Source organism: Brevibacillus nitrificans, from assembly GCF_003710965.1.
Classification (GTDB): Bacteria; Bacillota; Bacilli; order Brevibacillales; family Brevibacillaceae; genus Brevibacillus; species Brevibacillus centrosporus.
In genome coordinates, this window is record NZ_RHHU01000001.1 from 1 (window position 1) to 115,343 (window position 115,343).

Annotated in this window: 108 protein-coding genes and 1 other annotated feature; of the genes, 18 read left to right on the forward strand and 90 right to left on the reverse strand. The window is 51.3% G+C overall.

Features of this window, described 5'->3' with window-relative positions; genetic code table 11:
• The 34 genes from EDM59_RS00005 to EDM59_RS00170 form a co-directional block, all read right to left on the reverse strand.
• Positions 1-384 (reverse strand): peptidoglycan-binding domain-containing protein (locus EDM59_RS00005; protein WP_246010841.1); only part of this gene is annotated, 384 nt, incomplete at its 3' end.
• 237 nt (positions 385-621) lie between these two features.
• Positions 622-1,923 carry a CapA family protein gene (locus EDM59_RS00010; protein WP_122921767.1) on the reverse strand — a complete coding sequence of 434 codons (1,302 nt, stop codon included), beginning with the start codon at positions 1,921-1,923 and terminating at the stop codon, positions 622-624.
• 42 nt (positions 1,924-1,965) lie between these two features.
• Positions 1,966-2,706: an oxygen-insensitive NADPH nitroreductase gene (gene nfsA / locus EDM59_RS00015; protein WP_122921768.1), complete on the reverse strand. Its 741-nt coding sequence runs from the start codon at positions 2,704-2,706 to the stop codon at positions 1,966-1,968.
• A gap of 48 nt (positions 2,707-2,754) precedes the next feature.
• Entirely contained in the window at positions 2,755-4,155 is a 1,401-nt protein-coding gene (gene allB, locus EDM59_RS00020; protein ID WP_122921769.1) for an allantoinase AllB, read from the reverse strand.
• A complete protein-coding gene (locus EDM59_RS00025; RefSeq protein ID WP_122921770.1) occupies positions 4,156-5,094 on the reverse strand; it encodes a dihydroorotate dehydrogenase in 939 nt (312 codons plus the stop codon).
• The gene (locus EDM59_RS00030) at positions 5,091-5,876 is read right to left on the reverse strand and encodes a dihydroorotate dehydrogenase electron transfer subunit (RefSeq protein ID WP_122921771.1); all 786 of its coding nucleotides are present in this window, start codon (positions 5,874-5,876) and stop codon (positions 5,091-5,093) included. Before EDM59_RS00030 ends, EDM59_RS00025 begins: the two co-directional genes overlap by 4 nt.
• The gene (locus tag EDM59_RS00035; RefSeq protein ID WP_122921772.1) at positions 5,873-7,174 is read right to left on the reverse strand and encodes a M20 family metallo-hydrolase; all 1,302 of its coding nucleotides are present in this window, start codon (positions 7,172-7,174) and stop codon (positions 5,873-5,875) included. The genes EDM59_RS00030 and EDM59_RS00035 overlap by 4 nt, the downstream gene beginning before the upstream one ends.
• Before the next feature lie 103 nt (positions 7,175-7,277).
• On the reverse strand, positions 7,278-8,891 hold the full coding sequence (locus tag EDM59_RS00040; RefSeq protein WP_122921773.1) for a PucR family transcriptional regulator: 1,614 nt from the start codon (positions 8,889-8,891) through the stop codon (positions 7,278-7,280).
• Positions 8,892-9,005: 114 nt separating this feature from the next.
• A complete protein-coding gene (locus EDM59_RS00045) occupies positions 9,006-10,304 on the reverse strand; it encodes an MFS transporter (protein ID WP_122921774.1) in 1,299 nt (432 codons plus the stop codon).
• A gap of 267 nt (positions 10,305-10,571) precedes the next feature.
• Positions 10,572-11,210 carry an orotate phosphoribosyltransferase gene (gene pyrE / locus EDM59_RS00050; RefSeq protein ID WP_122921775.1) on the reverse strand — a complete coding sequence of 213 codons (639 nt, stop codon included), beginning with the start codon at positions 11,208-11,210 and terminating at the stop codon, positions 10,572-10,574.
• 24 nt (positions 11,211-11,234) lie between these two features.
• Positions 11,235-11,972 (reverse strand): orotidine-5'-phosphate decarboxylase, encoded by a 738-nt coding sequence (pyrF, locus tag EDM59_RS00055; RefSeq protein WP_122921776.1) that lies wholly within the window; start codon positions 11,970-11,972, stop codon positions 11,235-11,237.
• A 47-nt stretch (positions 11,973-12,019) separates the two neighbouring features.
• Positions 12,020-15,232: a carbamoyl-phosphate synthase large subunit gene (carB, locus tag EDM59_RS00060; RefSeq protein WP_122921777.1), complete on the reverse strand. Its 3,213-nt coding sequence runs from the start codon at positions 15,230-15,232 to the stop codon at positions 12,020-12,022.
• A complete protein-coding gene (locus EDM59_RS00065) occupies positions 15,216-16,313 on the reverse strand; it encodes a carbamoyl phosphate synthase small subunit (protein WP_122921778.1) in 1,098 nt (365 codons plus the stop codon). Before EDM59_RS00065 ends, carB begins: the two co-directional genes overlap by 17 nt.
• A 73-nt stretch (positions 16,314-16,386) precedes the next feature.
• On the reverse strand, positions 16,387-17,667 hold the full coding sequence (locus EDM59_RS00070; protein ID WP_122921779.1) for a dihydroorotase: 1,281 nt from the start codon (positions 17,665-17,667) through the stop codon (positions 16,387-16,389).
• Complete coding sequence (locus EDM59_RS00075) at positions 17,634-18,581, reverse strand: aspartate carbamoyltransferase catalytic subunit (RefSeq protein ID WP_122921780.1); 948 nt, start codon at positions 18,579-18,581, stop codon at positions 17,634-17,636. The genes EDM59_RS00070 and EDM59_RS00075 overlap by 34 nt, the downstream gene beginning before the upstream one ends.
• Before the next feature lie 259 nt (positions 18,582-18,840).
• Positions 18,841-20,187: a solute carrier family 23 protein gene (locus EDM59_RS00080; protein WP_122921781.1), complete on the reverse strand. Its 1,347-nt coding sequence runs from the start codon at positions 20,185-20,187 to the stop codon at positions 18,841-18,843.
• A 372-nt stretch (positions 20,188-20,559) separates the two neighbouring features.
• Positions 20,560-21,099 (reverse strand): bifunctional pyr operon transcriptional regulator/uracil phosphoribosyltransferase PyrR, encoded by a 540-nt coding sequence (gene pyrR, locus EDM59_RS00085; protein ID WP_092267809.1) that lies wholly within the window; start codon positions 21,097-21,099, stop codon positions 20,560-20,562.
• Between the two features lie 295 nt (positions 21,100-21,394).
• Complete coding sequence (locus EDM59_RS00090; RefSeq protein ID WP_122921782.1) at positions 21,395-22,762, reverse strand: alpha/beta hydrolase; 1,368 nt, start codon at positions 22,760-22,762, stop codon at positions 21,395-21,397.
• Positions 22,763-22,863: 101 nt separating this feature from the next.
• Positions 22,864-23,265, reverse strand: coding sequence for a VOC family protein (locus EDM59_RS00095; RefSeq protein WP_122921783.1), 402 nt, complete (start codon positions 23,263-23,265; stop codon positions 22,864-22,866).
• A gap of 14 nt (positions 23,266-23,279) precedes the next feature.
• Positions 23,280-24,209 (reverse strand): RluA family pseudouridine synthase, encoded by a 930-nt coding sequence (locus tag EDM59_RS00100; RefSeq protein ID WP_092267806.1) that lies wholly within the window; start codon positions 24,207-24,209, stop codon positions 23,280-23,282.
• 83 nt (positions 24,210-24,292) lie between these two features.
• Positions 24,293-24,748, reverse strand: coding sequence for a signal peptidase II (lspA, locus tag EDM59_RS00105; protein WP_092267805.1), 456 nt, complete (start codon positions 24,746-24,748; stop codon positions 24,293-24,295).
• 65 nt (positions 24,749-24,813) lie between these two features.
• Positions 24,814-25,455: a serine/threonine protein kinase gene (locus EDM59_RS00110; RefSeq protein WP_122921784.1), complete on the reverse strand. Its 642-nt coding sequence runs from the start codon at positions 25,453-25,455 to the stop codon at positions 24,814-24,816.
• Between the two features lie 109 nt (positions 25,456-25,564).
• Positions 25,565-26,992, reverse strand: a complete 1,428-nt coding sequence (locus EDM59_RS00115) for a phosphoglucomutase/phosphomannomutase family protein (RefSeq protein WP_122921785.1) — start codon at positions 26,990-26,992, stop codon at positions 25,565-25,567.
• Positions 26,993-27,008: 16 nt separating this feature from the next.
• A complete protein-coding gene (locus EDM59_RS00120) occupies positions 27,009-28,970 on the reverse strand; it encodes a glycoside hydrolase family 15 protein (RefSeq protein WP_122921786.1) in 1,962 nt (653 codons plus the stop codon).
• Between the two features lie 13 nt (positions 28,971-28,983).
• Entirely contained in the window at positions 28,984-31,359 is a 2,376-nt protein-coding gene (locus EDM59_RS00125) for a sugar phosphate nucleotidyltransferase (protein WP_122921787.1), read from the reverse strand.
• A 53-nt stretch (positions 31,360-31,412) separates the two neighbouring features.
• Positions 31,413-34,268, reverse strand: a complete 2,856-nt coding sequence (locus EDM59_RS00130; RefSeq protein WP_122921788.1) for a 1,4-alpha-glucan branching protein domain-containing protein — start codon at positions 34,266-34,268, stop codon at positions 31,413-31,415.
• A gap of 14 nt (positions 34,269-34,282) precedes the next feature.
• Positions 34,283-34,927 (reverse strand): DUF4912 domain-containing protein, encoded by a 645-nt coding sequence (locus EDM59_RS00135; protein ID WP_122921789.1) that lies wholly within the window; start codon positions 34,925-34,927, stop codon positions 34,283-34,285.
• Between the two features lie 901 nt (positions 34,928-35,828).
• Entirely contained in the window at positions 35,829-37,421 is a 1,593-nt protein-coding gene (locus tag EDM59_RS00140; protein ID WP_122921790.1) for a long-chain-fatty-acid--CoA ligase, read from the reverse strand.
• 149 nt (positions 37,422-37,570) lie between these two features.
• Complete coding sequence (locus EDM59_RS00145) at positions 37,571-38,365, reverse strand: DUF4247 domain-containing protein (protein WP_122921791.1); 795 nt, start codon at positions 38,363-38,365, stop codon at positions 37,571-37,573.
• Positions 38,366-38,377: 12 nt separating this feature from the next.
• Complete coding sequence (locus EDM59_RS00150) at positions 38,378-38,884, reverse strand: DUF4178 domain-containing protein (protein WP_122921792.1); 507 nt, start codon at positions 38,882-38,884, stop codon at positions 38,378-38,380.
• A gap of 24 nt (positions 38,885-38,908) precedes the next feature.
• Positions 38,909-39,313 (reverse strand): DUF350 domain-containing protein, encoded by a 405-nt coding sequence (locus EDM59_RS00155; protein ID WP_122921793.1) that lies wholly within the window; start codon positions 39,311-39,313, stop codon positions 38,909-38,911.
• Positions 39,314-39,408: 95 nt separating this feature from the next.
• Positions 39,409-40,074: a PspA/IM30 family protein gene (locus EDM59_RS00160; protein WP_122921794.1), complete on the reverse strand. Its 666-nt coding sequence runs from the start codon at positions 40,072-40,074 to the stop codon at positions 39,409-39,411.
• A 151-nt stretch (positions 40,075-40,225) separates the two neighbouring features.
• Complete coding sequence (locus tag EDM59_RS00165; RefSeq protein WP_122921795.1) at positions 40,226-42,376, reverse strand: DNA topoisomerase III; 2,151 nt, start codon at positions 42,374-42,376, stop codon at positions 40,226-40,228.
• A gap of 124 nt (positions 42,377-42,500) precedes the next feature.
• A complete protein-coding gene (locus EDM59_RS00170; RefSeq protein WP_122921914.1) occupies positions 42,501-43,628 on the reverse strand; it encodes a DUF2515 family protein in 1,128 nt (375 codons plus the stop codon).
• Between the two features lie 65 nt (positions 43,629-43,693).
• Here EDM59_RS00170 and shc point away from each other — a divergent pair, with 65 nt between their 5' ends.
• Entirely contained in the window at positions 43,694-45,604 is a 1,911-nt protein-coding gene (gene shc / locus EDM59_RS00175) for a squalene--hopene cyclase (protein WP_183192756.1), read from the forward strand.
• On the opposite strand, the gene EDM59_RS00180 is transcribed toward shc, so the two are convergent.
• Positions 45,595-45,783, reverse strand: a complete 189-nt coding sequence (locus EDM59_RS00180; RefSeq protein WP_373863281.1) for a hypothetical protein — start codon at positions 45,781-45,783, stop codon at positions 45,595-45,597. The genes shc and EDM59_RS00180 overlap by 10 nt on opposite strands.
• Positions 45,784-45,943: 160 nt before the next feature.
• Here EDM59_RS00180 and EDM59_RS00185 point away from each other — a divergent pair, with 160 nt between their 5' ends.
• From EDM59_RS00185 to EDM59_RS00210, 6 genes are all read left to right on the forward strand, one after another.
• Complete coding sequence (locus EDM59_RS00185; protein WP_092267792.1) at positions 45,944-46,195, forward strand: spore germination protein; 252 nt, start codon at positions 45,944-45,946, stop codon at positions 46,193-46,195.
• Entirely contained in the window at positions 46,192-46,434 is a 243-nt protein-coding gene (locus tag EDM59_RS00190) for a spore germination protein GerPB (RefSeq protein WP_122921796.1), read from the forward strand. Before EDM59_RS00185 ends, EDM59_RS00190 begins: the two co-directional genes overlap by 4 nt.
• 32 nt (positions 46,435-46,466) lie before the next feature.
• The gene (gene gerPC, locus EDM59_RS00195) at positions 46,467-47,108 is read left to right on the forward strand and encodes a spore germination protein GerPC (protein ID WP_246010842.1); all 642 of its coding nucleotides are present in this window, start codon (positions 46,467-46,469) and stop codon (positions 47,106-47,108) included.
• Positions 47,098-47,286 (forward strand): spore gernimation protein, encoded by a 189-nt coding sequence (locus EDM59_RS00200; protein ID WP_122921797.1) that lies wholly within the window; start codon positions 47,098-47,100, stop codon positions 47,284-47,286. The genes gerPC and EDM59_RS00200 overlap by 11 nt, the downstream gene beginning before the upstream one ends.
• Positions 47,287-47,378: 92 nt before the next feature.
• Positions 47,379-47,753, forward strand: coding sequence for a spore germination protein GerPE (locus tag EDM59_RS00205; protein WP_122921798.1), 375 nt, complete (start codon positions 47,379-47,381; stop codon positions 47,751-47,753).
• A 35-nt stretch (positions 47,754-47,788) separates the two neighbouring features.
• Positions 47,789-48,004, forward strand: a complete 216-nt coding sequence (locus EDM59_RS00210; RefSeq protein ID WP_092267788.1) for a spore germination protein — start codon at positions 47,789-47,791, stop codon at positions 48,002-48,004.
• 113 nt (positions 48,005-48,117) lie between these two features.
• Here EDM59_RS00210 and EDM59_RS00215 read toward each other — a convergent pair whose 3' ends face one another.
• The gene (locus EDM59_RS00215) at positions 48,118-48,732 is read right to left on the reverse strand and encodes an Hsp20/alpha crystallin family protein (protein ID WP_122921799.1); all 615 of its coding nucleotides are present in this window, start codon (positions 48,730-48,732) and stop codon (positions 48,118-48,120) included.
• Positions 48,733-48,827: 95 nt separating this feature from the next.
• A complete protein-coding gene (locus tag EDM59_RS00220; protein WP_183192757.1) occupies positions 48,828-50,225 on the reverse strand; it encodes an LCP family protein in 1,398 nt (465 codons plus the stop codon).
• A gap of 221 nt (positions 50,226-50,446) precedes the next feature.
• Here EDM59_RS00220 and EDM59_RS00225 point away from each other — a divergent pair, with 221 nt between their 5' ends.
• Positions 50,447-51,364 (forward strand): NAD(P)/FAD-dependent oxidoreductase, encoded by a 918-nt coding sequence (locus EDM59_RS00225; protein ID WP_122921800.1) that lies wholly within the window; start codon positions 50,447-50,449, stop codon positions 51,362-51,364.
• A gap of 28 nt (positions 51,365-51,392) precedes the next feature.
• Positions 51,393-51,866, forward strand: coding sequence for an NUDIX domain-containing protein (locus tag EDM59_RS00230; RefSeq protein WP_122921801.1), 474 nt, complete (start codon positions 51,393-51,395; stop codon positions 51,864-51,866).
• Positions 51,867-51,944: 78 nt separating this feature from the next.
• Here the strand turns inward: EDM59_RS00230 and EDM59_RS00235 are convergent, their stop codons facing one another.
• From EDM59_RS00235 to EDM59_RS00400, 34 genes are all read right to left on the reverse strand, one after another.
• Positions 51,945-53,333, reverse strand: coding sequence for an MFS transporter (locus EDM59_RS00235; protein WP_122921802.1), 1,389 nt, complete (start codon positions 53,331-53,333; stop codon positions 51,945-51,947).
• Between the two features lie 15 nt (positions 53,334-53,348).
• The gene (locus EDM59_RS00240) at positions 53,349-54,467 is read right to left on the reverse strand and encodes a mandelate racemase/muconate lactonizing enzyme family protein (protein ID WP_122921803.1); all 1,119 of its coding nucleotides are present in this window, start codon (positions 54,465-54,467) and stop codon (positions 53,349-53,351) included.
• A gap of 15 nt (positions 54,468-54,482) precedes the next feature.
• Positions 54,483-55,256, reverse strand: a complete 774-nt coding sequence (locus EDM59_RS00245) for a TraR/DksA C4-type zinc finger protein (RefSeq protein ID WP_122921804.1) — start codon at positions 55,254-55,256, stop codon at positions 54,483-54,485.
• 152 nt (positions 55,257-55,408) lie between these two features.
• The gene (gene ileS / locus EDM59_RS00250; RefSeq protein ID WP_122921805.1) at positions 55,409-58,192 is read right to left on the reverse strand and encodes an isoleucine--tRNA ligase; all 2,784 of its coding nucleotides are present in this window, start codon (positions 58,190-58,192) and stop codon (positions 55,409-55,411) included.
• Positions 58,193-58,240: 48 nt separating this feature from the next.
• Positions 58,241-58,489, reverse strand: a binding site (T-box leader).
• A 56-nt stretch (positions 58,490-58,545) separates the two neighbouring features.
• Complete coding sequence (locus EDM59_RS00255; protein WP_122921918.1) at positions 58,546-59,031, reverse strand: DivIVA domain-containing protein; 486 nt, start codon at positions 59,029-59,031, stop codon at positions 58,546-58,548.
• Positions 59,032-59,130: 99 nt separating this feature from the next.
• Positions 59,131-59,904, reverse strand: coding sequence for a YlmH family RNA-binding protein (locus EDM59_RS00260; protein ID WP_122921806.1), 774 nt, complete (start codon positions 59,902-59,904; stop codon positions 59,131-59,133).
• A gap of 26 nt (positions 59,905-59,930) precedes the next feature.
• The gene (locus tag EDM59_RS00265; RefSeq protein WP_092267779.1) at positions 59,931-60,197 is read right to left on the reverse strand and encodes a YggT family protein; all 267 of its coding nucleotides are present in this window, start codon (positions 60,195-60,197) and stop codon (positions 59,931-59,933) included.
• A gap of 30 nt (positions 60,198-60,227) precedes the next feature.
• Positions 60,228-60,647 carry a cell division protein SepF gene (locus tag EDM59_RS00270; protein WP_092267778.1) on the reverse strand — a complete coding sequence of 140 codons (420 nt, stop codon included), beginning with the start codon at positions 60,645-60,647 and terminating at the stop codon, positions 60,228-60,230.
• Between the two features lie 55 nt (positions 60,648-60,702).
• Complete coding sequence (locus tag EDM59_RS00275) at positions 60,703-61,398, reverse strand: YggS family pyridoxal phosphate-dependent enzyme (RefSeq protein WP_122921807.1); 696 nt, start codon at positions 61,396-61,398, stop codon at positions 60,703-60,705.
• Positions 61,395-62,243 carry a peptidoglycan editing factor PgeF gene (gene pgeF / locus EDM59_RS00280; RefSeq protein ID WP_122921808.1) on the reverse strand — a complete coding sequence of 283 codons (849 nt, stop codon included), beginning with the start codon at positions 62,241-62,243 and terminating at the stop codon, positions 61,395-61,397. Before pgeF ends, EDM59_RS00275 begins: the two co-directional genes overlap by 4 nt.
• Positions 62,244-62,335: 92 nt before the next feature.
• Positions 62,336-62,620: a YlmC/YmxH family sporulation protein gene (locus tag EDM59_RS00285; protein ID WP_092267775.1), complete on the reverse strand. Its 285-nt coding sequence runs from the start codon at positions 62,618-62,620 to the stop codon at positions 62,336-62,338.
• A gap of 156 nt (positions 62,621-62,776) precedes the next feature.
• On the reverse strand, positions 62,777-63,556 hold the full coding sequence (gene sigG / locus EDM59_RS00290; protein ID WP_092267774.1) for an RNA polymerase sporulation sigma factor SigG: 780 nt from the start codon (positions 63,554-63,556) through the stop codon (positions 62,777-62,779).
• Positions 63,557-63,702: 146 nt separating this feature from the next.
• Positions 63,703-64,425, reverse strand: coding sequence for an RNA polymerase sporulation sigma factor SigE (gene sigE, locus EDM59_RS00295; protein ID WP_092267773.1), 723 nt, complete (start codon positions 64,423-64,425; stop codon positions 63,703-63,705).
• A gap of 2 nt (positions 64,426-64,427) precedes the next feature.
• Positions 64,428-65,390, reverse strand: coding sequence for a sigma-E processing peptidase SpoIIGA (gene spoIIGA / locus EDM59_RS00300; protein WP_122921809.1), 963 nt, complete (start codon positions 65,388-65,390; stop codon positions 64,428-64,430).
• A 303-nt stretch (positions 65,391-65,693) separates the two neighbouring features.
• Positions 65,694-66,839: a cell division protein FtsZ gene (ftsZ, locus tag EDM59_RS00305; RefSeq protein WP_122921810.1), complete on the reverse strand. Its 1,146-nt coding sequence runs from the start codon at positions 66,837-66,839 to the stop codon at positions 65,694-65,696.
• Positions 66,840-66,995: 156 nt separating this feature from the next.
• The gene (gene ftsA, locus EDM59_RS00310; protein ID WP_122921811.1) at positions 66,996-68,246 is read right to left on the reverse strand and encodes a cell division protein FtsA; all 1,251 of its coding nucleotides are present in this window, start codon (positions 68,244-68,246) and stop codon (positions 66,996-66,998) included.
• 139 nt (positions 68,247-68,385) lie between these two features.
• Positions 68,386-68,733, reverse strand: a complete 348-nt coding sequence (locus EDM59_RS00315; RefSeq protein WP_092267769.1) for a small basic family protein — start codon at positions 68,731-68,733, stop codon at positions 68,386-68,388.
• 2 nt (positions 68,734-68,735) lie between these two features.
• Positions 68,736-69,482: a DUF881 domain-containing protein gene (locus EDM59_RS00320; protein ID WP_122921812.1), complete on the reverse strand. Its 747-nt coding sequence runs from the start codon at positions 69,480-69,482 to the stop codon at positions 68,736-68,738.
• A gap of 19 nt (positions 69,483-69,501) precedes the next feature.
• Positions 69,502-70,212 carry a DUF881 domain-containing protein gene (locus EDM59_RS00325; protein WP_092267767.1) on the reverse strand — a complete coding sequence of 237 codons (711 nt, stop codon included), beginning with the start codon at positions 70,210-70,212 and terminating at the stop codon, positions 69,502-69,504.
• A gap of 31 nt (positions 70,213-70,243) precedes the next feature.
• Entirely contained in the window at positions 70,244-71,029 is a 786-nt protein-coding gene (locus EDM59_RS00330) for a cell division protein FtsQ/DivIB (protein ID WP_122921813.1), read from the reverse strand.
• 147 nt (positions 71,030-71,176) lie between these two features.
• Positions 71,177-72,433: a UDP-N-acetylglucosamine 1-carboxyvinyltransferase gene (gene murA / locus EDM59_RS00335; protein ID WP_092267765.1), complete on the reverse strand. Its 1,257-nt coding sequence runs from the start codon at positions 72,431-72,433 to the stop codon at positions 71,177-71,179.
• A gap of 15 nt (positions 72,434-72,448) precedes the next feature.
• Entirely contained in the window at positions 72,449-73,354 is a 906-nt protein-coding gene (gene murB / locus EDM59_RS00340; protein ID WP_122921814.1) for a UDP-N-acetylmuramate dehydrogenase, read from the reverse strand.
• A 103-nt stretch (positions 73,355-73,457) separates the two neighbouring features.
• A complete protein-coding gene (gene murG, locus EDM59_RS00345) occupies positions 73,458-74,561 on the reverse strand; it encodes an undecaprenyldiphospho-muramoylpentapeptide beta-N-acetylglucosaminyltransferase (RefSeq protein WP_122921815.1) in 1,104 nt (367 codons plus the stop codon).
• Between the two features lie 12 nt (positions 74,562-74,573).
• On the reverse strand, positions 74,574-75,668 hold the full coding sequence (gene spoVE, locus EDM59_RS00350; RefSeq protein ID WP_122921816.1) for a stage V sporulation protein E: 1,095 nt from the start codon (positions 75,666-75,668) through the stop codon (positions 74,574-74,576).
• 79 nt (positions 75,669-75,747) lie between these two features.
• Complete coding sequence (murD, locus tag EDM59_RS00355) at positions 75,748-77,097, reverse strand: UDP-N-acetylmuramoyl-L-alanine--D-glutamate ligase (protein ID WP_122921817.1); 1,350 nt, start codon at positions 77,095-77,097, stop codon at positions 75,748-75,750.
• Complete coding sequence (mraY, locus tag EDM59_RS00360; protein WP_122921818.1) at positions 77,094-78,065, reverse strand: phospho-N-acetylmuramoyl-pentapeptide-transferase; 972 nt, start codon at positions 78,063-78,065, stop codon at positions 77,094-77,096. Before mraY ends, murD begins: the two co-directional genes overlap by 4 nt.
• 41 nt (positions 78,066-78,106) lie before the next feature.
• On the reverse strand, positions 78,107-79,585 hold the full coding sequence (locus tag EDM59_RS00365) for a UDP-N-acetylmuramoyl-L-alanyl-D-glutamate--2,6-diaminopimelate ligase (RefSeq protein WP_122921819.1): 1,479 nt from the start codon (positions 79,583-79,585) through the stop codon (positions 78,107-78,109).
• A gap of 127 nt (positions 79,586-79,712) precedes the next feature.
• Positions 79,713-81,632, reverse strand: coding sequence for a stage V sporulation protein D (locus EDM59_RS00370; RefSeq protein ID WP_122921820.1), 1,920 nt, complete (start codon positions 81,630-81,632; stop codon positions 79,713-79,715).
• A gap of 62 nt (positions 81,633-81,694) precedes the next feature.
• Positions 81,695-84,133 (reverse strand): penicillin-binding protein, encoded by a 2,439-nt coding sequence (locus EDM59_RS00375; RefSeq protein ID WP_122921821.1) that lies wholly within the window; start codon positions 84,131-84,133, stop codon positions 81,695-81,697.
• A 190-nt stretch (positions 84,134-84,323) separates the two neighbouring features.
• On the reverse strand, positions 84,324-84,743 hold the full coding sequence (locus EDM59_RS00380) for a cell division protein FtsL (protein ID WP_122921822.1): 420 nt from the start codon (positions 84,741-84,743) through the stop codon (positions 84,324-84,326).
• Between the two features lie 42 nt (positions 84,744-84,785).
• On the reverse strand, positions 84,786-85,730 hold the full coding sequence (gene rsmH, locus EDM59_RS00385; protein WP_122921823.1) for a 16S rRNA (cytosine(1402)-N(4))-methyltransferase RsmH: 945 nt from the start codon (positions 85,728-85,730) through the stop codon (positions 84,786-84,788).
• A 17-nt stretch (positions 85,731-85,747) separates the two neighbouring features.
• Complete coding sequence (mraZ, locus tag EDM59_RS00390; RefSeq protein WP_092267754.1) at positions 85,748-86,179, reverse strand: division/cell wall cluster transcriptional repressor MraZ; 432 nt, start codon at positions 86,177-86,179, stop codon at positions 85,748-85,750.
• Positions 86,180-86,327: 148 nt separating this feature from the next.
• On the reverse strand, positions 86,328-87,587 hold the full coding sequence (locus EDM59_RS00395) for an adenosylhomocysteinase (RefSeq protein WP_122921824.1): 1,260 nt from the start codon (positions 87,585-87,587) through the stop codon (positions 86,328-86,330).
• A 221-nt stretch (positions 87,588-87,808) separates the two neighbouring features.
• The gene (locus EDM59_RS00400) at positions 87,809-88,723 is read right to left on the reverse strand and encodes a LysR family transcriptional regulator (protein ID WP_122921825.1); all 915 of its coding nucleotides are present in this window, start codon (positions 88,721-88,723) and stop codon (positions 87,809-87,811) included.
• Between the two features lie 127 nt (positions 88,724-88,850).
• Here EDM59_RS00400 and EDM59_RS00405 point away from each other — a divergent pair, with 127 nt between their 5' ends.
• The 3 genes from EDM59_RS00405 (at position 88,851) to EDM59_RS00415 (ending at position 92,213) form a co-directional block, all read left to right on the forward strand.
• Entirely contained in the window at positions 88,851-90,131 is a 1,281-nt protein-coding gene (locus tag EDM59_RS00405; RefSeq protein ID WP_122921826.1) for an APC family permease, read from the forward strand.
• A 172-nt stretch (positions 90,132-90,303) separates the two neighbouring features.
• A complete protein-coding gene (locus tag EDM59_RS00410) occupies positions 90,304-91,005 on the forward strand; it encodes a FadR/GntR family transcriptional regulator (RefSeq protein WP_122921827.1) in 702 nt (233 codons plus the stop codon).
• Positions 91,002-92,213: a CynX/NimT family MFS transporter gene (locus tag EDM59_RS00415; RefSeq protein WP_122921828.1), complete on the forward strand. Its 1,212-nt coding sequence runs from the start codon at positions 91,002-91,004 to the stop codon at positions 92,211-92,213. Before EDM59_RS00410 ends, EDM59_RS00415 begins: the two co-directional genes overlap by 4 nt.
• 47 nt (positions 92,214-92,260) lie before the next feature.
• Here EDM59_RS00415 and EDM59_RS00420 read toward each other — a convergent pair whose 3' ends face one another.
• The 10 genes from EDM59_RS00420 to EDM59_RS00465 form a co-directional block, all read right to left on the reverse strand.
• Positions 92,261-93,319, reverse strand: coding sequence for an S-layer homology domain-containing protein (locus EDM59_RS00420; protein ID WP_122921829.1), 1,059 nt, complete (start codon positions 93,317-93,319; stop codon positions 92,261-92,263).
• 188 nt (positions 93,320-93,507) lie between these two features.
• Positions 93,508-95,130 carry a bacillithiol biosynthesis cysteine-adding enzyme BshC gene (gene bshC, locus EDM59_RS00425; RefSeq protein ID WP_122921830.1) on the reverse strand — a complete coding sequence of 541 codons (1,623 nt, stop codon included), beginning with the start codon at positions 95,128-95,130 and terminating at the stop codon, positions 93,508-93,510.
• 115 nt (positions 95,131-95,245) lie between these two features.
• Positions 95,246-95,803: a helix-turn-helix domain-containing protein gene (locus tag EDM59_RS00430; protein ID WP_122921831.1), complete on the reverse strand. Its 558-nt coding sequence runs from the start codon at positions 95,801-95,803 to the stop codon at positions 95,246-95,248.
• A 52-nt stretch (positions 95,804-95,855) separates the two neighbouring features.
• Positions 95,856-96,254, reverse strand: a complete 399-nt coding sequence (locus EDM59_RS00435; RefSeq protein ID WP_092267745.1) for a DUF3397 domain-containing protein — start codon at positions 96,252-96,254, stop codon at positions 95,856-95,858.
• Positions 96,251-97,216 carry a ketopantoate reductase family protein gene (locus EDM59_RS00440; RefSeq protein WP_122921832.1) on the reverse strand — a complete coding sequence of 322 codons (966 nt, stop codon included), beginning with the start codon at positions 97,214-97,216 and terminating at the stop codon, positions 96,251-96,253. The genes EDM59_RS00435 and EDM59_RS00440 overlap by 4 nt, the downstream gene beginning before the upstream one ends.
• 309 nt (positions 97,217-97,525) lie before the next feature.
• Positions 97,526-99,064 carry an acyl-CoA carboxylase subunit beta gene (locus EDM59_RS00445; RefSeq protein ID WP_122921833.1) on the reverse strand — a complete coding sequence of 513 codons (1,539 nt, stop codon included), beginning with the start codon at positions 99,062-99,064 and terminating at the stop codon, positions 97,526-97,528.
• A 12-nt stretch (positions 99,065-99,076) separates the two neighbouring features.
• Entirely contained in the window at positions 99,077-99,850 is a 774-nt protein-coding gene (locus EDM59_RS00450) for an enoyl-CoA hydratase-related protein (RefSeq protein ID WP_122921834.1), read from the reverse strand.
• The gene (locus tag EDM59_RS00455) at positions 99,847-100,776 is read right to left on the reverse strand and encodes a hydroxymethylglutaryl-CoA lyase (protein WP_122921835.1); all 930 of its coding nucleotides are present in this window, start codon (positions 100,774-100,776) and stop codon (positions 99,847-99,849) included. The genes EDM59_RS00450 and EDM59_RS00455 overlap by 4 nt, the downstream gene beginning before the upstream one ends.
• Before the next feature lie 51 nt (positions 100,777-100,827).
• A complete protein-coding gene (locus EDM59_RS00460) occupies positions 100,828-101,040 on the reverse strand; it encodes an acetyl-CoA carboxylase biotin carboxyl carrier protein subunit (protein WP_092267740.1) in 213 nt (70 codons plus the stop codon).
• 15 nt (positions 101,041-101,055) lie between these two features.
• On the reverse strand, positions 101,056-102,402 hold the full coding sequence (locus tag EDM59_RS00465; RefSeq protein ID WP_122921836.1) for an acetyl-CoA carboxylase biotin carboxylase subunit: 1,347 nt from the start codon (positions 102,400-102,402) through the stop codon (positions 101,056-101,058).
• Between the two features lie 275 nt (positions 102,403-102,677).
• Between EDM59_RS00465 and EDM59_RS00470 the strand changes: the two genes are divergently transcribed.
• Positions 102,678-103,145, forward strand: a complete 468-nt coding sequence (locus tag EDM59_RS00470; protein WP_092267738.1) for an N-acetyltransferase — start codon at positions 102,678-102,680, stop codon at positions 103,143-103,145.
• Positions 103,146-103,218: 73 nt separating this feature from the next.
• Here EDM59_RS00470 and EDM59_RS00475 read toward each other — a convergent pair whose 3' ends face one another.
• From EDM59_RS00475 to EDM59_RS00485, 3 genes are all read right to left on the reverse strand, one after another.
• A complete protein-coding gene (locus tag EDM59_RS00475; RefSeq protein ID WP_122921837.1) occupies positions 103,219-103,863 on the reverse strand; it encodes an RsfA family transcriptional regulator in 645 nt (214 codons plus the stop codon).
• Between the two features lie 143 nt (positions 103,864-104,006).
• Positions 104,007-104,765: an enoyl-CoA hydratase/isomerase family protein gene (locus tag EDM59_RS00480; protein WP_122921838.1), complete on the reverse strand. Its 759-nt coding sequence runs from the start codon at positions 104,763-104,765 to the stop codon at positions 104,007-104,009.
• 167 nt (positions 104,766-104,932) lie between these two features.
• Positions 104,933-105,310, reverse strand: coding sequence for a Spx/MgsR family RNA polymerase-binding regulatory protein (locus tag EDM59_RS00485; protein WP_092267736.1), 378 nt, complete (start codon positions 105,308-105,310; stop codon positions 104,933-104,935).
• A gap of 283 nt (positions 105,311-105,593) precedes the next feature.
• On the opposite strand from EDM59_RS00485, the gene EDM59_RS00490 reads away from it, so the two are divergent.
• Together EDM59_RS00490 and EDM59_RS00495 are read left to right on the forward strand one after the other, a co-directional pair.
• Positions 105,594-106,292: a helix-turn-helix transcriptional regulator gene (locus EDM59_RS00490; protein ID WP_122921839.1), complete on the forward strand. Its 699-nt coding sequence runs from the start codon at positions 105,594-105,596 to the stop codon at positions 106,290-106,292.
• A 133-nt stretch (positions 106,293-106,425) separates the two neighbouring features.
• Positions 106,426-106,692 carry a DUF2626 family protein gene (locus EDM59_RS00495; RefSeq protein WP_055746684.1) on the forward strand — a complete coding sequence of 89 codons (267 nt, stop codon included), beginning with the start codon at positions 106,426-106,428 and terminating at the stop codon, positions 106,690-106,692.
• A gap of 154 nt (positions 106,693-106,846) precedes the next feature.
• Here the strand turns inward: EDM59_RS00495 and EDM59_RS00500 are convergent, their stop codons facing one another.
• Entirely contained in the window at positions 106,847-107,980 is a 1,134-nt protein-coding gene (locus tag EDM59_RS00500) for a class I SAM-dependent methyltransferase (protein WP_122921840.1), read from the reverse strand.
• Positions 107,981-108,110: 130 nt separating this feature from the next.
• Between EDM59_RS00500 and EDM59_RS00505 the strand changes: the two genes are divergently transcribed.
• A complete protein-coding gene (locus EDM59_RS00505) occupies positions 108,111-109,184 on the forward strand; it encodes a coiled-coil domain-containing protein (RefSeq protein ID WP_122921919.1) in 1,074 nt (357 codons plus the stop codon).
• A 24-nt stretch (positions 109,185-109,208) separates the two neighbouring features.
• Here the strand turns inward: EDM59_RS00505 and EDM59_RS00510 are convergent, their stop codons facing one another.
• Together EDM59_RS00510 and EDM59_RS00515 are read right to left on the reverse strand one after the other, a co-directional pair.
• Complete coding sequence (locus tag EDM59_RS00510; RefSeq protein ID WP_122921841.1) at positions 109,209-110,498, reverse strand: CapA family protein; 1,290 nt, start codon at positions 110,496-110,498, stop codon at positions 109,209-109,211.
• 94 nt (positions 110,499-110,592) lie between these two features.
• Positions 110,593-111,240 (reverse strand): MBL fold metallo-hydrolase, encoded by a 648-nt coding sequence (locus EDM59_RS00515; protein ID WP_122921842.1) that lies wholly within the window; start codon positions 111,238-111,240, stop codon positions 110,593-110,595.
• A gap of 57 nt (positions 111,241-111,297) precedes the next feature.
• Here EDM59_RS00515 and EDM59_RS00520 point away from each other — a divergent pair, with 57 nt between their 5' ends.
• The gene (locus EDM59_RS00520) at positions 111,298-111,804 is read left to right on the forward strand and encodes a hypothetical protein (protein WP_122921843.1); all 507 of its coding nucleotides are present in this window, start codon (positions 111,298-111,300) and stop codon (positions 111,802-111,804) included.
• A gap of 83 nt (positions 111,805-111,887) precedes the next feature.
• Here the strand turns inward: EDM59_RS00520 and EDM59_RS00525 are convergent, their stop codons facing one another.
• A complete protein-coding gene (locus EDM59_RS00525) occupies positions 111,888-112,409 on the reverse strand; it encodes a hypothetical protein (RefSeq protein WP_122921844.1) in 522 nt (173 codons plus the stop codon).
• A 71-nt stretch (positions 112,410-112,480) separates the two neighbouring features.
• A complete protein-coding gene (locus EDM59_RS00530) occupies positions 112,481-112,927 on the reverse strand; it encodes a hypothetical protein (RefSeq protein ID WP_122921845.1) in 447 nt (148 codons plus the stop codon).
• A 137-nt stretch (positions 112,928-113,064) separates the two neighbouring features.
• Between EDM59_RS00530 and EDM59_RS00535 the strand changes: the two genes are divergently transcribed.
• Entirely contained in the window at positions 113,065-113,541 is a 477-nt protein-coding gene (locus EDM59_RS00535; RefSeq protein ID WP_122921846.1) for a DinB family protein, read from the forward strand.
• A gap of 350 nt (positions 113,542-113,891) precedes the next feature.
• On the opposite strand, the gene EDM59_RS00545 is transcribed toward EDM59_RS00535, so the two are convergent.
• Positions 113,892-115,226 carry a PhoH family protein gene (locus tag EDM59_RS00545; RefSeq protein ID WP_122921848.1) on the reverse strand — a complete coding sequence of 445 codons (1,335 nt, stop codon included), beginning with the start codon at positions 115,224-115,226 and terminating at the stop codon, positions 113,892-113,894.
• Positions 115,227-115,343 lie beyond the last annotated feature (117 nt).

A 115,343-nucleotide genomic window follows, 5' to 3' on the forward strand; every position in this document is an offset into this window, starting at 1 on the left:
GCCACCGCCTTGACCCGCTCCGCCTCCTTTACCTGCTCCGCCGCCAAAGCCACCGCCTTGACCCGCTCCGCCTCCTTTACCTGCTCCGCCGCCTTTCCCGCGTGCTCTTGGGGCTTTTACATGCTCATAGGAGTACACAATCGATTGAAAGGTTCTCTCATCTACAGACCCTGTAACAGGGAGTCCGTGTTTTTTCTGATAATGTTTCACGCCCCGAACAGTTACATCGTCGTAGTAACCGTTGATCGTCCCAGCGTAGCTACCCAGTGACTTCAGCATACCTTGCAAAACAAAGATGTCTGGTCCATGTGCTCCTTTCCCGACCGCTAAGCTGCCACTTGGCAAGGACAATGTGAGCGTGAGTACGAGGAGTCCTGCACTCACCTTCCGGATGAATCCCTTCCTTAAATCCGTTTTTTGTTCCTTTGACGCAAAAATGCTCTTTCCCTTAATCATGCAACAGACACCTTCCTTCAAAGGTCATATGTAGTGGTAAACCCCCCTTACTATTCCCAACTTCGCCAATTCATTACGTCCTTTTCACAGGGAATTTCCGAAAAAAAAGAAGCGCCCTTAGTCGCTTCTTCCTTCCGAAAAACCTCGCGATTGCAGACGTTCCACTCAGTCGATCAAGACTTTTCCTACGCCATTCTCCCACTCGATTTTCGTACCATATGGCTCGCTCAACTCCTGAAGACGCTCCAGGATCTTTTTCTGCTTGGAAAGCGTGGGCCATCCTCGCTGATAGCGCAAAGTCCCATATCCCAACTCAATAGGATAGAGCAGCAGCTCTTTCAAGCGACCGTCTTCGATCCGCCAGTACGGAATGACGGATTCCCACACGTATGGATTGACCCCCAAACCTTTCTTGTTGTGGTCGGTACGAGTATCAAATGCATCTGCTACCGTCGCTTCATGGCCCAATCTGTACTTCTCATAAAAATCGGCCGGCAATCGATGAACCGTTTCGTTTTGAAAAATGAAATTGCCCAAGCTGTAAAAGATGGGACGATTGCGATAGATTTCAATTCCACGCAAGATGTGCGGACCGTGTCCAAGAACAGCATCTGCTCCGCCATCGATGCAAGCGCGTGCCATCGATTCGAAAAAAGCTGCCGAAGCTGCCTTGTTTTCGCCATCCATCTCGTGGGAATGGATACTCACGATGACGTAGTCCGCTTGACGCTTTGCTTCGGAAATGGATCGCAGCATGCGTTGCTTGTCGGCCTCGACCGGCACAGTCGTGCATGCTGCCGTTTCCCCTGCGACAAAGCGATGGGCGCCGAAGCGAATCGAAGTACCGTTGCCCGGAACCGCAAAGCCTTCCTTGACATCCAGATTGTAGGACGCATTGATCGGAATCAACCGGCTGATCCGGTCCAGATGAGCGAAATCCTCCTGCGGCAAGGTGTAGGTCGTCTCGTAGCGTAGAGGATTTACGCCAGGACGGCCTGGCATGTCTGGTCGCTGCTCCCCGGCAATCCACGATTCGTGGAAAGTGGATGTAGCCGCTACTAATGCTACGCGGCCAGAAGGGCAATCCAGATAAACCGGCTGGCTCGCCTCCGCGAGATTCATACCGACTCCTGCATGGCTGATCCCGTATTCGTCGAGATACTTCCGAGTTGCTTCCAGCCCGCCGTATGCGTAGTCCATGGTATGATTATTCGCCCATGCCATGATGTTGAAGCCATAAGCCTGCAAATCCGCCAGCACTTCCGGCTGTGCCATCGCCCAGGTCCCGCCGCTAAAAGCAAAGGGAAAGCCTTCCAGACGATGAGTGGTCACTTCCAGATTCGTGAAACGAAATTCTGCTTCCCCGATCAGATTTGCGATCGAACGAAACGACTCCGACGATCGATCCGGTAGACGTCGCGTAATAAAGCTGTCTCCGGTCGCGACGAACGTCATGCTGCTTCCCATTCGCGCCCCCTCCTGCCTCTCTTCTCCTGATGCGTCTCTCTCTTAGGTCAGTCGCATTCCTTGTTCTTTGATAAATTGCGTCACGTGTGCCCGACGCGGCTTGTTGACATAGTCTGCCATCTGTTTTGTCCAGCCGTCTGTACGTGTACCGTTACTGCGCTGGCTGTAGTACTCCGAGGAGGTTTGCTCGTACTCCTCCAATGCGCCTGCGATCAGCTCTTCCTGATACCGCTCTTCGTGAATGACCGCTCGCTGTGGCAGGCGAGGCTTTTGCTGAACGTCCTGGGCAGGATAACCCAGGCACATCCCCATGATCGGCACCGTCAAAGCTGGAAGGCCAAGAACGTCTGCCACTTCCCGCGGGTTGTTGCGGATACCACCGATCATGACGCCTCCCAGGCCATGCGACCGCGCTGCCAGCAACACGTTTTCTGCAGCCAAAGCCGTATCGACAGCACCAACGAGCAGGCTCTCCACTTCATCTGCTGCCAGCGTTTCCCCATGCATCTCGCAAGCTTTTTGCAGCCTGTAGTAATCGGCACAAAAAACCAGGAACACAGGACACTCAACTACCCAGCGCTGATTTCCACAAAACGCAGACAGCTTTTGTTTGGTTTCGCTCGACCGTACGACGATTACGCTATAAGCTTGCACATTATGCGAGGATGGCGCCCACTGTGCGCAGCTCAAAATGTCTTGAAGGAGCTCCTCCGGGATGGGCTGGTCCTGATACTTGCGGATGGAGCGGTGAGATTGAATTAAACGAGTTACTTCTGTCGACATGTCACGCCTCCCTCATCATGGATGCTCTCTTTCAGCATGCCCTTTTCTTTACGCCTTTTTGACAGGGCGAATCCATTCCCCATTGGGACCGCTCACGATTTCTCCGTCCTTCATCACGGTTTGGCCGCGGACAATCGTCGCTACCGGACTACCTACGCCTGACCAGCCATCATAGGCAGTTACCTTGCTCTTGCTGTGCAGCTCTTCGCGTTTGATAACGAAAGGACGCTTCATGTCTACGATCGTCAAATCGGCATCCGTCCCAACCTGCAGAGAGCCTTTTTGCGGGAAGATCCCGAATTGCTTCGCCGGATTTTCCGAAAGGACAGCTGCGACCTGCTGCAATGTCAGCCGATTTTGCGAGACCGCATTCAGCATGAGCGGTGCCAATGTCTCTACGCCGCACATCCCAGCTGGAATCGACCACAGATCGCCGTCTTTCTCTTGCTCTGTATGAGGCGCGTGATCTGAGCAGACGATGGTTACGACCCCATCTGCAATCCCCTTCCACAGACGCTCCTGGTCTTTCTTGTATTTCACCGGCGGATACACCTTCATGGCCGGTCCAACTGTCTCGAAGTCTTCGTTGCTCAGGAACAGGTAGTGCGGGCAAGTCTCTGCCGTAATGGGATAGCCTTCTGCCTGTGCTTGCGCAATCAGGTCCACCGCTTCCCCCGTGCTCACATGCAAAATGTGCAGACGCGTTCCGGTTTCTTTCGCAAACGCAATTCCGGTCTGAACGGTCACGATCTCCGCCAGATTCGGGCGTCCCTCCAGCAAGGCTTCATAATCGCGGCGGCCGCTCTCTTCGACTTTTTTGGTCAAATGCTGGATCAAGTCATTGCTTTCCGCATGGATGGCAAACACTTGACCCGTTTTCGCCACCTGACGGAACATGTCGAGCACTTCCCCGTCCTTAAAAGGCGGAATGACGTTTTCTTCGCCGTCCTTGTAGTTGTACATCAGCTGGAACGTCTGGCTATGTACGGCATACCCCCAGAAAAACTTGAATCCGATCACGCCCGCATCGTGCAGGGGGTGCAAATCCTCCAGATTGAGATTGCCCAGGCAGATCGCCCAGATCCCGTAGTCGACGTGTGCTTTTGGCTTCAAATTTTGAATCTGCTTTTGCAGATTTTCCACGTTGTTGATCGGAGGATTGGTATTCGGCATCTCGAAAATGGTCGTGATCCCGCCTGCTGCCGCTGCCATGCTGGAGTGGGCAAAGTCTTCCTTGTAGGTGGCGCCGGGGTCACGCGAATGAACGTGGACGTCGATTAAGCCCGGAAGAATATGGCAGCCGGCTGCATCTGTCTCTTCTTTTATCTCTCCTGGCAGCTGCTCTTTCGTAATGGCTGCAATTTTCCCAGCCTGAATGTAAATATCCCCTTCGTAGCTTTCATGCGGGGTAACAATTTGTCCATTGCGAATCACGTGATCCCAAACCATTTAGCATCCCTCCGTGTTGTGTTTGCCCGCCGCGACCTGCCCGACGAGCGAATTGATATCGGTTATCCCGTATTGCACCATGTACTGCTTGATTTCCTCCAAAATATCGAGCATCGCTGTCGGTTGGACAAAGCTCGCAGTCCCCACCTGCACGGCGCTCGCTCCCGCCAGAATCATTTCGAGTGCATCCTCACCATTCATCACGCCTCCGCAGCCGATGATCGGCAGCTTTGTGACCTGATGGACCTGATAAATCATGCGAACGATGATCGGCTTGACGGCCGGACCTGACAACCCTCCGAGAACATTCCCGATTCGTGGCCGGCGTGTGTGGACATCGATCGCCATCGCCAGCAGTGTATTTGCCACATTCAAGCCGTCCGCCCCGCCTGCTTCGGCGGCCAGCGCGATTTCCTGGATACTGGTCACATTCGGTGTCAGTTTGGCGATGAGCGGTTTTTCCGTTACCTTGCGCACCTCGCTGATCAGCTCGCGGGTCAGCTTGGCATCCATCCCGAACGCTGCGCCATTTCCTTTCAGATTCGGGCAGGAAATGTTCAGCTCTAGCGCCGCCACTTCCTTTGTCCCCGCGATGATCGAAGCCATTTCCGCGAATTCTTCGATGGAGTCTGCCGAAATGCTCGAAATCAGAGGAGTTTGATAGCGGCCGTAGTACGGAATGACATTTTCCATGTAGGAATCGATGCCCTTGCTCTGAATGCCGATCGAGTTGATCATTCCGGCAGGCGTCTCGCATACGCGCGGTGTCGCATTGCCCTTTCGCGGATACTTCGTAATGCTTTTCGGCACTACGGCCCCAAGCTGGTTAAAGTCAATGATTCCTTCCATGTCTTCCCCGAAAGCTCCGGAGGCAGGCATGATGGGGTTTGCGAGCGTAAGACTACCGATGTTCACAGACAATTTCAGCTCCGCCGTCATCCCAGCACCACCTTCTCCAGCGGGAATACCGGACCTTCCTTGCATACCCGAACCGTTTTCAAATACTCTCCATCACGCACATCACAGACGCAGGCAAAGCAGACTCCCATCGCACAGCCCATGTGCTCCTCCAGCGCGATCTGCCCGGGAATTCCGTGCTGGGCGGTAATCTCCTGCAGCAATCGGGACAGCCGCTTGGAGCCGCAAGTGAACGCTGCTTGGATCGGATGCTCGGCCAATAGACTCTCGATCTGTTCCCGAACCGAGTCCACCCCGCTCGTCTGCTCCTCGTCTGTTACCATAAGCACTTTTGCTCCAAAGCCTTGCAAGGTCTCTGCGGCCAGCAGATCATTTCGCGAGCGTGCACTGAGTATCGCAACCGCCTGAACCCCTTTTTCTGCCGCATCCTGAGCAAGTGCAGCAAGCGTTGCGATCCCTACTCCGCGAGCAAGCAGCAAAATCGTTTTCCAATCATCTTCCAGTATAAAAGGCGTACCCAACGGACCAAATACATCCACCGAGTCTCCTGCCTGCATCAGCGTGAGCCTTTGCGTGCCAGCCCCTTTGACCAGATATAAAAACTCCAACGTTTTCTCTTCCCGGTTGATCCGATAGATGCTGAACGGACGACGCAAAAACGGATTCAGATCATGACCGCAGCGCAGCTGGAAAAACTGACCAGGCATTACGGGTTCATTCAGCTCGCTGGCATCCACCTTCATGTGCCAATACCGCTGGCTCACCTGCTGATTGGAGCAAATTTTCATCTGAATCGGCTTCATGCACTCTCCCCCATCTGCTCAGGCTGGGTTTTCTCTCGCTCTTCTCGCTGCGGTTGACCGTTAGCATCCAAAACAACGGCCCACTTTTTGATTTCTTGCTCCAATAGACGGGCACCGACGCCGATCTGCTCCCAAGAGGTGTACTCCTCCCGATGGTGGCTCACACCGTCTCTGGACGGGACGAAAATCAGCCCGGTCGGCCAGCGTCTCGCCATATTCATCGCGTCGTGGCCAGCGCCACTTGCCATTTTCAAATACGATATTCCCAGATCCCGGCAGCTCTCTTCCAGCGACTGTGTCACTTCTTCGCTCAGGAGAACGGGTTGCTCGTCGCTGAGCATCGTCCACTCGACTTTCACACCGCGCTTCTCCTCTACATGGCGGAATCCAGCGTACAGCTTGTTTAGGACCGTCTTTTTGGAATGCACATGGGTGCCGCGGATATCGATCTTCAGCTCCGCCGTATCTGGCACGACATTCATGGCTCCCGGTTTGACGACACACACACCAACCGTCCCAACTGTACCGTGCTCTATCTCAGCGAGGGCAGCCGCTTCGAGGATGAGCCCGATTTCTGCCGCAGCCAAAAAAGCATCCTGACGCTGATCCATCGGCGTCGTCCCTGTGTGGGAGGCTTTCCCCTGAATACGCACCTGCAGCCTGGTCGGAGCTGCTATGCCATGAACGATCCCTACTTGAATTTCCGCTTTTTCCAAAACAGGCCCCTGCTCGATGTGCATCTCCAGAAATACCTTCAGATCCTCGGCAGCCCTTGCGGCTTCAGTCAGCGGCCATCCATTCAACGAACATTCAGACAACGCATCGCGAAACGTCTTTCCATCATGATCTAGCAGACCTGATACGCCATCTATGTCCAGCTCGCCGATCATCGCTTTACTCCCTACTGTGGAGACCCCAAACCGAGAAGACTCTTCGCAGGCAAAGCAAATGATCTCGATAGGATGCCTGGTCACAATCCCCTCATCATCCAAGGAGCAGATCGCTTCGAATGCAGCCACCACGCCGATGATCCCGTCGTAGGAGCCGCCCTCGAAAACAGCATCCAGGTGGGAACCGCTCGCAACCGCCGGCAAATGGGGCTCCTGACCCTCTCTTCTCGCAATCAGATTGCCGCTGGCGTCCATACGAACACTCATCCCACGCGCTTCACACATCATCGCTAACCGACGAACGGCCTGTCGCTCCTGCGGCGTATAGGCGAGCCTCATAACGCCTTTGTCTGAATAGCCAATTTGATTCAATTCGCGCCACGTCTGTTCCAATCGCTCCAGATTCATCGCAACCCCCACATTTCCTACTATCACTAAAGGTGTAGTATGAGGATTCTTGGATCATGATCGAAAAACCTTTGTCCGAACAGACAAAAAAAGAGACGATGCATTATCGATAACGATAATCGTCTCCCATCAAGTCAGCCAGCTTCAAGCCAATATGCAGCATCAGCTTCCCTTCTGATTGCTGCAGACTGTAGCCCGTCAATTTTTCGATTCGCCGCAAACGATACTTCAAGGTGTTCACATGCAGGAACAGGGCAGCCGCGGTTTCTGTCAGCTTTTCATCGTGCAAAAAGTACAGCCGAAGCGTTTTTACCAGCTGCAGATCACTGTTTCGATCATGCTCGAACAGCTTCCCTGCCGTCTCTTCGAAAAAGCTGTGCATTTCAGCCCGGTCCTGAAATTGTGCCAGCAAACGGTAAATGCCGAGATCGTTGTAATGAATAACGGTCCCCCTGTTGTTCATGGCACTGCCCAACAAAATCGACTGCTGGGCTTCTCGAAAGCTTTCTCTAAGCCCGCTAATTCCCGCTCCATGATCTCTGCCAATCCCGACGCGAAAGCTTCCCTTTGAGGCGGTCTGCTTCTTCAGCTGTTCCGCCAGCTTCTCTGCTCGCTGCTTGAGTTCCTCACTGGCTATGCCATTTTCTACCGGGCACAGGCATACAACCATTTGTCGGAAGAATCCGGTAATCACTCGCTGCGTCGAGACCCGAAGCAGCCTCTCTGTCCGATCCGCCAGGTCAAATGGATTTTCCCTTTTTTCCTCTCCTTCTGCTCGGATCACCATACAGATGTACGGCTCGTCCAGTGTAAAGCCATAAGGGAGTCCTCTTTCCCGCACATCCTCCAAAATCAGATGCTCGTTGACAAATACATCCCGCAAAAACTCATTCTTGTATTGCTGCTCGGTGTCAAAGCGCACCTTCAAGCGCAAAAACTCCAGGGCAAGCAGCGTAGAGGCTTTTTCGAGAATCGCGAGGTCCATTTCCAGATGATCCCTCTCAAACGCCCAGCAGGTAATGTTGCCATACACATGGCCATCCAGCAAAATCGGTGCCACGATGCACTCCATCTCTCCCCGCTCGCAGGTTCGCGTCAAATGAACAGGGCGTTTGATGATCGCAAGCTCGCGGATTTGCTCGGAGCTAAGCGGCTCACATGCAAACGGCAGCGGCGGCACCTGCATATAGGACAGCATGCTTTCGACTGTAATCGTATTTTTCGTGAGCATGCCGAGCGTTTCAATCAACGATTCCATCCCTTGTTCATTCAGAGAAATCTCATTCAGCACCTTGCTCGCTTGCTCGAGATCCTCCTGCAAAACGACTTTCCGATCAAAAATAGCGTGACTCACTGGAGGCAAAATCTCCAGGTAGCTGATCTTCTCCGGAATTTCGATGACAGGAAAATCATACGTATTGGCTTCCTCCAGCAAGGACTGGGGAATCTCGTCGACAAAACGGTGCGGCTTGATAGCCAATGCGACCGTGCCTTGTTCATGCAGCTGGCGAATCAGCTCTTTTTGCGCCTCTGCATCATCCTTGATCGCATAGAGACTGGAGAGAATCAGTTCATCGCCTTTCAGCCATTTGGCGATATCCGGAACCTCCATGATAGTCACGTATTTCACCAGCCGATCCAGTCCCCTATGGCCTGCCACCACCCGACAATCCCGAAGCCCTCCTACGCGCATGAGCTGCCTCATCGTAATGGGCATGATCCTCACCTTCCTTTTTCGCAGGTGTTACCAGTCATTGTACAGGTTCGCGAACAGACTGCCCACTTAAAAATGAAAAAGGCTACGAACGCATTCGCAGCCTTTTCCTCTCTCTTAATCCAGTTCTACATCCTTTGTCTCCGGTACCATCGTCAGCATGACCAGAAGGCCAATCGGATAGACGAGGAAGACCAGGGACATCGCACCCATAATGTTGCCGCCTACACTCAGCATCCCGATGATCGCAGGTCCAAAACCGGCAAGTCCGCGACCTGTACCAAAAATAAAGTTTTCCGCAGTAGAGCGCGCTTCCGATGGATAGTTCTCGGCCAGTACTGCGCCGAAGCCGCCCATCATGCCGTTTACGAAAAATCCGAGCATCGCACTGCCCCACAGCAGCACATTTTGATCCGTAAAGACGAAGAAATAGAGAATACACGCGATCGTACCGCCGATGTAGTAAATAGCGAAGGTCTTTTTACGACCAATCTTGTCAGCCAAAATCCCAAATGTCATGATCCCAATCAGCATCCCGATTGTCGAGATCAGCATCCAGCCGCTTGCCTTTGCCAGGCTATAGCCGTATTTTTCTGAGAGAACTGTCGGCATCCAGGAGAAAATTCCGTAGTAGCCGAAGTTTTGAATAAAGGACATGATGGTCAAACCAATCGTGGCAATGGTCAGCTTTTTGTTGGCGAACAGCTTGCCTAAAGGGAAGCCTGTCATGCTTTTGAGGGCAGTACGCTCTTCCTCTGTCAGCGTTCCCTGCTTTTCCTTTTCTAGCAAATGCTTTTTGTACGCATTTTTGCTTTTCCAGATCTCAGGCTCTTTCAGGCCAAATCGTACATAGGCTGCCAAAAGCGCCGGGAGCAGACCGAACAGGAACACCGTTCTCCAGCCCATGACAGGAACGACGAGTGCAGCGAGTACAGAGGCACCGAGAACGCCCAGCTGCCATCCGAGTGCAACACCGGAAGTCGCTTTTGCCCGTTTTTTCTTCGACCAGGTTTCTGTTACTACCGCCATCCCGATCCCGAACTCCCCACCTACACCAAGACCGACGATAAAACGTAAAATGGCCAAATGCGAATAGTCGCTTGCAAAATAGATAAGAGCGGTACCAACCGAGTAGAGCAAGATTGTCAGTGTAAAAATTTTGATGCGTCCGTACATGTCGGCCAAGAAGCCAAAAAGATACGAACCAACCAACGTACCAATCGTAGTCACCAGCGTCAAGTTTCCTGCCTCTGCAGGAGAGAGACCAAACTCTTTGATGATGAAGACGAGCACGAAGGACAAAAGCAGCATGTCCAATCCGTCAGCTGCGTACCCCAGAATGGAGCCGACAAGCGTTTTGACCTGTGTAGATTTGCTCTCTTCCACTTTTCCGTGAGGCGTAACCGAATGTTGCACGAAAGCATTCCCCCTTGATCGTGTACAGGAAAATTTGAATTATTCCATTACTAAGATTTATGTGAATGTTGGGTGAATACCTTTGTCCCTATAGACTATATTGATATTCATGATTTGTTCTAATCGACAAAAACCGCACAACATCGCCATTTGAAAAGCCTTACATTCATCCTCTTCGTGTAAGGTTTTCTTACATTTACACTAAAGATAGGAGAGAAAACGGTGTGGAAGCCGTCTTCTACTCCTATGATCAAAGCTCAACCACTCTTATTCAAAGAATGTCCGAGGAGATTTGCGCCATTCCCCCAGGATTTTCTCTTGCTCAGACGTGATGACCCCTTTTTCTGATGCAGCCTCAAGCAACGCTGTATATTGGGAAAGGGTTGTGCATGGAATGCCCGCATCTGCGAAAAGTGCTTCTGCATCCGGGAACTGGTAGCTGAAGATGGCTACTACCCCCAGCACTTCTCCACCTTCTGCCTGCACAGCCTGTGCTGCTTTCAGCGAGCTTCCTCCGGTAGAGATCAAATCTTCGATAACGACTACTTTCTGTCCGGCTGTGAGGGCACCCTCGATTTGATTTTGGCGGCCATGGCCTTTTGCCTTGTCACGCACGTAGATCATCGGCAGGTCCAGAAGCTCTGCTACCCATGCCGCATGCGGAATGCCTGCTGTTGCCGTTCCTGCTACGACTTGTGCATCCGGAAACTGAGCGCGGATCGTCTCAGCAAATGTACGAGCTATCTGACGGCGCACCTGTGGGTGGGACATCGTAATCCGGTTGTCGCAGTAGATCGGAGACTTGATCCCGGACGTCCATGTAAAAGGCTGTTCAGGACGCAGGTGCACGGCACCAATCTCAAGCAAGCTCGCAGCAATTTCTTTGGCAGTTGTCATCGTCATCATTGTAATTCCCTCCAGATTCGTATATTACCTGCGGTCTGCTTCTACAGCAGCCACGATGCTCTCCCAGGTTGCAGCCGGATCTTTCGCCACTGTAATCGCGCGACCGATCACGAGATAATCGCTTCCTAGCTGGAAAGCCTGCTCAGGTGTTGTAATGCGGGTTTGATCCCCTTTATCCGATCCTAGAGGACGAATACCTGGCGTTACGGTCAAAAAGCTCTCTCCTGCTGCTTTCTTAATCATCGGTACCTCGAGTGGAGAGGCCACCACTCCGTCCAGTCCTGCTTGCTTGGTCATTTTCGCGTAGTGTACCACTACGTCTTCTACCGAGCCTGGGATGGCCAGCTGTTCGTTCATGGTTTGCACACTGGTCGAGGTGAGCATGGTGACCCCGATCAGAATCGGACGGGGAGAGCCTGCTGCCGTCCCCTGTTCCAATCCTTCCCGTGCTGCCTCCATCATCGCCACACCGCCTGCAGCATGGACGTTCACCATGTCTGCACCCAGTCGAGCCAGGCTTTTCATTGCGCCTTTGGCTGTATTCGGGATGTCGTGCACCTTCAGGTCAAGAAAGACCTTCAGTCCCCGTTCTTTCAAATAGTGGACGATCGCAGGTCCTTCCGCGTAGGAAAGCTCCATACCGACCTTCACATAACGGATTCGATCTTCCAATGGTGCCAGGCACTGTTTGATTTCTTCCAGTGTGGAAAAGTCGAGCGCCACGATCATGCGTTCTCTAACATCAATGGATTGAGCTTGCACACTTCTCTCCTCTTTTCTATCCCGATCTCAATTTTTCTCGTTGTGGTTTACACCGTCACAGCCACTTTTGCCCCGGAGCGTTGCGCCGGCATGGCTTCCGTAGAGAATGTGATGGTCTCCAGTACGTGCAGCAGTGCGGACGCTGTATCCAGCGAGGTCAAGCATACAGCACCGTTTTCCACTGCTTCGCGGCGAATGCGGAAGCCGTCACGCTGTGGCGTTTTGCCTTTGGTCAAGGTGTTCAATACGATGTTGGCTTCGCCTTTGTGGATCATGTCCAGCAGGTTTGGCGTACCTTCCGACAGCTTGTTTACACGAGTTACGGGCAAGCCTGCTTTTTCCAGATAATCTGCCGTTCCGGACGTAGCCAGGAGCTTGAAGCCCAGCTGACGGAAGCGTTTCACGATGCCCAGTGCCTCTTCCTTGTCTTTGTCTGCCACCGTGACGAGGAGCGCACCTTTCGTCGGGATGTTCATGCCTGCTGCGACCAGTCCTTTGTACAGAGCCTTCGCCAGCGTGCTTTCACGCCCCATGACTTCCCCAGTCGATTTCATTTCTGGTCCGAGCGTGATGTCTACGCGACGCAGTTTGGCGAAGGAGAACACCGGAACCTTGACAGAGACCACTTTTTCTTCTGGGTGGCAGCCAGGTGTGAAGCCTTGGTCGATGATCGAGTGACCGAGAATGGCTTTCGTCGCGATGTTCGCCATCGGAATTCCTGTCACTTTGGAGAGGAATGGGACGGTACGGGACGAGCGCGGGTTGACCTCGATGACATAGGGACGGTCTTTGTAGATGACGAACTGGATGTTCAAAAGTCCCTTGATTTGCAGCGCACGTGCCAGCTTGGTTGTCATTTCGATCAGCTCATCCTTGATCGCTTGAGACAGCGATTGTGGCGGATACACCGCGATCGAGTCACCGGAGTGGACCCCTGCGCGTTCGATATGCTCCATGATACCCGGGATCAGGACGTTTTCACCGTCGCAGATCGCATCGACTTCTGCTTCTACCCCAACCATGTAGCGGTCGACGAGAACCGGATGATCCGGATTTACTTTTACAGCCTTCTCCATGTATTCCAGAAGCTCAGGCTCGTTGTAGACGATCTCCATCGCGCGTCCACCCAGTACGTAGGACGGGCGTACCAGCACCGGGAAGCCCAGGCCTTCAGCCGCTACCACCGCTTGTTCTACGGAGGTTACGGTTTTGCCAGGAGGCTGTGCGATGGAGAGACTGCGCAGCAGGGCTTCGAACTTCTCGCGGTTTTCGGCTGCATCGATGTTTTCCAGGCTCGTTCCGAGGATCTTGATGCCACGCGCTTCCAGCTTGTCAGCCAGATTGATCGCGGTTTGACCGCCGAACTGTACGATGACGCCCTCCGGTTTTTCCGCATCCAGGATGTTCATCACGTCTTCGATGTAGAGCGGCTCGAAATACAGGCGATCCGAGGTGTTGAAGTCGGTCGATACTGTTTCCGGATTGTTGTTGATGATGATCGCTTCATAGCCTGCTTCTTTCAGTGCCCAGACTGCATGCACGGTAGCGTAGTCAAACTCGATCCCTTGACCGATACGGATAGGACCGGAGCCGAGCACGACCACTCGTTTTTTGCCTGTCTCGATGCGCTCATCCTCTGTTTCGTAGCTGGAGTAGTAGTACGGTGTTTGCGCCTCAAACTCGGCAGCGCACGTATCTACCATCTTGTATACCGGGATCAAGCCGTTCTTTTTGCGCTCTTCGCGAACCGCGTCTTCCGTTTGACCGGAAAGCTCCGCGATTTTGCGATCTGTAAAGCCGAGACGCTTGGCTTCGTACAGCTTTTCCGTTGTCAAGCCCTTCGCGAGCTCACCTTCATAGGCAACCATCTTGTGGAATTTATGCAGGAAGAACAGATCGATTTTGGTCAGTTCATGCAGCTCGTCGATCGTCCAGCCGCGGCGCAGAGCCTCTGCCAGCAGGAACAGGCGCTCGTCGTCCGCTGCTACCAGGCGTGCTTTCAGCTCATCCGTACCGATCTCGGAAGCTCCATTGATCTCCATATGGTACGAACCAATCTCCAGGGAGCGGATAGCTTTCATGATGGACTCTTCAAACGTACGTCCGATCGCCATGACTTCACCGGTCGCCTTCATTTGTGTACCCAGCTTGCGGTTTGCCGATTGGAACTTATCAAACGGCCATCGTGGAATTTTGCTTACCACGTAGTCGAGAGTTGGCTCGAAGCAAGCGTATGTTTGTCCCGTTACCGGGTTTTTCAATTCGTCCAAGGTATAGCCGATGGCAATTTTGGCAGCCATCTTCGCGATCGGGTAGCCAGTCGCTTTGGAAGCCAGTGCAGAGGAGCGGCTCACACGAGGGTTTACTTCGATCACGTAGTATTGGAAGCTATGCGGGTCAAGCGCGTACTGCACGTTGCAGCCACCCTCGATACCCAGCGCCCGGATGATGTTCAGCGCAGAGGAGCGCAGCATTTGGTATTCGCGATCCGAGAGGGTTTGGCTCGGAGCTACTACGATGGAGTCTCCTGTGTGCACACCAACCGGATCGATGTTTTCCATGTTACATACCACGATGCAGTTGTCGTTGGCATCGCGCATCACTTCATACTCGATCTCTTTCATACCCGCAATGCTCTTCTCGATCAAGCATTGGGTGATCGGAGAGTACTTCAAACCGCTCGCAACGATCTCGCGCAGGCTCTCTTCGTCGTCGCAAATTCCGCCGCCTGTACCGCCGAGTGTGTAGGCAGGACGCACGATGATCGGGTAGCCAATTTCATTGGCAAAGTCAACCGCTTCTTCGATAGTGCTGACAATCACGGATTCCGGTACGGGCTCGCCCAGCTCGTTCATCAGGGCGCGGAACAGCTCGCGGTCTTCTGCTTGCTTGATGGATTCCAGCTTGGTACCGAGCAGCTTCACATTTTCTTGCTCCAGTACGCCTTGCTCTGCCAGTGCAACCGCCATGTTCAGTCCCGTTTGTCCGCCGAGCGTTGGCAAGAGGCCATCCGGTTTTTCCTGACGGATCACGCGAGATACAAATTCTGGCGTGATGGGCTCGATGTATACTTTATCTGCCATGTTCGTATCTGTCATGATGGTCGCAGGGTTGGAGTTGATCAGAACAACCTCCATGCCCTCTTCTTTCAATGCTTCGCAAGCTTGCGTACCTGCGTAGTCAAACTCTGCAGCTTGCCCGATCACGATAGGACCGGAACCGATCACGAGGATTTTTTTGAGGTTAGCGTGTTTTGGCATAAGTTTTCTCCTCCTTAGCGGTTTCAAGCATCTCTAGGAATTGGTCGAACAAGTAACCGGAGTCATACGGGCCAGGCGCCGCTTCCGGGTGGTATTGTACGGAGAATGCTCGCTTCGCGGTGTTGCGAAGCCCTTCTACCGTACCGTCGTTCAAGGCGATATGGGTGATTTCCAGCTCAGTGCCTTCGAGCGATTCTTCTTTCACCGCATAGCTGTGGTTTTGCGAAGTGATGTATGTGCGTCCAGTCGGCAGCTCTTTCACAGGGTGATTTCCGCCGCGATGGCCAAATTTCATTTTCATGGTATCAGCGCCAGACGCCAGAGCGAACAGCTGATGACCCAAGCAAATTCCGAAGAGTGGGTACTCACCCAGAATGCCTTTGATCATTTCGATCGCTTCCGGTACGTCTTTCGGGTCCCCAGGGCCGTTGGACAAAAGGATGCCGTCCGGTTGAATCCGGCGAATCTCTTCTGCCGTCACGTTGTAAGGTACCACCACGACATCGCAGCCGCGCTTGGTCAGCTCGCGCAAAATGCCGTGCTTGGAGCCGAAATCGACCAGCACCACCCGATGTCCGGTACCCGGGCAGGAAAATACGCTCTTGGTGGATACGCGGGATACTTGATCGGTCATGAGCGTGGTGGTTTGGAGAGCTGCAACCAGCTCAGCAAGCGGTGCTTCACTTGTGGTGATCATGCCCTTCATCGTGCCGTGATAACGGATTTTTCTCGTCAGCATCCGCGTATCCACGCCGCTGATTCCCGGGATGTCGTACGTTTTCAGCAGTTCATCGAGCGTATTGGTGTTGCGCCAGTTGCTTGGCATGTCGCAATGCTCGCGTACGACAAAGCCGTGGATGTAAGGTCTTACCGCCTCAAAGTCATCGCGGTTGATCCCGTAGTTTCCTATCAGCGGGTAGGTCATGGTTACGATCTGCCCGCAGTAGGACGGGTCAGACAAGACCTCTTGATAGCCCGTCAGTCCGGTGTTGAACACCACTTCTCCGTACGTCTCATTTGTTGCGCCAAACGCTTTTCCGATAAACTCTGTTCCGTCTTCCAAGATCAGTCTCGCTCGCATCTTTCGCTCCTCCTTCTATGTCTCGCCCAATCCCCCAGAAGCTTTTATCATGTTGTCATACAGGGGTTTCTCATTACACCTCTTGATGTACGATCTTGCCATCTACCAATGTTAGGATCGGCCAACCTTTGCACGCCCATCCAGCGAATGGTGTATTTGTACCCTTGCTCGCAAAGGTCGCAGGGTCAATTTTCTTTTCCGTTTCCAGATCGATGACAGTCAGGTCAGCTGTCGCACCTACTTCCAGGCGACCGTACGGCAGGCCGAACGCTGCAGCAGGCTTGATGGTCAGCAGATCAACCAGTTCTTTCAGCGTGAGCTCACCTGTTTGCACGAAATGAGTGTAAAGCAGCGGGAAAGCTGTTTCCGATCCGACGATGCCAAATGGAGCGCGATTGATTCCGTTTGCTTTTTCTTCTGCCGTGTGCGGTGCGTGGTCGGTCGCGATCATGTCGATTGTTCCGTCCTTCAGACCTGCGATCAGCGCGGCACGATCTTCACGGGAGCGCAGCGGCGGATTCATTTTCCAGTTGGTATCCAGATTTTCCGGAATGTCTTCGTCGCACAGCAGCAGGTGATGAGGCGTTACCTCGCAAGTCACGTTGACTCCTGCTCGTTTGCCATCGCGAACCAATCGTACCGATTCCTTCGCACTGATGTGGCAGACGTGATAGTGGACACCCGTTTGTTCAGCCAGCAGGATGTCGCGCCCTACATGGATGGATTCAGATTCCGATGGGATTCCTGGAAGTCCGTGACGCTTTGCCACCTCTCCATCGTGCAAAGCCGCTCCCGGAATCAGGAGATCGTCATCCTCGCAGTGAGCGACGATCGAAATGCCCAGCTCTTTTGCCGCTTGCATCGCTTTTTTCATCATGGCTGTAGACTGTACGCCTACACCGTCATCTGTCAGGGCAAAGATCCCTGCTTCCTTCAAGCCCGCGAAGTCCGTGAGCTCTTTTCCCAGCTGTCTTACCGTAATCGCTCCGTATGGAATCACACGAGCCATTCCCGCTTCACGTGCTTTGTCGAGAATGTAGGTGACTGTCTCGACGCTATCAATGGAAGGACGCGTGTTTGGCATGCAGCAAACGGTCGTGAAGCCGCCGCGTGCTGCTGCCTTCGCTCCTGTTTCAATCGTTTCTTTATGTTCAAAGCCAGGCTCGCGCAAATGTACGTGTACATCGATGAGACCTGCGCTGATCAAGCCGCCTTTGCAATCGACCCATTCGTGATTGTCACGAGGGATAGACTCGCCCATTGCGACGATGCGTCCGTCCTCCACCAGTACTTCTACCGGGATCAATACTCCCTCATGATTTAATAGTTTGCCGTTACCAAGGATGGTTCCCATTTCAATTCGCTCCCTTTCAGCAGAGTTTCTAGTACCGCCATTCTTGCTGCTACTCCATTCGTTACTTGCTTTTGAATCAAGGAGATTGGTGATTCAACCAGGTCTGTGTGAATTTCCACTCCTCGGTTGACTGGAGCCGGATGCATGATGACCGCTCCTGGTTTCATCGACTTCGCGCGATCCAGTGTCAAACCGTGTGCCTGATGATACTCTTCCTTGGAAATGTACAGCGACTCTGTATGGCGCTCCAGCTGCACACGCAGCATCATGACGACATCTGCCGTCTGCATCGCTTCGTCCATCCCGACGATTCTCACTCCGTTCGGGATTTGAGCCGGCTGCGGCATCATGCTTGTCGGACCGGACAGCAAGAGCTTGATTCCGAGCTTCGGCATCGCATGCAGGTGCGAGCCGAGTACACGGCTGTGGCGCAGGTCACCGATGATAGCAACCGTCAGTCCATCCAATCGTCCGAACTGTTGTTTCATGGTCAAGAGGTCGAGCAGGCATTGGGTAGGATGCTCGTTTGTTCCATCCCCTGCATTGATCAGCTGCAGGTCAACACTTGTCGCGAGCTCCTGCAAGAGACCTTCCTTTTTCGTCCGGATGACTGCTGCTTCTACGCCCATCGCTTCCAATGTCTTGATCGTGTCGTAGACCGTCTCGCCCTTCACTGCTGAGGAGGTTTCAGGAATGAAGTTTAACACGTGTGCTCCCAGACGCTTTTGTGCCACCTCAAAAGAAAAGCGCGTCCTCGTGCTGGCCTCGAAGAACAGGTTGGCGACAAATCGTCCGTGCAGGACGTTTGCCTGCTCGCCCGGGCGCTCCGCCCAGTAAGCCGCTCTCGTCAGCAGCTGTACAAGCTGTTCTTTCGTCATATCTTTTACGCCAATCAAGTGACCCGTGTTGTTCATCGTGAATCCCTCCGTTTATCTGGTGTATTCGAAAACTTGGCTACGCCAAGCTTTTGGGCGGAGTCTTAGTTGCACTTATACTGGATAAGATTCCTATAAATCCTTATCTGTACAAAAAAGCTTCTTGTCTTCGCCTTTAGCCTGTTTGGCTGGCGAGACAAGAAGCTGCTATGCTCTCCCTTTTTGCGCAGGGGAAACAGCGTTCTATGCCTTGTCAGCCTCTCTGGACTGGATTAAAGGAATGGGGAACGTTTTCTTCTTATTCTTTTTCGCTTTGCACTTCACCCATTGCAGATTCTTTCCCTGGCAAAACCACATGCAGGATGATTCCGAGGAAGGTAGCGAAAGCGATATTGTCGATGGTCAGGTCGCTCAGGAACGGGACGCCTGTTCCTGCAAAGCTGATTTTATAGCCGCCGATCCCCGTGACAAGGATCGCTGCTGCCAGTACCATGTTGCGTTTGTTGGAGAAATCAATCTTGTTATCTACGTACATCCGCAAGCCTTGTGCTGCGATGATCCCGAACAGGATGATGGATACCCCGCCCAGTACTGGAGTTGGGATGCTCATCAAAAGCGTGCTGATCTTGCCGATGAAGGCGAACAGGATCGCCAGGACTGCTGCGAGGCCGATCACCATTTTGCTGAATACGCGGGTAATCGCGAGTACGCCGATGTTTTCGCCGTAGGTTGTTGCAGGAGGTCCACCGATGAACGCTGCAAGCGAGGTTGCGATACCGTCACCCAGCAAGCTGCGGTGCAGACCAGGGTCTTTCATCAGATCGCGGTCCATAACTTTGCTCGTTACCAGAAGATGCCCCAGATGCTCGGCCAGTGTTACGAATGCGACTGGTGCGATAACCAGTGCCGCGATCCAAGCGGATGGGTTGCCCATCGCTGCTGCGACTTCACCGAATTTGAAGTGAGTGGTGAACATTTCAGGGATGCTTACAACCCAAGGTGCATCCGCGATTTTTTGCAAGTCGATCAGGTCCGGGTGACGCAAGAGTGTGTAGACATAGCCTACGATGATGCCAATCAGAATCGGGATCAGACCCAAGAATCCGCGAAGGAGAACCGCTGCCAGGATCGTTACAATCGTCGTTACCAAGGAAATTTCGATCGATGTCAGGGACATTTGCGATTGTCCGTCTACTGTTACCTTTGTTGCCATGTCGACCGCCACACCTGCAAGGCTCAAACCGATGACCACGATGACAGATGCGATGACGACTGGCGGGAGAACTTTGTCAATCCATTTGACGCCTGCCTTTTGGACAATGGCGGCGACGATGATGTACACCAGACCGGAGAGGAAGCATCCGAGCAGCGCCGTACCTACTCCGTGAGAAGCTGTGACCGCGATGATCGGTCCGATGAAGGCAAAGGAAGAACCCAGGTAATTCGGGATTTTTCCTTTCGTGATCAACAGGAAGATCAGCGTACCGATACCGCTTGTAAAGAGCGCCGTCGCCGGATCCAAGCCCGTCAGGATCGGTACGAGAACGGTCGAGCCAAACATGGCGAACAAGTGCTGGATAGACAGTGGCAACAGTTTTTTCAGTTCAGGTGTTTCGTTAACATCAATGTAATTTTTCTGGCTCATAACGATAGGTTCCCCCTGCATTTCTTTTTCTTCCCTTTTATCTTTTTGCTCGCTCTGTTTTAGAAAACTTGGCTCCGCAAAGCTTTTAGGTGAAGCCTTAGTTGCACGTATACTTGCTAAAAATCTTGCAAATTCTTACTGCACACAAGAAAAACCTCTTCGTGCGGGCACAAAGAGGTCAGCTTCTCCACAAACATGGGAAGATATCTGCCTCTTGCCGACCTCACGGGATCGTTTTTAAAGAGGAGTCATTCAGTTGTGTTTAACGTGTAGGAAATGATAAGCGTTTACGCTTATCATTTCCGGAGCGCATGGAAACTTTCCGCTAAAACGCGGTCGCTCCTCCATGAATAGGCCTCGGTAGAGGTTTTCTTACAGTAGTTGCCGGATGGATACGATGTCCATCATGTCTACCTCGTCTAGTTGTACATCGACAATTTCCGTTCTTGCTGTCGGTACATTTTTCCCTACAAAGTCCGGACGGATCGGCAGCTCCCGGTGTCCGCGGTCAACGAGTACGGCCAGCTGGATCATGCGCGGACGTCCGCTGTCGATCAGCGCATCCAGTGCAGCGCGTACCGTACGTCCCGTGTAGAGCACATCGTCAACCAGAATCACGGTTTTGCCTGTAATTTGTGCCGGCAGCTGCGAACCGTGCAGAACGGCGTCTTCTGACTTGTGCTGCAGATCGTCGCGATAGAACGTAATGTCCAGCTCACCGACTGGCACCTTTACATTCTCGATCATTTCGATCCGTTCGACCAAGCGCTGTGCGAGGTAAATCCCTCTCGTCTTGATGCCCACGATGATGCAATCTTCCACACCTTTGTTCCGCTCAATGATTTCGTGAGCGATCCGAGTCAGCGCGCGGCGGATAGCCGCTTCATCCATGATGATACTTTTACTGATCATCTACTTACCCCCCCTGACGGGAACTGTGGACGTAAGAAAAAAGGCTTCTTGTCAGGAGACAAGAAGCCACTGGACGCGACGGCAGAAGAAGACATCAGCATGTCCGCTTGCACCGTTTTGTCGATTCCGTGCCCTTGTCAGCCTCTCTGGACTGCATTTAAAGGTTCCATTCGTCATGTAGGATTATGTCATGAATCGGGACGACTGTCAATGGCTTTTCGGACATTTTATTTAAGAAAATCACATTTCCATCCACCCATTTTTTACTCCAACTAAAATTATACTATTAAATACTCTATTTGGCTCCTGGCTTTGGTGCTGATTCTCTCTCCCAATAGACACTGACCCACTCAGGTAGATAATTGCCGTAGTAGCCAATATCCCCCGTGACGTTTCTCAGCCATTCCGTTTCTTTTCCCTGTGATGACAGGAATACGGATCCGTGAAGCGCATTGTCTAGCCTCACGAACAGCAGCTGCTTGCCGTCCGGCGATGGAGCTGGGTAATAATCAGCTGTTGCATTCGTCCCTTTTGTCACTTGCTGGGCTTTTTCCCCTACAGCCTGCTGCCAAATCCGCTGGCCCGGAACCATCACTTTTTTCGGATCGTAGTGGTATTCCGCTGCTTCCCCACGGGAGAAGAATACCGAGTACGGTGCACCCAAGGTCCATACAGGCAGCGTATCTACGCTTCCTTCCGGGCTATCTGACACGACTTTGCCGTTCGTGTCAGCGAACTTCAGATGCTTGTGGGAGGTCGCCATCCGATCTGTTCCGTCGATAAAAGCAAGCTGCTTGCCATCCGGGGACCAGCGGAGCCATTGCGTGTGGATCAGTCCCGTGCCCAGATCCACAGGTTTCTTTTTGGGCTGACTCCGATCAAAAAGCTGAATGGGCACCCCATCGGCGGACAGAGACGCGGAATTGTATTGGAGGTAGTATCCCACATGCACTCCATCCGAGGAAATGGTCAACGCCCTCGCTGCCCATGGCCAGATCCCTTCCTCCATATTGGGAGGGGGTGCAATCGGGTAGCTTGCTATGGTTTTTCCGGTGAGCTCACGCAGCTGAAGAGTCATCCCCCGCTCTTTCGTCGCAGGGGTCGACACCAGGAGCTGCTTCCCATCCGGCATCCAGGAGAAGTCCACGAATTCCACGTTCTTCTCGCTGAAAACTTCACTTATGGCTCCGTTCTTCCATTCTTTTATCAAAAACATCGACTGCGGGTTTTCCGCACTTCCCCCGTTCACGAAGAAGGCAACCTGCAACCCCGTCGGTGACCATTTTGGCTGGTCCATGACGGATCTGTCATCCAATTGGACCGCTCCCGTGCCATCTGCTTTTACCGCCCATAAGTAGCCGGGTGTGGAATATGTGTCGCTTCCTTTGTATTTCAAAAACAGCAGCCACTCACCATCTGCTGACCAGCCTACGATTTGAGCGGCTCCATCCACAGTTACTTGCTTTGGAGATGATCCTCTCTCCCGGGCATCCAGCAGCCACAGATGGTCCTGGTTGGTGAAAGCCAGTTTGGCTGCTACTGTTTCCTGACTCACCCGTACAGGCAGCACAGACTGCTCTTGCGCCATCGCTGGGCAAGCACCCGCCGCAAGCATCCCAACCAGACTCGCTATGCTCATCCACGAGAGCCATTTTTTCCGCATTCCGAATTCCTCCTCCTTTTTTCATCCGGTACAAAAAAACGCCAAGGATGATGGATGACCGATCTTCCCTAGCGTTTTCCTTTCCGCAGCTGTTTATGTAACTAGACAGTAGCAGTCTGAAGCAGCAAATATTGATTTCCGTAGAGGTCCATGAATATCGCTTCGGTTCCGTACATAACATCATGTGGCTCTGTGAGAAAGGTAACGCCTTTTTGCCGGAAAGCTTCATACGTTCCTGCGAAGTCTTCAGTTTGCCATACCCACATCGGGTTTTTCCCTACCAGGGCAAGCATTTGCTCCGCCACTTCCTCACGATGCCAGTGCGTCGGATCGTGCAAGACGATTTCCACCTCTTGATTGGGCAAGCCAATGGTCAGCCAACGAGAGCCGTTGTCCATCCGAGAGTCCATGCGCTTTTCAAAGCCAAGCTTTTCCGTATAAAACTGCAGAGCTTCTTCACAGTCACGCACATACAGCGTCACATGCGCCAGTTTCGTAAGCATCCGATCCCCTCGCTTTACGCTTGTTTGAGGAATGCAATAATGTCGGTCAAATCTTGCGGCAGATCAGCTTCAAATTCCAAATGCTCGCCCGTACGTGGATGAGTAAAGCCCAAGGTCTTGGCATGAAGCGCTTGACCATCCAGCTCCAGCGTATTCTTCGGTCCGTATTTGGGGTCTCCCGCCAGCGGATAGCCGATGTACTTCATGTGAACACGGATCTGGTGCGTTCTCCCCGTCTCCAGCTTGAGCTCGACCAAGGTAAATTCCTTGAATCGCTCCAGCACGATGAAGTGAGTCACGGCAGGCTTGCTGTTTTCAAACACGACGGCCATTTGCTGTCGATTTTTCGGATCGCGGCCGATTGGTGCATCGATGGTTCCCATCTCATGCTGGATCACTCCATGGACGATGGCAACGTACGTGCGATTGACGGTATGCTCTTTTAACTGTTCCGCAAGTCCCATATGCGCCTTGTCGTTTTTCGCCACCATCAATAAACCTGAGGTGTCCTTATCAATGCGGTGTACAATCCCGGGGCGCAGAACCCCGTTGATCCCGGACAAATCCTTACAATGCGCCAGAAGTCCATTCACCAGTGTCCCGGAGTAATGACCAGGGGCTGGGTGCACGACGAGTCCACGCGGCTTGTTGACGACCACCACGTCCGAATCTTCATAGACGATGTCCAGCGGCATGGATTCCGGTTGAATCGCCATTTCCTTTGGCGGCGGTACGCGCAGCGTAATTTCATCGTCCGCTTGCAGCTTGTAATTGTTCTTGACCGCCTCTCCATTTACGGTGACGCGTCCCTCTTTAATCCAAGCTTGTACCTGCGAACGGGACCAGTCCTCATTTTGCAGGGTGATGTATTTGTCGATCCGTTCACTGTTGTCTGTAGAATCTGCCGTCCAATCGTAACGTTCAAATAATTGCGTGTCGTTCATGTATGTCTCCTCATTCCATTACTGTCCAGACAAACACTCGTTGTCCATACTAACGCTAGTATCCTCGAAAAAGATGCTTTCCATTACCGACCGTTCTTTCTTCCCTCAAGCAGTACATCCAGGAGCAAAACGACGACTCCGATGGTGATCGCCATATCCGCAACGTTGAAAATCGGGAAATTGATCAGCGTGAAGTCCAGGAAATCGACTACCTGGCCTGTTGTTGCGCGATCGATGAAGTTGCCGACTGCGCCTCCCAAAACGAGAGATAAGGCGAGTGACACGCGCGGCTGCTTTTTGCCGATTCGGATCAGGGAGTAGATGATCCCGACGACAACCGCAAGTGTAATGATAATAAACAGCCAACGTTGGTTTTGCAAAATACCGAACGCAGCCCCCATGTTTCGATGGGACGTGAGATGAAAGACGTCCGCGATCAGCGGGATCGATTCTCCTCGTTCCATATGTTTTAATACCAGCTGCTTGGTCCACTGATCAAGCGCGATAATGATTACAGCAATGAGATAGTACAATGGGATGTCCTCCTTCGTCTGACTCAGGTCAGCCTAGCAGCATGTCAAATGTACATTTTACCACAGCAGAATTACTTGAACAAGCGCTTGCCTTTTTTATACAGCCGGTAGCCTTTGCGTATGGCATCCAGCACCCAGAGCGGGATCTTCCAGCCGCGGTCCTTCATGAAAGGAAGGTAAATGCGGTAATATGCCTTGCGCAGATCTTTCCACTTGCTGTCCGGGATGTTTTTGTAATAATCCGAGACGTCAATCAAATACCCTCGCCCTTGATCCATCAGCACGTTTTTCCCGTGGACATCATGGGGGAAAAGCCCTTTCTTCCTGGCCTCAATTAATGCTTCCTCCACATCCTCGATCACTTGCGGCAGGATCGGAATCCCAAAGCGGACACAGTCAAATAAGGAAATGCCATTGATCCGCTTTAAGACCAAATATCCCGGCTCAGCATGATAACAAACGGGAAAGGAACGTGTCTCTCCCAGCCTGCGGTAGACATCCACTTCCTGCTCCCAGCCTGGACGCCCTGGCGCATACAGCTTGATCACGACACCCGGATAGTCGGGGTGGCCGAACACAGCCGCATAATTGCCCGTACCAACCAGCTCCCACGGATACGGGGTATGCAGGACGACTACAGGATCGTCGGGTGACTGGCTTTCCAGTTTCACTTTCTGTAAAAAACTTTGCAAAACGTGATGATCAATACGCATAGGACCTCATCTCTACTTTTTCAGTGACTTCTACTCTTTGATTCTAGCAAAAGGAGAGGTCTAAAAAAAGAAAGAACCACGCTGATTTAAGCGGGTTCTGCTTCCTTTCTCACACATTAACCTCCATAAACCAATCCCGGATCGATTCTTTCAACTTTTCCAGGGCGATCATGCTCGTAGCTTCACAATAGATGCGGACAAGCGGCTCTGTACCAGAGGGGCGAATCAAGACCCAGTTCCCTTCGTCTAGCAGAAGCTTGATTCCATCCATCCGATTGATTGCTTTGACCGCAAAAGGTCCAACCTGCCGTGGAGGGGACGAAACCATTTCGTGAATCCATTCGTCTTTTTCCGGCAGCCGGATATCCAGCCGTGTGTGAAACAACTCGCCAAAGTGATCGTACACGTCCCGGAGGATTTGGTCGATGCCTTTGCCTTCCACGGCGCACATTTCTGCCAAAAGCAAGTTGATCAGGACGCCATCCTTTTCCGGTATGTGTCCGAGAATGCTTGCTCCCCCGCTCTCTTCGCCCCCGATCAGGACATCGCCCTTCAGCATATGCTCCCCGATGTATTTAAAACCGACGGGCGTTTCCACAAGCTCCAGTCCGTAGCTTTCTGCCATGCGATCCAGCAGATGTGTCGTCGCTACGGTTCGAACGATTTTTCCGGTAAGCTTGCGGTTTTTGACGAGATGATAGGTGAGCAGCACAAGCACGCCATTTGGGGAAATGTACTGTCCGTAACGGTCCACTGCCCCGAAGCGATCCGCATCTCCGTCATTTGCCAGACCGAGAGACGCTCCTCGGCTGACCACTTCTGCTTTCAGCAGGCTTAAATGCTTGTCGTTGGGCTCCGGCAAATCTCCGCCGAATGCCGCGTCCGGCGTCTCCCGAATCCCTACATTTTTCACACCTGCCTCTGTCAAAAGGCCTGTCACGTATCCCATCCCTGCTCCGTGCATGGCATCCACGACGACCTCCAGAGAAGAGCTTCTCAGCGCATCCATCTGCACCAATCTGCGCAAATGCGATTCATAGTGCGGGCGCAAGACGATCACCTGAAGCCTTTTGTCAGCCTTTGCCTCTGCAAGCGAGATCGTTTTCACTTCTCCCGTCTCCTGGATGATCGAGATCCACTCTTCCAGCCTTTTCGTGATGACAGGAGTAGCCGGACCTGCGTAATGCGGAATGTATTTCATCCCGTTGTACTCGGGCGGATTGTGACTGGCGGTGATCATGATCGCTCCACTCGCCGCGAAGTGTTTGACCCCAAAGGCAACAGCTGGTGTCGGTGCTGCTTCGTTGACCAGATAGGTGCGAATCTGATTGGCAGTAAGGACGCTGACGACTTCCTCCGCAAACCTGCGCCCCAAAAATCGGGTGTCGTGACCGACGAGGATCGGCTGTTCCTGCTGCCCCATTTCTATTGTATAGCGGGCAATCGCCTGGGCGACAATGCGCACGTTTTCCACCGTAAATTCATCAGCTACGATTGCACGCCATCCATCTGTACCGAAGCGAATCGCTCTTTTCATCTTCTCTCTCCTCTCATTACCGCAGCTCGTTTACTTTTTCCAAATAGCGAAGTACCGTTGCGACATAGGTAGCATGAGACCAGGTGAGCGGGGCTACGGACACGGGCGCACCTGTATAGGGATCGAGCTGTTCGGATAGCACACCACTTTGCAGGGCATGGCTCACGACCCAGGAAAGGCGCTTTTTGGGCTCCTCTAATTCTTCCAGCGTCCGAGCCTTGGCGATCTCCCAATCGGCGACCCACAGCGTGCAAATGATCCACGGATTGCCCGGAACCTTCGCTGTATCATGCGATTTTTTAAAATAGTAGTCTCCCTGATAGCGGGCAAATCCTCCGACTTCCGTATCCACCCGCAAGCTGCGCTTCACGGCTTCCATCGTGCTTGCTACACGGGGATCGTCAGCCGGGAGCACGCCAAGAGCAAAGATGGAAAACAAGCTGCTTTCCACCGTAAAATCCTTCTCGACACGCCCGTCCTGGCGCAGGTAGATTCCTCGCAGGAACCTGCCGAGGTCCGCATCGTACAGATGCTTCAGCATGGCTTCGCGAATGCGCTCTGCTCCCTCGTCGTAGCGTTTGTAGCGGCGATCATCCCCGAAGAGCTGCGCGAATCTGGCCGCTGCTTTGAGACCAGCAAAAACAGTTGCGCTGGTAAACGTGAAGATGCCTCTGCGCTCCTCCCACAAGTCGTAGCTCGGTTTGGGAAGCTGGTAAGCTGGCTCGATGTACTGAAGTAAAAAGCGTGCTGCCGGTCGGACGAGGGTCGGGTACAAGGCCTGACAATCCTCCAGCTGCTTGCCGCTTTTGTATTGCTCCCACAGGGCATGCAGCACCAGCGCTGTCTCGTCCTCCTGAATCGGCAGCTGAATTTCTCCATCCACGATATACGGATGCCAGCTGGAGCCTACCGACCCGTCCGGATTGTACTTGTGCAGCAGATAGCCCTCCTCATTGAGAGCATCGGCACAAAAACGGAAGAAAGGAGCGACTGTGCCGGTATAGCCTGCCTTTGCCATAGCGCAAGCGATCAAGGCTCCGTCTCGCGGCCACATGTAGCTGTAGTGGTCGCGATTGTATTGCAAAATATCGGAGTCATTGGCTGCGAGAATGGCGCCGTTGTTGTCAATCTGCGTACGTACCAGTAGCAGACTGGTCTTGTACAGATTGACCACACTCTCTGGCAGGTCGGCGAAATCCCGTTCCTCTTTGTTCACCCAACGCTGCCAGTAGACGGCGACTCGATTCAAGAGGCGTTCGGGATCACTCTCGAGAACGTACTGATTGAGCGTTTTTACTGCCTCGTAGGAATCACCGATACACATCCAGTAATCGAGCGTTTTTTCCTCCTGCGGCGCAAGCATCAAGCGAAAGGAAATCGTGCTGTCCACGGAGCCTTGGGCGATTGGATTGCCTGACAGAATGCCATCTTCCGCATCCCGCCAGGTTCCTTCCGCATAGTTGAAGCGTTTGATTCCTACGCTGAATTGCTCAATGCCGCTCTCTGGCGTCCTGCCGTTGACCATGATGTACACATTTCGTTTATAGTGATACACGGTACGCAGCACGGGGTCGTACACGGCCGTATCTCCGACCTCGGTCTCATTGATGCTGAAATCGTGGTTGAAAAACAGCCGTACCTCCCGCGCCTCACTGGTGAGATTGCGCACGTGAATTCTCTTCAAATAGATCGGATCCCGCTGATGCACGCCGTCTGCGATCCGCAATGAAAGCCCCAAATGCTCGTGCTGGGCATGGACGTCGGTCACGAGCGATTCCTTGCCGTAACCAAGAGTACGCTGCCAGCCATCCTCATCCAGCCAGGAAAACCGTCCCTGTACCCAAACGCCCAGCTTGCTGAAGTGCCCACCCACATGATTCAGCTGCCCTACATAGGGATAGTAGAGATCGCGCATGTGAAGCCTGTCGTCAAAATTGATCAGCAGTCTTCCGTTTCCGACCACGAGCGGTCTCGGCATGCACTCACTTCCTTTATTGGTATTCCGCGATGCGTCTTGCATAGGAGGACGCCAATGTCGCGGCTGTCTCTGCTGTTGCACCTTGGGAAATGACTTTGACGTGAGAATCTTCTGTGTCCGGCAGGATCAGGACCCAGCCATTGGAATCGTAAACTTTGATCCCGTCCACCAGCTCCAGCGGCTTCCCTTTGTTTTCCTCCAGCATTTTGCGCATTACTTTTCCTTTGGAAGCCCATGGGCAAAACACGGTCTTTTTTTCCATGTGGCATGCAGGTAAAAGCTCGAGCAGCACGCTGAGTGGTTTTTCTTCCTTCGCCAGATACGAGAGAGTGCGCATCAGGCCATACACTGCGTCGAACATCGGGTGGAAGCGTTCCTCTGGCGCGACTTCCATCATCGCTCTCGGCGCGATCTTGGTGCGCACGACCTTTAGCTGCAGCAGCTGTGCGAGATGCTCCAGCTCCATCGGCGCGCTGACAGGCAGCCCGATTTTGCTGTGCTGACCACTGCATGCCAAAAGCTGCAGCGCGATCAGCTGTTCGGCCGAGAGCTTTTCTCCACGGTCGGAGAACAGCGCAATCTGCTCGCCATTTTTATCCAGTCGGACTCCGAGGTCTGCCCCTTGCTTGCTTACCCCTGACTGGATCACTCCATACTGTACCGTTACACCGAGCGATTCGAATAATGGGGCCAAGAAGGTAGGCATGAACCGCGGTTCGCACTCGACCAGCAGCCGGAAGCGCTGACGCTGGATACTCGCCACATCGATTCTTTCCATCAGAGCGCGCAAATACGCCTGCTGCACTTGATGCTCCACATGCAGCTCACCCAGATGATGCAGGGTGCGCACATACGTCTCCTGCCAGTATGCATTTTCGATTTTTCTTTCCATATCTCGTGAAACGGGCAGTCCATCCTGATCGACAAATTGAATGACGATCTCCTTTTCCTCTACGGGTTCGGCCATGTAGATGTGAATCCCGCCGACGCATTCCAAGCCACGGACCCCATATCGCATCAAGGGAGCATTGCCGATCCCGAAATCAATCGTGTCGATCCCGGATGAGCAAAGGCTGGTCATGATGCTGTGCTTGAGCAGCTGGGCAAACGGATGCGTGCAAGCAGAGAGCGCAATTCGGCTTCCCGCTTTCAGCAAATAGGCGTACGATGCTGCCAGACGTGTGACAAACTCAGGCGTGATCTCGACGTTTCCGATTCCTTTGATGCCATTCGTGCCAAACAGATTCTTCGTCTGCTTCGCACCGTAGATCAAGGATGTGCTGACGGTTGCGCTCTCGCCGACCTCTTTGTCCGGCCAGATTTTCACGCCTGCCTTCACGACAGATTTGGCAGCGAGATGGCAATTGTCCCCGATCACGGCCCCTTCTCCCATGAGCACCGACTGGGCAATCTGTACATTCCGGCAAATCGTCGCTCCCGTCATCTCCGTCTTCTTCCCGACCAGTGTGTTTTCCCAAATAATGGCACGGGAAAGCTGAGCTCCTGTGGCGACCACCGTGTTGCTTCCCAGAACGGAGTAGGCACCGATCGAGGCACCTGCCTGCAGATGAACGTTTTCCCCGATGAAAACGGGACCTTCCAGTCGTACGGAGGAATCAATCCGCACATGATTTTCGAAGTAAATCCGCGGGGCGATTTCTTGTGCCTTGATTTCGAGATCGACTTTTCCATCCAGCATGTCAAACTGTGCCTGGCGATAGACCGCCAGCGAACCGATGTCCGACCAATACCCATCCGCCGAATAACCATACATCGGTTTTCCTTCTCTTAAAAAGGCAGGGAAGACTTCCTTGCTAAAATCGACTTCCCGGTTGTCTTCAATATAAGAAAGCACCTCAGGCTCGCATACGTAGATACCCGTGTTCACCGTGTCGCTGAACACCTCTGCCCACGTCGGCTTTTCCAAGAAACGTATAATCCGTCCGCTTTCATCGGTCATGACAACTCCGAATTCCAAAGGCGTCTCGACCTGCGTCAGAACCAGCGTAGCCAATGCTTCTTTTTCTTCATGAAAGGAGATCGCCGCAGACAAATCCATATCGGTTAACGTATCGCCGCTGATGACGATAAAGCGCTCATCGAGAAAGTCTGCGCAGTTTTTTACACTGCCTGCCGTACCGAGCGGAGTCGTCTCTTCAAAATAAACCAGAGATACCCCATACGCAGAACCGTCACCAAAATAGTTTCGGATCGCATCCGGCAAAAATTGCAAGGTGACGGCAATTTCCGTGATTCCATGCTTTTTCAGTAAATCGATGGTGTACTCCATGCATGGGCGATTAAGTAATGGCACCATTGGTTTTGGAGTGTGAGATGTTAACGGACGTAGACGGGTTCCTTTCCCGCCAGCCATGATCACTGCTTTCATCGATAATTCCTCTCCTTCTTGGGTGCTGACATCTCGGTGCCCTCTTGGGTCTTTTATGTCGCAGTTGCCGTCCACTTTGAAGCGGCAGTAAATTGGCGATACAATTCCGCTGTTTGTGCGGCTAGCTTCGCCCAGTCGTAGTTTTTCTGGACGTCTGCTTTGGCTCTTTGTGCCAGTTTGTGACGCGTGTCAGAGTCGCTCAACAGCCAGCGTAGTTGATCCACTAACGAATCGACATGCCCGGCATACATCATCGCGCCATTCTCCCCATGTCTGACAATCTCCCGTAGGCCACCTGTGTCAGCCACCAGCAATGGCGTCCCAAATGCCATCGCTTCGAGTGCCACAATTCCGAAAGGCTCATACAGACTAGGGAACACAGCTACATCTGCCATACGGAACAGCTGATTCCTCCGCTCGTCGTGGACAAAGCCGAGAAAGCGCACTTTGTCTGCGATGTGCAATCGCTCCGACAGGCTCATGAGCTCAGCTGCGCTCGGGCCTTTTCCTGCGATGACCACTCGCACCTCTGGAAACTCCCAAGCCAAACGTGATACGGCCTCCAGAAGCAAGTGCACACCTTTTTCACGTACCAGCCGCCCCACGAAAAACAGGATCGGACCCTCTCCTAGGGAAAGCTCCTGTCGAAGCTCTGCCTCCTGAACAGGCGAGTCTTCCGGAAGCTCTACGCCGTTGTAAATGACCTGGATCTTTTCATCAGGGACGTCAAACAGCTTCTGGACTTCTCCCCGCATGTAGTGACTGCATACAAGGACGTGATCCGACACGCTCACAAGCGCGTACTCACTCTCGTGAATCCGCTGCTGAAGCGGCGTGTGGATTCCTTGATGACGTCCATGCTCTAGCGCGTGAATCGTCGTAATCAACGGAATTGCCATCCGCTCCTTTATCTCCATAGCAGCCCAGCTAACCAGCCAATCATGCCCGTGAACGATGTCGACACGCAGTCCTTCCCTGCCGAGCTGCTCTGCTTTATCGACCATGGCCAGATTCAACTGGAACACCCACTGCAAAAAGTCGCCTTGCTCGGATCCTGCGTAGCTGTTTAAACGATGGACGTAAATGCCATCCACCATCTCCTGTCCTGCCTCTGCGTGAGCTGCCGCTGTCAGCACATGGACCTCGGTTCCCTGCCGCACGAGTTCACGGGCCAAGTCATACACAGCCCTTCCCAGACCACCTACGACATGAGGAGGAAATTCCCAGCTGAGCATCAATACCTTCCGCTCCGCTTGCTGATAATCCGTTGCCGCCACCATTTGATGCGATACGTTCACTCTATGCGAACGAAATGGCAGATAGTACGACTCATCCATTGTCGGAAAGATGGGATAAGCCTTCTCCATTTCAACGAGTCTGGCGTCATTTTGTTGATCGGAATGAATCATGTCCAACAACTCTCGCAGCCTGACCAAATGATCGTGAAAACGTCGCACAGCATAATCCACTACCGTCTGTCCATCGAGGATAAATGCCCAGTCACTGCTCTGTGCCAGCATCAATTCCCGCGCTGCCTGCTTCAAGCATCGACTGGCCCATGCGTCCTTTTTGACGTTCTGTCCTTTTGCGATTTCGCAACTATGTACAGCTGCAATCAAATCTCGCTCCGCCTGATGCAAATGGCGGTACATCCAGCCGTTGTTCTCGTTCAGCCAGACCTCACCATAGCCATTTCGTCCCCATGTGGACATCGGCAAGCGTGCTCGATCCTGCGCAGGGTATTTTGCCAAATATTCGGAAGGAGTAATCAATTGGACGTGCTGGGAGTCGCATACGGTTTTTCGCAGCAAAAAGTCGAGGAACAGCGGACCTTCATACCACCAATGACCGAAAAGCTCTGCATCATAGGTAGCTACCACAAGCGGCTCACGATCCAGCCAGGAAGACGCTTCTTCGACCTGTCTCTCCCGATGGTAGAGGAAGTGACCCGCATGCGACGCTGCCTTTTCCCGCGCCCAATCCGGCTCATACCAATCCTTCTGCCCTGTTTTCCCGGTGATCCGGTAATATTTCAGCCCTGTATTTACGCGGATCCCCTCTGGATGAATATAGGGGGCGATGTAATCCATTTCCCGGTCGAAGCCGATATCGCGGTAATACTCCCGATAGTCGTAGTCGCCCGGATAGCCGTCAAACGAGCTCCACACTTGCCGGGAAGCCTGTTCATCTCTAGCGAAGGCAGCGACATCATAAGGAGTCTGCAGAGGTGCGTACAGTCCTCTCATCGGAGTCGGTGTAGCATGCGAGATCGTGTGACTATCGACGAAGAAGTAATGAAGTCCTACCTCCTTCAGCAAACGATCCAGTCCTGGAGTAAACCCGCACTCTGGCAGCCATATCCCGTTTGGCCGTTTTCCGAGGATCCGTTCATGTGTTTCGATCCCCGCCAAGAGCTGGGCACGTATGGCTTCTTCTGTTTCTACATAGGGAAGGAAGGCGTGGGTGGCCGCGCAAGTGATCAGCTCGAGGCAGCCGCTCTCCTGCGCACGTTTGAGGCCGGAAATCAGCTGAAAGTCTAGCTTGCGGCAGTAAGTAGCGATCTCACGAAACCGTTCGAGGTACATCTTGGCGACACGGTTCTCCCTAGGAGCATTCATGGTTCGCTTTACTTCTTTGCCAGCCAGTTCAACAGTCTTGGCGAGATGCGTTTGAAATCGGGACTGAATCAGTTCATCATCCAGCATGGATAATAGCGTGGGGGAAACAGCAAGGGTCATGCGAAAATCGATTCCGTCTGCGAGCAGCTTGTCGAACACCATGAGCAAGGGGAGATAGGTTTCCAGCATGGCTTCGTACACCCAGCGCTCTTCCAGGTAATCGTCCCGCTCCCCGTGTCTTACATAGGGCAGATGAGCATGCAACACGAGGGAGAGATAACCGTTGTTCACCGATGACACCTCACTTATTTGTTTGATTTCATATAGAGGGAATAAGAGGAGAAGTTCTCAAACCACGACGGGGAGTTCCCTTCCGGGGCGGGTTCAATCAGCGGCTCACCCCAAGTGGCTTTTGTATTTCGCGGTGTTTCCACCGGTTCTGAGCGAAGGATGGGACAAAATCGTCCATGATCGTACAAACCGAAATCTACCAGATACGTGCGGCCAGGGTTCACATCGCGTACGTACCAGGATTGAGCATCCTCCTGGACGTGCACATCCTGGATGGAATGGGCGTTTTGTCCGGTAAAGATCCGGTCGGTTACATCGTAGATGCGCAGGCCTTTTTGAATGTGGCGGTAATCAGCCTGCAAATAGGAGGCGACCATTCTCATGCGAGGCCACGTAATTTCCCAATACACAAATAATACCGTTGGCCCTTGTGCCATAACCTTGACGAGATCACGCCCGTAAAATGTCGGGAGACGCCACTCCCGCTCCTGTCGATGCAAAGACTCTTTCGGCGTCGGTTTTTGGGCGCTGGTTTCTGTCGGTTTAGCTCTTTCCTTTTGCAGCTGGTACTTGACCTGTCCGATGGTTAACCCGCATTCTGCTGCAATCTGCGCAATCGACTTAGATTGCGACCGTAGTTCGAGTATTTTTTCCAGCATCGCTGAGCACTCCCTTCCGCCATTTTCCTATCTGCCTGCTGGCCATTGCCTTTTGCGTAAGCACAATGTCATCATAGCCAATGCTCGCAACAAAAACTGTCGAATACTGGGTGCATATCCCTTCTTCTTTTGTCGATAAACGATCATGTTTTCGTCAACGAAGTCCAAATCTCGAGGCGAATCGAATGGTAATCGCTTTCACACGTCGAACATTCGTCTATTTTCATATTACAAACTCCCTAACCGATAGATTCATTCCTTTATGAAATACATGTTGGCTGCTTTCAAAGTGACCATGAATGCAAGCGCTCTCTATTTTTTCTAGCTCCTTTCGCACATAAGAAAAACGCGGAAAGTGAACCGCGTCCTTTGGTTTGGTGGTCGGTGGGGCTGTAGTGGAGGAGCGGAAAAGGGTGAAAACGCTCCAGCTTCTTGGGTCCCTTGCTGGGGGTCATTCCTGCACGGTTCCATGAAAAAAGGGAAACCGCGTCCAACTTTCCCTCTCTCCCTGCCTTCTTAATGATTACACAAATAACCGTTAGAGTTTACCCTAACGGTTATTTATTCTTTAGCGGATATCTGAAAGCTGATATTCATAACCATGCAACTCCTTGCAATATTCGGGATACATGAGACTTCCGCGCAACTCGTAGCCGAATTGAAGTGGCACTGTAGGATCTCATTCGTCCATTGCATGAAAGCTCCGAACAACTTCCTACGCGATTTCTCCGGTTTCATAACACATCAAGCATAATAGTTGACGAATTCGTTCTCTCTTGCTTCCTCAGGAGACTGTTGAAAAAGGGCCAGCCCTGTAGCTATCCCAAAATCTTATAAATTCCTATCTGTCAAAAAAGCCGATCCCCCAAATGGGAGCATCGGCTTTGTCTATTTTGGGTATTCAATTGACCAGCTTGCCTTTTTCCTGCCAGAATGGCTGTCTGAGCTCGACTTTTCGTATTTTACCAGAAGCGGTCTTCGGCAGTTCATTTACGATGCTGAAGCCTTTTGGGCATTTGAAGGCAGCCATCTTCTCCCGGCAAAACCGATCCAACTCGTCAGCATCGAGAATCGTCCCTGGCCTAAGGACAACGATAGCATACGGGACTTCCCCCCATTTTTCATGTGGCACAGAAATAACCGCCGCTTCCAATATTCCCGGATGCTCGTATAGCATGCCTTCTACCTCAATGGAGGAAATATTCTCCCCTCCACTGATGATAATATCCTTTTTACGGTCGACGATATCGATGTAGCCTTCCGCGTCAACCGTCGCCATGTCACCCGTATGGTACCAGCCGTTCACGATCGCGGCGGCCGTTGCCTCGGGCTGCTTCCAATAGCCCTCCATGACCATGTTCCCTCGTGCGATGACCTCCCCGATACTCTCGCCGTCTTTGGGCACATCCCGATCCTCATCGTCCACGACACGAATCTCTACATTATGCATGGGAATCCCGGCCTTTGCTTTCATGCGGAAACGCTTTTCCTCGCTTTCTTGGAGCAAGTGATGCTTGATCGGCGATACGGTGATCAGAGGAGCACATTCTGTCATTCCGTAGACCTGCAAAAACTCCCACCCCAGCTGCTGCTCAACCGTTCGTACAAAAGCTGTAGGCGGAGCTGAGCCAGCGATGACTACGCGCATCGGTCCAGTCGTTTTGTCTTCCACAAAGCGAGGTTCATTGATCAGCATGTTCAGGACGGTCGGAGCCATACAGGCCACCGTCACCCCTTCTTTTTTCATCAGGGAGTGGATCAGCGGCGGATCGATCTTGCGCAGCATGACGTGCTTGGCCCCTACTGCGGTAAACGAAAAGGGAGTTCCCCACCCGTTCACATGAAAGATCGGCAGCGTATGCAAAAGAACATCACTATCATTGGCCCCTAGATGGAACATCGTGTTCTGCATATTGAAGTACAGCGTCCGGTGCGAGTGCATGACCCCTTTTGGCTTGCCCGTCGTGCCACTGGTGTAGAGGATCGTGGCGAGATCGGTTTCTGCGATTTCGTTTATGCACGGCTCTGTGCTCTCTGCGGCGAGCAGGTCTGAATAAGACTCCCACCCAGCACGTGTGGCTAATCGTCCATCTACAGGCATGGCTACGAAGGAAGTCACGGTCGTTAGCGACTCAACAATCGGCTCCACCAGCAAAATCAGCTCATCGTCTGCAAAAAACAGCTTCGCCTCTGCATGCTCGATGATGTACAAATAGTCGTGTGGCAGCAGTCTGGTATTTAAGGGAACGACTACCGCTCCCAATTGAAAGCAAGCGTAAAACAGCTGCAGCATAGCTGCTGTATTCGGAGAAAGAACCGCTACGCGATCTCCCTTCTCCACGCCCATCCGTGTCATGACACGGGCAAGCTGATGCACTTCCTCCTGAAATTGCCGATACGTCCAGCTGCGCTCGCCTTCTATGACCGATTCTACCTCCGGGTAAAGCAGGGCGGCACGGCGCAAGGTATCATCCATTCGCAAAGCAACATGCATAAGTATCGATCCCTTCATTTGGTACTTTACCCATAGACTAGCAAGCCAGCGGGATAAAAGTCAATTCACCTTTCTGAATTAACAGATAATAGTTTCCACAAAAAAGACACGTCAAGGATTCACTCGCCTGTAACGTGTCTTCTCTGTTTCTACCTCCGTTTCGTGATCCGTCCAAATCCACCCGTTTTCGTACGCGGGGGTGAATTGCTCTTCGGGGAAGAAAAGATAGAAGAGCGCTTAGGTGTGACGGAGCTGCTGGAGCTCGATGAAGAGCTGCTGGAGTTTCGAATAATTTTACCTGAACTGCTTTTTGACGGCTCAACTTGCTTCTTGAGGATATTTCCGTCAGACCCAACCGAGGAATCTGAATTTTTCGCGGTGCTTCCCCGCTTGATGATGCTTCCTTTGCCAGAAGTCGTGACTGGTGGAGCTGCTTTTTTCTCTTCGGCTGTTGGTACGTGATACGTCCCAGATGGTTTGTAGATGTCCTTGCTCGAGTACCCTCGATAACTGCCTTTGTAGCTCTTTTTGTGCCCATCGAACAGATCGTCGAGGACACTCGCTAAAATGTAGCCTTGCAGGAAAGAAGAATCGTAGTTGTTGCGCACGTATTCCTTCGTATCAATCTCAATCAGCGTATCGGATGGCTTCGCTGTATCCTGCTGAAGGTGATAGACTTCATTCGGGTAAATGAGGAACATGTGCTGCGAGTCTTCTTTTGATATTTCGTCCGGCTTATTTTGATCGGCGAGCTCTTTTGCCACTACCGGTACCGACTTGTTTTCTGCACGATAGACGCGCGAGGTTTGTCCCTGGTCTTTGGAGGATACCGATTCAAGCGGGTACGTGTCTCCTACGGACGGACTTCCACACCCGGCAAGCGTTAGCAGGAACAAGGCGGGAAGCAGCATGAGCTTGATTGATTTCATCCATTTCTGTGGCATTCCCACACCTCCTTACGTCCCGCGTAAGACCTGCACGTCCGCTGGGAGAACGGACTCTCCCTCGTACAGCATAAACCTGCCGTCCTGCCATTCAATCCGCAGCAGTTGACGTCCATCTGATTGAAATTGCCAGATGTACTGTTCTCCGGAAGACTGGAACGGCGTTTTCCCTATGACATGGACCCTGCCCGTATACTGCTCCTCCAAGTGATAGCTGATGTCGTCCATTTCGATGGTACTCGGCACTTCCTCTACCGATTCCAGGCGACCATCGATCACACTGTAGAGGTGAAAAATGGTGCGCTCCCGCTCTTCGATATACAGGTAGCGAATGGTGTTTCCGTCTTGCAAGGTAAGCATCGTTGCCTTGCGACTGTGGTTTTGCGCTTTTCCCGTCACCTGGTAGGTCACGAGCGATACTTCGACCACATCTGACGGACCCACTGTCAGGATGCTTTTTTCCTGTACAGGCGGCTCAGGCTTGGCGAATATATTTTGAATCCGTTTGAACAAACTCATGGTCGTACTCCCTCCTGCCTGAAATTACAGGCATGCTGCCAGGATCAGGGCACCCACGATATGGAAGGCCCCTGCGAGCATTGCATGTGCCACTTTTCCTTGCTTGACCCCTTCCTCCAGATCGAATCCTGCCCCGATGCGAAACACAATTTCCACGATTCTCTCCAAAAGGAACAAAATGATGAATGATACCACAGATGCCAGCAAGGCAGTCCACAAGTCATTGGAGTTGAGAATCGATTGAGACAAGATATATCCTTGCGCAAACAGCTTCATCACGAAGCGGGTCGTCACTGCGATATTCCCGTTTTTCATCTCGGTCATATCCTTGTACTTCGTAAACAAGGAATCGACCCACATCAGCACAAACAGCAAGATCGCTCCTGCGCCCGTCCATACCAGCATGGCTAATACTTCTACCCACGTCACCGTGTCATTCCCCCCACATAAACAATCCGTTTCTTCAATCGTCGTCTTTTTCGAACCAACTTTGGCGAAAAAAAGAGGGAACCGCTAAGAGCGGCTTACCCCTCGTATTTTTTCATCAACGCTGCGAGTTCGTCCTCGACCTGCTGATCCTTGTTCAGCTCCGCAATTTCCTCATCCAAGGATTTGCCTTTTTTGTAGATTTCTCCACTGGCCTCCGCCTCTGCCTCGAGCTGCAGTGCTTTGTCTTCCATCCGTTTCAAGCCTGCCATCGCAGAGTTGGAATCGAAGCCCGCCATCGCCTGGTTGATGGTTTTTTGCGCTTTGGCTGCATTCACGCGGGCAACCAGCGTCTCGCGTTTGTTTTTAAGCTCCGTCACCTGTTTCTTCATCTCAGCCAGCTTGTCGCGCAACGCATCTGCTGCTGCCTTGTTTTTCTCGTAAGCATCCTTGTATTCGTTCATTTTTTGCTCGGTTGCTTTTTTCTCTTCCAGCGCACGGCGTGCCAGATCGATATTTTTCGCCTGAGCGGCGATGTGCGCCTGTTCGTCGCGCTTCTTCACCAAAGCTTCCTGCTCTTCATACAGCACCTTGAATTTCTTTTCCAAGGCAATTTGGGCTGCGACCGCTTTTTCTGCCTCTTCCAGGTCTTCCTGCATATCACGCAGATATTGGTCGGTCATTTTAATGGGATCTTCTGCCTTTTCGATGAGGGCATACAGATTGGACATCGTCAAATCACGCAGTCTTTTAAAAATGGACATGGTATTTCCTCCTTCAGTACCTTCAATGGATAGTGCGGCTATTGTCGGTAGCCGAACTTCTCTATACATGTATCTACGATAGTTATTCAAGTAAGTTTCAAGATTGCATGCTCAAAATAGAAAAATACTTTGGCAACAGGCCCACCTGCTGTCATTCCCGGTGGACCTTTGCCTTTTTCTCCTGCTCATCCCAGATCAGATAGGCATCAAATTTGTCTTTGCCCTTCTGGAAGCCCTTGATCAAATTACTCTTGCCGGTTTCCATCACTTTTTTGATCATGGCGGCAGAGATTTTCTTGCCCATGATCGTTTTGGAGACGGTCACACTGCATTGGCTCTTCTTGTAATTGGCACAGCCGTAAAAATCGCCTTTGTCGACGAGATCGCCGCCGCAAACTTTGCAGGTAGCCACTTTCGAGCCGAGGGTAAACTTGGAGGCTTGCTTGGGCATCGAGGATACGTCGTAGCTCTCCAGCTTCCACTCGCGAGACTGCTCCACGGCATCCTCGACGATTTTGTGGGACAGCTTGCGGACCTGCTCCATGAAAGCTTGCGCGGACGCCTCCCCTTGACCGATCTGGCCAAGTCTTTGTTCCCAGCGAGCCGTCATCTCCGGTGAAGCCAAAATCTTGTCGCCGATGACATCGATGAGAAGCGTGCCTTTTTGGGTGGCAAACACTTGGTTTTTGCGCACATCGATGTATTTGCGTTCTTTGAGCATGTTGATGATCCCTGCGCGCGTAGCTTCCGTACCGAGTCCCTCTGTCTTCATCAGGACTTTTTCCAGCTCCTGATTGTCCAGATGCTTGCCGGCCGTTTTCATCAGCGTAATCAACTGGCCTTCCGTGTAGCGCTTGGGCGGTTGGGTCTTGCTCTCTTTTGCTTCGACCTTGCGTACCTTTCCCGTATCGCCTTTTGCCAGAGGCGGCAGGATCGACTCTTTGTCTTCTTTATCCTCGTCAAAGAGCACTTCCCGCCAGCCAGCGCGGATCTGCACCTTCCCCTTGCTGATAAAGACGGCTCGTCCATCGACCAGAGTCGTCAGCGTTGTGTAGTCAAACAAGGCGCTTTCATAGTGAGCGGCGATGAGGCGACGGGCGACGAGGTCGTAAATTTTCCGCTCGTCATCCGGCAGCCTGGAAATATTCGGCACCTGCTCTGTCGGGATGATGGCATAGTGGTCCGTGACCTTTTTCTGGTTGACATAGCGTCGATCCTGCGCGATCGATGTCTTCGGTGTCGGAAAGCTAGCCTGGTAATCCGGCTGCTTGGACAGCTTGGACAAAATTTCCGGAAACGTCTTGGCTTCCTCCGCTGTGACGAAAGCGGAGTCAGAACGAGGATACGACAGCATCCCTTTTACGTACAGCTTTTGCGCGATCTCCAGCGTCTTTTGCGGAGAGTATTTAAACAGCTTGTTCGCAGTTGCCTGCAGCGAGGAGAGATTGAATAAATACGGCGGCAAAAATTCCTTGCGCTCGGTCTCTACCTCATGCACCTGTGCAGGCTTGTCCTTGCAAAAGGCGGCGATCCGCTCTGCCAATGCCGGATCGCTGATGCGCAACTCCCCCTCGTTGTGCCAGACCCCATCATAGCGCTTCTTGTCCACTTCAAAGGTGGCCTTTACCTCCCAGAACGGCTCTGGCTTAAAGGAGGCGATTTCCTTCTCCCGCTTGACTACCAATGCCAAGGTGGGAGTCTGTACACGTCCCGCAGAGAACACGTCACTGATTCCTTTTTGCTTCAACAAAATGGTGTAGACACGTGAAGCATTCATCCCGACGAGCCAATCCGCACAGGAGCGGCTGTAGGCTTCGTAATACAGATTGCGGGTCTCTGTCTCATCGAGCAGCGATTCAAATCCCGCTGTCACGGCCTTTTCCGTCAAAGATGAGATCCACAGGCGTTTCATCGGTTTATGGACACCACTCTGCTCCACGATCGTCCGAATGATCAGCTCTCCCTCACGCCCCGCATCGCCCGCATGAATGATGCCTTTTACTTCGGAGCGCCTGAGCAGCTGCTTGATGATCCCGAACTGCTTGGCTTTGGAGCGCATCACCTGATGGCGAAAGGATTCCGGGATGAGCGGCAGCGTTTGGATGGACCATTTTTTCCAAGCCGGATTGTACGCCTCGGGTGGAACCAGCTCGCAGATGTGCCCGACTGCCCAAGTGAAAAAGGCTCCCTTCGGAAAAAGGCGGTTTGGATGCACTTCGAGATAGCCCTGTTGTTTTCTATGTGGAAACGGACTGGCGAGCTTCATGGCCTGGTCCGGTTTTTCTGCAATGACGACTTTCATAGACTTCCTACTCCCAACTGTTGCAAGTATTTCTGTGATTGCGGTGGTCACAAAACATTCGTTCCCTTTTCTATTTTACTACAACACTCGCTGAAAGAAGAGGAAATCATTTCCTTATCCTTGCTTATGTGCCAAAGATTTTTCCCCGTGCGATGACTGCAAGCTCTATTTTTTCCAGCGTGCGGCAGTAGACCTCGCCCATGGATACCTGCTCTTCTTCGGGCAGAGACGGCAATCGCAGCAATGAGAGGACGTCACGGCTCCGGTACCAGTCCTTCTCCTTTGGATCAGTGTGTTCAACCTGCTTCCATGCCTGCTGTAGCTGAGGAGAATAGAGCGGGCTCATTTTGCTCCTCAGCTGGCAGTTTTCCACCCTCCTCTGATGCGGCTTGCCTGGAAGTCCCTCCTTTATGTCGTGAAACAGATGCGGCCAGTAGTCTTTTCTCGAGCCCGTGTGAGGCTGTCGGGACGCCCAAGCAAGAACAGACGCGAGATTCTTCTCTTCACGAAACAAAAGGACATACAATCGCTTGCCCAGCGATATGCGTTCTAGCAATGACGCGAAATGCGACACGGCCTCTCCAATCAACCGCAGCGGCCTTTTGTCTCCTTGGCACGGAAACAGTATTTGGTTGAGAGAAAGCAGCTCCTGCAAGGTAAAGGGCAGCGTGTCGAGAACCGTTTTTTTGTAAGACTCGTTCTGCATGACCTGCACCTCTAAATGCTGCTGCTCGTTTACGATCAGACCAGCTGCCAGAAGCTCACGGTCTCCTGCTTTCCAGAAGTGATTCCAGAGAGCTTGGGTAAACACAGAGACCTGAAATTGCGGCAAGAGGTGAAAAAGGTTGGTCTGTCTGCGCACACTTTCTTCATACAGTAACAACTGAGGGTAAACGTCTCGAAAAATCAGCCAGTTTCCTCGCTCGAGAAAGAAAAAATAGTTCCTCTGTTCTCTGACCGAAAGCAAACGCGGGAGCAACTCCCCGCTTAAATCCGTCATGCTCCAGCCTGCGTTTCTGGAAACCAGATGAGCCAACAGCGCCCAGTGAATCTCGGAATGCTTCTGGTAATAGTCCAGGTACGCGCGGGTTCTTTCGACATTGTCCACGTTTCGCACGTTTGTCTGCTCCCTTATGTCCCTCACTAGCTGTTTTTCACGGGCGGACAGGTCAGCGGCTTTTGACATGTCCTTTTTTCTGGCGATGACCTGTTTGATTTCTTTGGCAAGGGACAAAAGAGGTGGATCGACCATCCAAGACCAGTTCAAAGCAGTCCCTCCTCTCTCCTCATGTCCCCAAGCATCTGGAGGTGAAACGGTTGCGTGAAGTATCTGCAGAAATTCAGCGCATGCAAACGGTCTTGCTTCAAAAGCAAGCACAAGACGGTTCTTGGCGATTTTGTCTGGAAAGCGGTACACTGACGGACACTCACATGATCATCCTATTGCGCACTTTAGGGATTCATGATGAAGAGTTGATGCTGGGACTGGCCAACCGGATCGCAGGCAAACAACAGCCGAACGGGGCGTGGAAGCTGTACACGGATGAAGCCGATGGAAATCTCTCTGCCACGATCGACTCGTACTTCGCCCTGCTGTTTTCCGGCTATTTGAAAAAAACAGATCCCCGCATGGAAATGGCCAAGTCCTTCATCCGCGCCAACGGAGGGCTGAACGGAGCCAACATGCTGACGAAAATATCGACAGCCTTGACGGGTCAATATCAGTGGCCACAGCATTTTATGGTGCCCGTCGAACTGACCTTGCTCCCGCCCACCTCTCCCCTGAGCTTCTACGATTTTGTAGGCTACGCCCGCGTCCATCTGGCCCCGATGATGATCTTTGCCGATCGGAAATACGTCTTCCACAATCCAGCTACTCCGGATTTATCCGACCTGTACGTCGGACCTGCCATCTCGCCAGGTATTTATCCTCATCGCCGCATGGAGCAGTTCGCCCAGGATGCGCAAGGCTTCCTCGCTTCGATCCACAGCTTTGTACGTACGCTGCCATTTCTACCGAGTGTGCTGCGCGAGGTCTCTTTGCGCCGTCTGGAAACGTACATCCTGGAGAGGATCGAACCGGACGGAACTTTGTACACGTATTCGACTTCTACTTTTTTTATGATTTTCGCCTTGCTGGCACAGGGCTACCCCTTGCAGCATCCCAAGATCCGGCACGCCATGCAGGGCTTGCAGGCTGCCGTTTACCGCACGAGCGAAGACGCTCATCTCCAGCTCGCTACCTCCGCAGTCTGGGATACGGCATTGCTCACTTACGCCTTGCAGCATTCCGGCATCGAGTCCTCCCACCCCTCCCTTCAACGCTCCCTAAAGTACCTGCTGGGCAAGCAGCAGACAACCTATGGCGACTGGAAAATTCGCAACCCGCACGCTGCTCCTGGGGGCTGGGGCTTTTCGGATCAGAATACGATGAATCCCGATATCGACGACACGACAGCTGCCCTGCGCGCCATTTCCATGCAAGCAAAAGCAGACCAAACCACAGCAGCTGCCTGGAAACGAGGCCTGGATTGGCTCATGACCATGCAAAACGACGACGGTGGATGGCCTGCATTTGAAAAGAATACGAACTCTGCTGTCATTCGGCAGTTGCCGATCGAGGGCTCGGATACCGTGAGCATCGACCCCTCCTCTGCGGATCTGACGGGCCGTACACTGGAGTTTCTCGGCAATTATGCGGGAATTCGCATGAACCATCCGCAGGTACAAAAAGCTGTCCGCTGGCTCCTGAGCGAGCAGCGACCAGATGGCTCCTGGTACGGCAGATGGGGAATCGCTTTTCTGTACGGGACGTGGGCGGCACTAACCGGCATGATGGCAGTAGGTGTGCCTGCGGACAGCGAGGCCGTGCAAAAAGCCGTAAGCTGGCTGATTCGAAATCAAAACGAAGATGGCGGATGGGGAGAGTCTTGCAAGAGTGACGAAAAACAAGCGTATGTGGCTCTAGGTGCGAGCACACCCTCCCAAACCGCCTGGGCCGTAGATGCCCTCATCTCTGTTTTTCCCAAGCCTCATCCTGCTGTGGAGCGAGGCATTCAGTATCTCCTTCAATTCAAGGATCGCCATGATTGGACGACTGCCTATCCGACCGGCGGCGGAAGGCCTGGGGGCATTTATTTTGCTTACCACAGCTACCGGTGGATTTGGCCGCTGTTGGCACTCAGTCATTACCGGGACAAATACGGGACAAATCAACCTTATTCGTAATGTTTGCGAATGGGCAGCTGCTTGCTGATGATTAAAGAGTCTGCAGGTGTATCAAATACCGTTGAGCTGATGATTTCCTCCGTATCCCCAATCAGGACGATGGAGGATTGGGAAACGCCATCGCAGTCAAACTCCCCGACCTCTATTTTTTTGTTATGGACGGTCATTTTCAGTTCCATCTCTTCGTCTCCTCTTCTTCCTAGGGAATGAGCACGTGCAGCGGTGTGCCTCATTCAGCTTATGCCTACGCCCATCAAGAGGTGGCAAAAACAGATATGAACACCCACTAGACATTCACATACAATACAAAAAGGATTTCTCCAGAGGGGTGAGGTACTTGTGCCTGCAATCGTGGGAGTCATCAATGTCAACAGTATCAGTGGTGTCTTCAACGTCGGGGATGTCCGCAAAATTTCTCCTGTAAGCTATGCCAAAACCTTTGCTGGTGGAGGTTCTTTTAATTCCGGAACGACATTGAACGTGAGAATTCCACGCAGTGTCGTTTATGTGAATGATACGAATAACGATGATTGGCCTGCATTTGTCCAAGATTTGCGTGAGCCAGCGCCCAAGGGACGGGATTGCCCATGAATTTTATTGTCCATCAAAACATTACGATCCACACTCTGAAAATCGATGGTCTTACCAACTCGTCTGTCTTTCAAATCGGGAGTGCGGGTGTCATTAAACCTTTATCACAACTATACAACTCAGGCGGTTTTACGGAGCGAGCACCGGAAGCAACCATGGAGCCGGGGGAAGAAATGGAACCTGAAAGCCCACGTCCCGATATGTTTGTCCCGCTCATCCCCTTAGTGGAGCCCAGATGAGTTTCGATCCATTTGTCAGAAGATAGGTAAGGATGATCAGTATGTATATGGGTCCAGAAATGATGCAGTACTTTCAGCAGCTTCACGAATATTTGCAAGCACAAAACAAGCATATGGAAGCGATGAAAAAGCTGATTGAAAAACTGAATCAGGACATTGACGAGCTGAAGGAAAAACAGGTACCTCCCGTCATACGAAATGAATACAAATTTGATCTGCTAAAGGTCGAACGTCTGGAAGGCACCTTAAATATCGGTTTGAATCCAAAAGGTGCCGATGCTGGCATGGGGGAGCTGTCCATTCCTGGCCAAACGCCAGAGGAACGACCCACTACCGGAACAGCGGACACTCCCGCTTTTCGTCGCGTCCAGCAGGAAATATACGATTTTCTGGGGCATGACGCGTACCAGGTACTCGAACGTATCGAGGAAGAAGCCGGTTATCCCCTCGATGACACGTATCGCTCCTTTATCATGGATGACATCAAAAAACAAATCGATCCCCGCATTCGCTACTATTTGAAGCAGTCCGAAGCAGAAGGCTGGGAGCCCGAGCATATCGACGCTGTCTGCCAACGAACGATTCAAAAGGTCAAGCGCGATATCGAACGTACCTGTGAGTCCTTTATTAAAAATTTGCCTCGTGGAGGGATTGACGGCGGTCATGATCTATAAAGTGATCAATGGCGAAATCCGCGTCGGAGCTGTAAATATTGTCAACCTTGCCTCTGCAGCTTCTTTGTTTATCGGTGACTGCAAGTCTATTGTCCTGAAAACCATCAATGAGACCCCGCCGGAGAGCTACATTGTAGGCGTGACACAGCCAGAGGAGACGCCAGAACCGACGCCATAGGAATAGCCAAGCGAAAATCCGAAGACTGCATGGGGATGTCAGCCCGCCTCCTCTCTTATCCTATGGCTTCAGGAAAAAGGAGAATGTGGATCATGAACAGCAGAACGAGCCATGTCCATTCCTTAACCAACATTTCCATCGACTCCTCCTCCGTCCTGCAGATCGGCGATTCCCAAAAGGTGGATGCCCAATCGTACATCCTTGCCGTACAGCGGGATAAAGTCATCTTTTTTGAAAACGAGTTTCTGTTTCGGGACTATGTCGCTTTCTGTGAGCCATTTCCTTTGCCCAGCGATTGCGAACCCATTACGACTATGACCTTTCATGAAAATCCTTCGATCCGGGTAGATAAAGTGAATGTCAGCTTCGCCGCCGCATCCGCGGTTATTCACATCGGCTCGAGTGAATGTGTAGAAATGGAAACGCGCGTAAAAAATATACGGCATTTGGTACGGAACAAGCGCTAGGTAGAGGGTGGCGAACGTGAAAGGAGGAGATATCGTTGCCTTCCATCATCGGTGCAGTCAATATCAACAGTAACTCGGGAACCGTCAACTTTGGAGACACCCTCAACATATCTCCTAAGAGTGCGACCAAGACGTTTTCCGGTTCTGGCGGCGGCAATACCGGCAACCTCGTCAACACTGTAAACGGGGCCAGCTCTACGAACACGCTCGATCCCAGCGTGGTGGACCAACCTCTCGTCGGGAATATTTAAAGCAGTGTTAATGGCTTGCATTAGCACTGTTTTTGTCTGATTGTGTACGAGCCTACAATAGCTGCAGATAGTAGAAAAAAGGCTGCCAAGGGAAACTGGCAGCCTGGTACAGATTATAAATTCGCCCGAAACGTCGCTTTTCTGTCATGGGGTGAGCCATCCCTTGGCAAATACAGCTCCAATAAGCCATCCTGATAGTGAGCTTTCATCCCTTTTGCACTGACCGATACAGGCAGCTCGATTTGACGGTTGAAGATGCCGTGCACCCTTTCCTGCTGAATGCAGAACTGCGCTTGCGGATGTCGCTTGATCGTCCCTTTTATCTCCAATGTCCGCTGTTCCGTGAGCGTGACCTCCAAGCTGTCACGGGCAAATCCGGGCAATTCGCAGCAGACGATCACGAGCTGATCCGTTTGATAAATATCGGTAACCGGAAAAGCATCGTGATCGCTTTGATACATGATCACAGGCGGCTGTTCCTTTTCCCTCTGCTTCTCTTTTTGCTTTTTCCTCGTTTTCGAAATGGTGGGTACTGCCTCGCTCACTTGCGTAGTCGCCTGAGCCGTGGACTGCCCCGTCAGGTTTACGAGGTTTTCCCAAAAGTTCGTGTCCAAAAGCTGATTCATCTGGCTTAATGCCTGCCAAGGATTCTCCTGGTTCATGCTTAGCTTGGACAGACTTTCAGATGTTCGTTGCAATTGTTTCATGGTCTCCTGCAGGTTTTTCATGACGCGTCCCCCCCTCCTTCCCATCAGCAGGTCAGGAAATCCAATGAAGCGATCAGTCACTCCTGCAGTATATGTACGATTGCCTAAGGAAGGTGCTACACCCCGCCTTGAGACGCTCCTTCTCCGCTTTCAACGGGGGCAGGCGGAGCTAAAATATCAGGCGGTGGCATGTCAGGGGAGTACGGCTGCTCTTCTGTGCCTTCCTGGCCGTTTCCTGATCCATCTGATGCTTCATCTGGAACCGGATTCGTCGGATCGACATCGCTGTTTGCAGGCGTTGTCGGCTTCGTTGCATTTGACTTTTTGTCCGACTCTTTAGCAGGGGTCGCAGGAGAAGCAGTCTGTACTGTTGCTGCTGGCTTCGATGCCGGTTTTGGCTGATTTTTGATTTCGGCCTGTGCCACCTCTACGACAGCCGCATCACTTAATTTTACCAAGTCACCCTTTTTCTCCGATCCCATCTCTGCCTGGAGGGTTGTGCGAATCGCCTCCATATTCTCCTTTGGCCAAAGGGTGTACGGAGAAATCCAAACCGCACCATTATCCAGTGACGTCATTCTTTCCGAGGAGATGGTGCCAAAATCCATCGCCAATCCATTGATTTGATCCTTGGACAAATCGGTCCGAATATGCTTGCCTACCGTTTCCAGGACAGCTGTCAGGCTCGAAATACCGTCGACGGAAGCCACTTTGTCTGCAACGGCCTTGATCACCTGCTGTTGTCGTCTGTTCCGGTCAAAGTCACTGGAATTGTAGGCAGAACCCCGCTTATCCAAGCGATGACGTACAAAACCAAGCGCCTGCTCTCCATTCAATACCTGTGTTCCTTTTTTCAGGCTCCGATAAACGCCTTCTTGCGGAAGCTCATAAACCAGATCTTTGTCAACATCGACCTTTACACCGCCGAGCTTGTCGATTACAGCTGTGAAGCCCTCAAAGTCAAGCTGGACATAGTGGCCTACGCTTACGCCAAGCATGCTTTCCAAGGTTTTCTTCAGCAAGGTCATCCCATTTTCCGTAACTGTCTGCCCTTTGCTTTCTGCGCGCTTTTTGATTTCTTCTCCCAAAGCAAAGACTTCGTTTATTTTGTGATACCCCGGATAGCCCGGGATTTCTACACGAGTGTCCCGTGGCAGGGAAACCATCGTAAGTTTTTTGGTTACGGGATTGGCGACGGCCACTACCAGTACGTCGGTGTTGAGCATCCCGATGTTTTGCCGAGTATCCAGGCCAACGATCACAAAGGAAAGCGATTCCTTTTCTTCGTAGGGCTGCTCTACTTTTGGCTGATCAGGGAGCTGATACGGATCCTCCGTGACGACCTCCAACGTCTTGTTCCACTGACTGAGGGCATAGCCAGCTCCGGCAGCTACCAGACAAAAAAACAGGCAGCAAAGCAGAAGCACATACATTTTTTTGCTTCGCCGTCCACGCCTTTTTTTCTTGCTTGCCTGGTTGGAAGGAGTCTGAGGTTTTTCCATTTTTGCGGGCACGTTGGTCACTCCCTTTTCGTCGAATTTTGCACAATCGCAGATAAATTTCCCAAGATTTTGGCAATTCTTGTCCCATTTTACCACATCCTCCCGGCATTTTGTATGACGAAGGAACCTGCTCCCACGTTGCAGCTCGGAACATTCTTGCACTCTGGATACGAAACAGGTAGTCTAAAACTAGGTATATTTGGTACGCAAGAAAAAATCGGGGGGACAAAAGAGTGGAACACGTACAGGTGCTGATCGCAGGCGGCGGCATCGGAGGACTGTCCGCGGCTATTTGGTGCCAACGATTAGGATTATCCTGTCTTCTGGTGGAAAAAGCAGATCATCTCGGCGGACAACTGCTGCAAATCCGCAACGAAATCGTGGACCTTCCTCCCCGCGTTTACGCCAATGGTTCAGCTCTGCTGGATGATCTATTGAGACATCCCGCCATTGATGCCGTGCAGCCGCGACTGGAAGAAACCATCATTTCCATTGATGTTTCAACTCGCATGGTGAAAACAACGAAATCGGACTATCGCGTAGACTTTTTCATTGCCGCAACCGGTGCAAGTCCCAATGAGATCCCTGCGCTTTCAGGTTGCAAGAAAGTGCTGACGACTTCTTTCTCCACAACGGCTCAGGCAGACATGCTATCGGCACAGGATGTTGCTGTCATCGGCGGCGGAGACCGCGCTCTCGAGAGTGCCTCCAATATCAGCAGATTTGCCCGGCATGTAGATCTTCTCGTCCGGAGTGATCATTTGCGTGCCCGCTCCGAGTGGATTGCACGGCTGGAAAAGCTGCCGAACCTTCGCGTTTTCTGGGAAACGGAAATAGAGTCCTATGAGGCCAGAGAGGAGCGAATCGCACTGAAGCTCCGATCTGCCAACAACAGCGAGCCTGCTGAAATTGTCGTGGACTGGATTCTACCGCGAATCGGCGTGCACGGAAACAGCAGCGTATTTTCTTCCCTGGCTACCTTCGGAGATGCTTACCTGAAAACGGACGAATTTCAACGTACTTCTGCATCTGAGTGGATATACGCGCTAGGTGACGTCAGCAATGGCGCCCCCTATGCAAGTCTTTCTCTTGCGGTCGGTCAAGCGATGAAAGCCGTCAAACACATTTCGCTGCAGATCCAGCAGCCTTGAAGCACAGATTAGCAAAGGAGATCTCGTCATGTACGCTTTTCTAGATGACTTCGGCTTGCCAGTCGAGTTGACTTTTGATCACGAGGAATACGGCAATCACGAGGCACGGCATGTTCTTATTTTTCCGTTTTGGCAAGGGAAGCTTCTGTTCACCCGTCATCGAACTCGCGGGATCGAATTGCCGGGCGGTAAAGTAGAACCCGGGGAGAACAGTCTGGCAGCTGCTGTACGGGAAGTGTACGAGGAAACGGGAGCCGTCTTGGATGGAATAGAACGAATCGGACAGTACACGATCGACCATTCGATGCGAAAAGATATTTACATAGCCCGTGTGCTGGAATACGCCAGCCTCCCCTCCGGTAGTGATGTAGCCGAAACCGTAATTTTTTCACACATCCCTACCGATGTTAAAGGCGATCCGCAATTTAGCCGCCTGCTTTACGATGACGTCTATCCGCTTGCTCTGGCTCGCGCATTGACTCATCGATTTGCTCAATTCTGACGAAACGCAAAAACAACAGGCACTGCCCGAATCGGCCCCCTTCCCTTTCACGGGGTGAGACTGATTGGGAGATGCCTGTTAATTTTTTTCTTTTTCTTTCTGCCCTGACAAAATTCGTTTAAGAAGCTCATCAGGGTCAAACCCGTACTTTTCCACTGCCGCTTCCTTTTTCTTTTCATCGGGTGTAGCCGGTTCGATCCCGAGCAGCTCAGATACTTGTCTCCAGCCTTTCGTCTCGGCAGCCTTCTGATCCTGCTCACCGCCAGCCTGTGTTTGCTGCTGCGCCTGTTTGGGCTTTAGAAAGAAGATCGCCAGGACACCAAATACGAGGGATAGTCCCGCAATCGACCAAAACATGACCGTCCGTGAAATGTCCAAAAGCCATGTGAAGATGGGAGGTCCGATCGCGACCCCGATGAAGCGGACACCGCTGTACAAAGAAGTGATCATCCCCCGCTCCGCTTTTTGCACCGCTCCGACAATCATGCTGTTTAAGCAAGGCAAAATGAGCCCCGTACCAGCGCTGCCAATTACTAGGATACCGATCAGCGGATACGCCCCTTTTACAAAGCTGGCAAGAACGTAAGAGGCGGAGAGCAGGAACATCCCCACGATCACAAACCACCGCATGAGCCCTAGCTTCTTTTTAATGATCAGGCCCGTCACATACGCAGCGATACTCATGACCAGCAGCGGGATGGCTAGAAAGCCACCCTTGATCACGCCATCGATCTTGTATTTTTCCTCCAGCAGGTCTGACAAGTAGAACAGAACACCAAACAGAGTGAATAAGCAAATGCTCCCGATAAAGAAGGCGGGAATCAGCCATTTCCCATGCTGTTTAAAAACCTGCCCGATAGAGTGCAGGTATTGCTTCACCGGTATGGGCTGTTTTTCTTGCTTCTTTTCTTTCGTCAGGAATAAAAACAACAACAGCACGACGCCGCAGATAATCGGAAAGGCCAGAAACACCATGTACCAGGAGATCAGGGCAAGCAGCGAGCCAAAAATCGGGCTTAGTACCTTGCCAAGGCCGTTTGACGTTTCCATGAGCCCCAAAGCCCTGCTCTCCGACGCACCATTAAACAAATCCCCTGCGAGCGCCATGGCGATGGGTGCAGTACCCGCAGCACCGATCCCCTGCAATACTCGTCCTACCATCATGATCGAATACGGATTCTCCCACCATAATGCGGCAAGTCCTGCCAAAAGCCCGCCCGCACCATATACGACAAGGGAGAGGATGATCACGATTTTCCTGCCAAATCGGTCTGAAAGATACCCGGCAAATGGGATGACAATGCCAGCTGCTATGGAAAAGGCGGTAATGAGCAAACTCGTCTGCAAAGAGGTGAGATCCATTTTGGCTTTCATGGTTGGCAATACAGGGATGAGCATGGAATTACCCAGCACCATGACCAGAGGGATACCCGTTAAGCCAATCAAGTTTTTTGCATTTTGCGCCATAAGAAACTCCTTCTTTTACGCATAAACGCTGCCATCCCAGCGCATTGCGTTGATAAGCTCCCAGTCCGGCAAAACTCCAATTCCGGCTCCTTCCGGGATAGTGACCTTGCCTTGCACCGGAGCTAACGGAAACAACTGTGTGAACGGATTCTCCATCGCATCCCACTCCACGGGCTCGATGGGATCGGCATCCATTTTCGACCATGCCGGAAGACAAGCCTGAGCAAATAAGGTATACAGCCGAGCCAGGCTGCCATCAAAAGAATGAGGGGATACCCGATATCCATACTGCCTAGCCAGCTGCAAGTGTGTCCGGTAGGCATCGATCCCCTCTGTGTGCAGCAAATCTGGCTGCGCAATATCCAACGCACCAGATTGGTACAGCGGTAAAAACTGAGCGCACTGAACCAGATTCTCTCCGCCCGCAATGGGTACCTGAATAGCTGCCCGCAGCTTTCCATACTCCTGCGCACGATCCAGCGGCATCGGCTCCTCTAGCCACAGCCAATTGGGGAACTGGGAGAACACTCTCTCCCACTTACGTGCATGAGACGTATCGTAGCTTTGGTTAGCATCCAAAGCGACAAGAACATCCTCGGGCAGTGTTTGCATGAGACGCTTGATATGGGCAAAATCCTCTTGCAACGAGCGTCCTCCGATTTTTACTTTCACCTGTTTATGCCCAGCTGCAACCTCCTGCGTGACCTTTTCAATCGAACGCTCGCACCAATCACTGGCTTCCCAGTAGGATTGAAATGAAGCGTAAACCGGTATTTGCTGATGAAATTTGCCGCCCCACAAATCACAGACAGACAACCCCGCGCGCTTCGCAACGATTTCCGTCAAAGCCATGCTCACTCCCGCTGCCGAGCGCTGGTGCCATTTGCTGATGACATCTGTCAGCGCGAGTCGATCCGTTGCCATCTTACCGAGCAAATAGGGAATGATCCGCTCTCGGAAGCCCGACTGAAGCGTAGGGAGCCAATCGATAATCTCCCCCCACCCGTCCATTCCCGATTTGGTAATGACGCGAATCAAAAAGCATGTTCGGTACCGTTTGTAACCATTTGCATCGCCATACGCTTGTGGAAGCTTATAGAGCAGCGGGTACGTCTCTACACGCTCGATTTGCATTTGCGGTCCTCCTGGCTACATCAAATCGTTTCGGCCTTCCCTGTCTGCCCGCTCTTCTTCGTAATCGTCGTAGTTCAGGTAATTCCCTTTCCCCTCGCCCTTTCGCATATACTCCTCGTAGGTACCGCTCCGCATAAAGTGAACGCTGTCCTGACCGTGATAGCCATCGATATCGGTGTACCCGATTTCCTCTACATCTTCCACAAAGCCATCTGGCTCATCACTTTCGATGTACATTTCCTTGTAATCGGTCTTGTCGTTATCCACGTAAGAAAACGGAGTGCTCGAGGTGCCCCACGCCTCTACAATTTGCCACGCATCTTCCCCGTCAAAGCCGTTCTGCCCTTCCTTTTCGTCAAGTGAGGTACGCCCGAACGGAGGCATCAAAAACTCCTCTTCTATGGGACGAGATTCGTTGATCGTAGGCGCTGGTGCGTGTTCCTTGCAGGTCTGTGCCTGTGGGAGTGCCTCGAGACGCTCCTCAGAAATAGCCGCCCCACAAACGGTACAGGTCCCGTATGTCCCCTCATCCATTCGTGTCAGCGCCTGATCAATTTCCTTCAGCGTCTCCCTGTCCAGGCTATCCAGCGCCAAATCTTTTTCCCGCTCGAACAGTTCACTGCCAATATCAGCGGGATGGTTATCGTACATGGCAAACTCCTGCAAAGAAGTCGTCATCGGTTCTCTCATGCCGTAATGGTCCTGCACGCGATCTTCCAGCTCTTTTTTCTGCTCCAGCAGCTTAACTCGAAAAAGTGTCAGCTTGTCTTGGTCCACGCCAGACACCACCTTTGGTTTGGTTTCCTCACGTGGTAGTATGTCTTGGCTTGCACGGAATTAACCGATTTCAGCCCATCCCATAAGTTGACTGAAGACCTTGCTGAAATAAAAAAACCTGCCATTCCCTACAAGGAATGACAGGTCGAATCTTTTGGTATTCTTTATTCTCCAACGTGTGCGTAATGCTCCTCCACAATGCCCGCGCAGCGTCCGCAGATCGTTGGCAGGGATGGGTTTACACCCACATCGAGCTTCACGACGCGGCAGCGCTCGCATTTGACACCACTGGCTGCAGATACCACAGCGGCAATGCCTTCCAGCTGTGCTGCTTCAGCTGGTGCAGCAGTACCTTGTGGATGCAGTTCCACATCTGCCACGATGAACAAATCTGCCAGATCGTCCATCGCTGCCAAGGTTTTCGCCACTTCCTCTGTTTGTGGGTAGAGGGCCAGCTTTGCATCGACAGAGTTACCAAACACTTTGTTGCGACGCGCTTCTTCCATTGCTTTCAGCACTTCATCGCGGACGGTGAGGAAAGCGTCCCACTTGCTTTCGTCGTCAGCAGAGAAGCTCAAATGCTTTTCATCCGCTTCTGGCATGTCTGTCAGCTGCACACTCTTCTCATCCACGCCTGGAACAAAGCCCCATACTTCATCTGCTGTATGCGGCAGCAATGGTGCTACCAGCTTCACCAGATTCAGCAGGCAATCGTACATTACTGTTTGCGCAGCGCGGCGTTTGAGGCTATCCGGCGCTTCTACATAGAGACGATCTTTACAAATGTCCAGATAGAAAGCGGACAGATCGATTACGCAGAAATTGCGAACGGAATGGAATACCGTATGGAACTGGTACTCGTCATAGGCTTTGCGTACACGTTTGACCATTTTCGCTGCTTTTGCCAGAACATAGCGATCCAGTTCACCCAGCTGCTCATAAGCAACGCGATCTTTTGCCGGATCAAATCCATCCAGGTTTCCGAGCAGGAAGCGGAAGGTGTTGCGGATTTTGCGGTAAACCTCTGCGATCTGGCTCAAAATCGCATCGGAAATACGTTGGTCCGCTTGATAGTCGACAGATGCGACCCACAGGCGCAAAATATCGGCACCCAGACTGTTGATGACTTCTTGTGGAACGATGGTGTTCCCCAGGGACTTGGACATTTTGCGTCCTTCTCCATCCAGGGTAAATCCGTGGCTCAGCACGCCTTTATACGGTGCAGTGCCAAATACCGCAACACTCGTGGAAAGCGAAGAGTTGAACCATCCACGGTATTGGTCGGAGCCTTCCAGGTACAGATCAGCAGGCCAGCTGATGCCGCGCTCTTTCAGGACAGATACGTGGCTGGAACCAGAATCGAACCACACGTCCATGATGTCTGTTTCTTTGCGGAAGTCTTTGCAATCGCATTTTGTGCAAGACAGACCTTCTGGTACGAGCTCATTGGCTTCACGAGCAAACCAAACGGAAGAGCCTTCTTTGCGGAACAGGTCTGCAATATGATTGATCGTCGTATCGTTGATGATCGGCTCGTTGCAGGATTTGCAATAGAAGATCGGGATAGGAACTCCCCATACGCGTTGACGGGAGATGCACCAGTCTCCACGATCAGCGATCATGTTAGCCAGGCGGGTTTCACCCCAATGCGGAATCCACTTCACTTGTTTGATGGCTTCCAGCATTTGCTCGCGGAACCCGTCGATGGACGCGAACCATTGCTCAGTCGCACGGTAGATCACCGGCTTTTTCGTGCGCCAGTCATGCGGATAGGAGTGCGTAAAGAAGCTGAGCTTGAGCAGAGCGTTGTTTTCTTTCAGCTTTTCGGTGATCACTTTGTTTGCATCTTCGTAGAAGAGACCTTCAAAGCCCGGAGCTTCACTGGTCATTTTTCCTTCATGATCAACTGGGCAAAGCACGCCGAGGTTGTATTTTTGTCCGACGTTAAAGTCGTCTTCCCCGTGTCCTGGAGCGGTATGAACGCAACCGGTACCCGCATCGAGCGTTACATGCTCGCCCAAGATGAGTGGAGACGTACGGTCATAGATCGGATGCTGCGTCACGACACCTTCGAGGTCTTGGCCTTTGTGGGTGGAGAGCACTTCCGCGTTCTCCCAACCGATTTCCTTGCTCGCGTTTTCAATCAGTCCGCTCGCCACCAGGAATTTGCGGCCATCTGCTTTCACTACGCTGTACTCCAGTTCAGGGTGCAGCGTGATCGCCAGGTTTGCCGGAATGGTCCAAGGTGTAGTCGTCCAGATGACAACGCCTGTATCCGTATCCAGATGACCTTTGCCATCCACTACCTGGAAGCTGACGTAGATGGAAGGAGAGCGTTTGTCTTTGTATTCAATCTCTGCATCTGCCAAAGCGGTCTCGGAAGAAGGAGACCAATACACACAGCGCAGACCTTTGTAAATGTAGCCTTTTTTCGCCATTTCCCCAAACACGCGGATTTGGTTTGCTTCGTATTCAGGAAGCAGCGTTACATAAGGGTTTTCCCAATCGCCGCGAATTCCCAGACGTTTGAACTGATCGCGCTGCTTGTTGATGTAGGACCAAGCATACTCTTCACAGCGTTTGCGGAAGTCGTTTACTTCGATGCTGCGGCGATCCAGACCCTGTGCATTGACAATAGCCTGCTCGATTGGGAGTCCATGTGTATCCCAGCCTGGAATATACGGTGCATAAAAGCCCGCCATCGATTTGTAACGGACGATAAAGTCTTTGAGGATTTTATTGAGCGCATGTCCAATATGGATATCCCCGTTTGCATATGGAGGGCCATCATGCAAAACAAACGAAGGACGTCCAGCGGTACGTTCCTGTACAAGTTTGTAAATATCCATCTCTTCCCAGGCAGACTGCATTTGCGGCTCCCGGTTTGGCAAGTTGCCGCGCATCGGGAAGTCCGTTTTTGGCAGCGATAAGGTTTTGCTGAAATCCATGGCTACATTCACTCCTTAAAAATATAAAAAGCCTTCACTCATCCCCAAAAAAGGGACGAGAGAAGGCTCCCGTGGTACCACCCAGATTGAACGATCGTAATAAAAATCGTTCCACTTGTATCATTCGTAACGGGAATGACGCGCGCACTTACTCCCCTGCCTGTCATTTCCCTGGCAAGATTTCGGCTATTGAACTCCCGGGTGATTTTCTGTGGGTGCATCTCGTCAGGCTCTCACCTATCCCTGACTCGCTAGGCAGTGCAATGCTCACATACTCGTCCCGATCATCGTCGCTATCACTATGACAAAGTTGTTTTTCATTATAGTACCATCATCAACAGAACGTCAATGTTTTATTCAACAGCAACCGCTGAATCAGCATGCTCGATATCATCCCATGCTCCGTTTTCCAGCATTTCCAGCTGTGCTTCCAACAAAGTGCGAAAACGCATGCGGTAAACAGACGCACGTTTTTTCAATTCTTCGATTTCGATTGCGATTTTTCTAGACTTAGCCAAGGCTTCATTTACGATCCTGTCCGCATTTTTCTCCGCTTCCTTCAGGATCAGCTGTGCTTCCTTACGAGCATTCGACTTGACGTCTTCTGCTGTTTCTTGGGCAACCAGAATCGATTTGCTCAAGTTTTCTTCCAAGCTCTTATAATGATCCACACGCTCGTTAAGAATAGCGATGCGTTCTTCCATTTCTTTCTTTTCTTTAATCAGGAGTTCAAAATCCTTAATGACCTGATCCAAAAATTCATTTACTTCGTCAATGTTGTATCCGCGAAAGCCAGTACTGAATTCTTTATTGTGTATATCCAACGGCGTTAAAGGCACATGAACCCCCCACTTTTCCCGATAATCATAGCCAATTATTTCGACAGGATCAGCTGTATATCCTGCCGTATTTTGCAAATTTTTGTGGTCTCCTACAGCTTATGTGACCAGTCCCACAATCATGCGAATCCTGCCACTGCGAGTCGGGCCAGCTACTTCCAGTACTTTAAATCGTCCAAACCCTGCCATAGAGACCATATCGCCCGCCTTCAGCGCATGGGAAGGATCCTCGAGAACTTTCCAATTCACCTTTACTTTCCCACCCCGGATGGGAACCAATGCTTTCGCTCGGGACAAATGGTGTACTTCCCCAATGATCGCATCCAGTCGCGGGGATGGAACCGTGATTGTTTTCTCCGTAAACCGCGGCGCTGGCGGTGTGAAGTCTTCCCAGGAGACTCGTTCAAACTGCACAGAGGTCCTGTGAATCTGTGTCACCTGTGTGCAAACATAGTCGGCTACCTCTTCCGCGACAATCGCGTAGCTGCCTGCTGCATCTGTCAGCATGTCCCCGAACTTTTCCCGCTTCATCCCCGCATTGAGCAGCGCGCCCATCACATCGCGGTGCTCAAAGACGTGAAAGCGCTGATCCGCAACGATCCGCAGCAAAGTCAGACGATAGTCTTCCATCTCCACGGGCATGTAATCCGGGTGGATAATGACCCGCACCCGCTCTGCATCCTCATAGCCGCCATGAGGTGTTACAGAGACATCCTGTACCTGCGAGGAGAGACTTTGAAAGATTTGTACTTGCCGTGGATCCAGAAAATCAGTAAGGCGCATGGCCTGCTTCCGCTCTACCAGCGTCAGCATTTCCAGCGCCCGTTCTACAAAGGGACGTTCTTCTTTTCCAAAGTGATCAAATATGCTCATACATTCACACGCCTAAGCTATTTTCGTTAGTATGCAAGTTTTGTCAGGATCGAGAACAGTCCGTATGAAGCAAATCGCAAGGCGATCAAAGCCACAATCGGCGAAATGTCGATGAATCCCAGTGAAGGAATAAAGCGACGGAATGGAGCCAAATAGGGTTCAACCAATCGCTCCAGAAGCTGTCCAATTCCTGTCTCGCGCATTTGCGGTACCCAGGACATCAGGATGTACGCAATAATCATGTATTGATAAACCGTGAAAGCAAAATCCAAAATCGTCAGAAGGTAACCCATTCCCTCACCCTTTTTATCGTCGTTGGTTCCTTATTCTTCCATTACGCTGGAAATCGTGCCTTGAATGTCTACGTGGTCAGGCGTGCAAACAAAAATGGTGTCTCCCACTTTTTGAATATCGCCGTTCAACGCATAGACCGTTCCGCTTAAAAAGTCAATAATTCGTTTCGCTTGATCCTTTTCCACGCGGTGCAAATTCACCACGACAGGTCTGCGATGCCGAAGATTATCTGCGATGTCTTGTGCATCACTGTAGTGACGAGGCTCACAGAGGATCAAACGAATGCCCTCCTTTTCCCGTGCTTGAAAAGGAACCACGTTGTTCGCTCTGCTGGCAAGTTGCCGCTTATTGGAAGAATCGTGTTCCTCCTGCTCTTCTTCGATTGTTTCTTCGACGTACTCTTCGTTTTCCAATCCCAGGAACCCCATCAGCTTGTTCATTACACCCATGCCCTTTACTCCTCCTCTCTGCGCTGTTACCCAAATCGCAAGGCTGGTTTCCGATTTATGGCTTGACCAGTACGGAACCCAGTCGAATATATGTAGCTCCTTCTTCAATTGCCACTTCAAAATCACTTGACATGCCCATGGATAGCTCTTCCACATGTGCGTGAGGGAATGCCCATTCATTGATGCGATCTTTCCACTCATAGAGACCTCGGAAAACAGGTCGTGCGTCTTCCGTATTTTCGACAACAGGCGCCATGGTCATTAATCCAATGATCTTTATATGTCTCATATTACTGGTTTCGCGTAAAAAAGCCAATACATCATTGGGACTAAGCCCAAATTTTGTCTCTTCACCCGAAATATTCAGCTGTAAAAAACAAAATACGACTTGATTCAACGCTTCTCCGCGTTTATTCAGCTCTTCTGCCAAGGATAGACGATCCAAAGAGTGGATATACGGAAAACGTCCTACGACTTCTTTCGCTTTGTTCGTTTGCAAATGACCGATGAAATGCCAGGTGCCACGATCCCCATACTGCTCGTACTTCGGTACCCCATCCTGAACGCGGTTTTCCCCGATATGCTCGATTCCCGCATCAAGCAAATCGCGGATAGCTTCGGCATCGACGTATTTGGTGACCGCGATGATCTTCACTTCTTCCCGCTTCCGGTTCGCTCTGTCGCACGCAGCTTGAATTCTTTCTTCGATGGTCTGCATGCGTTGTTTTAGCAATTCCATATCCATGCTCATGACGTACTCCCTTCTCCCTTCATGCTTTTCCATCCGATAAACGAGGCCATCCGCCCTGTCGTTCCCGCTACTGGCGCTTCCTTGCGGTGTGAGAAAAACAGATCGGTACGGCAGCTTGTACACCAATCCGTTGCTGCGATATTCGTGGAGGACACGCCGGCCTCCAGCAGGATTTCCGTATTCAGCTTGCGCAAATCAAGCATAAAGCGCCCGTTTTCAGATGGTGTGACCGATCCTTCCCACCGCGACGTGCTTTCGCGGACTCGCTCCATGATTCTTTCATCCACCTCATAGCAGCAGCCGCCAATGGATGGTCCGATCGCAACCAGCAAATCCTCACGTTTGGTCTGATACTGTTTCTCCAGCGCCTTCACCATTTCCTCGGCAATACGTCCAACTGTTCCCTTCCAGCCTGCGTGAGCCAGCCCAATCGCTCCAGATGCAGGGTCAAGGAAAAACAACGGCACGCAATCCGCGTAGAAAGAAGCCAGCAGCACCTCAGTCTTTTCCGTGTACAGCCCATCCGTAGCCTGGATCACATTGTCGAGACTCTCTCTGCCTGCTCCTGCGGCCGTTACTTGGCAAACAAGATTGCCATGTACTTGATCCGCGCAGGTCCAGGTCTCGAAAGGAAGCTCAAGCTGTTCTGCGAGCATCTGCCGGTTTGCTACCACATGGGCAGGCTCATCTCCTACATGTAAACCCATATTAAAAGATCCATACGGTTGTTCACTTACCCCGCCCGTGCGAATCGTAAACCCCGCCACTAAACCGGGAAAGCGTTTTTCCCATTCCTGTAGATGCAACAACGGCTTTTCTCCAGCCATGACAAACGGTTCTCTCATGCTGTCACCTTCCTCATATGGCTTATCATACCATAAAACTTGACTCCGCCAAGGCTTGGCGGAGTCAAAGTCATGCCTATACACGCTTCCCTTTATTCCCTGAAATCCTCTCCACCTGAGGTTCTCGTATCTACTCGGAGCGTTTCTTCTACCCGCACGAGTACAACATCTTTACCGATTTTGACAATATTTCGCCATGGTATCACGAAATCGTTCCCCGATGAAAAAAAGCCTAGAAATTTACCCGGTCCCGGTACGACAATGGCCTCTACCCGTCCATGGCGCAAGTCAATTTCCAGATCGGAAATTTGCCCAAGCCGCTTCCCGTCCAAAATATTGACTACTTCTTTGGTCTGGAAGTCAGAGATTTTTACCATTCTCCCTCACCCACTTTTGATTCCGTTACTTGTAGTATATGAGTGGAGATGGGAATATGTCCTCTCTCTTCTGAAATCCTGTCGATTCGGTGTCCAAATGAAAAAAAACCCGAGCAGACGACGATGCGCCTCCGGGTTTCCTATATAAGATTGGCATTACGATTGCACGTGTTTTTGCATATGGGCGATTGCTGCTTTTTCCAGTCGAGACACCTGCGCTTGCGAGATCCCGATTTCCTCGGCCACTTCCATCTGGGTTTTTCCCTCGTAGAAGCGCATCGACAAAATCATCTTTTCCCTGTCACCTAAACGCTGCATGCCTTCCCGCAAAGCAATCTCTTCTACCCATGTCACGTCCTTGTTCTTTTCGTCGCTGATTTGATCCATGACGTAGATCGGGTCCCCACCGTCCTGATAAATCGGTTCGAACAAGGAAACAGGATCCTGAATCGCATCGAGAGCGAACACGACATCTTCCTTTGCTACGTTTAATTCCTGAGAGATTTCTGTAATGGTGGGCTCCCGCGAATGTTTGTTGGTCAGATTGTCGCGTACCTGCAGTGCCTTGTAAGCAATATCGCGCAAGGATCTGGACACGCGAATCGGATTGTTGTCCCGCAAATAGCGTCGGATCTCCCCAATGATCATTGGCACAGCGTACGTAGAAAACTTCACGTTTTGCCCAAGATCAAAGTTGTCAATGGCCTTCATCAATCCGATGCAGCCTACCTGAAACAGATCGTCAACATACTCTCCGCGGTTGTTGAAGCGCTGGATGACACTTAGTACCAGCCGCAGATTGCCATTGACCAGCTTTTCACGGGCTGCCAACTCGCCGCTCTGTAGACGCTCGAACAGCTCTCTCATCTCTTTGTTGGTCAGCACAGGAAGCTTGGAGGTATCTACCCCGCATATCTCTACCTTATTGCGCGTCACGTCTTTCCCTCCTCGAAGCAAGAAAAAAGTCCCTAACCCGGTTGTCTTGAAAGGCCGCGTACTGACGCGTAGCCGATCAGACAGTAGCAAAAGCTACCTCTGTTTCGGTTTAGGAACAGTATCTCCCTCGACTGGGAAAATATGCGTTAGACCATCTTGTTGAATTCTTTTCGCAACCGTTTTATAATTCGCTTTTCCAACCGGGAAATATAGGACTGCGAGATCCCCAATAGATCCGCGACATCCTTCTGCGTCTTCTCTTCTTCCCCTGCTAGCCCAAAGCGCAGCTCCATGATAATCCGTTCGCGCTCGGATAGCTTATCGAGTGCCTTTTTCAGGAGCTTGCGGTCGACCTGATCCTCGATATTTTTATAAATCGTGTCATTCTCAGTCCCCAATACATCAGAGAGCAAAAGCTCATTGCCATCCCAATCGATGTTGAGCGGCTCGTCAAACGACACCTCGGAGCGGATTTTATTATTCCGGCGCAAATACATCAAAATTTCGTTTTCGATACAGCGTGATGCATACGTCGCCAGCTTGATATTTTTGTCTGGATCAAAGGTATTCACCGCTTTAATCAAACCAATCGTACCGATGCTGACCAGGTCCTCGATATTGATTCCTGTGTTTTCAAACTTGCGTGCGATGTAGACAACCAGACGCAGGTTTCTCTCGATCAGCATTCCCCGCACAGCTGGATCCCCTGAAGGAAGGCGACCTAGCAAGATCTCCTCTTCTTCCCTGGTCAATGGTGGAGGCAAGGCTTCACTCCCGCCGATGTAATAGACTTCTTCAGCGCGTGCTCCAATCCATAGCAAAAAACGATACCAGGTCAATTGTAGTTGCAGGCGAAGTTTTACGTACATGATTAGCCCTCCTGTTCGAGAATAAAGGTCGATTCTTGAGAATAGGTCTCCATCATTGCGGGATGCACGATGGCCTGATAATGCCCGTCTGCGGCCAACGGAATAGGGTTGAGGCCGATCAGCACCTTGTGGGTCTCATAACGGGTACTGCCTTGCAAAACGATGACATGGTCTGGTTTCACCGCCAGTAAAAAGTCCATTCCTCGCGAGACGCTGCGATACGGAATCAGTCTGACTCGGGACTGCCACTCTACAGGAAGATCCTCCCAGGATCCGTCCAGCTTCTCCCACACTCCACCGTTATCATCGGTTTGTCGGAGAAGCGGCGGCGGAAGCAGATGTGCCAGCATACGACTTTCCATGATCATGACCGGTATTCGAGTGATCGGCTCGTGCAGCTGGTTGCCCGTATCTACGAGACCTCGACAGATCACTTTTTCTCCTGCCAGCGTCACGACGACATCGACGAGAAAGGCATTTAGCTTGCGCGGCTCTTGTATCGCCCGATAGCTCTTTCTCCCGATGAAGTACATCATGGCAAACCCAGCAAGGAGAATCAGCAATGTGGGCTTGAAACCGACGCCAAAGCCATCGTTGTGTGTCACGATCAGTCCATTCACGATTTCGTTTCGCGGGGCGAGAAAGTATTGGAGGCCGAAAACACCTCCGCCAAAAACAAAGGCGACAAAGTAAAAAATGATCAGGTTCTGGGTGAAGGTCAGCAGCCTTCTGTTACCGAAGGCAATCCAGAGCATGAGAATAGAAAAGAGCAGCTTGATCGACCACTGATACATCGAAGAAAACGCCGGGAAGAAAAAGAAGGCAAGATATGTACAGCCAAACAAGGAAGCGACGAGTATTCTCCACCAAACTACGCGTTCTTTTCGAAAATAAGCGGTGAACCATAGCAACAAGGTATCAATAGCCATGTTCAGGAGTAGAATGATATCAAGATACACAACCATCTGCTCTCTCACCCCCCGACACGTCGCGCTCTCTATGCCTCTTTCACTTGCCAGTAAATGCAGTATATATCAATGTGTATGTAAAGTCTGTCAATTCTTGACGATGTATTTTTGGATATTTTGTAGAAGATTTTTTTCAGTTTGACTCTACTATTTTTAAATATGGACAGATGTAACCAAACTAGAAACTTGGCTTCCCCAAGCTTTGTGGCAGAGCCTTAGTTGTACTCATGAATTCTTACTGCACAAAAAAAGACCTCGTTCCTCTCGTGGGAACAAGGTCTTCTCTATGCGGATTTTATCCTACTTTTTATTGCGACGGCGGTTGCGCAGGAAAGCTGGAATATCCAGATTGTCCAGATTGCTCATCGAGAAGAAGGACTTGTCATCCTCTTCCTCTTTCGGGCGAGCCGTGTTTGTGTTCGATACAGGGGTTGGGCGGTTACTTGCCGGATTTACCTGCTGCTGCGGGCGGCGAGGTATTTCCGGTCTTTGCGCGTGTTCAAAGCCTGTCGCGATCACTGTTACAACGAGTTCATTTTTCAGATCTTCGTTGATAACCGCACCAAAGATCATGTTTACATCAGGGTCAGCTGCAGAGGAAACGATATCCGCCGCTTCGTTGACTTCATACAGGCTCAGATTGGTACCGCCAGTGATGTTCATCAGAACACCGCGTGCACCATCAATCGACGTTTCCAAGAGAGGGCTGGAGATGGCACGACGCGCCGCTTCTGCCGCTCTGTTTTCGCCGCTGCCTACCCCGATACCCATCAGGGCAGAGCCACGCTCTGTCATAATCGTTTTGACGTCAGCGAAGTCAAGGTTGATCAGACCTGGAACAGCAATCAGGTCAGAGATCCCTTGTACACCTTGACGCAGGATGTTGTCTGCTTCACGGAATGCTTCTAGCATTGGCGTGTTTTTATCGACGATTTCCAGCAAGCGATCGTTTGGAATAACAATCAGTGTATCCACTTTCTCTTTCAAGGCCGCAATACCAGCTTCACCGTGCTGGGAACGCTTGCGACCCTCAAACGAAAATGGACGAGTAACGACACCAACTGTCAGAGCTCCCAATTCCTTTGCGATCTCTGCTACTACTGGCGCAGCACCCGTACCCGTACCTCCACCCATACCGGCTGTTACGAATACCATGTCTGCTCCACGCAGTGCATTTTCAATCAGATCGCGGCTCTCTTCTGCAGCTTTTTTCCCGATTTCCGGGTTAGCCCCTGCACCGAGACCACGTGTCAGCTTTTCACCGATTTGCAGTTTAATGTCAGCACTAGATAGTTGGAGTGCTTGTGCATCCGTATTCAGGGTAATGAATTCTACCCCTCTTACACCGCCTGCGATCATGCGGTTTACGGCGTTGCTGCCTCCGCCTCCACAACCAATGACCTTAATTCGCGCAAAGGATTCCAAATCCATATCAAATTCCAGCATATTGCTAGTCCTCCCCAATTCAACATAAGAAAGCTCCGTGTCTGCTTAAAAGGCCCTAGACAAACATTGTAACATTCCGTTGATTTTTACCACTTTTTTCGTAAAACGAAACATTCCAATATTCACCATCGTCAAGGTAAACAGCAGCAGCCGTTGTTAAATAAATTCACTGAACCAGTTTTTCACTTTTTCCATCAGACCGTTGCCATCTTTCGGCTTAGACACGGTTTGCTTCTGGGTGCCTTTGAAAGAGGGGGTCACACGGATGCTACGGCGCTCCATCAACTGCAAGGCATATTGAATCAAACCTACTCCAGTGGTGTAGGCAGGATCCCGTACTCCAATATAATCCGGAATGGCAATACGTACAGGTGCATCAAGCTCTTCCTTTGCCAGCTCCAACATGCCTGGCATCGCTACAGTGCCCCCTGTCAGTACATACCCACCTGCAATTTCGTCACGGAAGCCCAATTTGTAAACAGCATCCTCAACTAATTGGAAAATCTCAGCAGCACGCGGCTCAATAATGTTGGCCAAATCGACTTGCGTAAACTGCTTCTCCACATCGCTGCCAATCCTGTTTACTTTGAACTTCACATCTTCTGATGCTTCGTCGATCAATGCACAGCCGTTTTTCGTTTTCACGCGATCTGCAACGTCTGTATGGGTGCGAAGTCCCAGCGAGATGTCGCTGGTGATGTGGTCGCCACCGATGCCGATTACGGTGGTAGCTGCCAATTTTCCTTGCTCAAATACACCGATCGTGGTAGAACCCGCACCGATGTCGACTAAAACGACACCCATGTTTTTGTCATCCTTGGAAAGAGCGACAGTACTGGCCGCAAGCGGTTGCAAGAAAATTCCAGCAACTCGCAGATTCGTCCTCTGGGCGCAACGAACAATGTTATGTACAACCGTTTTCAAACCGGTCACAATGGTTCCTTCCATTTCCAACCGGACGCCAATCATTCCTCGTGGGTCTTTTATACTACCCTGTCCATCGACAATATACTCTTTGGGAACGACCTCGATAATTTCACGGTCCGGCGGGATGGCAACAACCTTTGCTGCTTGAATAACGCGTTGGATGTCTTCTTCTCGTATCTCACGGTCTTCGCTGGATACAGCGACAACCCCTTGTGTTTCATGCAGCTCAATATGATTCCCAGTGATACCGACATACACTTCTTCGATCGAAACGCCAACCATGCGCTCTGCATGGTCTACCGCTTCCCGGATGGCATGCACGGTTTGGTCGATGTCGACAATCACGCCCTTTTTAATGCCCTCTGAGTGCGATTGGCCGACGCCGATGATGTTGATGGAACCATTGTTGATTTCGCCGATCATTACGCGTACTTTGGATGTTCCAATATCTAGGCTGACGATGAGTTCGTTGCTTACCAAACCTGTGACACCTCCCCTGCTACGACTTTTATTTTGCTAAAGTGAGAACACCTGCATAAATTATTCCACACAGGACAACCATTCCCTTTTTTTCATCTTTAATTTTTGTAAAAATATGACCATCTTCCCATCTTTTGATCTAGTCCTGTTGATTTATCCAACGGGATAGAACAATCCTCCTAATAACTGCTAGATTATTGAACAAGCGTACGCCAAATGCAACGATCGCTGCCAAGTAAAGGTCAATCCCCAAAAATCCGCCGATAAAAGCGAGACCGGCCGCGAAGAGCGTATTGAAAAAGAATCCGGACAAGAAAATCCGAACATTAAATGTACGCTCCAGAAACGAACGAATCCCACCAAAGATTGTATCCAATCCGGCCAATAAGGCAATGGAAAGATAGCTGCTATATTCCTGGGGCACACGCCAATCCAGCAAGAAGCCGACAGCGAGACCGACAATCAGTCCGATAAGCGGGAGCCACATGGTTACGAATCTCCTTTTTCTTTTACAGGTTTCATATATTGGATGGTGCGGGTTTCATTATTGGCAGAAATCATAAGCTTGTCCATTTTTTCCGCGAGCACTTTCTTGTTTGCGAGCTGGAAGTTTTCTTCGACTCCCTCCAACTTCAGGGCGGACAGAAGAACTTCCGGGTCTCCCAAGGCTTTCAGCTCGTATGGGGGCTGAATCGTGCGCGTATCGATCTGGATGGTGTCCCCGACATTGCGTATGGCAGTCGTGGAAATCAGCCGATGATCGTTGATGGAAATGGCCTGTGCACCGTTGGCGAACAAAATATTGACCAGCCACCGTAAATCTTCGTCATCGATCGTGTACTCCCCAACGACAGGTGCTGTCATGTTTTCATCCAGGATCGGTTCCTCCGGTATTTGGGCATCGACTACTTTCAGTACGACACCTTCTCCCTCTACGGCTACCATCCCTGCCATTCTGCGGTTGCGAGCCAGTTCCTCTTTCATGACGGAGATACTTTCATCCTCACTTAACGAGGTTTCGTACTGGTAGTACAGCTGATTGTACTTGGAGATGTCAGCCAGAAGGTTTTTATGCTTTTCTAGTTCCTTTTGCAGGGTCGTACGCAGCTCAGCAATACTGCGTGACTCTTTGTGAACGGGATGCAGACTGCTTCTGAGCTGTACTGTCAACATCACACCTATGATAGCACTAATAATGGCAAGAATAAACGTGATTTTACGGCTTTTTTGTAACATAGGTAAACGCATCCTTCACCTAGGAGTGTTTGGTTTTGGCGTCACCTACAAAAGCAGGCAACTGAACGCGGTCTTTCTTTGCAACATCGATCTGGACAAAATCCTGCAGGGAATGTAGCACGCCGCCCGGCAGATTCAATGCACTCTCCATGATCGACGGATCTCCGATGGCGGTTACGACGAAAGGAGCAGCCGACTTGATCCCGTTTACAATGATCGTTGGTCCTACACAGCGAATGGATGAATTGCTGACCAAGCGCTGACCGTTAATGCTGATTGCTTCCGCTCCAGCTGCACGCAGCTCGTTTACAACCAGCCGGACATCCTGCTCATGGACGATGTAGTTGGCGATATCTGCATTGCTCGCCGCATTTTGGCTATCCTGCATCGTGATGACCAGGCCCGGACCTTCTACTGCCACTACACCTGCCAGCATACGTGCCGCTTCCAGCTGACTTAAGGCATCCGCCGCTTCCGATTTGCGTTCTGCCATGGCCTCCTCCACTTTTCCTACCTGGCGCTGCAGATCGATCAGTTGGTCTTCCAAATGTCTGTTTTGCTCTTTTTCCGATAAGATCCGGTCATTGAGCTGCGTCTCCTGTTGGAACAGCTGGTCGTTGTAGCGCTCTTTGCGCGTCAGCTTCGTGGTCTCGATCGAGGTTGCCACCAGAAACCCGGTACAGCACGTCACGACGGTTAAATAGAGATGAAATTTGCGACGTCGACTCATGGTTTTCCTTCCCCTTTATCCTTTACTGCGGCTATTGAGACTGTTCGGTTGTATTTTGAAGTGGAACCGCTTCGTTCGCTGCTCCATAAGGCACAAACCACGGCTGTTCAAAGAGGGACAGAACACCTTTTGTATCCTTAGGAAGCTCCTTGACGATCGACGGGTACCAGTTCAGCATCTTGTCCAATTTGTACACAACGCTGCGCACTTCGTTGCCATCCCGCATAAACAGGGTTACCCGCTGCTTGTCATAAATCGTTGGTGTCAGCGTGATGTCCGAGATCTCGCCCAAAACGGACGGGTTTAGCTTGGATAAAGACTTTGCAAGGTTGGGCAGCAGCTCCGGTGATGCCCATGAGCTGATCAGAGGCCTGTCCACTACGCGATTGGCAAAGTTGACCTTCTTTAGCACCATGCCGTTTTCCAGCAACGGATAGCGCGTGCCGTCTTGTCCGCTCCAAAATGCTACCCTTTTCTGCTCGGTTACATGCAGGGCGATGACACCCGGGAACGAGCGGCTGACAGTGACTTCCTTAATGCCCTCGAGCGGCTGCAAGTTTTTTTGTACACTGCCCTCCCATACATTCAGAAACTGCATATCCTTCTTCAAGCCAGATTGATTGATAATCTGTTCCGCGGGATAGATGTCGTTGCCGAACACCTGAATTTCCTGCACTTTGCTGTATGGTGAGCGAATGAATACAATGATGAGTACAATGAGAAAAAACAGCACGAGCAGAAAGACCAGTTTGCGGTTTCCCCTTCGCTTGGGGCGTTGCTGCTTGACTTGCGGAATGCGTTCCTCGTATACCGCCATGACCCTATCCTTTCTCCATCCATGTGCAGGACTTTTCACCTGCCGGAATAGTTGGATCACAATAGAAATAATTGGATCAGATTGGAATATATGTAATGATACAAAACAGGGAAAGCGGCATAGCACTATGCCGCTTCGCTCCTTCGGTTATACCGACACTCGCGATATGTTCGCACCCAGCTGCTTCAGCTGTTGCTCTAACCGCTCATAGCCCCTGTCGATATGATGAATCTGGTTTACGGTTGTCGTTCCTTCTGCAGCAAGCCCAGCGAGTACCAACGCTGCACCTGCTCGAAGATCTGTCGCTTCCACGCTGGTCGCCGTCAGCTTATTCACGCCGCGGATAATCGCCGATCCCAGATCCACGTATATGGAGGCGCCCATCCGCGCCAATTCATTCACATGTTTGAATCTTGCCTCAAAGATCGTCTCTTTGATAACACTCGTACCTCTAGCCTGTGACAAAAACACCATCAACTGCGCCTGTAAATCGGTCGGAAATCCCGGAAAAGGCGAGGTGATAATCCGGTCATAGGCGCGCGGGCGCGATGTACTTTTGATTTCCATTATATCATGGCGGGTCTTGATTTCAACACCGCAGCTACGGGCCACTTCAATCAATGCCGTGAGATGCTCCGGCAGGGTATTGGTCAATTCCACATGCCCCTGCGCCACCCCGACCGCAAGCAGGAATGTCCCCGTCACGATCCGGTCTGGAATGATGCGATAGCTGACCGAGCGTAATTTCGGTACACCGGTAATCTCGATCGTGTCCGTACCCGCTCCCCGAATTCGCGCGCCCATCGCATTCAAAAAGTTTTGCAAATCAATGATTTCCGGTTCTCTCGCTGCATTGCAGATGCGTGTCGTGCCCTTTGCCAACACTGCCGCCATCATGATATTTTCGGTCGCACCCACACTGGGAAAGGAGAGAAAGATATTGGTCCCGCGTAATTGCTTCGCGCGAAACGTAATATAGCCTTCGGATTCTTCCATTTTGGCTCCCAGCGCCGTTAACCCGGATAAATGCAAGTCAATCCTGCGTTCCCCGATATCACATCCACCCGGTCTGGAAATCGTAACTTCACCCAGTCTAGCTAGCAGAGGACCTGCCAGAAAGATGGAGGATCGCATCTGGCTCATCAAGTTATCTGGGATATGTGGAACACAGACAGATGTTGTATCCAGATCCACACACCCATCCTGATACTTCGTTTTGGCCCCCAGCGAGTCTAGGATTTCCAGCATCACTTTGATATCTTTCAAAAAGGGGACGTCATAGATATAAAATTGCCCTTCCGCTAATATGGCCGCAGCAAGTATGGGAAGAGCAGCATTCTTAGCACCTTGGATCCGAAGCGAACCGGACAGAGGTTTTCCGCCTTCGATCGCAAAAGTCTCCAAACTTTCACCTCCGTGTTACCCCTCGCCCACCACCAGGACTTCCGGATGCAGATCAATCCCATACTTGCTCTGGATCGTGCTCCGAATGTAATCGATCAAGGTGAGGACGTCGGTAGCCGTGGCCCCTCCACAATTGACGATGAAATTCGAGTGTTTTTCCGAAACTTGAGCTCCTCCGATTTGGTAGCCTTTCAGCCCGGCCGCCTCGATCAACCGACCTGCATGATCACCTGGCGGATTGCGAAACACACTTCCGGCACACGGCATTTGCAAAGGCTGTGTCAATCGACGCCGCTCCTTGTTCGCAGCCAGCGTAGCCGCAATCTCTTTGCGATCACCGGGTTGCAAGCGAAACCGCGCCTCTACCACAATCCCTTTTCTCTGTTGCAAAAGAGAAGTCCGATAGCTGAAGCTCAATTCTTCGTTCGTCAACACTTTTCTTTCACCGTTTTCAAAGAGGATTTCGGCATCAATAAGAATACGTGAAAGATCAGATCCGTGTGCACCTGCATTCATGTAGACGGCACCGCCTACGGTACCAGGAATTCCTCCTGCAAACTCCATCCCTGTCAAACCCATCTTACCCGTTTCCATCGCTAGGCGGATCATGGAATATCCGGCACCCACACACACCTCTTCGCCCCTGAATTCGCAGTGACTCAAACCCTCAGCCACTTTGAGCACGGCACCGCGTATACCTCTGTCCCTCACCAGAAGGTTGGAGCCGCGCCCGATTACACTCCAAGGAATTTCATGTCGATGGATAATCTGGAAAGCTGCCTGCAAGGAGTCTTTGTCCTTCGGCTGGATTAACAAGTCAGCAGGACCCCCGATCCGCCAAGTCGTATGATTGGCGAGAGGTTCATTGGTCCACACTTTTTCGATTCCTGCCTGCAATAGCTCTTCTGCGATTTGTTTCATCTGTGAACCTCCTGATACACATGCTAGGTCGGACCTAGTTCTTATCACGTGTTTGCTCCATACTATGCGATCGCCCAGATCGGCGTGACAATCGCCCATCTGATCATTTTTTGCTAGCCAATGCACGCAGCTGTGCGACGATATCTGTGGCTGCTTTTGGCATTCCCAGGGACAAGGAGCACTCGCGCATCTGCTCCCATTTTGGCTGGTCGTTCAACAGATCTGCCAACGATTTCAGCAAGCTTTCTCCCGTCAAATCCCGTTCGACAATGACCTCTGCCGCACCTGCACGCTCCAATCCGCGCGCATTTTTTTCCTGGTGGTTATTGGTCACGTACGGGGACGGAATAAGAATAGAAGGGACGCCCAAGGCTGTCACTTCTGCCAAAGTCGATGCGCCTGCACGTCCTACGAGCACATGCGTCGCCGCCAAAACATCCGGCATATTGTGGACGAATGGAAGCACGGAAAGGTTGCCAGGAAGATTTCCCATTTCCCCTAGGGATGCAGAGATTTTTTCGAAGTGAATATCCCCCGTTACATAGACAAAATGGGTATCGGGAAACATGGACAGTTGATTTACCATGGAGAGCACCGCTTCGTTGATCGCCCGTGCCCCACGGCTTCCACCAAAGATCAGCACGATCTTTTTGCTGGCATCTACACCAATGAATTTGCGTCCTGCTTCCGCATTTCCATGCATGACCTCTGTCGCTCGCGGGTTCCCTGTCAGTACCGTTTTGGCTTGCGGGAAAAAGGACAGCGACTCGGAAAACGATACCGCGATCTTGCTTACGGAACGCGAGAGAAACTTATTCGTAAGACCTGGGACCACGTTTTGTTCATGAATGAGTGTAGGGATTCCCAGTTTGGCTGCCGCATAAACGACAGGACCACATACATAGCCGCCCGTACCTATGACCACATCCGGCTTGAATTCCCGCAGCATGCGTTTGGCATCTGCGACCGCCCGGATAAATTTCCAAATGGTCTTGATATTGTCGAAGCTGAGCTTTCTTTTCAAGCCACTGATTTCAACGGATTGAAAAGGAATCTCCGTCCGTGGTACCAGCTGCGCTTCCAAACCGTGTTTACTGCCAATATACAAAAAGGCAGCCTGCGGATATTGGCGGGAAACTTCCCTCGCCACCGCAAGCGCCGGATAAATATGTCCACCTGTGCCACCGCCTGTTAGGACGACGCGCATACAATCACATCCTTATCTAGAAAAACGGGAAATGTTCAACAGGACTCCCACTCCTGTCAGCATCAACGTAAGGGAAGAACCCCCGTAGCTTAAAAATGGCAGAGTAATACCCGTTACAGGAAACATCCCTGTCACAACGCCGATATTGATGACGACCTGAATGGCAATCATACCGATGATTCCGAGCGCCAATAGGCTCCCGAACAAATCTGGTGCCGTAATCGCTGTCCGCATTCCTCTCCATAGCAGAAGGAGAAACAGCAGCAAAATAAGTGTTCCGCCAATAAAGCCCAATTCTTCTGCCACGATGGAGAAGATGAAATCATTGTAAGGCTCCGGTAAGTACAGATGCTTTTGTCGGCTTTGGCCGAGCCCCAGTCCCAGAAGTCCCCCGGGACCGATCGCATACAGCGACTGGATGATCTGATAACCTGTATTTAATGGGTCTGACCATGGATCGAGAAAGGAAGTGATCCGTTTGATCCGGTAAGGTGCCGACAGGATCAATCCAATGAAGCCTGCTACCCCAACCATCCCCAATGCAGCAAAATGACTGATTTTCGCACCAGACGCAAAAATCATGACGACTGCCGTTCCCATCAAAACCGTACCTGTCCCCAAATCGGGCTGCAGCATGATTAAGGCGAAGCAGACAAGCGGGATAGCAAGAGCTGGTACAAGGCCTTTTCGGAAAAGAACGATTTGCTTCTGGTTGTCAGAGAGCCATCTCGCCAAAAACGCAACTACACCCAGCTTGGCAAACTCGCCAGGCTGAATGCCGAACGCGCCAAACCCGAGCCAGCTTTTCGATCCATTGACCTCAATCCCCACGATAAGCACGAGGATCAAGAGGCCGATGCTCGCATAGAAGCCAGGCTTTGCCCACTGCTTCCACACCCAGTAATCAATGTTCATGGTGACATACATCGCTGTAATGCCGAGCAGGGCAAAAATCAGCTGACGCTTGGCGAAGAAATATGGGTCGTTAAACGGTGCTTTTTGGGCTACGATGGCACTTGCACTATACACCATCACAATGCCAATTCCTAATAAAAAAAGTGTTGCAAAAATAATTACGAAGTCGGGAGCAGAGCGTACCTTGCTCATAGTGCCAGGTCATCCTTTCTCACGCGTCCCGCTCTTCGGTAGTTTTTCAAATGTGCATGGGACGATATGCTAGGCTTGTTTACAGTCTATGCACGCCGTCCTTAAACATGCTCCCCCTCACTTCAAATGAAGGAAACATGTCCCAGCTCGCACACGCCGGGCTGAGCAATACCACATCCCCCGCATCTGCAAACTTGGAAGCAGCAAGAACGGCTGCCTCCACAGTATCGACACGGATTCCTTCCTTAATCCCTGCTTCACGCGCCCGTTCGAGCAAAATAGGTGCGGTTTGCCCAAGTGCGACGACCGCTTTGACACGGCCCGTGATGACAGGAACCAGCTCTCGGAAATCGATTCCCCTGTCCAGTCCCCCGCAGATCCACACGATCGGCTCCTTGCACGCCTGCAGCGCCCTTGATGCCGCCTCCGGATTCGTTGCCTTGGAATCGTTAAAGTACTTTACCCCATTCTTCGTCGCGACAAACTCCATCCGGTGTTCGACACCTGGAAAAGCAGAGAGAACCTGGGCAATCGATTGCTTGTCCGCACCTGCCAGTCTAGTCACGATAATGGCTGCCAAGGCATTGTCCACATGAGGCACGGTAATGTCTTTCACCGCGATGATTTCTTCCCGAGAGCCCTCACCGTCGACAAAGACGATCATCCCCTGATCGACATAGGCTCCACGAGGAACCTCCTGCGTTTTGCTGAAGAAGTACGTACAGGCAGACAGCTCCCCGCATTTTTCCCGCACCTGCAGCTGGTCAAAGGGCAAGATCGCCGCATCGTCTGCCGTTTGATTGGCAAACAGCTTGCATTTCGCAGCGAGGTATTCGTCCATCGTGTGGTGGTAATCCAGATGCGCGGGGTACAGATTTAACAGGACGCCGATGTGAGGGCGAAACTCTCTCGTCCCCATCAACTGAAAGCTGCTCAGCTCGGCGACCAGCCACTGATCCGGCTCTGCCACCTCTGCCAGTCCACACAGGACCGTCCCGATGTTTCCACCGACCATCGCTTCGATCCCAGCTTCCTTGAGAATGAGACCCACCAGCGTGGTAGTCGTCGTTTTCCCGTTGGAGCCTGTGATGCCGATGATGGGGGCTTTCGCGATCTGGGAAGCCAGCTCGACTTCGGTGATCACCGGAATACCCAATTCCATTGCTTTTGCTACAGGAGGTGCCTCATAAGGAATCCCTGGATTTTTCACAACTAACGAAATGCCGGGATGAATCAAATCATCCGGATGATAGCCGCATATTACGGGTATTCCGAGCTCCTCCAGCTCTTCTGCTCCTGTCGCCTCTTCCCGTGCTTTCTTATCGTTCACGACGACATTCGCACCAAAGCGGTGGAGCAGTTTTGCCACTGCCACACCGCTTTTCGCCATTCCTATCACGACAACGCTTTGATTTTGATACCGATTCATCGGATTGTCACCACCTCGAGGTATACACCCAGGCCGGCAAAGAACATGCCCACCAGCCAAAACGTTACTACGACACGCCACTCCGACCAGCCCGTCAATTCAAAATGGTGGTGGAGCGGACTCATCCGAAAGATGCGTTTTCCTCTCGTTTTGAAAGAAACCACCTGCATGATAACCGACAGGGTTTCTACTACAAAGACACCACCGATGATAGCGAGCAGCAGCTCTGTTTTGGTCATGATGGCAATACCTGCAAGAGCGCCACCCAATCCCAGAGAGCCCGTATCCCCCATGAATACCCGTGCCGGATGCGCATTGAAAACCAGAAAACCGAGAACGGCCCCGACGACAGCTGCACTAAAAATAGCTGTATCGTAATCTTGACCAAACCATGCGATGATCGCATACGCGCCAAACGCAATCGCCCCGGTACCCGCCAAAAGACCGTCCAAGCCATCTGTCAGGTTGACGGCATTGGTCGTGCCCACCAACAGGAACAAAAGGAACGGGAAGTAGAAATAGCCGAGCTCAAGCTTCCATGGAGTCCCTGGCAAATGCAAGGATGTATCATGCCCCATGAGAATCAGCAGGATATACGCGCCTACTGCCAGCAAAATTTGACCTGCGAACTTTTGTCTCGCCGTCAGGCCCAGATTGCGTTTCTTTTTAATCTTAATGAAGTCGTCCAAAAACCCAATTAGTCCGTATCCAAGCGTCACCAGTAAGAGGAAGTAAATTTCCATTTTTGCATTGGCAAACTTTAACACGGTAAAAATGAGTGCCAAAAGAATAATGGTTCCGCCCATCGTAGGGGTTCCAGCCTTCTTTTGATGAGAATCAGGACCTTCTTCCCGAATCGCCTGCCCGAATTTGAGGCGGCGAAGGACCGGGATAAACAGTGGACCGATGAGTACGGCGATGAGAAACGCGGCGACGATCGTGACGATAAGTACGTTGTCAGCGAACATGCCCGAGCCTCCTTTCTCTGATGCTTCGAATGCATCTGTCTCTATTCTTGGGTGTACGTGGCGATCGCTTCCCGCGCAACTTCACGGTCGTCAAACGGCAGTACTTGATCTTTGATGATTTGATACGTCTCATGTCCTTTTCCTGCAATCAGGATGACGTCGCCCGGCTTCGCCTGTGAAACCGCATAGTGAATCGCTTCACGTCGATCAGCTACGGCCGTGTAGCGGTCTTGCGCTACTTCACTGAGTCCGGCCAGCATGTCGTCAATGATCGCTTGCGGCTCCTCTGAGCGAGGGTTATCAGACGTTAAGACGGTGTGATCCGCATACTTTGTTGCAATTTGCGCCATAATCGGGCGCTTGGTACGATCGCGGTCCCCGCCGCAGCCGACAATGCAAAAGATTCGCTGCTTGGCAAATTCCTTCACGGTAATCAGTGCGTTCTCCAGACTGTCTGGAGTATGCGAATAATCGACCAAAACCGCAAACGGCTGTCCCGCATCCACCGATTCAAAGCGCCCGTTTACGCCAGCAACGGCTTCCAGGCTGCTTTTGATAGCCTCGAGCGAAACGCCTTCTGCCAGTCCGACTGCCGTTGCAGCCAGAGCGTTGTACACATTGAATTTCCCCATCAGCTTCAGATCCATCTTCACGCTCCCGGCGAAGGTATGCACGGTGAAGGAGGTCCCTTTGCTGGTGATTTCGATGTCGGTCGCATGAACATCCGCCGCTCGATCGATTCCGTACGTGATGACACGAGCCGGCGTCACTGTAGCGTAAAGCTCGGATGCCTCATCGTCTGCATTCAAAACAGCCGTTTTCAATCGATCGGGGTCATAGCTATTGCCCAATTGAGAAAACAGCAGGGATTTGGCGTACCGATAGTTTTCCATCGTCTTGTGGTAATCCAGGTGATCCTGCGTCAAATTGGTAAAGACTGCGGTATGTACGTTGCAGCCGCGGACGCGTCCCATTTCCAGCGCATGGGAAGAAACCTCGATGATCGCGTACTCTGTGTTCACATCCCGCATACGGCGGAAGCTCTTCTGCAGGTCCAGCGCATCTGGCGTGGTGTTCTTCACTTCTTCCGTGACCTCTCCGATCCGCATGTGAATCGTGCCGATCAGACCGGTCTCTTTGCTTTGGTCGCGTAGAATCTTGTCGATCAAATGTGTCGTCGTCGTCTTTCCGTTCGTCCCGGTCACACCGATCAGCCTCAGTTCACGCGTGGGAGAGCCGTAAAAACGGTCAGCCAGCATAGCCATTGCCCGCCGTGTATCCGGCACTTTGACAATAGTCGCTGGCACATCCAAATCTTTTTCGGATAGTACGGCAACGGCTCCTTTTTGAACCGCTTGGGCCGCATACGAATGTCCATCCACGGTATATCCAGTCAGACAAACAAACAAATAGCCCGGCTGAACCTGGCGTGAGTCTGCTGTCAAACCTGTAATCTCCATACTGTCATCCCCTGCGAGCGTAGCTGGCAGCAGCGGCATGAGCAGATCCCGTAGAAACATGAAACAGGCACCCCATTCTCCAACATTATAGACAAAAATTTGGCGATTTTTACAAAGGCAAGAGGTAGAGAGCTCGAAAAAAGCCCGCTCCCTCCGCCTTCGAAATCTCATTTTATAGCTAATTGGTTCATTTGTCACCAAGATAGATACGAATTTTTCCGCCATCATCAATTTTTACACCGGGTGCCGGAGATTGCTGGATGACATACTTTCCTTTGCCCGAGACGACCAGTGGCAGCGTCTCATAAGTCGTAACGACATCTTGCATGGTTTGCCCGACCATATTGGGAACTTCGATCGGTTCCCGCTCCCCCAATGCCTTGTTGATTTCTTTGGATATGCCATCTTTGCGTTTCGTAACCCCCATATGCTGCAGAGAGGATTCAATAATACTCTTGACGCTAGGAGCGGCGATCAAACCACCAAATGCGAGCGCTTTGGGATTGTCGACGGCAAAGTACACCACGATCTGTGGGTCGTCAGCTGGGGCGAAGCCGATAAAGGATACGATGTACTCGCCATCCATGTACCGACCGTCCTTAACCTTTTGTGCCGTACCCGTCTTTCCGCCTACTCGGTATCCTTCGATGTACGCCTTGTTTCCTGTCCCTTGTGCAACGACGCTCTCCAGCGCATAGCGGACTTTGGCAGATGTCTCCGGTGTGATCACCTGCCTGACCTCTGTCGGCAGGGTCCTGCCAATGACATCGTGCGTTACGCTATCCCGCCATTCCTTTGCGACGTAGGGCTTCATCAGCTTCCCGCCATTGATTGCGGCAGAGACAGCCGCCATTTGCTGGATAGGCGTCACGGAAACACCCTGCCCAAAAGAGGTCGTCCCCAGTTCAACTGGCCCTACCCGATTGAGGTTAAAGAGCAGTCCATTTTCTTCTCCAATCAGGTCAACCCCTGTCTTTTGCCCAAACCCGAACTTCTTGATGTAGTCAAACAGTCTCTCCTTTTGCAGCCTTTGTCCCATCGTCACAAATCCGGGGTTGCAGGAATTTTCCACGACTTCCAGCATGGTCTCTTGGCCATGGCCTTGCCGCTTCCAGCAGCGCAGACGCTTCCCTGCGACCGTAATGTAGCCTGGATCATAGAAACCCTCGTTCAAATTGACTACCCCTTCATTGAGGGCTGCTGCCAGAGTCACGATCTTGAAGGTCGATCCTGGCTCGTAGGTTTTCCAGATCGGCAGGTTGCGGTTGTATACTTCTGACGGGTAATCTCTGTACTGATCCGGCTGGAAGGTAGGTCTGCTGCCCATCCCAAGAATTTCCCCAGTCTTCGGATTCATCGCAATCGCCAGGACATCATCTGGTTGGTACGCTACCACAGCCTGATCCAGCTCCCGTTCAATAAACGACTGAATGCTGCTATCGAGCGTCAGGTACATGTCCATCCCGTCTACCGGTGCCACGTATTCCTCCGAGCCCCCTGGCATCACGCGCCCTTTTGCATCAGAGGGAAACGAGATATGTCCTTCTGTCCCTTTCAAGAAGGGGTCATAGATTCGCTCCAGCCCTGTAAGCCCCTGATTATCGATTCCGGTAAAGCCGAGGATGTGTGCCGCCATGGTTCCATTGGGATAAAAACGCTTGGTGTCTCCCGCCAAATAAATCCCCGGCAGGTTCAGCTCTTGAATCTTCTTGGCTTTATCCGGGGACAGCTTTTTGCCACCGGGGATCTGGTCGTTGCTCATCCCTTTTTTCGTAATCGCTTGAAAAACAGCCTCTTCCGGTTGTTCCAAAATGACAGCGAGCTGTTTGGCGGTCTCACGAGAATCCTTCAGCTGCGCCGGAACAGCCACGACAGTCGGTACACTCACATTGGTAACCAGCTCGTTGCCATCGCGATCCAAAATTTTACCCCGATTTGGTTTGAACTTGATTTCACGATCCAACAGGTCATCAGCCATTTGGGCCAGCTTTGGTCCTTCTATCAATTGTACGTACCCTAATCGGGTTATGAGCGCACAATACATCACGATGCCGATGATCAAAGCCACAAAAATACGACGGCGTACAGTAGCATTGGATACCCGCAAAGCGAGTCCCCCCTCGAATAGGTTGTCTGATTTACCCTATTCGTCGGGGGGACGACTTAGAACTATGGACTTGTACTCGTATCTGGGGGTACCGTTTGTCCCGTACCGCTATTCGCAGAATCCTGTGAATTGGACGGCGGTGGAGTGCCTCCGGTCCCGCCAGCCTCAGTCCCTGCTTGTGTGTTTACGGGTGGCGTGGCTGATGTACCGGATTGGTCTTCGCCTCCCTGTCCTTCAGGCCCACCGGTTTGCGGATTGGGATTCGCAGGTGGCGGTTCTGACTCTGAACGCAAGGTGACCTGAATCATCTCCGTACCAGCTAGAACCGTGCCCGGAGGTATGCTCTGCGAAGCAACGAAGCCTGCTCCGGTCGCTTTTACCGGTATGTTTACCAATGAACCGAACTCCATGACATCTCTCAGGGATTTGCCCGTGAAATCCGGCATCTTGGAGCCTTTGACCCGATCGGTGACGAGAACGACTTGACTTCCTGTCGCCACTTTCTCATAAGGCGCCGGATATTGCTCGACTACCTTGGTACCTGTCCCGATCACGGAGACCGTCAGCTGATCCTGCTTGGCTCTTAGCTGAGCGGCTGTATTGGACATCCCGACAAACTTCGGCAGCGTCACTTCCTGAACAGGCGGCTGGGCGGCTGGAGCTGTTTCTGATTTCCCCGTTTTCGACGAAGCCGTTTTAGCTGCCTGAATATCAGGTTGCTGCTGCAAGTACTGCAGGCTCCGTTCCATGATGGATTTGAAAATCGGGGCAATGATCAGTCTTCCCCATGAAGAATAATATTCGTCTGTAGTCGGATCATCGACCACAACGTAAACGAGCAGGCGTGGATTGTCTTTTGGTGCAAATCCGATAAAGGAAGCGATGTAATGCCCCTCCATGATCTTCCCTGTATTCGGATCGTATTTTTGAGCGGTACCGGTTTTACCTGCAACATGGTAGCCTTCAATCTGATAGGCTTTCCCTGTCCCGGCATCCCCTTCGACGACTGTCTCCAAAATATCTCGCGTTTGCTTGGCTGTCGCTGCACTCACGACGCGGCGCACTACCTCGCGCTCCGATCGTTTTAATACTGCACCTGTATGCGGATCACGCAGCTCTTTTACAATATGCGGTTTTAACAGCTCTCCGCCATTGGCTATCGCACCGACTGCTGCAATCTGCTGAATCGCTGTAACGGTTACCCCTTGTCCAAAGGTCGTAACGGCCCAGTCACGCGGAGACTGCGGCTTTTCGAGGTTGATCAAGTTCCCCTTCTTCTCATAAGGAAGCTCGATCCCCGTCATGGAACCAATCCCGAACTTGGCAAAGTAATCCTTCAGCTTTTCCAGCTTCAGCTTCTCATAGCCGAGGATGACAAACACCACGTTACTGGAGCGCTGTACCCCTTCCAGGTAGCTGATGCGCCCCCACCCTTGCCCGTTGTTATGGTCACGGATAGGAATTTGCCCTTTGATCGTGTATGTACCTGATTGATACGTATCGTTTGGATGAAACAAGCCTTCCTCGATCGCCGCCGCAAGGGTAATGATCTTGAAAGTCGAGCCTGGTTCAAACATCGTGGTGACCGCGTGGTTCGTATAGTTCGTAATTCCGTTGTAATACGTGTTTGGATTGAACTGGGAACGGTTGCCCATCGCCAAAATTTCACCAGTCTGCGGGTCGGAAACCACCACGGTGAGTCCCTTTGGCTTGAAATCACGTTCTGCCTTATCCAGTGCCTGCTCCACGTAATCCTGTATTTGGCGATCGATGGTCAGGTAGACGTTATCGCCATCTTTGGCAGGCTTGTACTTTCGCTCACCATCCGGAAGCTGGTAACCTGCTCCGTCCGTCATGACTTCCATCTCGCCCTTTTCTCCGCGGAGCGCTTCATCCATCTGCAGCTCGATTCCCATTTTCGGCTGATCATCGATATCAAGATAACCGAGCACATGGGCGGCGAAGCTGTTGTTCGGATAAAAACGGCGTGTGGTCTCTGTCAAATAAATGCCTGGCAGCTGATTCGTTTCTACCTGTTCACCACTGGGCAGCTTCGGGAACTGCGCGTTTTGTATCATCTTTTTCTGCTCTTCGGTAATCTTGCTACCCCAGCGCCCCAGCAAAACGACCTTGGAATTCGGTTTTGTTAAAGGCTTCAACAGCTGGTCTACCGGAGCATTCAAAATTTTGGCCAAAGTCTGTGCCGTGTAGTACGGATCCTTAACGAAGTCCTGGTCCTTCTCGTTCTGCGGCTTTAATCGGGCGTTTACCGTATAGGCTTTCCCTTCGTAGGCAAGGATTTCGCCATTCCGGTCCATAATGGCGCCCCGCTTCGGCTTTAAGGTCTTCTCCCAATCCCATTGACCGCTTGCATAGTCCATAATTTTCGCTGCATCTACTGTCTGGATCCACCAAATACGAAAACTCAAACCGGAGAATACCAGGATCATGCAGAGAGCGAGCATTAATATCCGCCAATTTACGCGTCGTTTTCCTTCCACGTTACCTCACTCCATCAAGACTATGATCGTCGCTTGCCACAAGCGACTTCCTGCCATTCATCAAGCTTTGTTCCCGTCCCTCTACTTTTATCGGCTCTATCTATACATCCCTGAAGAAAACAATCGAGCTTATCTGAGCAGTCATCCTTAAGAAAAAATGTTACTGCGATGAACGACAGTAACATTATGATTACCTTTGCTGTGTTTGTGTTGCGGGAAGAGAGCTGGCCTGTACTTTCGCTTGGCTTTTTGACTGGCCGATCACATGCACCGCTTCTGGATTAAACACCATGCCCTGTCTTTCCGCTTCATTTTGGATGCGATCGCGGTTGCTCAGCTGTTCAATTTGAAGTTTGACAGCGGCATTTTTTTCCGACAGGAGACGATTCTCTTTTTTGGTGCTTTGAATGTCGTAATTGTATTGCGAAATCTGCGAGTACCGTACACCGACCAGTCCCAGCCCGATCACAGTGATCGAGATAAAAAGGAGATACAACAGCTTTTCTCCTGTCGGTATCGTTGGCTTAATGCGAATGGTTCGTTTGGTTTTGGTTACTGTGCGCGACTGTCTTTCTAGCTCCACAGCCAGGTTACCGCGGTAGTAGCTCATTGCTCATTCTCTCCTTTTCCCGTAGATGTTAGTGGTAGTCGCTTACAGCTTTTCTGCAACACGCAGCTTTGCGGAGCGCGCACGAGGATTCGCTTCCAGCTCTTCTGCAGAAGGCAGGATCGGCTTTCGGGTAATGACTTTGACCGTCGCTTTGTTCCCGCATGCACAAATCGGAAAGGATGGCGGGCAAGTACATCCTTTTGACAGCTCCTGATAGACTTGCTTGCAGATGCGATCCTCCAAGGAGTGGAACGTGATGACACTCACCCTGCCTTCTGGGCGAAGAACACTGATGGCGTCAGCTACTGCTTCTTTAAAGGCATTCAATTCGTCGTTTACAGCGATCCGGATGGCCTGAAACGTGCGTTTCGCCGGATGAGGTCCTGTGCGGCGAGCCGCTGCCGGAATCCCTTCCTTGATCAACTCCACGAGCTCACCTGTTGTCTGGACAGGCTGTTTGGCGCGGTATTGAACGATTTGCCGGGCAATTCGCCGGGAAAATTTCTCTTCTCCATACTCCCAGATGACCTTGGCAATCTCCTCTTCATCCCACTCGTTGATGATGTCGTAGGCGGTCAGCGCTGCCTGCTGATCCATCCGCATGTCCAGCGGAGCATCGGCATTGTAGCTGAAGCCGCGTTCGCCCTCATCCAGCTGTGGAGATGAGACACCCAGATCAAACAGGATACCGTCCACTCCATCCAAGCCCAAATCGCTCACTATATCCTTGATATGGCGAAAATTGCTTTTCACCAGCGTCACTCGATCCATATAGGCAGACAAACGCTCTCTGGCGTTATCCAGTGCCCAATCGTCCTGATCGATGGCAATCAGACGTCCACCCTCTGTCAGTTGGGATGCGATCAGGCTGCTGTGCCCTGCTCCCCCTAACGTACAATCCACATAAATACCGCCTGGCCGAATGTTCAGTCCGGCGACAGCTTCGTCCCGTAATACGGTTACATGATGAAACGACAAGATCGTCACTCCCGTTCTTCTTGCTGCTACAATTGAAAGTCAACCAGCTTTTCGGCAATATCGCCAAAAGAGCTTTCAGACTGGGCAAAGTAATCCTCCCAGCGCTCCTTGCTCCATACCTCTACACGATTGGATACACCGATGACGACACATTCTTTTTGCATGCCAGCATGTTCTCGCAGATTCTGTGGTATGTTTACCCTTCCCTGCTTGTCCCACTCGCATTCGGTCGCACCGGAAAAGAAGAAACGTGTAAAAGCACGCGCATCTGCTTTGGTAAAGGGCAGTGTTTTCAGTCGTTCCTCGAGCTGCTTCCATTCTTCCATCGGGTAGGCAAATAAACACTGGTCCAAACCGCGAGTAATCACGAAGGTAGTACCTAGCCCTTCTCGGAACTTGGCTGGGATGGTCAGGCGGCCTTTTTCGTCAATGCTATGCTGGTATTCCCCCATGAACACGCCCTAGTCCCCCACTTTCCTACCGAGTGGCTCCACTTTCCCCCACTTTTCCCCACTTTGCCTACTTGTTATTATAAAAAAAAATCCTGCATTTGTAAGCAGGATTTTTTCGTTTATTTTTTTGCCGGGAAAGGACGGTTTTCGCAGTCTATTCGACCCAGCTATCCAAATAGGATTTTTGCTCGTCGGTCAATTTGTCGATACCGATTCCGAGTGCTTCCAATTTGTATTGAGCCACCATCGCGTCCAGCTCATAAGGTACATTCAGTACTTGTTTGCCGATCGCTTTGTATTGCTCGTTTACGTAAGCCAGGGAAACAGCTTGCAGCGCGAATGTCATATCCATGATTTCAGCTGGGTGACCGTCACCGGCTGCCAGGTTTACCAGACGACCTTCTGCGAGCAGATACACTTTTCGACCATCTGCCATGACAAATTCTTCGATATCCTTGCGAACGATGCGGCGGGAAGTCGACAAAGCATCCAGCTCCACTTTGTTTACTTCGACATCAAAGTGCCCTGCATTGGAGAGGATCGCGCCATCTTTCATCACTTCAAAGTGTTCTTTGCGGATGACATCGCGGTTACCCGTTACAGTCACGAAGTAATCGCCGTGTTTTGCTGCTTCGCTCATCGGCATCACTTCGAAGCCATCCATGTAGGCTTCTACTGCTTTGATCGCGTCGATCTCGGTTACGATGACTTTCGCACCCAGACCTTTTGCGCGCATCGCCACACCTTTTCCGCACCAGCCGTAACCAACTACCACAACGGTTTTTCCAGCTACAACGAGGTTTGTTGTGCGGTTGATTCCATCCCAAACGGATTGTCCCGTACCGTAGCGGTTGTCAAACAAGTATTTGCAGAAAGCGTCGTTAACGGCAACCATCGGGAATTCCAGCTTGCCTTCTTTTTCCAAAGCTTTCAGGCGAAGAATACCTGTTGTCGTTTCTTCTGCGCCACCACGTACTTGAGCGAGCAAGTCGCGACGCTCGCTGTGGAGGATAGTTACCAGATCGCCGCCGTCATCGATGATCAGGTCAGGGCGTGTTTCCAACGTTTTGATCAGGTGCTCTTTGTATTCTGCTGGATCCGGGTTGTATTTGGCAAAAACGCGAATGCCGTCTTCCACGAGAGCAGCGCACACGTCATCTTGTGTAGACAAAGGATTGGAGCCTGTGATGGTTACCTCAGCGCCGCCAGCTTGCACGACTTTTGCGAGGTAAGCTGTCTTAGCTTCCAGGTGAAGGGAGATCGCTACTTTCAGACCGGCAAACGGCTGCTCTTTTTCAAAGCGCTCCCGGATGCGGTTCAGTACGGGCATATGCTCTTTTACCCAGTCAATTTTCAGATGGCCATTGTGAGCCAACGTCATGTCTTTTACAATGCTTTCAGAAACCATGTTCATGTACGGATGGACCTCCTTCATCTTTAGAAAACTTGGCTCCGCCAGGCTTTGCGGTGGAGCCTTAGTTGCACTTATACCGGCTAAGAATCTTATAAATTCTTACTGTATAAGAAAACCTCTACCTGAGCTAGGGCATCGGCAGTATGGAAAGTACAATAAAACCAACTCAGCCCTAATCATATCATACGCAAGTACATGCAATCATCATCTGTTTTTCCTGATCAACCCATTTTCGCTGCCTTTTGCTCCGAAGTCTCCCCTGTGTTCGAGAGCAGCTCCAGGAAGTGGCGCATGGGCTGGGACATCCATTTCTTCTTATGATAAACAAGCTGGCGATAGACACGCACTTCGGGATGAGAGAAAGGCAGTATGATGAGCGTACCTTTTTCCGCTTCTTCTGCTACTGCGATATAAGGAACCAGCGCGATGCCCAAATCGTAAGCGACGCATTGCTTGATTGCCTCCAGACTCCCAAACTCCATCGTCATGTCGATCGGCGCCTCCGCATCCCTCAGGACAGCTTCCATGATCGAGCGATAGCTGCAGCCTGCTTCTGTGAAAATCCAGTTTTCTCCTGCAAAATCCTTTGCTTCAATCTGTTTCTTTTCGCTGAGGCGGTGTCCAGGAGCCGCAATCACAACGAGTCTTTCCTCGCCGAGATTTACATTGTTCAGCTCGGGATGCTCCTGCAGCCAATCCAGAACAACGACGAAATCGTACTTGCCTTCCTTTACACCCTGCCTCAAATCGTGGCAGATGCCCGGGTGCAAAAGGAGTCGCATCCGCGAATGCTCCTGACGAAATTTTTGCAAATAAGGGGGCAGGAAAAAAGCAGCCAACGACTCTACTGTACCTATACTGAGCGTTCCGGCTATTTGTGCCTGCTCAGACAGATTTCCCCGGGCTTCATCCAGAATGGCCAAGACCTGATCACTATAGGCGAGCAGCGCCTCTCCTGCGTGGGTGAGCCTGATTTTTCTCCCCCATCGCTCGAACAGCGTGATCCCAAACTCGTTTTCCAGGTTCTGAATCTGCATGGTAACGCTCGACTGCGCGTAGCCCAATACTTCAGCGGCACGAGTAAAGCTCTGGCACTTGGCGACCTCTCGGAACGTCTGCAAATAGCGCGTATCCATTCCTCTCCCCCGTTCAATCGATTTTTCCGATTTATTCTATCTAATATTATAGATAACTCCGATTCCAAAGTCTATGCTACACTACGACCATAAAAATCTTTGATCGAGAAGAGTGAGGGATTTCATCATGGGGAAAACGTCCTCCAATGCGCCCGGACTGGCAAAAACTTTGGGCCTGCCACAAATCGTGGCGTTGTATGTGGGTGCCGTCATTGGATCCGGAATTTTGCTGATACCCGGGCTAGCTGCTGAAAAAGCAGGCCCAGCTTCCATCCTGGCTTGGCTGGTCATGTCCATCCTAGTGGTTCCAATGGCGATCACAATGGGTCTGCTTTCTGCGAAATATCCAAGCGCTGGCGGTGTGTCTACTTTTGTACGAAACGCTTATGGGGACCGGTTCGGCAATATGGTCGGCTGGTTTTTCCTCCTGTCGGTTCCAATGGGCGCTCCGATTCTCAGTGTAACCGGGGCCAATTATCTCGCTGTCCTGTTGAACTGGGGAGACGGACAGCTGTATGCAGCCGCCGTACTGATCCTCATCTCCGTTCTAGCCATGAATGTACTCGGCATGAACGTCGCAGCTCGCGTACAGACGATTGTCGTATCCCTGATTATTACGATCTTGATTCTTGCCGTCGTCGCCTCCTTGCCGCACGCCTCTGCCGCCAACTTCGTGCCGTTTGTGCCGAGCGGTTGGGTCAGCGTCATCCAGGCAGCCGGCTTGCTGTTCTGGTGCTTCATTGGCTGGGAGGCTGTGACCCATTTATCCGAGGAGTTCGTGGATCCTGCTAAAAATGCGATCCGAGGCGTTCTTTGGAGCGCAGGACTCGTAGCTCTGCTGTACTTTGCCGTCGCTTTCATGACGGTTGCCACACACAGCTATGGCGATGGTCTTTCTGCAGCCTCCCTGAGTATTATGATCCAGTTATCGCTCGGACCGGTTGGCGGCTGGATCGTTGCGATTACGGCTTTGTTCATCTGTATCGCGGCTGCAAACGCCTATGTAGGAGCTGCATCCCGAATCGCCTATTCGCTTGCCAAGGAACAGGTTGCACCGAAATGGTTTGGTGCTTTGCATCCCAAGTATGGCACTCCGGTTGGCGGCCTTGCTTTTCTGGCCCTCTGCTTTGCCATCGTCCTCTCCGTACTCTATTTTGGATGGATTGATCTGAGTCGCCTCATCGAGCTGCCGAACGCCTCCTTTATCGCTACCTATATCGGTGGTTGTCTGGCAGGTGTACGCCTTTTACGCGAGAGCCGCATTGGACGGATCGCTTCCTGGATATCGCTCCTTTTTACAGTTGGGCTGTATCCATTCCTCGGATGGTCCGCTCTGTATCCGCTCGCGATCATCGCTCTTTCGCTTTTCTGGGAACGCCGCAAAAAAAGGATGACACTGGAATCATGAAAAAATAGGCAGTGACCTCCCCATTAAGGGGAAAGGGTCCTGCTTTTTTTTCGTAGGAAGAAGGTGGGTGGCACAGCCAAGTCTGCCGGTGCGCTTTTCCCCTTGCCAGAACGAAAAAACATCTGCTACAATACGCACATGACCAATCATCGGATGTTTGGAGGTATGCAAAATGTCTTTACAAAAAACGGTTCGTTCGTCGTTGGTCAAGCAAATCGTCGAGCAACTGGCCAAGCGCGTAGAAGCCGGGGACTGGAAGGTTGGGGAGCGCATCCCGCCAGAACCCGAGCTTGTAGAGCAGCTTGGTGTCAGCCGAAATACGCTGCGAGAAGCGGTTCAAGCACTCATTCATACAGGCATGCTGGAAGCCCGTCAAGGAGATGGCACTTACGTACGCTCCTCCAGTGAGTTTGGAGCAGCAATGCAGCGCAGACTGCAGCGCTCGGCCGTGTTTGAAATTTTGGAAGTCCGGTATGGCCTCGAGCGAGAAATCGCCCGACTGGCAGCCCTGCGCCGCTCCACCAGTGATTTGGCGAACATACGCGAGAAGCTGGAGCAAGCCTACCATGTCTTTCAGGATGTTGACGCCTATGTACGTGCTGACGTCGCTTTTCACATCGCCATCGCGGAAGCTACGAAAAACAGTGTGATGATCGATCTGTACAAGCATATGACAGAGTCGCTTCACCTATCCGTCAATAGCACCGTGGATCTAACCGGCCATATACAAACCCAGTTCAAAACGCATGCGGAATTGGTGGAAGCCATCTCCATTCAAGACCCGGATGCGGCGGAAGCAGCAGTCCGCAATGTGATCGAAGCCAGCAAAGCTGCCTTGGCTTCTTTCATCCAGGAAGGAGATTTGCCGTTATGAGCAACCAAGCACTTGCCGTAGCAGAGGAAAAGGCGCAGCCTGTCACGCCTCATCCTTTCCTGATCGTGGCGGGTATCATTTTACTGTCTTTCACGATGCGGTCTCCCTTGACCTCAGTAGGTCCACTGGTCGGAGACATTCGCAGCGAGCTCGGGCTATCCAATGGAATATCCGGCATGCTGACCACCGTTCCTTTACTCGCCTTTGGACTCTTCTCTCCGATTGTTCCTTCGATCGGCCAACGCTTTGGAGTGGAGAGAACGCTCTTGCTTGGACTGCTGGTCCTGCTGATCGGGATCCCGCTTCGTTCTACTGGCTTTATCTTTTCTCTGTTCGCAGGAACGGCCTTGATCGGAGCTGCCATTGCGGTATTTAACGTCCTTCTCCCGAGTCTGGTGAAACAGCGTTTTCCTTCAAAAGCAGGATTAATGACCAGCGTGTATACGACGTCCATGTCTACGATGGCGGCTTTGGCTTCCGGGGTCAGCATCCCCTTGGCTCATGGCGCACAGCTTGGCTGGAAGGGCTCGCTCGCCTTTTGGACAGTCATCGCAGTAGTGGCCTTCCTCTGCTGGTTGCCACAGGCTCGGGCAAAAGACGTTTCCTATTCCACCAAGCAGGCACCCTCTGCTCCTCGCAAGGTGTGGAGCTCCATGCTTGCTTGGCATGTGACTTTGTTCATGGGCTTGCAGTCCTTTCTCTTCTACAGCACCATCTCTTGGCTGCCCGCTATTTTAGCGCATCACGGCATGGAGCCTGGTACGGCTGGCTGGCTGCTGTCTCTGGTGCAGGTCGTCAGCTTGCCTGCGAGCTTTTTGACTCCTGTTCTCGCCGGGCGCATCAAAGATCAGCGTCTGATGGCTGTCATCGTCAGCATTTTATCTTTGTGCGGCTTTGCCGGACTGCTGGTTGACGGGAACCTGTTTGTCTTGTTCACCAGTCTGATCCTGCTCGGAATCGCACAAGGGGCACTCATCAGCCTCGCTCTCACGATGATTGTCATACGCTCTTCCAGCGTACAGGATGCGGCAAAATTGTCGGGGATGGCTCAGTCCGTCGGGTATCTGCTATCGGCTATCGGCCCCATGTTCATTGGCTTTTTGTTTGATTTGACCCACTCCTGGACCTATCCGTTGTGGACGCTGGTCTTTGTAAGTTTTCTGCTGCTCTTTTTCGGAATAGGGGCTGGGCGTAACAAAACGGTTTGATGGAAAGGAAAAAGGCGTGCCACATATCGGCGCGCCTTTTCTATGTTCTATTCGTCTTTTCCGATCAAACGAAATGTTTTGCCATCCATCGAGGACAGGTAGAACGTCTTGTCTACGCTACCTCCCAGTTCTCCTGAGTAATACTGTACGGTCATCCGGTATTTGCCCAACCCGATTTTCGCATAGTAGGTCAACTCGTTAAAGCGCGGAAAACGAATGTAGTCGTAAACTTCGTATTGCATAAACGAAAAATGCTCCCGCAAAAATGACTCGGTGACCGGCAGCTTGTTCTTCTTGACGTAAGAGACGAGATCATCGTAGCGACGAATCTGTTCCTGATCCATCACTTTCCCGACAAACGCGGAAACAGCTTTCGTCATCCCTTGCTTTTCCACGTCGGTAACCGTGCCTGGATAAAGCTCATGGATTTGACGCTCCAAGCGGTTTACTAATACGACTGCCTGCGCTCTGCTGATTTTTTCAGCCGGGCGAAAGGTTCCGTCCGGATAGCCCGCCATAATTCCCATCTTGTAGGCAGGGTAAGCGATCATCACTTGCGCTTCGTCATCCGTTGAGAGATCTGAGAAAAACTTCGCTTTGGTCCCTCGATACTTTTCCCCTTCTGACTGATGCCCCAAAGCAGCGAGCAAGATTCGCGTCGCTTCCAGGCGATTCATCGGTTCCGTAGGCTTACCTGTTGGCAATATTCCCGCTGCTGCCAGATGGGTGTATGTTTTTTCTGACCAGCGTCCCTCCGCCTGCTTCAAATACGTATCGCGTATGAAGGCGTCTGGTTCGTGTCCGGTAAAACTAGGGAGGACCCGCTCGACCAAAGAGAGAAATTGCTCTTGTGTGACCGTTTGCTCCGGTTGGAAGGTTCCATCGGGAAAGCCTTGTATCCATCCGCTTTTTGCAGCTGCTTCTATATCCTTGGCCGCCCAGTGCCCTGTACTATCCGTAAACATGCCTGCTCGAGTGACCACGTCTTCACGAGCGAAAGCCTTCTCCACGCCGACACCATAGGTGGCAACGCCTGTTACGGCAAAGGACAGCAGCAGCGTCATCGCCGTCGCCTTTTTCCCCATTTGTCGCAGAAAGTTCTGCATCCTTCGTAACCACCTTTCTACAGAAGCCATGACTTACTCGTTTGACGCAAAATTTGTCGGAAATGTTTCGTCATATAGGCAAGTAAAGATTTCCAGCCTGTACAACGGATGGAGAAAACAAGCAAAAAGCCAAACAATCGGCTGTTTCCCCGATTATTTGGCTTTCGACATAAAATTCGCTTTTCCTGTTACACGTAAAAGATTTGATGAGTTCCGTCGTGAGCAAAAGGCGCTTCCACTAGACGATCCACAAGGCTCAAACCATATTTGTTGGCAAACGGGAAGAAAGACAGCTTCCTCTCCTGCAAGCCCCCCTCTGGTAACAGAGATGCCTCGATCCGCGCAATACGTCTATAGGCAACATCATCTCGCTGCTGCAAGGAACGCACGAGCCTCTCCTCCAAAAAAGCTACCTGAGCAAGTAACAACTCGGTATTCTTGTCAGCCAGGTGGCGCAGTCCATGATCCAGGCGGACAACCTCTTCTACCAGCGGACGGTAGGTCGCTTCAATAGACGCTCTCGCTTCGGCAAATTGACGCTGCAGGGGATGCGGCTCTTGCTGCTCCAGCCACGCTTCTTTCCATTTACCAAATCGCGTCAGAACATCCTCAACCGTCAAGCCGAATCCTTCAAGCAGTCTTTCTTGTGCCCCCTCCATCAAGGTGATGGACATGCGAGGCAGAACGATTGGCATTCGCATCCCAAACAGTTCAAAGACTTCCCGATAGTACGCCCAGTAGGCAATCTCACCCGGTCCTCCGATAAAAGCTAGGGATGGGAATAGATGCTCCTGCATCAGACCGCGCGTCACCACATTCGAGCTAAAACGCTCAGGATGCTCTTTCGCCAGTTTACTCAGTTCTGCACGGCTGTACGATGCTCGCCGATTGACAAAGCGATCTCCGTGTCGCTCCAGCAAGAGCCTGTCTTTTCCTTCGTACAGGAACAGATTGGCCTGATGTTCCTCAATTTGCAGCTGCAGTGGATAGCCTGCCGTTGTAAGACGGTCTGCTGCTTTTAGCAACAGGTCTGCTACTTGTTCATTCTGCTCAATCACGTTCTGGAAGATCGGACTCTCCAGCTCTCGTACAAACGGAAGCGAGGATTCAACCAAAATGAGTCCATGCTTGCCAAAAAGATGCGCCATCAGTCTGGCGAACCATTCGGAGACACTCTCGGAGGAGGATGCCGTCGATTTCAGCAGTTCACGAATCGCAGCTGTTTCTTCGGTTTCCGGATGCCCATGAAAAAATTGCGTGAGAAACTGTTCACAGGCTTCCTCGTCCAGAGGCAAGCTGCTAGCGGACACACGGCCTTTTTTAGTGAGATTCATCCGTTCCTTGTGCAGCCGCGTCTCTCTGTCAGCCAGCCAATAGACATGGTCAATCTCGTCAATGTCATGGTCTTCTCCGGCAATCCAAAAAACAGGGACGACATTGACGTCGAGCTCTGCCGAAAGTCTTTTTGCCGTCTGGATCAAATGAACGGCTTTGTGAATCGTGTACAGCGGCCCCGTCAATATGCCGGCCTGCTGACCACCAATGATGACAAACGTATCTGGACGTCTGAGCAGCTCAATCTGGTTCAGCGCCTGCTGGTGCGTCCCAATCTTTTTGTTAAAAGTATATAAGCCTTCCGCCAGCTGATCGCGGTTGTAATCAGTACGTCCGCGAAGCCACTCCAACCGTTCCTGATACGCCTTTTTCTCATAAGGATGGTAGGCAAAGAACTGAAGGGCGGAAGCGTTTCCTTGCTGATACTCCTGTGCCAGCCTATTAGCCAACGGAAGTGTAAGACATTCAACGTTCATGCAAGCTCACCTTTCTTGGGCCATGGTCACTGCAAATTATACCATGCTCCCTCGCTACAAAAAACAAGACAACCCGTTTTTATGGGTTGTCAAAGTGTAGAGACGAGTTTTTTCGTTAAAATTGTGGCGGCGTCACGGTCCAAATTAGCACCGCTTCTTCGTCCCCCGTATTTTCAACCGAATGGTTTTTGCTGCTGTCAAACGCAATGCTGTCGCCTGCCTCCAAGACATGTTCTTCATCGTTAAAACGCGTTGTCACGCTTCCCGCAATGACGGTAAAGCATTCTTCGCCTTCCGACTGAACGAACTTGTCCACTACCATTTCACCTGGTTGAAGGCGTACTTCCAGCATGCCGAGCTTTGCGCTTCCGCCCATGGAGAGCAGGGAATACGTGCCCGTCGATTCTGGAAAGACCAGCTGACGTCGCTTTTGCACACGAGTGACATGCACCTGTTTTTGATCAATGTCTTCAAAAAAGTGAATGATGGGTGACTCGAGTGCTTTCGTGATTTTCCACAGCGAGTCCAAGGACGGCTGAGAAATGCCACGCTCTACCTGGCTGAGCAGCCCTTTGCTGAGCCCGGTTTTACTTGCCATGATCTCCAAGGTAAAGCCGCGCTCTTTCCGAATCATTCGAATCTTGTGGCCGATGGTCTCGATGGGAAGTCGCATAGTTCCAACCTTCTTTCTTATCGGAATAAATACGATATGTATCAACAGCGCTCTATACGACACCCATCGTCTTGACTATACCGGTCGTAAACAGCACTATGTAGACAATTCCAAACCAGAGAAACGACAAACGCCATGCGGAAAATCCAACCTTTTTCAGGGACAGCTTTCCTTTGAACTTCACTTGTACCCATCCGAGTAAAGCGATCGTGATCAGAAAAAAGCAAACCACCCACCACCAAGCCGACAAAGCTTGTGGCCAGATGATGCCATACGCGGCAACGACAGAACGAATCAACAAAAAATTCGTGATATTCACCGCCCACCGGCCCGCCAGCTTCTTGTCCCGCTTCCATCCGTATACTACGAGATAAACGAGCGGAAATCCAAGAAAAGGCACAACCGTCAGCGTCCCCCAAAAATAGGCCCAGACATTCGCCAACATGGTCATCTAATGTCGCCTCCCTCCTTCTCCATACCCATGTCCGTTTTTAAGAGGATTAAACGCAGCAGCACTTCATGCAAAGGAGTGGGGATCCCGGCCTCTTTTCCTCGGGAGACGAGGTAGCCGTTGATCGATTCCACTTCCGTCCGCTTCTGCCTCTTTACGTCCTGCAACATGGAGGAATGATTTCGGGAAGTATTTCGGCAAATGGTGACAATTTCCTGCCAGTCGGTCTCCCCCATTTTTTGTCCGTTTGCAAAAGCTACTGCCGAGGCCTCTTCAAAGAGCTCGCGCATCAGCTTCAACGTATCCGGGCTGTCCAGCAGGGCACCGTTTGGGATGTCAAACAAAGCCGTTAACGGATTTATCAGCGCATTCGCCATGAGCTTTTTCCAGGCAAATGGCTTGATGGATTCTTCTAGCTGTACGTTCATGCCAGCTGAAATGGCGATAGCAATGAACGAATTTATGATCGGGTCGACTACTCCCCTTTTCACCCATGGACCAATCCGCAAAAGACCGCTTCCTGTATGGGCGACTTCCGTAGCCGACTGCCTTCTTGCCGCTTCCGTATTGATGGCAAAAAAGCATTGTGCTTCGGACAGAACATTTGACAACTGCTCTTCATGCCCCAAACCGTTTTGCAAAGCGATGACGCGCGCATCCGCAGGCAGCTTTTGCAGCATAGGCAGCAAGTCTGGCAGCTCCGTCTGCTTCACGCCTAGCAAGTACAAGTGGGCATGCGGCAATCCATGTTCGATCGACTGGGCATTTACCGAGACGACTTTTTTCTGCCCATCGAGATCTTGTAGGGTGAGCCCATTTTGCATCAGCTGATTTGATTGGGGTGAACGGCGCGTCACGACGGTCACTGCTTGTCCATAGAGAGCAAGCCTAGCCGCGTACAGCAACCCGACAGAACCACCGCCAACAACAGCGATTTGCAAATTGTCTTTTTTAGCCTGCATTTGTTCACCTACATTAATCAATACTTATTTTCAAGAATAACAGAGTTTAGGAGATTGTTCAATTGATTGGCGCAAAAAAGATCGGAATTGTCGAAAAATTTTTTAGCAGCTTTCCAAATCTTTCAGGAGAAACTGGGCTCTGCCTAGCTTCATTGAAGCTTGGAGCACATATAGCGGATATTAGAAAACCTGGTTCCACCAAGCCTTTTGGTGGAGCCTTAGTTGCCCTTATACTGGATAAGAATCTTATAAATTCTTACTGTATAAATAAGGCTGGCTCCCAAAGCGGAAGCCAGCCTGCACAGCAAACTAGACAGGGTATACAGGATGTTTGCGATCGGAGAACGTTTGTCGTTTTCCTTTATATACGTCGTAGCGGTTGATCAGCTCTTGACGCAGATCGCTAGGTGGAATGATGGCATCGACGATCAGATTGGACGCCAACAAATACAGATCGATATCCTCTTGGTACTCCTTGCGTTTTTCCATGATGAAGTTTTGGCGTTCCTGCGGGTCTTCGATTGCCTGAATTTTGTTGCTGTAGACCGCATTTACAGCTGCTTCCGGCCCCATCACGGCAATTTGCGCACCTGGCAGCGCAAGGCAAGCATCCGGTTCAAACGCTGCACTTGCCATTGCATACAGTCCTGCACCATAGGCTTTGCGAACAATAACCGAGATTTTAGGAACTGTCGCTTCTGCCATTGCGGAAATCATCTTCGCCCCGTGTCGGATAATGCCTGCCCGCTCAACAGCCGTGCCAATCATGAAGCCAGGTACGTCAGCTAGAAACAACAGCGGAATTTGAAACGCATCACACAACGTAATGAAGCGTGCTGCTTTGTCCGCTGAGTCTACGAAGAGGACGCCGCCTTTGACACGTGGCTGATTGGCAATAATGCCGACAGGCTTCCCGTTCAATCGAGCCAATCCCGTGATCAGCTCCTGCGCGAACAGCTTTTTGATTTCATAGAAAGAGCCTTCGTCCACCAGAGCGGTAATCAGATCATGCATATTAAAAGCGGTGTTCTGATTTTCCGGGACGATCGCCGCAATCTCTTTGGCTGTTTCGACCGGAGGCTTTGCGGCAGCAACTGGTGGTTCAACCGTATAATTCGGCGGGAAGAAGCTGATGTACGTGCGAGCTGACTGAATTGCTTCTTCTTCATTTGCTGCGAGGACGTCACCGCATCCGCTAACCGTGCAGTGCATGCGCGCTCCCCCCAGCTCCTCCAGGGATACTTTCTCGCCGATTACCATTTCGGCCATGCGCGGAGAGCCTAAGTACATGCTGGCGTTTTTCTCTACCATGATGACAATATCGCAAAACGCAGGAATGTAAGCACCGCCTGCTGCAGATGGACCAAAGAGAATGCAGATTTGCGGAATCTTTCCTGAAAGCTTGACTTCATTATAGAAGATTCGACCTGCTCCACGGCGTCCAGGGAACATCTCGAGCTGGTCGGTAATTCGCGCACCCGCCGAGTCCACCAGATAGATCAATGGAACGCGCATTTTCTCTGCTGTCTCTTGGATGCGGATGATCTTTTCCACTGTCCGGGAGCCCCAGGACCCAGCTTTGACCGTCGAATCATTGGCCATTACGCATACGGTTTGACCATGCACCTTGCCAATGGCAGTCACGACGCCATCCGCCGGCAGGTCACCCGCCATCACATTGGCGAACAAGCCATCTTCTACGGTGAATTCACCATCGAACAGCAGCTTCAGACGATCGCGAACAAACAGCTTATTTTGCTCCTTCAGCTTCTCATGGTATTTCTCATCGCCCCCTTTTTCTACCTGGGCGATTTTTTCCCGCAGCGTCTCTTCCAAGTGCTTGCTCATAGGCTCCTCCTCTTACTCTCCGCAATATACCGGTTTTCGTTTTTGTTGAAAGGCTGCCAGTCCTTCCAGTCGATCTTTGGTGGCGATCAGCAGCTGATAGGCGTCACTTTCGATTTGCAAACCTGTAGTCAAATCAACCTCGAGCCCGCTATCCATGGCGTATTTGGCTTGAGCCAGAGCCAATGGCGCGTTGGCGGCAATCTCTTCTGCCAGCGAGAGGGTCGTCGTCATCAACTGCTCTGCCGGAACTACCCGATTCACCAAGCCAATCGACAAGGCTTCTGGCGGACGGACACGACGTGCGCTGAAGATCAGCTCTTTGGCTATCCCCTTGCCGACCAGCCTTGGAAGCCTCTGTGTTCCTCCCGCACCCGGAATGATGCCTAAAGAAGTCTCCGTCAGCCCCATTTGGGCAGATTCACTCATGATGCGCAGGTCGCAAGCCAGGGCCAGCTCGGTCCCGCCTCCCAGAGCCAAACCATTGACGGCTGCAATGACCGGCTTCGGCAGTTTCTCCAGCTCTGTAAAGGTGTCACGAATGGTTCGGATGTAATCCTGTACCTGTTCCTCTGACATCGACCGGCGCTCATGCAGATCCGCTCCGGAACAGAATGCTTTTTCACCCGAGCCTGTCACAATCAAGACGCGAATCTCGCGGTCCTGCGCCACTTCTGCGATGAGCTTACGCAGAATCACCAGCTTTTCCTTATTGAGGCAGTTAAAGACCTCTGGCCTCTCCAATGTCAGAACCCCGACGCAGCCTTTTTTCTGCAAAGTAACAGTCATGCTCCATCCTCCTGGTTTGAATGGGATGATGAGGCGGTTTGAGCTGCAAGATGCGCTTTTAACACTTTTGACGGCAGCTCCCGTCCCAGTTCCTGTTGAATAAATGCACCTGCATCCAGGAGCAGATTCAGGTCCACTCCCGTCTCATATTCCATGCCGTTCAACATATACACGAGATCCTCGGTGGAAATGTTCCCAGCTGCACCGGGAGCATACGGGCAGCCACCCAGCCCTCCGATCGAGCTGTCAAATGTCCGAATACCCGTGTCCAAGGCAGCGAGGACATTCGCCAAGCCCGTGCCTCTGGTGTCATGAAAGTGCCCTGCCAAGCGATCGCTCGTAGTATCTTTCACAATCTTTTCCATAACCTCCCGTACTTGCTTGGGCGTAGCCACTCCGATCGTATCACCAAGGGATACTTCGAAAACCCCCATCTCGAGCAGCTCATTTGTCACCCGACGGCTGTTGTCGATGGGCACATTGCCTTCGTAGGGGCAGCCAAACACGGTAGATACGTACCCTCGCACACGCATGCCCAGAGCCAAAGCTTCTCGCGCCACCTGCCGCAAAACAGGAAACGTATCTTCTATAGACTTGTTGATGTTTTTCAAATTATGCGTCTCGGAGGCAGACATGAACAGCGCGACTTCGGTCAAACCGCTTTCACGCGCTCGCTCCATCCCGCGAAGATTCGGGACGAGGGCGCTGTGCGTGACTTTGTTTTGCCGCTCGATCCCTTTCAGCACGTCTTCTGCATCGGCGAGCTGAGGGATCCAGCGCGGGTTGACAAAGGAAGTCGCCTCTACTCGTTTCAAACCTGCCGCTGCCAGCTTGTCGATCAGCTGAATCTTCGCTGACGTCGAGACCATTTCTTTTTCATTCTGCAGCCCATCCCGTGGACCCACTTCCACGATTTGAATCTTCATCCTGCACCTTCCCTTGCCAAGCGGGCGCTCAGATTAGAATTAATATAAAAACTACTCCACCGATACGAGGATATCGCCTTCGTTTACAAAATCGCCGATATTCGCTTTGACTTCTACTACTTTGCCTGCTACTTCCGCCTGGACTGGAACCTCCATCTTCATGGATTCCAATACGACCACGTCTTGCCCTGCGCTGATTTCATCTCCGACTTGTACGAGTACATTGATAACAGTCCCTGCCATGTTCGCTGCTACTTGTTTCATGTCACATTCTCTCCCTTATTTCTTTGAATTCGCTGCTCGTTCTTGGACAAACCAAGTCGTGTAGTTCCCTCCGCGGAAGCGCTCGTCTGCAAGTACTTCCAACAAAAACGGAATGTTTGTTTTTATCCCGGTAATCTGAAAGTTCTGCATAGCATGGATCGCTCTTTCTACTGCCTCATCCCTTGTCGTGCCCGTGATGATCACTTTGGCAATCATCGGATCGTAAAATGGAGTGACCTGCGTATTGCTCTCGACCCCATCATCGATGCGTACATGCTCCATGACTGGCGGCTGATACAGGGTGATCGTCCCTGGCGATGGCAGGAATGTCACGGGATCCTCCGCATATACACGCAGCTCGATCGCATGGCGCAATGCTTTTACTTCATCCTGAACGATGGCGATTGGCAGCCCATTGGCAATAGCCAGCTGCATCGAAACCAGGTCCAAGCCTGTCATTTCTTCTGTTACCGGATGCTCGACCTGCAAGCGTGTATTCATTTCCAAAAAGTAAAAATTTTTGTTCTCGTCTACGATGAATTCTACCGTCCCCACTCCTGTGTACCCGACAGCTTTTCCTGCGAGGACAGCGGACTGGCAAAGCAGCTCTCTAGTTTTCTCGTCCAGAAATGGAGAAGGGCTTTCCTCCAGCACCTTTTGATGGCGTCGCTGAATGGAGCACTCTCTCTCCAACAAATGCAGGACATTTCCGTGCTGGTCTCCTGCGATCTGTACCTCGATGTGATGAGGACGTTCTACATACTTTTCCACGAACATGGAGTCATTGCCGAAATACGCCTTCGCACGTCCGCGCAAAGATTGATACGCCTGTCTCAGGCTCGCTTCATCCTGGCAGATCTGCATTCCGATACCGCCGCCGCCAGCGCTCGCCTTCAACATGACGGGATAACCGATGTCCGCAGCTACGCTTGCCGCTTCGTCTACCGTATCGAGCGAGTTTTCGCTTCCCGGAACGACTGGAACACCTGCCTGCTGCATGATGCGGCGGGCTGTCAGCTTGTCGCCCATCTGTCCGATGACTTCCGGTGCTGGCCCGATGAAGGTGATTCCTTCCTCCTGCACGCGGCGGGCAAATCCCTCGTTTTCCGACAGCAAGCCGTAGCCGGGATGGATCGCATCTGCTCCTGTGCGTTTCGCTGCGTCGATAATCGCATCGACATTCAAATAGCTGTGAGGGACAGGAGGTGGCCCAATGTGCACTGCTTCATCAGCTTCTCTGACAAATGGCATATCTTTATCGGCATCCGAGTACACAGCTACCGTCGCCACTTTCTCTGATTTGCATGTGCGGATAATTCGCCTGGCGATTTCGCCGCGGTTCGCAATCAACACCTTATGCATGGAAGCAACTCTCCCCTCTTTCGCTAATCCCGATCAGCCCGAAAGCGTTTTCAATGCTGATTCCAGGTTAGCTTGTGATACTACCTTCTATTTTGCCATGAGCGTGGATATATATCTAGGTTGAATTCTTAAAAATTTCCAAGGAAGCGAAATCATTTCCTGACAAATAGTCCCCTCATGAAAGAAAAACTCCACGATTATCCGTATCTTGGTGTATAATAAAGACAATGGCCAAATGGCTGAAGGTCAAGAGCTGTGAGAGGAGTGGCTGAGCAATGTTTGAAGTAAAACGTTTACAAATCAACTACAAGACACTCGAGGAATTCCAGAAGTTTCGCGAATTTGGCCTGGAGGAGCTTTCGATGAAGGAAGACCTGGAGGCGAACATCGTGGAAAACGATTCAGAGTCTCCTTTTTATGGCATTTACGACAACGATCTGATGGTTGCCCGGATGAGCCTCTACAAAATCGACGGAAAATATGATCGTTACTTCCAGCCTGCTCAAGATTACTACGAGCTGTGGAAGCTTGAAGTTTTGCCTGATTACCGCGACAAAGATTATGGAACAGCTCTGGTTAACCATGCAAAAAGCTTTGGTGCACCAATCAAAACAAACTCCCGTTGTCGCGCTGATCAATTCTGGTTGAAAATGGGCTTTACTCCTGTGAAATACAATCTCATGCGTGACCGTGGCGAAAATCCATATGTATGGCTGCCTGAGAACGTTGCCTTGCAAGACTAGCTCTTCCTCATAGGAAAAAGAAAAGAAGCGGTGGAAGCCCGCTTCTTTTTTTATTTCGTTATCCGACCTCGCTTTACTTCTCCACACGCTCCAGATTTCCATTCTCATCCATCTTAAAGATAGCCTTGTTGGAATCTTCCTCTTGCAAAAAGGCAAGCTTGCGTGCACGATCCATGATCTGTACGAGTGCCCGGTAATCTTCGTTCACGCCTTGCACTTGATCGAGCTCTTTCCTAGCACGCTCATTTGCTTCTGTCAACTCTTTTATTTCCAATTCTTTTCCTTCTAATTCTCGTTCCAGTTGCTTGACACGACGAGACAACTCTTTTTGATTGACCAACATACGAATAACGGATTCAATTTGCTGCTCTTCGTCCAGCTCACTCTTGGCGAATTCAACCGGACTTGGGGCTTGACGTGCTGGAGGGGTAGTGACACTTTCCACCTCTGCTACTACAGCTGGTGCTGGTGCGGAGATTCTTCCCATTTTCTTTAACTGCTGGCGCTGGCTTTTTGCGATAGAGATGGCGGCATCGTATCGTTTGCGGACGCAGCTATTCCATCGGAAGCCGCATGCAGCAGCTGTCCTTCCCAACCTTTGACCCACTTCTTCAAATGCGGCTAATTGGGTGCCGCCTTCGCGAATGTGGCGCAAGGTGACTTCCGCCAACACTAGATCGTCGTCTTCGGTCCATGCGTCTTGTCTGGAAGCTACCATATGAGTCCCTCCCGTTACCTTTAAAAAGGATGATGTAGTTTCATCCTATGCTTTTCCCTACTCTTGTAGAATCGCTTTCTACTAGAAAAAGTATGTCCAAGCAAATAAATGTTTAAACGGAAGAAACCTGACCCTCTCGCAGCCTAACGTTTACGCAGAAATTTTTGCACGACGCTTACATGTTCATCCGTTCCCCATATGTCCGCACATTGGCTCACTTCTTTCTGGATCCGCTCCGCTTGCGGCAGCCCCTCGCGCTTCCAGTGCAGCATGCGCATATAGCCCTCGATCCCTACCAATGGCTGTGCAGCAATTTTCCGTGCAAACTTCTCCACTTCCTCCTGAAGCTTTTCACCGGGATACACGTCATCTACAAAGCCGTAGCCTTTCGCTTCAAGGGCACTCATTCGCTCGCCTGTCAAAAGCAACGCAAGAGCTTTGGATTCAGGCAGCTTGTCCAGCAAGCGGCTTCCTCCGCCCCAGCCTGTGGTGATATGCATGCTGATTTGGACGAAACCAAAAACCGCTTGATCACTGGCAAATCGAAAATGGCACGCACCGGCAAATTCACAGCCTCCACCTACAGCTGCTCCATTGACCATTGCGATAACCGGCTTAGGAAAATGGTCGATAGCCGAGAGCAGTCCCGTTACTTTGTTTAAGAGTGGGAACGACTGTTCATATCCACGAACAGCGATAAACTGATTCAAATCCCCACCGGAAACAAAGCTTTTTCCTGTTCCCGTTACAATCAATACTTTTACCTGGGTATCCGTTTCGCAATCCTTTAGCACGGCCGTTAGCTCATCCACCAGCTCCATGCTGATCGCATTATGTACTTCCGGTCGATTCAGTGTAATGGTAGCTACACCGTCCTGCTTCTCTACACGTAATGTTTCCATGCTCGTTTCCCATCCTTTTCCGACGTTTCCCACCTTCTATTTTACCGTCTGTTCGCGCAAAATCCTACGGAGATTAGAAAACGCAAGCTCATCGTGCTATGCAGGATCATTCAAAAAAAAGAAGGCGGCTTCTTGCCTCCCCCTTTTCCATTACGTTTGAGATTGTTTTAGGACAGCAGGCTTTTCATTGCCGATGAGTTAAAGCCCACGATCAGGTTTTCCCCATCCGTCAAAATCGGACGTTTCAGCAGCTGCGGCTCTTCGCTCAGCATTTCCAAAAGCTCTTTTACCGACATGTCGTTGATATCTACGTCCAGGTTTTTAAAGCGTTGACTTCTCGTGGACAGAATTTCATCCAAACCGTTTGTCGTCATTTTGATAATATCGAGCAGCTCTTCAGCTGTCGGCGGATTTTTAAACAGATGACGCTCTTCGTAGTTGACACCATTCTCTGCCAGCCAAGCTTTCGCCTTGCGACAGGATGTGCAGCTCGGATACGTGAAAAACGTTAATTTACTTGTCTGTGTACGTTCAGCAACTGCCATCGGTTACCCCTCCATCTCATCTATGCAATTCGTTCATTGCGAACAAGTATTTCTTTCGTTCTTCCCATTTGATGGAAACAACTACTTGCAAAAAGTAAGCTAATAAAGAAACCTTCCTTACTTCGGATTATAAATGTGTTATTAACACTATGTCAATAGTAGTTAATCTAAAAACTAGACGCAAAAAATTGCACGGATATGCGTCTCTTGCACACTACAACCTTAACAATCTAAGGAAAATCGGATACACTTATGGTGATTTGCTTATGAAGGGGGTTCTGGCATGGATTGCGACGCTCAAAAGTTAACCAGCGCTTTAGCTGACCCCACCCGTTTTTCCATTTACCAATATGTTGCTTATAGCAAAGACCCGATTACTGTTACAGACGTAGCCGAACATTTTTCAATCCACCCCAACGTGGCTCGGTTGCACTTAACGAAATTGGAGGACGTTCATTTGCTTTCCGCCGTTTCGGACAAAAGCGGTAAGGGAGGACGTCCCAGCCGATTGTATTCGTTGTCCGATCAGGTGGTAAGCTTACAGTTTCCGCCGCGTGACTATCAGCTGCTTGCCGATATTGCGATTGAGAGCTTACTTTCGCTCGGCGAGGCAGGCGAAGCCGCATTGATCAAAATGGGATATCGCATCGGCACGGAGATGGCAAAACGGGCGGTAGCGAAAAGTGGCTTGAAGCTTGCGACTGCTACTATGGAAGAAAAGCTCAGCCACATTCAGCGATTGGTTGTGGCCCAAGGATTGAAACCGGATATTGAACCGCTTACAAACGGTGTTCTTCGTTTTCGTGTAAACAATTGCACGTTCTCGGAAACTGCGAAGAAGCATCCTGCCTCTGTGTGTCAAATGCATAACGCTCTTTTAATGGGGATATTTGAAACGTACTTGGGGAAAATTGAATTACGTGAGGATGAATCCATGATTGGCGGATGCAAATCGTGTAATTATACAGTGATACAATACTGATATTGGACACCCTGTATTTTCCTATCTGCCAAAAAACCGTCATACCTTCCCGTTTACACACCTTCGCCCGTCCTATATAATGGGGAAGGAATCTTGTAAATCTTACCGTTCTATGCAAAAAGGGGGGACACAGATGGATCGTATGTATCGCGTTCTCGGTTTTTGGACCATCGTTATTGCGCTGATGTCTTTCTGGGGCGGCTTGTACCCAATGGCGCTGATTTTCTTCGGTCTGACAGCCTTCTTCGTAGCACTGAGCTACATGGCATTGACTGAGCGAGTGTACCTGAACATTTTCTTTGGATTTATGTTCCTGTCTTTTGTAGGGTTCACGTACTACACATTCTTCATCATGCCAGTTGGCGGTGGAGAACACGCTATGCTTCAAATGATGCTGTAAGAAAACCTCTATCGCTGCCTTCTCAAGGTGGAGCGACCGCGTTTTAGCGGAAAGTTTCCATGCGCTCCGGAATTTATAAGTGTAAACGCTTATAAATTCCTCTACGTTAACGAAAAAAGATGCTCCCTACAGAGCATCTTTTTTATTTGTTGTTTTATCGCCAAACTTCCTCGAGAAAGCGCAAGCCCGTGTGATTCTCGATCGCTTTGGACTGAACCATGACGCGAAATCGCCCTCCCAAGCCTGCTGGATCGATCAGCTGCTGGATAGCCCGGTTGCGTTTCATCGCTACGCTGGTAAACGGATCTCGGTCCTGATGAGCCACGGCTTTGTGCAGCAGACCGCTCCTGATCAAAAACTTGTCCTGCCGCAGATAGGCGATCTCTTTTAATCCCTCTCGCTCCCCGAAATCTCCCCATGCTGAGAAATTCACGTGAGCCGTAATATCCTCTTCTCCTGGATGCGCAAAAGGATTATCGTGCGCCTGATGACGATAGTAGCACATCAGCGTTCCATTTTTTCGGCTGGGGTGATACAGATCCTCTTGTCGATCTCCGTAGTCGATGGTCACAGCAAAGCCTCGTTTCAGGAGCCGTGCTACGTCCCGCGCCGCCTGTTCCATGCCCAGATTGATCTCTAGGCGCATTCCATTTGGCAGTTTCCAATCCTGTTCTTCCAAAAAAGCAGCCAGTTCTGGTGTAACCGCGCCCTTTTCTTCTCCAAAGCCGGATTCCTGACTCCTCACCCACACCTCCTGCCAGCCACGTGCTGATTTTTCCACGATATGCACGGGAAAAGCATCCAGCCATTCGTTTGACAGGATGACCCCTTCAATCGACTGCTTGTCCGCAGCTTCGGCGAGAGAAGAATACCAGTGCTTTGGCACATCATGAGAGATGAGCGCTTCCTCCTGCAGCTTTCGATGATACGGGCTCGTTTCAATGAGAATGACCTCCATCGCCTGATACAGGTCTGGTGCTTCCTGCTGCAGCCGATCGAGTATATTGCGGCACAATCTCCCCGTTCCTCCCCCAATCTCGACGAGGACAGGCGCTTCCATCTGCGCAATACGCCACATATCCGCTACGACATCTGCCAGCGTTTCTCCGAACACAGGATGGACCGAGGCGCTTGTAAAAAAATCGCCGTCTTTTCCCACCTTTGGTTTGTCCGACATGTAGTATCCGTAAATCGGATGGTACAAAGCCAGCTCCATGTAACGCGAAAAGGGAATAGCCCTCTCGGAACGGCTCGCAATTTCCCTGTGAATGACGGTATATAGATCCATATAGACTCTTCTCCTGCTATCCAAATTCAACCTGATAAGGCTATAATACGAAAAGAAGTCATACAATGTGGAGAGAATAGGTGCATTCATCCCGTACACCGCTTCCCATCACGATACAAAAGGTGAAATCATGCGCAAATTTCTGCTCATCTTGTTCCTAGTTGTATGTCCGCTGACGGTATTCGCCGAGGAGGAGAAGCCCGTTTCTTTGGAGCAGCTGATCTTGCAGCAGCATTTTACTCAAAAAGAATTGGAGCGTACCCTCACCCTCATCAAAAAAGAGGAGACACGGACCCAAGGAGATATTGCTCAGCTCGAGCTTGATCTGAAACGACAGAAGCTGGTCATCGAAGCCATGCATCGCCATGCAGGGGAAGTGGCGAGGGCCTATTATACAGGCGAGCGCGCCAATCTTCTGACACTGCTGCTCAATGCGGAAAATTTCAACGAGTTTTTATTGATGTTTGATTTTATTCAAATTCTTTATGACCGGGATATGCAGCGGCTGGAAATGTATCAGACCGAACGAACCAAGCTAGTCACCATGCAGGAAGAAGAGCACAACCGCCTCGCACAGCTGAAGGAGCTGCGGCAAAAATACGAAGCGCAGCTGTCTGAGATGCTTGCCATTCAGGCTGAAAAAGAGAAAAACGTACAAAAACTGGACGACCCCACAACCGTCGAAGCCCTGATGGATCATCTCATCGCTGATTGGCAAAAACGGGGACTGCCCGCGTTTCAAACGTTTTTCGGCGTTCTCGCTGATGTCATGGTGCAAGTGCCTGAGCTCGCCACGCCCGATCGCATTCAGTCAGATGGACTCTTCTCGCATACACTCATCATCAATCAGGATGATTTCAACCAGTTTCTGATGAATAAAGACGAACTGTTCAAGCAATCCCACTTTTCCTTTGAGGACAACAAACTGATTGTAGACGGTACTTACGATCACATGCAGCTTCGGCTGGTCGGCACGTACGAGCTCGTCTCTCCTTCTGAATTGAAGTTCCATATCTCCGAGCTGTACTTTGACGGTTTTGCCTTGCCACCATCCACTGTTGCGGATATGGAGAAAATGTACGATCTCGGCTTCTACCCCGGATTGATTTCCCCGAACATTCAAGTGGAAGGCATCTCGATGCAAGACGAGGAGCTAAAGCTTCATTTGCGCTTGAATCTGCCTTTCGGGTTTGGCAGCAAATAGGAAAAAGAAAGAAGGCCAGCTCCCTTAGCTGGCTTTTTTCTTTGATACAACTGTACTTACGTGCACAGCCATTTCCTGATCCAGGCGTTGCATATACGCGATGGCGTCTTTCGTAAGAGTCGGATATTTTTCTCCCTTTTCGAGCTTGGCTAACGTCTGGGGAACGGGATAAATGACATAATTGCGTTTGCCTGCCTTACGAAAGAAATGCACGTAGGTCGGAATCATCTCGGCGCTTTCGATGGACGCTTCTCCTGTTTCGTTTTTGTGCAGCGTCATGCGCAGAATCGCTCCTACGTCCTTGTAATCCCAACGCTGCGCAGAAATGAAATTGCCCAGAGAGTAGGCGATCAGGCCTGTATGCTCTCTGCCATCCTCCAGGGTAACTGTCTTCCATTCATAGGGCTGTACAACGTGTGGATGGGCTCCCAGGATCAGATCCGCGCCGTACTGAATACACAGCTCTGCCGTTTTCTTCTGCGCTTCATTTGGGAGGCGCTGATACTCTACTCCAAAATGCAGCGCTACCGCTACCAGATCTGCCCCTTTTTCGCGTGCCCGGGCGATATCCTTCTTGATCAGCGCAGGATCGATCAGATTGATCAAATACGGCTTGCCGGCAGGAATCGGAATCCCGTTCGTTCCGTAGGTATACGACAGCAGTGCGAGTGTAAACCCATCCTTTTTCAGCAGTAAGGGCTCATCCCGCTCTGCCGGACTGGCAAAAGTACCGGTATGCAGAATGCCAGCCTGATCAAGATGCTGGATGGTTTTCAAAACTCCTGGCTCTTTGCGGTCCAATGAATGATTATTGGCGGTTGATACGGCAGTAAATCCGACGTCCTTTAGCGTGGTAGCCAGTTCAGCCGGCGAATTGAACATGGGATATCCGGAATATCCAGCTCCCTTGCCGCTCATCGTCGTCTCGAGGTTGCCGATCACCCAATCTGCCTCCCGAAAAAGCGGCTCCACATTCGTAAAGAACGAGTGAAAGTCATACTCCTTTTTGCCCGGATTCCAAGCGGCATCCAGCTGCTCTTGGTGCATCATGATATCCCCCACAGCCATCACCGTCAGGCGCTGTTCGGGAAAGCGGGAGGTTGGCTCTTCCACAGGGGTTGTAGCAGGTGGTTCTTCCGGCTTTTCAGTCTGTGCCGTTTGTTCCTCTGAAGGCGTAACGGGAAGAGTCGGAGCCGCCGTTTCAGCAGGAGTGGTGGAGGGTCTTTCCTGATTGGCAACAGGCGGGACACAACCCGTCATGCTTACACAGCCAATCGCCAGGATCACAGCCCAACGGCACCATTTTTCAGTCATACATACGTCTCCTTTTTCCTTTGTGACCCTTCCCTTTTCGCCACCAGCTACGAAAATCCTCTCAGGAGGCTACCAAACAGCGGCCTATTTCGCCTTATCGTAACAACCCTGTCACGAAAGGATTGAAGTTTTTCTCGGAATCAATCGTCGTTTTCGGTCCGTGTCCCGGATACACGATCGTATCGTCATCGAGCTCGAACAATTTGTCCTGGATGCTGATCATGAGTGTTTCGTAATCCCCGCCTGGCAAGTCCGTACGTCCAATGCTCTGCGCAAACAAAACGTCCCCCCCAAAGCAATGTCTGCCTATGACGAAAGAGCAGCTGCCTGGGGAATGTCCCGGGGTATGCATGACCTGAATCGTGAAGCCCGCAAGCTCCAATGTCTGTCCGTCTGCCAGCTCCTTTTCCGCTCGCTCGCATACAATCGGCTCGGGTAAATTCCAGCGGCTGGAACCATTCAAATCCGGATCCGTCAGCCAATCCTGCTCCAGGGGATGGATGTAGACAGGTGCATGAGTCAATGCCCGAACATCATTCAACCCTCCGATATGATCGAGGTGGGCGTGTGTAAGCAGGATCGCTACCACCTGTTTGTTCTTGATAGCTTGCAGCAAGGGCGCGGGCTTCATCCCCGGGTCAATGACGATCGTCTCCCCTGTACCCGTGTTTGTGAGAACATACGCATTGGTTTGAAAATCTCCGAGCGGAAAGACTTGAATCGAAAGTTGTTGCTCGCTCATAGGAACCTCCTTATATTTTTGATACGATAAGAAAAAAGCTCTTAGGTGGTGGAACGTATGCGTTCTATGTACGGCGTAGAAATTCAAATACCAGCGGGAAAGCTGCCGGGGTTCTATGCTCAAGTCATACATAAAATTGGCGATCATGTCAATGTATTTGACCGGGATCAATTGCTTTTCATCGTGGAAAACGAGGACGAGCGCGACAAGCTGGAAGAAGTATTGCGCAAGCCCAATATGCTCAAAGACGTGTTCCCTCTTCTCCTCATGCCTTCGACCGCAAAGATCGAATCGCTGGAGGACAGAGGCTTCATCAGTCAAAACGAGCATCTTTATCTTTATGCAGATCGTATCGCTGTGTTCACGCTGCCAGAAAATCTCGGTAGTGAACCGGATCGATGGGCAGCGCACGAACAGCTGAGAGAACATCTGGTAGGCCAAATTCCCGGCTCCCCTGCGGCTCCCGCTCCTTCCTACATCATCGACAGCTCCCTGACTGAACTGGTGGAAGGGATTGCACGGGCTTACCAGGTATCTTTGCAATGGATCCATCGAGAAGAATAAAGCCACTCGAAGCGCAAATGATTACTGCATAAAAAAGGAAGGTGCGTTCCTAATCGAACCACCTTCCTCCTTTCGCATTCGCTCTAAAGTTTGTCAAAGCGCATCCAGGCCACCTGGTTATTGGCGAGTCCAAAGCTCGCCTTGCAGCTTTTTCCCTGATAGATGACTTCCTTTTCGCCAGTTCCCATCCCGTATAATTGGGTCAGCTTTTCGGAAGCGTCATATATGGCCAGCCCTCTGATCGTCTTAAACTTCTGCGCATCCTCCTGCGGCACTCCGCTGAGCATGATGGATTGAATCTGGCCCTTCTGCACTTTCAAAATGAGCTGGGTCCGGTCGATCAGCAGCATCCCCATGACGGCGTCTCCCTCTCCTGCCGCCATTTGTTCCACCGTGTAGGTCTGCCTCGTCACCATATCCATGAAATCAGCCTTGGTCGGCTTTAGAATGTCGATTGCTTCCTTGACGTTTTGACCCAGATAGACACCACCTACACCATACTCTTTTGGATTCTCTGCATCAAATTCATTCCCAGAGCATGCCTGCAGGAAAAGAACTGCCAATACGAACATCACCATCATTGGAACATATCGGGTATACTTCATGACGCCCACCTTTTCGCCAGTATGTACCCCGCTATCTTACCGCACTGCTGTCTATGCGGCAAGAATCGTTGTTATCTCCGTGGCCCCGTCACTTTTTCCCGCGGGCGATTCGGCGGTTGGTTGCTATTCATGCTCTGCTTGTAGCCCTCTACAATTTTCAATAGGGAAGCGAAAAATGGCGAGCCAAACACGGCTACGATTCCCCAGATCCAGGTTCCCAGCTCCCACGAATGCTCCACATAGGCAGTCTTTGCTCCAGTCAGGATGAGGGCAGGGTCTATACCCATCACCCCGAAAATGATGCCCGCAGCTACAACAGAGATGAGCAGATTGAAAAAGCGTTTGTAGTGATTCAGCCTGGCTGCCTGATTCACATCCTCCCAGCAATCCTCCTTGGGCTCGTAATCCGTTGCCAGAAATGGAACGACCGACTTGCACGCCTCGGTTACCCCTGCTGCTGCACTGGATACCGCCGTTACATAAATAAGAAACGCTATCGATGAGTCCAAATTCACCACACCACTCCACCCCCTAGTACATTTGTATGGGAGAAAGCGGACAACTTGCAAAAAATCATGGACGAAACCGTTTTCCTTGGGCGGATTTTAAGGTAACATGGACGCATACCACCATTTTAAGGAAAGGGGTTTTTTCTATGTCTAACAGCTCTTACATCTGGGATTCTTACGATCTGGTACGCAACATCACCCTGTCCGCATTGAACAGTGTTTCTGAAGAGGTGGCTGACGTCATACCTGAAGGCTTTAACAACAACATCCGCTGGAACTTCGGGCACATCCTGTTTACCCAAGACTTCTTCATGTACGGCCCAAGCTGTCCGAACTTGCCTGCAAACTATGCAGCCCTGTTTGCACCAGGCACCAAGCCTGCAAACTGGGAAGGCGACGTTCCTTCCTTGGCGACTCTCGCGGGGCAATTGGAGGAGCAAAAGGCTCGTCTCAAAGAAACCTTTGCTGATCGTTTGGATGAAAAGCTGTCGCAGCCATTCCAGCTCGGTAACAAAGGAACCATGAACACTATTGGCGAACTGTTTACTTTCTCCTTGTTCCACGAAGGAATGCATATGAACGCGCTGGGTGCTTTGAAGAAAGCAACTACTACAGGAAAATAGGCATGTCTGCAAAGCAAAAGCCCGGGAGTACGATCCGGGCTTTTTTTCTTTCCTGGGTTAACCGCGCTTTCCGCAAAAATGAAACCGCCCCCAAGAAGGGAGCGGTCCTTGTCGAGCCCAATTGCTTATGGGGTTTTACCGGTTATTCTCTTTGGCACTTCAACCTCCACGAGAGAGTTTGCTTTACCGTAAGAATCTAGGCTGTTCCACCAACGCGACTTTCGCCGACTGCTTGTTCATGTGTATCCACGGATATTCGCCTCCTGCAAGGCTTTACGCCGTTTAAACCATGAATCATCGGGCTCGACAAACCTATTATGATCCCATTTCTCCAAAGCTATACACCTTTTTTACAAAAGATCGGCAGCGAGCTGTGCCAGCACGCTCCGCTCGCCTTTTTCCAGCTTGATGTGCCCCGCCAGCTTTTGATCCTTGAACAGCTCCACGACATAGGTTAAGCCATTGTTGCTCTCATCCAAGTACGGATGGTCAATCTGTTCCGGGTCTCCCATCAGCACGATTTTAGAGCCATCGCCAACGCGGGTCAGGATCGTTTTCACCTCATGCTTCGTCAGGTTTTGCGCTTCATCAATAATGATGAACTGACCTGGGATAGAGCGCCCCCGAATATAGGTCAATGCCTCTACCTGCAAGCTCCCCATGCCCGCCAAAATTTTATCCAAATCTCCAGGACGTTTCGTATTGAACAAGTATTCCAGATTATCGTAAATCGGCTGCATCCACGGCCTCAGTTTTTCTTCCTTCTCGCCGGGCAGGTAGCCGATGTCTTTTCCGAGTGGAACAATCGGTCTTGCAACCAGAAGCTTTTTGTATTTTTGCTGATCCTCAATTTGCAAAAGTCCTGCGGCCAATGCCAGCAGGGTTTTTCCTGTTCCGGCCTTGCCAGTCATGGTGACCAGCGGGATATCGTCTCGAAGCAATAGCTCTGTCGCCATTCGCTGCTGAACATTCCGTGCTCGTATTCCCCAGATCGGGTCGTCATCCGACACGAGCATCTCCAATGTTTTGCCATCTGGATCGACCTTGCCGATCGCGGATATCGATGGGTTGATCTCATCCTTTAATACCAGGAATTGATGAGGATAAAACCGGTATTTTGGGAAACAAGAGGCAAGCTGCAGCCTTCGCGTCGCATAGTAAGATTTAATGATCTCGGAGGCGACCATCATTTTCTGATACCCCGTATAAATGCTGGAGAACTCACCTACCACGCGATCAGAAAGGAAGTCTTCCGCTGTCAGGCTCAGCGCATCTGCCTTGACACGCATCAACGCGTCCTTGCTGACGAGAATGACGGGGCGGGGGTTGGGAGAAAGGTTTTCTTCTTCTTGCAGATTCAATGCGACAGCGAGGATGCGATTGTCGTTCGTCATTTCGGTAAACTGTTTTTGCAGCTGATGCAGCGAAGAATGATTCAGCTCCACTCGGAAGAGCCCGCCCGTTTCCAGCGTGATCCCTGTGTGCAAGTGTCCCAGCTCACGGAAGCTGTCAAAAAGCCGCGAAACGTACCGTGCGTTGCGGCCTATTTCATCCATGTACCGCTTTTTGGAATCGATTTCTTCCAACACCACTGCGGGTATAACAATTTCATTGTCGGCGAAGGAAAACATCGCCCGTGGATCTTGCAGGAGTACGTTGGTGTCCAGTACGTAGATTTTCTTCAAAATCTCGCCTCCTATTACCCATCTTATATACCCTATGCAATTTTTGGAGGGATGCTCTGGTGCGGCGACGTGATGTACTACAGTTTATGTTGACGGATACACAGATAGACGGACCTT

Bases quoted from the DNA above. Each gene is read 5' to 3' on its own strand.
- EDM59_RS00270 (WP_092267778.1), bottom strand. From the start codon at position 60,647: ATGGGTGTAATGAACAAGCTGATGGGGTTCCTGGGATTGGAAAACGAA.
- EDM59_RS00330 (WP_122921813.1), bottom strand. From the start codon at position 71,029: ATGGCGGTATACGAGGAACGCATTCCGCAAGTCAAGCAGCAACGCCCC.
- ftsZ (WP_122921810.1), bottom strand. From the start codon at position 66,839: ATGCTGGAATTTGATATGGATTTGGAATCCTTTGCGCGAATTAAGGTC.
- EDM59_RS00430 (WP_122921831.1), bottom strand. From the start codon at position 95,803: ATGCGACTTCCCATCGAGACCATCGGCCACAAGATTCGAATGATTCGG.
- EDM59_RS00435 (WP_092267745.1), bottom strand. From the start codon at position 96,254: ATGACCATGTTGGCGAATGTCTGGGCCTATTTTTGGGGGACGCTGACG.
- gerPC (WP_246010842.1), top strand. From the start codon at position 46,467: ATGATCAGTATGTATATGGGTCCAGAAATGATGCAGTACTTTCAGCAG.
- pyrR (WP_092267809.1), bottom strand. From the start codon at position 21,099: ATGATCAGTAAAAGTATCATCATGGATGAAGCGGCTATCCGCCGCGCG.
- EDM59_RS00440 (WP_122921832.1), bottom strand. From the start codon at position 97,216: ATGCAGGCTAAAAAAGACAATTTGCAAATCGCTGTTGTTGGCGGTGGT.
- EDM59_RS00520 (WP_122921843.1), top strand. From the start codon at position 111,298: ATGCGTTCTATGTACGGCGTAGAAATTCAAATACCAGCGGGAAAGCTG.
- murB (WP_122921814.1), bottom strand. From the start codon at position 73,354: ATGAAACAAATCGCAGAAGAGCTATTGCAGGCAGGAATCGAAAAAGTG.
- EDM59_RS00490 (WP_122921839.1), top strand. From the start codon at position 105,594: ATGGATTGCGACGCTCAAAAGTTAACCAGCGCTTTAGCTGACCCCACC.
- EDM59_RS00515 (WP_122921842.1), bottom strand. From the start codon at position 111,240: ATGAGCGAGCAACAACTTTCGATTCAAGTCTTTCCGCTCGGAGATTTT.
- pgeF (WP_122921808.1), bottom strand. From the start codon at position 62,243: ATGAGAGAACCGTTTGTCATGGCTGGAGAAAAGCCGTTGTTGCATCTA.
- EDM59_RS00030 (WP_122921771.1), bottom strand. From the start codon at position 5,876: ATGAAGCCGATTCAGATGAAAATTTGCTCCAATCAGCAGGTGAGCCAG.
- EDM59_RS00405 (WP_122921826.1), top strand. From the start codon at position 88,851: ATGGGGAAAACGTCCTCCAATGCGCCCGGACTGGCAAAAACTTTGGGC.
- ileS (WP_122921805.1), bottom strand. From the start codon at position 58,192: ATGGATTTCAGCAAAACCTTATCGCTGCCAAAAACGGACTTCCCGATG.
- EDM59_RS00090 (WP_122921782.1), bottom strand. From the start codon at position 22,762: ATGCGGAAAAAATGGCTCTCGTGGATGAGCATAGCGAGTCTGGTTGGG.
- EDM59_RS00395 (WP_122921824.1), bottom strand. From the start codon at position 87,587: ATGAACATGGTTTCTGAAAGCATTGTAAAAGACATGACGTTGGCTCAC.
- EDM59_RS00065 (WP_122921778.1), bottom strand. From the start codon at position 16,313: ATGCGAGCGAGACTGATCTTGGAAGACGGAACAGAGTTTATCGGAAAA.
- EDM59_RS00200 (WP_122921797.1), top strand. From the start codon at position 47,098: ATGATCTATAAAGTGATCAATGGCGAAATCCGCGTCGGAGCTGTAAAT.
- EDM59_RS00500 (WP_122921840.1), bottom strand. From the start codon at position 107,980: ATGGATCTATATACCGTCATTCACAGGGAAATTGCGAGCCGTTCCGAG.
- EDM59_RS00125 (WP_122921787.1), bottom strand. From the start codon at position 31,359: ATGAAAGCAGTGATCATGGCTGGCGGGAAAGGAACCCGTCTACGTCCG.
- nfsA (WP_122921768.1), bottom strand. From the start codon at position 2,706: ATGTCGACAGAAGTAACTCGTTTAATTCAATCTCACCGCTCCATCCGC.
- EDM59_RS00165 (WP_122921795.1), bottom strand. From the start codon at position 42,376: ATGAAAGTCGTCATTGCAGAAAAACCGGACCAGGCCATGAAGCTCGCC.
- EDM59_RS00275 (WP_122921807.1), bottom strand. From the start codon at position 61,398: ATGAGCATGGATATGGAATTGCTAAAACAACGCATGCAGACCATCGAA.
- EDM59_RS00095 (WP_122921783.1), bottom strand. From the start codon at position 23,265: ATGCTTACGAAACTGGCGCATGTGACGCTGTATGTGCGTGACTGTGAA.
- EDM59_RS00480 (WP_122921838.1), bottom strand. From the start codon at position 104,765: ATGGAAACATTACGTGTAGAGAAGCAGGACGGTGTAGCTACCATTACA.
- EDM59_RS00040 (WP_122921773.1), bottom strand. From the start codon at position 8,891: ATGCCCATTACGATGAGGCAGCTCATGCGCGTAGGAGGGCTTCGGGAT.
- EDM59_RS00285 (WP_092267775.1), bottom strand. From the start codon at position 62,620: ATGGTAAAAATCTCTGACTTCCAGACCAAAGAAGTAGTCAATATTTTG.
- EDM59_RS00145 (WP_122921791.1), bottom strand. From the start codon at position 38,365: ATGCCACAGAAATGGATGAAATCAATCAAGCTCATGCTGCTTCCCGCC.
- EDM59_RS00260 (WP_122921806.1), bottom strand. From the start codon at position 59,904: ATGAGCATATTTGATCACTTTGGAAAAGAAGAACGTCCCTTTGTAGAA.
- EDM59_RS00510 (WP_122921841.1), bottom strand. From the start codon at position 110,498: ATGACTGAAAAATGGTGCCGTTGGGCTGTGATCCTGGCGATTGGCTGT.
- EDM59_RS00170 (WP_122921914.1), bottom strand. From the start codon at position 43,628: ATGGTCGATCCACCTCTTTTGTCCCTTGCCAAAGAAATCAAACAGGTC.
- EDM59_RS00205 (WP_122921798.1), top strand. From the start codon at position 47,379: ATGAACAGCAGAACGAGCCATGTCCATTCCTTAACCAACATTTCCATC.
- EDM59_RS00190 (WP_122921796.1), top strand. From the start codon at position 46,192: ATGAATTTTATTGTCCATCAAAACATTACGATCCACACTCTGAAAATC.
- EDM59_RS00410 (WP_122921827.1), top strand. From the start codon at position 90,304: ATGTCTTTACAAAAAACGGTTCGTTCGTCGTTGGTCAAGCAAATCGTC.
- spoVE (WP_122921816.1), bottom strand. From the start codon at position 75,668: ATGAGCAAGGTACGCTCTGCTCCCGACTTCGTAATTATTTTTGCAACA.
- allB (WP_122921769.1), bottom strand. From the start codon at position 4,155: ATGGTTTGGGATCACGTGATTCGCAATGGACAAATTGTTACCCCGCAT.
- EDM59_RS00215 (WP_122921799.1), bottom strand. From the start codon at position 48,732: ATGAAAAACCTGCAGGAGACCATGAAACAATTGCAACGAACATCTGAA.
- EDM59_RS00495 (WP_055746684.1), top strand. From the start codon at position 106,426: ATGGATCGTATGTATCGCGTTCTCGGTTTTTGGACCATCGTTATTGCG.
- EDM59_RS00415 (WP_122921828.1), top strand. From the start codon at position 91,002: ATGAGCAACCAAGCACTTGCCGTAGCAGAGGAAAAGGCGCAGCCTGTC.
- EDM59_RS00265 (WP_092267779.1), bottom strand. From the start codon at position 60,197: ATGGGTTACCTTCTGACGATTTTGGATTTTGCTTTCACGGTTTATCAA.
- EDM59_RS00325 (WP_092267767.1), bottom strand. From the start codon at position 70,212: ATGAGTCGACGTCGCAAATTTCATCTCTATTTAACCGTCGTGACGTGC.
- EDM59_RS00120 (WP_122921786.1), bottom strand. From the start codon at position 28,970: ATGCCGAGACCGCTCGTGGTCGGAAACGGAAGACTGCTGATCAATTTT.
- EDM59_RS00400 (WP_122921825.1), bottom strand. From the start codon at position 88,723: ATGGATACGCGCTATTTGCAGACGTTCCGAGAGGTCGCCAAGTGCCAG.
- EDM59_RS00110 (WP_122921784.1), bottom strand. From the start codon at position 25,455: ATGCGTATTGATCATCACGTTTTGCAAAGTTTTTTACAGAAAGTGAAA.
- murD (WP_122921817.1), bottom strand. From the start codon at position 77,097: ATGAATCGGTATCAAAATCAAAGCGTTGTCGTGATAGGAATGGCGAAA.
- EDM59_RS00450 (WP_122921834.1), bottom strand. From the start codon at position 99,850: ATGACTGTTACTTTGCAGAAAAAAGGCTGCGTCGGGGTTCTGACATTG.
- EDM59_RS00420 (WP_122921829.1), bottom strand. From the start codon at position 93,319: ATGCAGAACTTTCTGCGACAAATGGGGAAAAAGGCGACGGCGATGACG.
- EDM59_RS00180 (WP_373863281.1), bottom strand. From the start codon at position 45,783: ATGGAACTGAAAATGACCGTCCATAACAAAAAAATAGAGGTCGGGGAG.
- EDM59_RS00235 (WP_122921802.1), bottom strand. From the start codon at position 53,333: ATGGCGCAAAATGCAAAAAACTTGATTGGCTTAACGGGTATCCCTCTG.
- EDM59_RS00075 (WP_122921780.1), bottom strand. From the start codon at position 18,581: ATGAACAACACGGGTCACTTGATTGGCGTAAAAGATATGACGAAAGAA.
- EDM59_RS00525 (WP_122921844.1), bottom strand. From the start codon at position 112,409: ATGAAGTATACCCGATATGTTCCAATGATGGTGATGTTCGTATTGGCA.
- EDM59_RS00230 (WP_122921801.1), top strand. From the start codon at position 51,393: ATGTACGCTTTTCTAGATGACTTCGGCTTGCCAGTCGAGTTGACTTTT.
- mraY (WP_122921818.1), bottom strand. From the start codon at position 78,065: ATGTTCGCTGACAACGTACTTATCGTCACGATCGTCGCCGCGTTTCTC.
- EDM59_RS00080 (WP_122921781.1), bottom strand. From the start codon at position 20,187: ATGAGCCAGAAAAATTACATTGATGTTAACGAAACACCTGAACTGAAA.
- EDM59_RS00465 (WP_122921836.1), bottom strand. From the start codon at position 102,402: ATGCATAAGGTGTTGATTGCGAACCGCGGCGAAATCGCCAGGCGAATT.
- EDM59_RS00135 (WP_122921789.1), bottom strand. From the start codon at position 34,927: ATGCTGGAAAAAATACTCGAACTACGGTCGCAATCTAAGTCGATTGCG.
- EDM59_RS00035 (WP_122921772.1), bottom strand. From the start codon at position 7,174: ATGAATCTGGAGCGATTGGAACAGACGTGGCGCGAATTGAATCAAATT.
- EDM59_RS00455 (WP_122921835.1), bottom strand. From the start codon at position 100,776: ATGAAGATTCAAATCGTGGAAGTGGGTCCACGGGATGGGCTGCAGAAT.
- EDM59_RS00150 (WP_122921792.1), bottom strand. From the start codon at position 38,884: ATGAGTTTGTTCAAACGGATTCAAAATATATTCGCCAAGCCTGAGCCG.
- EDM59_RS00460 (WP_092267740.1), bottom strand. From the start codon at position 101,040: ATGAAACAAGTAGCAGCGAACATGGCAGGGACTGTTATCAATGTACTC.
- EDM59_RS00160 (WP_122921794.1), bottom strand. From the start codon at position 40,074: ATGTCCATTTTTAAAAGACTGCGTGATTTGACGATGTCCAATCTGTAT.
- pyrE (WP_122921775.1), bottom strand. From the start codon at position 11,210: ATGATGACGATGACAACTGCCAAAGAAATTGCTGCGAGCTTGCTTGAG.
- bshC (WP_122921830.1), bottom strand. From the start codon at position 95,130: ATGAACGTTGAATGTCTTACACTTCCGTTGGCTAATAGGCTGGCACAG.
- EDM59_RS00010 (WP_122921767.1), bottom strand. From the start codon at position 1,923: ATGGGAAGCAGCATGACGTTCGTCGCGACCGGAGACAGCTTTATTACG.
- EDM59_RS00380 (WP_122921822.1), bottom strand. From the start codon at position 84,743: ATGAGCTACTACCGCGGTAACCTGGCTGTGGAGCTAGAAAGACAGTCG.
- murG (WP_122921815.1), bottom strand. From the start codon at position 74,561: ATGCGCGTCGTCCTAACAGGCGGTGGCACAGGTGGACATATTTATCCG.
- EDM59_RS00025 (WP_122921770.1), bottom strand. From the start codon at position 5,094: ATGACGGCGGAGCTGAAATTGTCTGTGAACATCGGTAGTCTTACGCTC.
- EDM59_RS00240 (WP_122921803.1), bottom strand. From the start codon at position 54,467: ATGCAAATCGAGCGTGTAGAGACGTACCCGCTGCTCTATAAGCTTCCA.
- sigE (WP_092267773.1), bottom strand. From the start codon at position 64,425: ATGTACGTAAAACTTCGCCTGCAACTACAATTGACCTGGTATCGTTTT.
- EDM59_RS00320 (WP_122921812.1), bottom strand. From the start codon at position 69,482: ATGTTACAAAAAAGCCGTAAAATCACGTTTATTCTTGCCATTATTAGT.
- carB (WP_122921777.1), bottom strand. From the start codon at position 15,232: ATGCCAAAACACGCTAACCTCAAAAAAATCCTCGTGATCGGTTCCGGT.
- EDM59_RS00485 (WP_092267736.1), bottom strand. From the start codon at position 105,310: ATGGCAGTTGCTGAACGTACACAGACAAGTAAATTAACGTTTTTCACG.
- spoIIGA (WP_122921809.1), bottom strand. From the start codon at position 65,390: ATGGTTGTGTATCTTGATATCATTCTACTCCTGAACATGGCTATTGAT.
- EDM59_RS00070 (WP_122921779.1), bottom strand. From the start codon at position 17,667: ATGGGAACCATCCTTGGTAACGGCAAACTATTAAATCATGAGGGAGTA.
- EDM59_RS00140 (WP_122921790.1), bottom strand. From the start codon at position 37,421: ATGCATGTTGCTTTGCGAATGGATGATACCTTGCGCCGTGCCGCCCTG.
- EDM59_RS00535 (WP_122921846.1), top strand. From the start codon at position 113,065: ATGTCTAACAGCTCTTACATCTGGGATTCTTACGATCTGGTACGCAAC.
- EDM59_RS00470 (WP_092267738.1), top strand. From the start codon at position 102,678: ATGTTTGAAGTAAAACGTTTACAAATCAACTACAAGACACTCGAGGAA.
- EDM59_RS00100 (WP_092267806.1), bottom strand. From the start codon at position 24,209: ATGAACGACACGCAATTATTTGAACGTTACGATTGGACGGCAGATTCT.
- EDM59_RS00475 (WP_122921837.1), bottom strand. From the start codon at position 103,863: ATGGTAGCTTCCAGACAAGACGCATGGACCGAAGACGACGATCTAGTG.
- EDM59_RS00365 (WP_122921819.1), bottom strand. From the start codon at position 79,585: ATGTTTCTACGGGATCTGCTCATGCCGCTGCTGCCAGCTACGCTCGCA.
- EDM59_RS00315 (WP_092267769.1), bottom strand. From the start codon at position 68,733: ATGTGGCTCCCGCTTATCGGACTGATTGTCGGTCTCGCTGTCGGCTTC.
- EDM59_RS00115 (WP_122921785.1), bottom strand. From the start codon at position 26,992: ATGAAAAGAGCGATTCGCTTCGGTACAGATGGATGGCGTGCAATCGTA.
- EDM59_RS00505 (WP_122921919.1), top strand. From the start codon at position 108,111: ATGCGCAAATTTCTGCTCATCTTGTTCCTAGTTGTATGTCCGCTGACG.
- EDM59_RS00445 (WP_122921833.1), bottom strand. From the start codon at position 99,064: ATGAGCAAGCACTTGGAAGAGACGCTGCGGGAAAAAATCGCCCAGGTA.